We start from the raw sequence: 113840 nt of genomic DNA on the forward strand, positions 1-113840 counted from the left end.
GCCCGGGAGTGGAATTGGACGAGGCGGCCGATGAAATCCTGGAGTCTGTCCAAATCGACGGTGTATCGACTCACAGTGACCTTACAGTTTGGGTGATGTCAGCTATCGGCTGCGCTCCATCATTGTCTTGAGCTACGTAGGCGGTTGCCGCTTGCCTGAGCAGGTCGCAGGATTCTTCGAGCGCCCGCGCCACACGATCTGCTCCTTCGTGCCACTGTTGCCAGGGCGATGCGTACGACGACGCTGCATCGCCTAGCCATGTCGCCGAAAGAGAATCCCACTCGCGCTCGATGCCGTCTAATTCGGCTGATAGCTGGACGGCCTGTTCGGCAATGAATTTGGCCGATGACACCATGGTGTCCCAGTCCACTCGCAATTCGTTTGGCACGTGCCTCCCCCCGGAAGGTTGTCAGCCGAAGTATAGGACCCCACAACCAACCGCCAATTACGCAGATTTCCGGCACCGCGAGCACGCTGTGACCTGCCCACTAGACTGTTGCGGTGACATCTGCATCTCCCCGTCCGGTCCTCGTCGTCGACTTCGGCGCTCAGTACGCACAGCTGATCGCTCGCCGGGTCCGTGAGGCGCGGGTGTTCTCCGAGGTCATCCCTCACACCACCACTGTCGAGGAGATCAAGGCCAAGGATCCGCAGGCCGTCGTGCTCTCGGGCGGCCCGGCCAGTGTCTACGCCGAAGGCGCTCCACGGCTCGATCCAGCGCTGTTCGATCTCGACGTCCCGGTCTTCGGCATCTGCTACGGCTTCCAGGCCATGGCCCAAGCCCTCGGCGGCACCGTCGAACACACCGGCACCAGCGAATACGGCCGGACCGAGCTGAACGTTTCGGGCGGTGACCTGCATTCCGAGTTGCCCGCCAGCCAGCCGGTGTGGATGAGCCACGGCGATGCGGTCACGGCTGCACCGGAGGGCTTCGAGGTGATCGCCTCCAGCGCCGGCGCGCCGGTGGCGGGCTTCGAGAATCGGGCGCGTCGTCTGGCCGGTGTGCAGTACCACCCCGAGGTCCTGCATTCCCCGCACGGTCAGCAGGTGCTGAGCCGGTTCCTGCACGAGTTCGCGGGGATCGGCGCGTCGTGGACCCCGGCGAACATCGCCGAGCAGTTGATCGAGGCGGTCCGCGCTCAGATCGGCGACGGCCAGGCCATCTGTGGTCTGTCCGGTGGTGTGGACTCAGCGGTCGCCGCCGCGCTGGTGCAACGCGCGATCGGGGACCGGCTCACGTGTGTGTTCGTCGACCACGGCCTACTGCGGGCCGGGGAGCGCGGGCAGGTGCAGCGCGATTTCGTCGCCGCCACCGGCGCCAAGCTGGTGACCGTCGACGTCGCCGACCGTTTCCTCGAAGCACTGACCGGAGTGACCAACCCCGAGGGCAAGCGCAAGATCATCGGTCGCGAGTTCATCCGCGCCTTCGAGGGTGCGGTGCGTGACACTCTCAGCGAGTCGGACATCGACTTCCTGGTGCAGGGCACGCTGTATCCCGACGTCGTCGAATCCGGCGGTGGCACTGGCACCGCCAACATCAAGAGCCATCACAACGTCGGCGGGCTGCCCGACGACCTGAAGTTCAAGCTCGTCGAGCCGTTGCGGCTGCTGTTCAAGGACGAGGTGCGCGCGGTGGGCCGTGAGCTGGGCCTGCCCGAGGAAATCGTTGCGCGCCAACCGTTCCCGGGCCCGGGTCTGGGTATCCGCATCGTGGGCGAGGTGACTGCCGACCGGCTCGACACACTGCGCCGCGCCGACGCGATCGCCCGCGAGGAGCTCACCGCAGCCGGTCTGGATCAGCAGATCTGGCAGTGCCCGGTGGTGCTGCTGGCCGACGTGCGTTCGGTGGGTGTGCAAGGAGACGGACGCACCTACGGCCACCCGATCGTGCTGCGGCCGGTGTCCAGTGAGGACGCCATGACCGCGGACTGGACGCGGGTGCCTTACGAAGTGCTGGAACGGATTTCGACTCGGATCACCAACGAGGTGCCCGAGGTCAACCGGGTGGTGCTGGATGTCACCAGCAAGCCGCCGGGCACCATCGAGTGGGAGTAACTTCTTTTCCCACGAGCAGACACAAAACTGCGCATTTTTGACGCGATAGAGGCAGTTTATGTCTGCTCGGCGGGGTTGGTGGCGGCCTTCTCGACGTACTCGGTCAACATCTGACTGACCACCGATTCGATGGTCGACTCGATCGAGGCGGCCAGCGTCGCGCTCACCGCTGACACCGCTTGGGTCCGGAACTGGATCAGCATCGTGATCAGTTCGGCCACTTCGGTATCCGCGGGCAGTGACTCCCCGGGCTTGATCTTCTCCGAGACCTGCTCCACGCCTGCCCGCACCAGGATCGAGCTGATCTGATCCAGTAGTGGCAGCACCTGCTCGTGCACGTCGATCAGCGTGTCGATCGGGACGCCGTAACGCCGGACCTCGTTGAACGCCTGGATCAGCTTGGGCCGCACGATGACTGCGTGGTCGGAGGACTTTTCCAGCTTGATCACGCCGTTGCCGACGAGCCGGTCGAACGCCGCGTCGTCAGCCACCAGACGTTTGGCTTCGGCGAGCGGCATGCGTTCAGGTTTCTCAGTCGCCCAGTTGCCCGCGATGGCGTCCTCCAGGCCCAGCACATCGCCGATGTCCTTGCCCTGCTCCCAGGCGCTGAGCATCTCGTGGACGTGCGCGATGTTGTAACCCCGGTCCAGCATCGAGGTGATCAGGCGTAAGCGGGTGAGGTGGGTGTCGTTGAACAACGCGATCCGGCCGACGCGTAGCGGCGGGTGCAGCAGCCCCCGGTCGCGGTACACCCGGATGTTTCGCGTGGTGGTGTCGGCCAACCGCGCGAGTTCATCGATCCGGTATTCGCCGGACGCCGCGGCGCCGTGGGGTTGTACGGCGGCGTCGAAGAGTTGTGACACCGCCGTCTCGATGACGTCGCGCGATCCGCGACGGATCTGCCGAGGAGCCCGACGCAGACCGGTGAGGATGGTCGAGATGGCGCCCGCCGGCTGTCGGGGCTGCTTGGCCGCCATCAGGCCGAGGAGCTGATCGCGACACGTGCATCACGCACCGCTACGTCATAGTCGCCCAGCCGGAAATCCCGCATCTGTCGAAGATACTGGGTCGCGGTTCCGGGGTACATCGACGCGTTGAATCCGTCTGCCGTCAGATACCAACTGGTGCATCCCGACATCCAGGTGGTTTTCGTGAGTCGCCGCTGTAGCCGCGTGTTGTACCGCTGCTGGACATCTGCCCGCACGTCGAGATGGCGAAGATTCTTGCTCAGAATCGCTCTTATGCCGCTGACGGCGTAATCGATCTGGCCCTCGACGTAGACGAGCAGCGAGTTGTGCCCCGGCCCGGAATTGGGGCCGGTCATCAGGAACAGGTTCGGGTATCCGTGGACGTTGATGCTCTTGTACGCCTGGGCGCCGCCTTTCCATTCGTCGGCCAGGAAGCGGCCTCCGAGACCGGTGACCGGATACGGCGGGCCGGTGAGGTGCACGTCGAAGCCGGTCGCGAACACGATGGCGTCGAGATGATGTTCGACGCCGTCGCTGGTGCGGATGCCCACCGGGCTCATCGTGGCGATGGGCCAGTCGATGAGCTTGCAGTTGTCGCGTTGCAGCGCGGGGTAGTAATCGCTGGAGACCAGCATGCGCTTGCAGCCGGGGGTGAAATCCGGGGTGAGTTGCCGGCGCAGCCACGGGTCGGAAACCTGGCGGCGCAGATGTGCCTTGCCGAGCCGCGCCACGAGTCCCGTCAACGGGGTGTCCCACACCATCGCCGTGGCGCTCGCCTCGTGGCCCCAGAACAGGATCTGCCGGGCGAGTTGCTGTGCGGCAGGGACTTTCGCGAACAATGTGCGCGCGGCCTCCGGCGTGGCGATGTCCAGCCGCGGGATGACCCAACCCGGGGTGCGCTGGAACACCTTGACGAAACCGGCGGTCTTCACCAGTTCGGGGATGATCTGCACGGCGCTGGCTCCCGTGCCGATGACGGCGACGCGTTTGCCGGTGAAGTCGTAGTCGTGATCCCAGTTGGCACTGTGGATCTTGTGACCCTCATACGTGTCCAGTCCGCGGATGTCGGGCCATTTGTGGTCGGGTAGGGGACCGGAGGCCAGTACCACGGTGCGCGCCCGGAAATGTTCACTACCGGCGGTCTCGACCGTCCACACGCCCTCGGTCTCGTCGAACGACAACCCGTTGACCTCGACACCGAACTGGATGCGCCGGCGCAGGTCGAACCCGTCGACCATGTCCTCGATGTGTTGACGAATCTCGCCGGCCGGTGAGTAGGCCCGAGACCAGTCCGGCTTCTTGACGAACGAGAACGAGTACAGCAGCGACGGAATATCGCATGCGGCACCGGGATAGGTGTTGTCACGCCAGGTCCCGCCGACGCGGTCCGAACGGTCCAGGATGACGAAGTCGTCGACTCCGGCCTCGATGAGCTTGATGGCGGTGCCGATGCCGGTGAAGCCGGCGCCGACGATCAACGTGTCGTATGTGCGCATCGTCAGGCCGCCGGCTCGTGGGTCAGCTCTTTGAACCAGCTGGGTATCGGTCGGAGCAGTGTCTTCGGGTAGCGGTCGGACGCCCACACCATGGGGTTGGCGATCCAATGGTAGGGGTGACGTGGATTGGTGACCATCCGGCCGTGCAGCTTGAGCAGCTGGTAAGTCGGTACCCGCCAGGTGTGTTCACCGCGGCCGCCGATCTCCTTGAAGCGCATCATCGCCTTGTACAGCTTCTCGGGCTGCAGGCCCATGTCGACGATGTTGTTGCGCATCCGGTTGAGCAGCGGCACGTACATGAGCGTGCCGATGATCACGCCCGGTGACGCCACATTGCCGACGAATTCGACCGCCAGTCTCCGCACGGTCGAGTTGCCGATCATGTTGAGCACTTCGAAATCAACTGCGATATGACGGGATTCGTCGTTGTTGATCTTCTCGAAGACCTGGTGGCAGACAGGATCGTCGACCTCTTCGAGCAGGAACTTCAGCAGCGCGCCGTCGAGGGCCACCTCGAGCATCGGGATGACGGTGCCCAGGATAGACAGCGACATGTTGTCGGAGAAGGTGTCCAGCCACTCGATGGCCAATCGGATGTTGACGTTGGGCTCCGGCATCTCGCCATCCTCCAGCATGCCCCACCGCTTCATCAGCGCCAGTTCGGCATTGGCGTGCCGCTGCTCTTCGGCGTGGAAGTAGCGGTAGATCTCGGCGATGGTCGGAGTGGGTGCCTTCTTGGCGAGCGCGGCGAACCCCCGTGCGCCGACGTTCTCGATCCAGCACAGATCGGCCATGAAAGCCTTGAGCTTGGGCCGCATCTCATCGGTGATGGTATCGGCGCCCGCTGCGTCCCAGTCGATGTCGGCCAAGGCCCATTGGCGGTCCTTGATCTTCGCGAGCATTCGTTCCATGTCCATTGCCATGACTAAACCTCCTCGTGACTGGTGACGCGGGTCGACAAACCCACGGCACGGGTGTAGATCGTCGGCGTGAGACGTTTGATGCCCCAACCGATCCGGGCATCGGGTTGTGGCATGCAGTACAGGCCGCCACGGTCATTGGTGTCCAGGCACATCCGGGCGACGCGTTCGGGTGAGAATCCGGTCCAGCGCATCAACCGGTCGGCGAGTTGGGTGGATTGTTCGGTGATCCGGCCCGCTTGGACGATGTTCGTCTTGACGAACGTCGGGCACAGCACGGTCACGTTGATGCCGGTGCCGGACAGTTCGGCGGCCAGCGTCTCGGACAGAGACAGTGTCCCGGCCTTGCTCACGTTGTAGGCGGCCATTCCCGGCGCCGCGCCGAATGCCGCCGCCGAGGCGACGTTGATGATGCCGCGCAGCTGCTCCGAATGTGCCTCCCGCAGAATCGGCGTGAACACGTGGCAGCCGTGAATCGGTCCCCAGAGGTTGATGCCGAGCACCCAGTTCCAGTCGTCGATGCTGGTGTCGCCGACGGGCTGCCCGCCCGCCCCGACACCCGCGTTGTTGACGACCAGTGAGGGCGGTCCGTCGAACCAGGCTTGTGCTTCGTCGGCGAGGTGGCTGACCTCCTCTATGTGCGAGACGTCGCAGCGCACCGCGGTGGCTTGGCCACCGCCGGCGACGATCGCTTCGGCTGTCGCCCGGGCGCCGTCCTCGTCGATGTCGCTGCAGACCACTCTGCCGCCGCGGGCGGCCAGTTCGTGAGCGAACGCGGCGCCGATGCCACTGCCCGCGCCGGTGACGACGGCGTCGGCGTGGCGGCTCCGTTTGCGGCCCGATCCGAAGATGTTCATCCGGCGATGTCGATCATGGTGCAGCGCAGGGATTCCGAGATGAAACCTGCGGCCCGTCGCATGGCAGGGGCGGCTTCCGGGCTGAGCCGGGGTATTGCCTGGAAGACATGCACCTGGTCGGGCCACACCTGTAGTTCGGTGTCGCCGCCCGCCGCGCGGATGTCCGCGTCGAGCGAGCGTGCGTCGGCGAGCAGCATCTCGGCACCCCCGGCCTGGATCAGGGTGCGGGGCAGCGGTCGCCCACCCGCGATGTCGAGCTGCAATCGTGGATGGCTGACATCTACTCTTCCGCAATACAACTCGACCAGCCGCGCTGCATCGGCGACGCGAATCGCGGGGTCGGGGCGCAGGCTTTCGCGGGCGCGGGCGAGCGTGAATGTCAGGTCGATCAGCGGGGAGAACAACACCAGGCCGGCCGGGTGTACCACGTCGGGTTGCAGGAGCAGATCCACGGCGAGGTGCCCGCCCGCGGAGTCGCCCGCCATCACGATGCGGTCGTGGCGGAGTCCGCGTTCGGTGCACAGCCAATCCCAGCCCGCGCGAACATCGTTGGCGGCGGCGGGGAACCGGTGCTCGGGAGCCAGCCGGTAGTCGATGCAGAACACGGGCAGTCCGGTCAGGCGCGACAGCCACGCGGTGAGCCGTCGGTGCGTCCGCGGTGAGCACAGCGCGAATCCGCTGCCGTGAAGGTAGTAGATGGCACGTTCGCCTTCGGTGACCCCGGGGCCGCGCACCCATTCGCCCACGACGCGTCTGCCGTCGGCCATGCGCACGTCGACGCGTTCGACCCGGGTGCCCGACAGCGGCGGACCGAAGGTGGCCATGATCCGCGCGATCAGCCTGCGTGAGGTCCACAGTCCCCAGCCGGTGTCCGGCGGTAGGGCGCCGCTGACCTGGCGCAGAGTCAGGCTGCTGACTCTGGAGGCGCTACGGGCTCGCAGGGATCCGCGGCGCGGCGCGGCCGGCTGAATTCCGGTGGTTCCGGACATGGGGCCTCCTCATCGAAGCGTGCAAGGAGTACACCAACAATTGATGACATTTGTCAATGTCAACAATTGGTGATGGAAGATTTGGCGGCGATCGGTCCCGCTCAGCGAGCCGGGTCCCCGCGCCACCGAAAACTGTTGACGTACTTGCCCATATCCAGCGCCAGGTCCAGGTTCGCCCCGGACGGAATGCCCGGGCCGAAATCGGGGCCGTAGGCGTGATACGGGCCGGTGGCGACGGCGATGAGCGCCAGATCGTTCTTGACCGCCGCCAGAATGACCACGCGCATCCGCATGTAGTCGCCGGTGGCGTTTTGCGGCCAGCTGTCGAGGACCATCCCGTAGCCGGGGTGATAGCCGACCATGGCATTCGGGATCTCGTAGTCCACGTCGGTATCGGGATACGTCTGGTCGAGCAGGTCCGTGGCGATCTCCTTCGGCGTCCGCCCGGCAGCGGGCTTGCCGATGAGTTGCATCGTGCCGCCGTCACCGGCCAGGAAATCCGCCGTCACACCGTCGTTGGCGGTGGTGATCGAATAGGCCGCGCCGCCGGCGGGATACGCAACCGAGAACGCACCGTCGGGCGCGGTGAAGCGAGGATTCGTCGCCACCGGCTCCGTGGTCGGTGGACTGCCGCAGTCCGGCGGGCACCGGTACCGCGCGGGCGGGGTGCTGGCCATGGCCGACACCCCGACAAGGACGACGGCCACCAACGTGACCCCGGCGCCCCACGCCCCCAACAGCCGCCGATCGTCGGCGCGTTGTACCGGTCGTGACAACGCCCGGATCGCCACCCCACAGTTCGGGCAGAACGCCATATCGGGAACGGTGTGGTCGCACTGTGGACACGGCAACGATCCGTCCGGATCCATGGGGCCGTGGGCTTCGTGGAGCAACGCGAGCTGCAGGCCGATGCGCAAGGCCAGCATCGTCAACGCCATCACGACGAAATGCCCTGCCAGTATCCAGATCTGCGACACCGGCGCGACATCGATGAGGCCGAGCGCCGCATAGCAGGCCGGGATGGATGCGGCCGTCAGTGCCAAGGCTGCGCGCACATGCTTCGGACGCTCAGGCACGTTGCCCGGCGCGGGGGTGAACCACAGGGCGATCCCGACGAGGGCCCCGGCGGCCGCGGCCGTCAGCGGCACCGCCACAGCCTGTATTCCGGCCTGGACCAACAGCCCGCTCAACGGGCGGTCGCGATCTATCATTCCGTCGTCGAACTGCGGAGCTAGTCGGCACAGGGTGGCGACCCCGGTGAAAGCAAGTGCGCCGAGGGCGCCGATCGCCAAGCCGTTCAACGGCTCTCGCGTCCGCGGGCCGAGCAGGCGGATCGCCACCACCGGGACGAGCATCAGCAGCATGGCCACGAGCGGAACACCGAGGCCGTCGCGCAGGATCCGCAACTGTGGGATGTCGGTGCCCATGGGCACGTCGTACTCCCGGGCCACCGCGGTTCCGGTCGTCATTGTCCAGGCGGCGCCCAGCGCGACCCCCAGGGCGGCGGTCAGCAGCAGCGTGAGCCGCGGAACATCGTGAAGGACAACGGATCGGCGCAGATACGCGACGAACAGCAGCGGCACCCCGAACGCGGCGAACGCGTTCATCGCCGCGGGCAGTCGCAGTAGTGCGCAAGCGAGGACCGCGATTACCAGCACACCCAACGCGATCCGGAAGGGTGTGCGCGAATGCCGCGGTAGTTGGGGGAACAGCGAACTGACCACCGAAGGCCGGAACAGGTTTTCGTTCCGGCCGGCGCAATACGCCGCGATCCGCAGCCACCCGAGTCCAGCGCGCGACGGCTGCAGATGTGCACCGCACCGACCGCAGAACGCACCTGCCGGAACACGGGTGCCACAGACCCGGCATTCGACGGTTCCGGTGCTCATGGTGTGAGTGGCCGCGGGGTCAGCGGCCGATTTCCGACGGCGCTACTGCCGGTGGGGGCTTCCGATCCCGTGGCGTCCGGTGGGTGGCGCCGCCGGCTCCACGTGAGTGGGGGTGAAGCTGTTGGCGCCGCCGGGGGAGACCTGCTTCTCTGTGGGTGCGACGGGCATCGACGGCGTGGTCGTGGTTGTCGTCGTGGTCGGGGTGGGACTCGTGGTCTCGGGCGCCTTTTCTCCGGTACCGCAAGCGCTGAGCCCGACGATCCCGATGATCGCGGCGGAGGCCGCGGCGGCAGCGAGGCGACGAGCTGATCGGCGTGACCTCATGGTTAGTCCTAACTGTGCCCCGCGGGCGGTTTGGAAACAGCACCCAATCGGATTGCTGGCAAACTGTAACCCAGTGTGCCCCGGCGCGGACGTCAATTGCGGGTTTTGGCCACCGCAGTATTCGCACCTGCACGAATGCGAGGTCAGCGGCCGGGATCCCCGCGCCAGCGGAAACTGTTGACGTATTTGCCCATGTCCAGGGCCAACTGCAGGTTGGCGCCCGAGGGTTTACTGGCGCCAGAGCCCGGCCCGAATTCCCGGTACGGTCCGACAGCCGATGCGACCAGTGCCAGGTCGTCTTTCACCGCGACCAGAACCAGCAGCCGCATCCGCATGTAGTTACTGCTGGCGCCCTGCGGCCAGCAATCGGCGACCAGGCCGAACCCCGGGTGGTAACCGACCATCGCGTTGGGGATGTCGTAGGCGGTCTTGGTGTCCGGAAACGTCTTCTCGACAAGGGAGTTGGCGATGTTCTCGGCGCTGCGTCCGCCGGCCGGTTCGCTGAACAACTGCAGCATGCCGCCGTCTCCGGCCTGGAATTCCGCGGTGACACCCGTCGGGTTGGTGGTGATCTTGTACGCCGAGGAGGCCACCGGGTACGAGACGGAGAAACTCCCGTCGGGGGCGGTGAACACCGGATTGATCGACACCGCCTGCCCGGTCGGCGGCCGCCCGCAGTCCGGCGGACACATGTAGCGGGCAGGCGGTCTGCTCGTCGTGTGCGACACCCAGGCCAGTACACCGGCCACCAGGGCGATTCCGGTGCCAAGGATGGTCAGCAGTTTCAGGGCCGAGGGCCTGCGGATGGCCCGCGTTCTGCCCGTCGAAATGGGCACCGCATACCCGGGAAAGAACGTGCTCATCCGGCGTCCGGCCCCGACTCACGTACCGGCCGGTGCTCGCGGCGTTCTTCTCTGGACGTGCGTGACGAGGCATGGGTGGCCGCGCCGCAGTGCGGGCAGAACGACATATCGGGCACGACGTGGCCACAGCGCGGGCAGAAGATGGGTTGGTCGGACGCGACCTCGTCCTGCGCTTCGTGCAGCAGCGCCAGATGCAGACCGACGCGCAGCGCCAGCACTGCCGTCAGCGCTACGGCGATGTGCACTCCCAACTGGAACCACTGGGGGATCCGGGCCACGTCGACCAGACCCAGCGCGGTGTAGATGACCAGCACCGCAAACGCGCAGGAATACATCACCAGCCGGACATAGCCGACGTGTTTGCCGGCTTTGGTGGCGGGGCGGGTGAACCACAACGCCGCACCGATCAGACCACCGATGGACGCTGCGGTCAAAGGTACTGCGATACCGCGGATTCCAGCTTCGACCAGCAGCCCGGACAGTGGGCGATTGTGCGCCACCATGCCCGTGGTGAGCTGTGGTGCCAGCCGGGTCAGGGTGGCCGCCGCGGTGAACGCCGTCGCGCCGAGTGCGCCGATCATGAAGCCGTCCAACGATTCCCGGCTCGACGGCCGTGACAGTCGCACCACTACGGCAGGCATCAGCATCAAGATTGCGCCGCCCAGCGGAATCCCCAAGCCGTTGCGAACGATCCGGGATCCGGTCATCCCGGCCCCGAGCGGGACGCCGTAGGACTTGGCCATGATGTGGCCGGTGAGTAGCACCCACCCGACACCCAGCACGATTCCCACGATCATGGTCAATGCCAGATTGGTTCGCCGCAGGTCGCGGAAGGCATCGGACTCATAGAGATAGATCAGGAAAAGCAAGGGAAGGCCGAGGGCCGCCACTGCGATCAGCGCCGCGGGCAGCCGCAGCAGTGCGCAGGCCACGAGTCCGGCCAGAAGGCCCAGCATGGCCACCCGGAACGGGGTTCGCGATTGGTGCGACAGGTGCGGGAACAGCGAGCTGGCGATCGACGGGCGCAGCAGATGCTCGTCGGGTGCGACGCAAGACGCACTGAGGCGCAACCACTCCGGTCCGTCTCCCCGCTCTTTGTCGAGCGGCACCCCACACAGGCCGCAGTACTTGCCGTCGGGCACGTCGACCTTGCAGACACGGCACTCGGTGGTGGGGACGTCGGTGTCGCCAGGCGTGTCGGTCATCGGCGCGCCTTCTGCAGGACGAGAAGATTCTTGGCGAGGTTCTCGACGTCTGGTGTGCCCAGCCCGGTCACCAGGTCGTAGCCCGGCGCGGCGGTGGCCACCGCGTTGCCGCCGAGGGTGACGTCGCGGAAAGCCGGCAGCGGAGCTCCTTTGGCGATGCGGTACAGCAGCGGATTGAGGTCGCCGAGCGCACGGCCACCGTTGGCGATCAGGTACTGATTCATCACCGCGGCCATGGCGGCCCACAGCGGTGCGGACTGTGAGGTGCCCCCGCCGACCAGAACCTGGCCGTTGAGAACGATTTTCACTCCGGTGAACGGGTCTGCGACGGCGGCGATATCCGGGGTCAGCCGCTTCTGGTCGCCACCGGCTTCGGTGCTGCCTGGTGCGGAGAGTCCGTGCTGCCAGTCCGGGCGGTCGAACAGGGATGACACCCCGCCGCCGGTACCCTGCGACAGCGGGACGTCGAACCAGGCCTGTTCGGCCAGCCAGTCGCCGTCGGCGTCAGTGGACAGTGTCGTGCCACCGACATCTGTCATCTCCGGTACCGAGGCGACCGAGTCCAGGCCGATGTCATCCTTACCGGGCGCGGACGACCAGTCTTGTCCGCCTTTGCATTCCAGCCCGGCCAGATCACCGCTGGCGTTGAAGGCCGTGGTGCCGTGGGTGTGTGCGGTGGCAAGTGCCGAGCGGACGGGGGCGAGATCGGCCGCGGTGATCAACTTGTCGCAGCCCCAGCCGATCGAGAAGCTCCACACCGCGCCGGGGAACTGCTGGTCCGCGGACTCCAGCATCTTCCCGATCTTCTCGTAGGCGCCGTCGCCCTGAACGGTCGGCCGGGCATTGATGACGACCTTCTGCGCATCCGGGGCGATGGCATGGGCGACCTGCAGATCCATCGTGGTCTCACCGCGGGGTGCACTCGGCTGCCCACCGACCACCGTGGGAGTGAACCTGGGCAGGTCGAAGGTGGTGGCGAAGGTGTCAAGATCGGTCTGATCGAATCCGTCGAATGCGAAGAACACGATGGTGGTGCCCTTGCCGGTGAACCCCTGTGCGGCCAGGCCGGCGAGGTTGTAGGTGTGGAGCACACCCTTCGGGGTCAGCCCCTGGTCCGGAACATCGGTCGGCAGGTTTCGCAGGTCCGGCAGCGACATCCGGTACGGCGTGTAGCCCAGGATGCGGCCGACCTCGGTGACCTCACCGGACAGCGGCTCGGGGATCGACGGCTGCTGCGGTGAGGCGTAGAACTCCTGACCGCGCCGGCCCCGGTAGTCGTGGATGTCCACTCCGAAAGCGGTGGCCATGTCGGCGGACCGGCCTTCTGCGATCGCCCATGCGTTGCCGGGTGTCCACCGGATCGACAGTGAGCGCTCCTCGGCCCACCGGAACAGCATCGCCGGCCGGTTGGCGTTGAGCAGCGTCATGGTGAGTTGTGCCGAGCCGTCATCGGCGGTACCGAGATCGGTTGAGGCAGAAAGCAGTTGGGCGTACGGGCCATTGATCTCGGTGGGCCCGTACGCCCAATTGCGCGGCGCGGGAGTGGTCCGCAGGTCGGAGACCAGCAGGGCGCTGAACAAGGTCAGCACCAGTAGCGCCCGTCGGGGGGCGATGTTCATCCCGGCCATCGGCGAACGACCGACTTTCTGTGCTCCGCGTCTAGTTGTCGCCGGGGATGGCGGTCGGCGCCGGCGGCGCCTTGACCCCAGGCGTGAACAAGTTTCCGCCGGTGGGGTTGATCGACTTCTCGGTCGGCTCGACCGATGGCGGCGGCGGGGCGGGGGAAGCCGGTGTGGTGGTGGTTGTCGTCGTCGTGGTGGTCGGTGTGGTGGTCTCGGGACCCTTCTTCTCCTCGGTCCCGCACGCCGCGGTGAACGAGATCATCCCGATGACTGCCGCACCGCCCGCGATGACGGTGAGCCGACGAGTCAACTGCCCAGACTTCATGATGGTGTCCTCACTGTCCCCCGTGCTGTTACAAGAATTGCCTTCGGCGAATCGCGGTGGATTCCCACTACCTGCAACGCAAATCGTGGCCCAGTCCCATCCCGAAGCGGGTTCTGGTGGACCGAACTCTAACTGAAGGTCCGGACCGTTGCAGAACCATTCCGACCGGCCCTCTCTTCCGGGGGCGGCGGCCGTCTCCCGCAGCTTGACGCTGTCGGAGGGTGGGTGTTTACTCGAGCCATCGAACATGCATTCGAAAGTGGTGATGTACAGATGATGCGGGAGGTGTTGTTGTGACTGCTGCGACAGAGTCGAATCTACACCTGCTCACCCGCTCCGAACAGGTAGAACACCTCCGGCGCAAGATTGCCTCGGTGTCGGGCAAGGTCGGCCAAGCGCATCGTGGCGCACCCCGGACCGCGACGGCGGTTCCGGCCCGGGAATCTTTGCTGGAGCCGCCCGAGGCGCTGGTTGAGACGTTGCCCGAGGGCCTGCCGACGATGCTGCCACGCGGGTCCGTCGCGGTGGCCGCGGGTGCCCGGTCGCTGTCGCTGGGTTTGGTGGCGGCGGTGACGGCTGCGGGCGGGCATGCGGTGATCATCGGGCAACCCGATGTCGGCCTGCTGGCGGCCGTGGAGATGGGTGCCGACCTGAGCCGGCTCGCGGTGATCCCCGATCCGGGCGCCGACCCGGTCGAGGTGGCTGCGGTGCTGATGGACGGGATGGATCTGGTGGTGCTCGGGTTGGGCGGGCGTTCGGTGCCGCCGAGTCGGGCCCGGGTGATGGTGGCACGGGCCAGGCAGAAGGGCTGCACCCTGCTGGTCACCGACGGGGACTGGCAGGGCGCATCGGCTCGACTGGAGGCCCGGGTGTGCGGTTATGAGGTGGCCGGTGCCGGCCGGGACGTCCCGCTGCCCGGGCGTGGCCGGATCAGCCGGGTCCGGCTGGCCATGCGGGCCCGGGGACGGGGTGCCGGATCGGCTTGTGCGGTAGGCGGATAGCTCGTGCCCGCGGATTCCAGGGTGCTGGCCCTCTGGTGTATGGACTGGCCGGCGGTGGCCGCCGCGGCCGCGGCAGGTCTGACCTCGACGGTGCCGGTCGCGGTCACCCTGGCCAACCGGGTGATCGCCTGCTCGGCGTCGGCGCGTGCGACCGGGGTACGGCGCGGCCTGCGCCGTCGTGAGGCGCAGGCCCGGTCCCCGCAACTACATGTCGTCACAGCCGATCCGGCCAGGGACGCCCGTCATTTCGAGAACGTGACGCTTGCCGTGGACGATCTGGTGCCGCGTGCCGAGGTACTGCGTCCGGGACTGCTGGTGCTCTCGGTGCGGGGCGCGGCACGGTACTTCGGGTCCGAACCGGTTGCGGCCGAACGATTGATCGATGCCGTCGCCGCGGCGGGAGCGGAATGCCAGGTCGGTATCGCCGATCAGCTTTCCACCGCGGTCTTCGCCGCGCGGGCGGGTTGCATCGTCGAACCCGGGGACGACGCGCGGTTCCTGTCCGGGCTGTCGATCCGGCAGTTGGCCACCGAACCGGCCCTGGCCGCTCCCGGCCGCGAGGATCTGGCAGACCTCTTGTGGCGGATGGGCATCCGGACTCTGGGGCAGTTCGCCGAGTTGTCCCGGACCGATGTCGCCTCCCGGTTCGGGGCCGATGCGGTGGCGGCGCACCGGTTCGCCTGTGGAGAACCCGACCGCGGCCCCTCCGGGCGGGATCCGGACACTGAACTCGATGCGGTGATGAACTGTGATCCGCCGATCGAAAGGGTCGATGCCGCAGCCTTCGCGGGACGGTCACTGGCCAGTGATCTGCATCGTCATCTGGAGGCGGCCGGGGTGGGCTGCACCCGGCTGGCCATCCATGCAGTCACCGCCAATGGTGAAGAGCTGGAACGGGTCTGGCGGTGTGCTGAACCGTTGACCGAGGACGCCACCGCCGATCGGGTGCGCTGGCAGCTGGACGGCTGGCTGAACCGCCGCACGTCTGAGCGGCCCACCGCCCCGGTCACGGTGTTGCGCCTGCGCCCGGTGGAGGTGGTGTCGGCGGCGGCGCTGCAATTGCCGCTGTGGGGCGGGATCGGCGAGGAGGACCGGTTGCGGGCGCGGCGTGCGCTGTTGCGGGTTCAGGGACTGCTCGGGCCCGAAGCAGTGCAGGTGCCGGTGCTCAGTGGCGGTCGCGGGCCGGCCGAGCGCATCACCTTCACGCCGTTGGGGGACGAGCCGGTGCCACGAGCCGACCCGCGCCAACCCTGGCCCGGCCAGTTGCCCGAGCCCTCACCGACCGTACTGCTCGATGATCCGGTGGAACTTCTTGACAGCCAAGGAAACCCGGTCCGGGTCACCGGCCGCGGATTGTTCTCGTCCGACCCGGCGCAGCTGGCCGGTGCGGGCCGCCGCGACGGCAGGCTGCGCTGGTGGGCGGGGCCGTGGCCGGTCGACGAGCGGTGGTGGGATCCGGAGAACCGCGGGGCCGGCCGCACTGCGCGGGTCCAGGTGCTGCTGGGCAGTCACGAGAAGGCCGGGGAAGAGGATATGGCTCTGCTGCTGTGCTACCGGCAGCGTCGGTGGTATCTGGAGGGTGCCTATGAATGAGAGCCTTTGACTTGCTTGATATTCGCGGCCGGCGCAGCCGCTAGCCGAGGCTCCTGGCGAAAGCCCCGACCCGGCTGATGAACCGGTCGAAGAACACCGTCGGATCGACCTCGGTACCGATGAGCGCATTGGGCGGGCGGCCCCAGTGTCCGCGCCAGTCCGCCACTGTCATACCGCGGGTCAGGGTGCCGCTCAGCTCGACATCGACCGTGGTTTCGCGGTAGCTCACCAACTCCGGGTCCAACGCGACCGCGGCGGCAAGAGGATCGTGCAGGTGCGCCAGGTACCCGTCGCCCGTGTCGAAGTGGAATTCGAAATAGAACCGCATGGCGTCTTCGAGCACGCGGATCAACGGGTTGTCCGCTGTCGACCGGGTGCCCCGCTCGTCGAGCACGCTCATCGGCGCCGACGGCGCTCGTGACGCGGATGCCAGCCGGTTCAGCAGCGCGGGTGTCATCGCGATGTTCTCGGTGAGGTTGAGGCCCAGCACGATTGGCACATGGGCCGCGTCATCGAGACCCCAGGCGGCGTTCCAGGCGCTGAACACCTCGGCGGCGGATTCGGGGTCCACGCTGATGTTCCACTCCGACACCGGAGTGGTGTTGCCGCGGTAGTCGAACGCCCCGCCCATGATCACCAGCCTGCGCAGCAGCTTGGGCAGCGTGGGCTCGGCGCGCATGGCCAGCGCCAGGTTGGTCAGCGGGCCGGTGGCCAGACCGATCAATTCGCCCGGGTGCGCCCTCGCGGCACGCACCCAGGCCTCAGCTGCGTCGTGGGCGGTGAGCAGCCGGTCGGTATCGGGCAATTGCGCGTAGCCCAGGCCCTGCGGCCCGTGGGTGTCCTCGGCGGTGCGCAGGGGCGCACTCAACGGCTGGTCGGCCCCTTTGGAGACCGGGATCCCGGTCACTCCGCACAGCTCCAGCAGGCCCAGGTTGTTGGCGCAGACCTGTTGGACCCCAATGTTTCCCGCTGTGGAGGCGATGCCGACCAACTCGGCTTCCGGGCTGGCCAGCAGATACGCCAGCGCCATGGCGTCGTCGACACCGGTGTCGACATCGGCGAACACGGGCATCATCGGTTCGCCGCTCTGCAGCGGTGGCGTCACGCCGTCAACGATAAGACCCGGCCGACTACCAGTGCACGCCGGGCACCAGCCGCACCGCCCGCTTGACCGGGCGGGCCACCGACCGCGGGACCCGCAGGGTGCGGGTGTTGCGGACCGGCCGCTTGGGCCGCCGTGGCGCACTCTCCGTGTCCTCGGCGCCGTCCACCCCGCGCGCGGCCGCCGAGTCCGGATAGCCGAGATACAGCTGATGCAGAACGCGGCGAGACAGTTTCGGGGTGAGGTAGTTGCCGAAATCCGCGACGGTACCCAGCGGCGTGTCGATCCGGGCCGGTTTCTCCACCAGGCCGCGTACCACCATGGCCGCGGCATGCTCGGCGGAGATCGGCGGCACCGGGTTGAGCTTGCGCGACGGTGCGATCATCGGCGTCTTCACCAGGGGCATATGGATATTGGTGAAGGTGATGTGGTCCGAGAGGGTTTCGGTGCCGACCACTTCGGAGAAGGCATCGAGCGCGGCCTTGGACGGAAGATAGGCGCTGTACTTCGGGCTGTTGGCCTGCACTCCGGCGCTGGACACGTTGACCACGTGGCCGAACCGGCGCTCGCGCCAGTGCGGCAGCAGCGCCAGCACCATGCGGACCGAGCCGAAGTAGTTGACCGCCATCACCCTTTCGTAGTCGTGCAGCCGGTCCGTCGAGTTCACCACCGACCGGCGGATGGACCGGCCCGCGTTGTTCACCAGGTAGTCGACGTGGCCGAAGCGGCCGAGAATGTCCTTGACGGTGTGCTCGACCGACGCCGAATCGGTGACGTCACAGGTGAACGCGTAGGCCTGCCCGCCGGCCGAACGGATTTCGGCGATGAGATCGTCGAGCGCCTCACCATTGCGGGCCAGGGCGAAGACGCAGGCGCCCCGGTCGGCCACCGCGATGGCCGAGGCCCGGCCGATGCCGCTGGAGGCGCCGGTGATGATGACGTGTTTGCCGACCAGGGGACCGGCCGGGTCGTTGCGCCGTGCCCGGTCGGGATCGAGGTGCTCAGCCCAGTACCGCCACAGTTTTGGTGCGTACGTGCGGAATTCGGGCACCGCGATGCCGGTACCGCGCAGCGCGGCGGTGGCATTGTCGGCGGTGAAGGTCGGCCGCAACTCGACCACGTCGAGTACCTCGCCGGGGATGCCCAGCTGGGTGGCGACGATGTTGCGCACCGCCTTGACCCGCCCTCGTGCCCGCAACACCGGTGCCGCGGTGGCCCGGGGCAGTGAGCCGCGCAGCGGGGGCAGTCCGGCCTCGCCCGCCACCCCGCGGTAGATGTCGCGCAGCCCGATGGTCTTCGGGGCGGTGAGGTGGAACGTCTCACCGTCCTTGTCCTCGGCGTGCATCAAGGCGACCATCGCGTCAGCTACGTAATCCACTGGCACGACGTTGGTCCGGCCCGAGTCGGGCAGCATCATCGGCGTGAACTTAGGAAGTCCAGCCAGCGCGGCCAATATTCCGAAGAAGTAGTACGGGCCGTCGATCTTGTCCATCTCGCCGGTCTGCGAATCGCCGACCACGACGGCCGGGCGGTACACCCGGTAGCGCAGGCCGGGTGTCGAACGCACCAGCAGCTCGGCCTCGAACTTGGTCTGGTGATACGGCGTGGGCAGGTCCTGGGCGACATCGAAATCGTCCTCGGTGAACACGCCCCGATGGTTTCCGGCCACCGCGATCGAGGACACATGGTGCAACGTTGCGTCAAGGCGCCGGGCCAGCTCGATCACCGCGCGGGTGCCGTCGACATTGGCGGCCCGCTGCTCGGATTCACCGACGGTCATGTCGTAGATGGCCGCACAGTGCACCACGTGCGCGACGTCCCCGAGCTCGGCGATATCGGTGTCGGTGAGGCCGAGGTCAGCCGCGGTCAGATCGCCGACCAGCGGTTTCACCCGCTCATCCCAATCTTGGGCCAGCCGCTCGAACCGCGTCAACGACTCACGGCGTACCAGTGCCCACACTTCGGCACCGGTGTCGCGGGACAGAATCCGGGTGATCACCCGGCGGCCGATAAACCCGGTACCGCCGGTAACGACATAACGCATGCGAGCCATCGTGGCCCTAGATCGGGCAAACGTCAACAAGGGCGGTCGACTCAACTATCGTCGGCACGCATGCCCCTCAATCCGGACGCCATTGGCGCGACGACCGATCCGATTACGTTCGACTGGACCGACCGCGACACCTTGCTGTACGCGATCGGCGTCGGCGCGGGAACGGACGACCTCGCATTCACCACCGAGAACAGCCACGAGATCGAACAGCAGGTGCTGCCCACCTATGCGGTGATCGCCTGTTCGGCCTTCCCGGCGGCACTCAAGATCGGCACGTTCAACTTCGGCATGCTGCTGCACGGCTCCCAGGAGATCCGGCTGCACCGGCCGCTGCCCCCGGCCGGAAAGCTGAGCGTCGTCTCCGAGGTCGTCGACATCCAGGACAAGGGTGAGGGCAAGAACGCGGTCGTCATGCTCAAGGGCATCGGCACCGACCCGGCTGACGGCGAGATTGTCGCGGAAACCCTTACCACCGTGGTGATTCGGGGTGAAGGGGGATTCGGCGGACAGCCCGGGCAGCGTCCGCAGGCGCCGCAGATTCCCGACCGGGAGGCCGACGCTCAGGTGGTGTTGCCGACGCGCGAGGACCAGGCGCTGATCTACCGGCTGTCCGGGGACCGCAATCCGCTGCACAGCGATCCGTGGTTCGCGCAGAATCTCGCGGGGTTCCCGAAGCCGATCCTGCACGGGCTGTGCACCTATGGCGTGGCCGGGCGGGCGCTGGTCGCCGCACTCGGTGGCGGTGACGCCACGAAGGTTCACGCGGTGGCGGCGCGGTTCAGCTCGCCGGTGTTCCCGGGGGAGACGCTGACCACGTCGATCTGGCGTACCGAACCGGGACGGGCGGTGTTCCGCACCGAGGCCGCCGGGCCCGACGGTGCCGACGCCAGGGTCGTGCTCGACGACGGCGCCGCCGAGTACTCCGAGTAATCCAGGCGATCCGGCAATTTCGTAGAAGCCCTGCACGTCGCATGGTGGGTTGACAGGATCGACTACGACGTCGCACCGGCGCGGTGCGGGATGGGTGGTGGCAGATGGCGCAGACAAACCTGGTCGTTGGGTATCTCGCCACCCCCGGTGGCGCCGATGCGCTGGCGCTGGCCGTCCGCTTCGCCCGCGCATTGGACGCGCAGGTCAACGTCTGCATGGTGGTCCCGCCCGACACCGCTCCGGCGGGCATCGGTCCCAAGGGCGGCTATGAGGAGGTGGTGGCCGGCCAGGCTCAGGTCTGGTTGGACGAAGCGCTGGCCTCGGTGCCCGACGACGTTGTGGCACACACCCATCTGAGCTTCGACGAGTCGTTCACCGATGGGCTGATCCGCGAGGCGCTGCGCTTGCAGGCGAGCGCCATCGTGGTCGGCGGTTCCGGTGGGGGACTGGTCGGCAGCTACTCGCTGGGGTCGGTGGTCAGCGAGCTGCTGCACTCCTCGCCGGTACCGGTCGCGGTCGCGCCGCGGGGAAGCCGCTTTTCCAGGGTCGAGCGGGTTCACGAGATCACCTGCGCCATCGGTGAGCGTCAGGGTTCGGATCTGTTGCTGGACACGGCGGTACGGGCCAGCCGGGCGGCGGGGGTGCCGCTGCGGCTCGTGTCGCTGGTGGCGCTCGATCCGGCCTTCGGCTCATTGCGGGGTGATGACGACGCGCGGCGCGAGCATGCACTCGCCCATGCCCAGCGGACCCTTGATGCTGCCAAAAATGAACTACCCGCGGATTTTCCGGTCACCTCGACCATCGTGAACGGTCCAACCGTCGAGGCTGCCGTCGAACAGCTGGGCTGGGATGACGGCGACGTCATCATGGTCGGGTCCAGCCGCCTCAGTGCGCCGCGGCGGATCTTCCTCGGTTCCACCGCGGCCAAGATGCTGCGGGTGTTGGACGTGCCGATGGTGGTTGTGCCCAGAGACGAACTGAAAGACGGCGAGGACGGTCATGACTGAGTCCGCATCGGAACACGAGTCCCACCAGAAGCTCGAGGAAGCCGAACACTCCGCGGGGTTGGTGTCCAAGGGGCTGGCCGCGGGCAAGGTCGGCACCTTCTCGGGCGCGATCCTCGGGATCTCTTGTGTGGCGCCCGGTTACACGCTGACCGCCAGCATCGGGTTGATCGTCGCCGCCGTCGGCCTGAAGATGCCGGCGATCTTCATCGCCGGGTTCATCCCGATGTTCCTCACCGCTTACGCCTACCGCGAACTCAACTCGCGTGCACCCGATTGCGGTGCGTCGTTCACATGGTCCACCAAGGCGTTCGGCCCCTACGTCGGGTGGATGTGCGGATGGGGCATGGTGGTCGCGTCCATCATCGTGCTGTCCAATCTCGCCGCGATCGCCGTCGAGTTCTTCTATCTGTTCATCGCCCGGATCACCAATCACGCGTCGATCGCCGAGCTCGCCGACAACAAGCTCATCAACATCGTCACGACGCTGGTGTTCCTGGTCATCGCCACCGCCATCGCCAGTCGCGGCATCACCACCAGTGAACGGGTGCAGTACGTACTGGTCGGTTTCCAGATGGTGGTGCTCGTGGCGTTCGCGGTGATGGCATTCGTCCATGTGGGGCGTGGTGACGCGCCGGCCGGATTGTCTTTCGACCTGGACTGGTTCAACCCGTTCAACGGACTCGCGTTGAGCGCCTTCGTGGTTGGTGTCACGGGATCGATCTTCGCCTTCTGGGGCTGGGACACCTGCCTGACACTGGGCGAGGAATCGAAGGATCCGACGAAGGTCCCGGGCCGGGCCGGGCTGCTGTGCGTGCTGTCCATCCTGGCGACGTATCTGTTGATCGCGGTCGCGGTGATGATGTACGCCGGCGTGGGTGAAACAGATACCGGGCTGGGCAATCCGGACAATGCCGAGAATGTGTTCGCCGCATTGGCGGACCCGGTGCTGGGTACGTGGGCCGGGCCGCTGCTGTTCCTGGCGATCCTGGCCTCATCGGTGGCCAGTCTGCAGACCACATTCCTTCCCGCCGCGCGGGCGATGCTGGCGATGGGTGCCTACAAGGCGTTCCCGGCGCGCTTCGCCGAGGTCAGCCCGCGCTACCTGGTGCCGAGCTTCGCGACCATCACGGCCGGCGTGGTGACCGGCGTGTTCTACACCGTGGTGAGCCTGCTGTCGGAGAGTGCGTTGCTGGATACCATTGCCGCCCTTGGCATCATGATCTGCTGGTACTACGGCATCACGGCGTTCGCGTGTGTCTGGTACTTCCGTCGGGAGCTGTTCACCAGCGCCCACAACATGGTGTTCAAGTTCCTGTTCCCACTGCTCGGCGGGATCGTGCTGGCGGCGGTGTTCGTGATCTCGATCGGCGAGAGCATGAATCCCGAGAACGCCAGCGGTGCGGCGATCGGCGGTATCGGTCTGGTGTTCTTCATCGGCTTCGGCGTGCTGATCCTCGGTGCCGTGCTGATGTTCGTCTGGCGGTCGGTCAATCCGGCGTTCTTCCAGGGCGCGACACTGCGGTACGACACACCGTCGCTCGTGGAGTAGGCCCGTCCTCAAACCATCCCGAAATCAACGCCATGGTCGTCGGCGCAAAGGGATCACGACCACAGCGTTGATTTCGAGGTCAGGCTCGGCTAGCCGGCAGCGTTGCCAATACCGGAATTGCCCTTGTTGTGCGCGATCTCGAGCGGATCCAGCAGATCCCACACCGTGGCGACGGCGGTGTCCTTGAGTTCGGCACCCGGGCCTTCCATATTGATCAAGTCGGCAACGATGTCGTAGCCGTAGTACACCGCCGAACCCGGCGGAGTGGTCTTGATCAACTCCATGATGATGGTCTGCCGGGCGTCCCGCGCAGCGTCATCGTCACCCAGCGCCGGGGCAAGGCTGGGCAGGATCTTCGCGATCGGGATCACGGCGTTGACCCACGGGACGATCTGGCTGCCCCGGTAGATCTGCTCAGTGGCTTCCCGGACAAAGGGATCGAGTTGGTCGGGTGACGCTTCCATCAGCGCGTTCCGCAGATCCATGATCGCGTCGGGGATATCCGTCGGCTCCGGATCATCGGCCCGGAACGGGTTCGGGTTCCACGCCGGGTCCTCCGCGGTAACGGCCTGAGTCTGCACCGCGCCGACCTTCGGGGCGGCCACGGTCTTGGTCTCCGGCTGCGCGACCGACTCGGGGTCAGGCTTGGGCGCTGCGGACTGCTTGGGATTGAACAGATCCTTGAGCTTGGCGACCTGGCCGGCCTCGAATGCCTCGGCACTGGGCTTCGGCTTGGGCTTGGCCGAAACCGGTTTGGCAGTCCTGGCGGCCTGAACGGTCTTGGTGACGTGTGCCGCCGCTTTCTCGATCTTGTCGGCCTGCTTGTCGATGCCGTCCTTGACACTGTCCTTGACCTTGGACTGGGGCTTGGCCCGCTTGGGCCCGGCATTGACGTGCTGCGATGTGCTGCTGTCCGATTTCTTGGGCGCACCGTCAGCCGAATCGGCATGGGCAGTGCCCTGGCCGGCCACGGCGAGGGCCGCCCCGACTCCCGCCGCTACCGCGACACCACCGACATAGCCGATGTATTTCGTTGACGCCATCGCCGTCCTTTCACAGCCGATCCCCAGCCCACGGGAATCGTAGGGTGCGGCGGCGTGATCGGCATCACGAGGTGACCTACACCCACTTTCCGCCGTCGACCCGCAAGGTCGCGCCGGTGACGAAGGACGCCCGGTCACTGCACAGCCATGCCGCGGCCTCGGCGATCTCGCCGGGCTGGGCCGCACGCCGCAGCGGGGTGTCGGCGATGAGGCTGTCCAGCACTCCTGGACTGGCGTCGTCCCACTCCTGGATCATGTCGGTCAGCGTCGGCCCCGGTGCCACTCCGTTGACCCGGATGCCTTCGGGGCCATAGGTGGCGGCGGCCGATTCGGTGAGGCTGTTGACACCCCGCTTCATCGCGCCATAGGCCGGCAGCTCGGGGTTGCTGTGAAAGCTTCCGATGCTCGAGTTATTCACGATGGCACCAGTTTTCGAGGTGGCGCGGATCGCGGCGATCTCGGCACTCATTGCCAGCCACACCCCTTTGAGGTTGACGCGGTAGACGTGGTCGAAGTCATCTTCTGTCACCTCGTCGAGCGGTCCTGGCGGCTGGATCGTCGCGCCGTTGTTGAAGGCGACATCGAGGCGCCCCCACAGGTCGACGGTGCGCTGCACGGCAGTGCGCACGCCGGCGCCGTCGGCGAGGTCGCACACCACGTACTCGGCGGTGCCCCCGCGCGCTCGGATGTCCTCGGTGACGGTCTTGAGTTGCGTCTGGGTTCTGGCGGCCAGCAGGACGCTTGCGCCTTCGGCGGCGAACAGTCGGGCAGCGGCGGCGCCGATCCCGCGTCCCGCGCCCGAAACGAATGCGATCTTGCCGTCCAGCAGGCCGGTTTTCGTCGGAGTAGTCACGACAACGAGGGTGCGTCGGATCGCATACCGCAGCCAGGTATCGCTGGTACCTGGCTACCGCGGCGACGGCGGGGAGAATGGACGCGTGGACAAGCGAGAGTTCGGCGCGTTTCTGCGCAGCAGGCGCGAGCGGATCAGTCCCGCCGAAGTGGGCCTGCCTGCCGGACCGCGTCGCCGCACCCCGGGGCTGCGTCGAGACGAGGTCGCGCACCTGGCGTTCATCTCCACCGAGTACTACACGCGGCTGGAACAAGCCCGGGCCCCGCATCCGTCGGGAGAGGTGCTTTCGGGTCTGGTTCGGGCGCTTCGGCTTTCGGATGCCGAGCGGGCGCACCTGTACCTGCTGGCCGGAGTGGAACCGCAACGACCGCCGGGGCCACCGCGGGTGGTGCGCCAGAGCATCGTCGATCTGTTGCAGCGGCTGCCGCAGGCCGCGGCCATCGTGGTGTCGGCCACGTACGAGGTGATCGCCTGGAACGATCTGGCCTGCGCGTTGATGGAGGATTTCTCCGCGCTGTCGCGCCGGGACCGCAACCTGGTACGGCGGGCTTTCCTGGGTCCGCGAGGCCCGGGCGGGCAGCGACTGTACGGCGTGTCCGACGCCGACGTGTTCGCCCGAACGTGCGCCCAGAACCTCCGCGCCACCGCGGCGCGTTATCCGGACGATCCCGAGACGGCCGAATTGATCGCCGAATTGCGTTCAGGCAGTGCTGAATTCGCTGAGCTGTGGGATTCGCATGACGTCAACGCCCGGCCGATGCTCTGCAAGACGTTCACGCATCCGGCGATCGGGCGGATTCCGGTCAACTGCGATGTGCTCGATATCGCCGACAGCGATCAGCACCTCTACATCTACACGCCGGAGCCGGGTTCGCCGGCCGAGGAGGCGATGCGGCTGCTGGCGGTGCTCGGCACCCAGCGCATGGACGTACCCGGCTGAGCCGGCTCCTCGGTCTGTACCCGCCGCTTGAGCTTCATGGCGTGCTTCTCGACGAGGAACCAACTCGCCGCGGCCAGCGGGATGGTGACCGCGGTGGCGACGACGAAGAACACACCCGGTGGCAACCAGGCCAGACCCATCATCGCCAGTAGTTGTTGGACCGGCCAGCCGTAGATGTAGATGCCGTACGAGATGTCGTTACGCAATTGTGGGCGAAACCGTTTCAACAACGCGCCGGACACGATGACGGCGTATGCCAACGGCAGTGCCGCAAAGACGCGGTAGTTCGGCAGCAGCCCGCCGGCCAGGACCAGGAACACGCTCAGCGCTACCAATGACCAGTTCGCCGGAAGTCTGTCGCGGAACTGATAGAGCAGAGCACCGGCGCTGAACGTCAGCGCGAAGCGAGTCACCATCTGTGGAATCGTCTCGACCTCGAGCACGGGGTAGCCCACCGCGGCGGCGCCGATCAGCGAGACCACGAACGCCGTCGGGATCGTCCAGCGTTTGCTCATCAGCCCGGCCACGCCCAGCACCGCGACCGCGGCGTAGCAGATCAACTCGAAGATCAACGTCCACAGCGGGCCATCCCAGACGCCCGGCCATGGGACTCCGACGGGGGAGCCGTCGATATCGCCGCGGAAGACGTTCAGCAGACCGTTGTTGACTGCCCAGTTCAGCTGTGACGAGAACGCCAGCGGTTCGCCGTGCTGCAGGAGCACGCCGATGGGCGCGATGACGAATGCGACGACGAGTACACAGACCCACAGGCCGGGGAAGATCCGCAGCAGTCGCGCTGCCGCGTATTCACGCAACTTGGGCCGTCGCAACCAACTCGACGTGATCAGGTACCCCGAGATCACGAAGAAGCCGTCGACCCACACTTCGGTGAGCAGCTGAGTGAAGGGGCCGCTCATCCGGCGGCCCGTGAGCGGCCAGGAGTGCTGCATGATCACCATCGAGGCGAAGACGAGCCGCCAGACGTTGAGTGCGTTGGAGTGCGGATCGAAGACTATGCCGAGTGTCTTGGTCTGTTGCCCCGGCAGCTGCGACGCCATCCGCGAATATTACTGCCACTGGCTAATGGCATGTTGCGGAACTCCGCGAACGCTTCAACGCTTCGAACAAACGTTCGATACACTGGCGTGGTGGGATGGCACAACGGGCCGCCGAGCTGGTCGGAGATGGAGCGGGTGCTCTCCGGCCGGTTGCTGCGGCCCGCCGAGGGCGACGGCGGAGACAGTCCGGCCTGGTCGCGTAAGCGCGGTAGCTATCAGCCACCCGAACTCGACCGGCCGCGAACGTCGGTCCGCTACGCCGAACTGCACGCGCATTCGGCGTACAGCTTCCTCGACGGCGCGAGTACGCCGGAAGAGTTGGTCGAGGAGGCGGCCCGGCTCAACCTGCGGGCGCTCGCACTGACCGATCACGACGGTCTCTACGGGGTGGTGCGGTTCGCCGAGGCGGCCAGGGAGTTGGACGTGGCCACGGTGTTCGGTGCCGAGTTGTCGCTGGGGAACATTCCCCGCACGGAGGATCCCGACCCGCCCGGCCCACATCTGCTGGTGCTGGCCCGCGGTCCGGAAGGGTATCGACGGCTGTCCCGGGAGATCGCCAAGGCGCACCTGGCCGGAGGCGAGAAAGGCAAGCCCCGCTACGACTTCGACGAGCTAACCGAGGCCGCCGGTGGGCACTGGCACATTCTCACCGGATGCCGCAAAGGCCATGTCCGTCAGGCTCTTTCCCGGGGTGGGCCGGAAGCTGCCGCCGCCGCGCTGGCGGATCTGGTGGACCGGTTCGGGGCCGACCGGATCAGTGTCGAGCTCGCCCATCACGGCCACCCGTGTGACGACGAACGCAATGCCATCCTGGCCGGCCTGGCCCCGCGGTTCGGCCTCGACGTGGTGGCCACCACGGGTGCGCACTTCGCCGCTCCCGACCGGGCCCGGCTGGCCATGGCGATGGCCGCGATCCGGGCCCGCAACTCGATGGACACCGCCGCGGGCTGGCTGGCCCCGCTCGGCGGGTCCCACCTGCGGTCGGGGGAGGAGATGGCCAGGCTGTTCGGTACCGAGATCGTGACGGCCGCAGCGGATCTCGGTGATCAGTGTGCCTTCGGGCTGGCGCTCATCGCCCCGCAACTGCCACCGTTCGACGTCCCCGCAGGGCATACCGAGGACAGTTGGTTGCGCGAGTTGGTGATGGCCGGGGCGGCCGAGCGGTATGGGCCACCCGAGCGGGCGGTGAAGGCATATGCGCAGATAGAACATGAACTGCGCATCATCGAGCAGCTGAAGTTCTCGGGCTATTTCCTTGTGGTGCACGACATCACCAGGTTCTGCCGGGACAACGACATCCTGTGCCAGGGCAGGGGATCGGCAGCCAATTCGGCGGTCTGTTACGCACTGAAGGTCACCAACGTCGACCCGGTCGCCAACGAGCTGCTGTTCGAGCGGTTCCTGTCTCCCGCCCGCGACGGCCCGCCGGACATCGACATCGACATCGAATCAGACTTGCGCGAGAACGTCATTCAGTATGTCTACGAGCGTTACGGTCGTGACTATGCCGCGCAGGTGGCCAACGTCATCACCTATCGCGGTCGCAGTGCGGTCCGCGACATGGCCCGGGCGCTGGGGTTCTCCCAGGGGCAGCAGGACGCCTGGAGCAAGCACCTCAGCAGGTGGGACGGGCGCCCGGATTCACCGGAGGCGGCCGAGATTCCGCAACCAGTGATCGAGTTGGCCACCCAGATCGCCAACCTGCCCCGCCACCTCGGCATCCATTCTGGCGGCATGGTGATCTGTGACCGTCCGATCGCTGACGTGTGCCCGGTGGAGTGGGCCCGCATGGCCAACCGCAGCGTGCTCCAGTGGGACAAAGATGACTGTGCGGCAATCGGTTTGGTCAAGTTCGATCTGCTTGGCCTCGGTATGCTCTCGGCGCTGCACTACGCCATCGATCTGCTGGCCGAACACAAGGGCATCACCGTCGACCTGGCCAAGCTGGATCTGTCCGAACCCGCGGTCTACGAAATGCTGCAGAAAGCCGACTCGGTCGGGGTGTTCCAGGTGGAGTCCCGTGCGCAGATGGCCACCCTGCCCCGGCTCAAACCGAGGGAATTCTACGACCTGGTCGTGGAGGTGGCACTGATCCGGCCGGGGCCGATCCAGGGCGGCTCGGTGCATCCCTACATCAAGCGGCGCAACGGATTGGAGAAGGTCACCTACGACCATCCATCGATGGAACCCGCGTTGCGCAAAACCCTTGGGGTGCCACTGTTCCAGGAACAGCTCATGCAATTGGCTGTCGACTGTGCGGGTTTCACCGCGGCCGAAGCCGACCAGCTGCGCCGGGCGATGGGCTCCAAACGCTCCACCGAGAAGATGCGCCGGCTGCGCAGCCGCTTCTACGACGGTATGCGACGGCTGCACGGCATCACCGGCGAGGTGGCCGAACGGATCTACGAGAAGCTGGAGGCATTCGCCAATTTTGGTTTCCCGGAAAGCCATTCGCTGAGTTTCGCGTCGCTGGTGTTCTATTCGTCGTGGTTCAAACTGCATCACCCCGCAGCGTTCTGTGCGGCGCTGCTGCGGGCCCAGCCGATGGGCTTCTACTCGCCGCAGTCGCTGGTCGCCGACGCGCGCCGGCACGGGGTGGCGGTGCACGGCCCTGACGTCAACGCCAGCCTGGCCTACGCCACACTGGAAAATCGCGGCATGGACGTGCGGCTGGGGGTGGGCAGTGTCCGCCATATCGGTGACGAGTTGGCCCAACGTATGGTCGACGAACGAAATGCCAACGGCCCGTTTGCCTCACTCATCGATCTGACCAACCGGGTACAGCTGTCGGTACCCCAGACCGAGGCGCTGGCCACCGCCGGCGCGCTGGGCTGCTTCGGGGTCAGCCGGCGCGAGGCGTTGTGGGCGGCAGGCGCGGCGGCCTCCGAACGGCCGGACCGGCTGCCGGGAGTGGGTTCTTCCTCGCATGTCCCTCCGCTGCCGGGGATGAGCGCGCTCGAGCTGTCGGCCGCCGACGTGTGGGCCACCGGTATCTCACCGGACAGCTATCCCACCCAGTACCTGCGCGCCGACCTCGACGCGCTCGGTGTGATTCCGGCCGACAAGTTGCTCGGCGTCGTCGACGGAACGCGGATCCTGGTTGCCGGGGCGGTAACTCACCGGCAGCGTCCGGCGACCGCGCAGGGCGTGACGTTCATGAACCTGGAGGACGAGACCGGGATGGTCAACGTGTTGTGTGCCCCCGGTGTGTGGGCGCGCTACCGCAAGCTGGCGCAGACGGCACCGGCACTGGTGGTCCGCGGCATCGTGCAGAACGCCACGGGAGCGGTCACCGTGATCGCCGACCGGATGGACCCGGTCCAACTGAGAGTCGGCTCCCGGTCGCGAGACTTCCGCTGAGCTCTGTGAGTTAGGTAACCCTTACTTTGTTGGATGAAATGGTGTTATGGTCAAAGTGCTCAGAGGACCTGAGCAATTTCGAGTCAAGCCGGAGGTCACGCAGGGCCCGAAGCGTGGAAGGGATAGCGATATGAACAGCATGTCCACCAGGCGGTTTCGCTGTACTCACAAGCCGGTGCACCCAATGTCACTGGGCGGCTCGTTGGGCGCTGGTGCAGCTCTATTGGGCGTGTTGTTCGGTCCGGCCCCCGTGGTCGGAGCGGCGCCATCCGGGCCGTCGTCGGTCGATCAGGTTGTCAGCCAGCTCAAGGCCAAGGGCTACGCCGTCGTGGTCAACAGATTTGGCACCGGACGCTCCGAGAACTGCGCGGTGACTGCGGTTCGGCCCGGCCAGACGTACTCGCGCACCGATCACGGGGTCCCGGGTGGCGACCTCTCCACCACTGTCACCGGTAAGACCGTGTATGTCGACGTCAAGTGCTGAGCTGCTCGACCCGCAACACCTAAGCTCATCAGAGGACCTTGCCGGTATCTGATGACGAGGAGGCTGGGGTGGCGGTTCGAGCGGTCGAACGTGATTCGCTTGTCGTGCAGTGCAGCGCCGAACTGAGTCGGCTGATCAAGCAGGGCGAGTGGCCGGTTGGTGCCCGGATCCCGAATGAGCAGGAACTGGCCAGGCTCCTCGGCGTCGGCCGGTCCACCAGCAGGGAAGCGGTGCGGTCCTTGATCGCCTCCGGGCAACTCAGTTCACGGCAAGGCTCGGGCACCTTCGTGGTTTCCGCGACCCCGGTATCAGAACTCGATCGTCAGATCAGGCAATCCGATATCGGCGACGTCACCGAGGTTCGGCTGCTGTTGGAGGTCGAGGCGGGCCGGCTGGCCGCCCATCGCCGCACCCGCGCGGATATCGATGAGATCAAGCGGGCCCTGACAGCGCGGCAGTCGGCGTCGACTACAGCGGACCTGATCGAAGCCGACCTGCGGTTTCATGCCGGCATCGTTGCGGCAACGCACAACTCGGTGCTCGTAATGCTGTACGACTCCTTCGGCGGGACGCTCCGGGCCACGGCCGAAGAGATCTTCTCCAGTCATGACCATTGGTCCGAGGCCACCGTCCGTCGCGACGAGAAGGCACACGCGGATCTCTACTCGGCAATCGAACGAGGCGACCCGCGGGCGGCGGCTCTCGTGGCCCGCCGCGTCATGGTGTGCACCGTCCCCGGGGCGCCGACGCGTTAGCGTGCCCAGTTCTCCTGCGGTGTCACGGCATTAGAGAGTTGGTCGCGCTGTCGCCCTGATTCGCGGTGGCCTGCGTGCTGTCCTCGAGCCCGGTCCGCAACAGCGACCACGCCATCCGCCGAGCGGCAGTGGCCCGCTCGTGCAAGAGACGTTGCACCGCCGGGATGGGATTGGTTTCGGGTGTGCGCCCCTCGACCACGTCTGCGTGCAGATCCTCGGCGACCTGGATGGCCATCAACACCGCGTCGTTGACCCGGTTGAGTGCATCCTGCAGCCGGTCGTCCTGGCTGACCAGGTGGGCGTTGTCCAGTTCGACCGAAACGTCGCTCACCACTTGGCTGATCTGCTCGAAGATCGCGTTCATCGCGGATTCCCGCTCGTCGCGGTCGGGGTTGCGCAGTTGACTCGCCCCTTCGGACCACAGCGTCGCGAGCATCCTGGTGTGTGCGCCGACGGCCCGTGACACTTCGATCATCGCCTGCTTCTGCAGTTGATCGAGCAGGTTGTTGCGTTCTATGCGGGCCAGTTCCTGCTGAGCCACGAGTTCGGCTTGATGCAGTTTCTGCTGGGACTCCATCTGCGCCCGATGCCACTTCTGCGTCAAGGCCAGTTCCAGCGCCGAGCGTTCGTCGGCCGCCGCCAGCTCCCGGCGCAGACGCTCGTCGGCGCTGGCGATGTCGTATTTGGCCTGCCGCTGGATGGTGAGGGTCAGCCACATCGTCACCATCACGACGACGAAGACGACGGCACCGAAGAACCAGTCGGCCTTGCTTCCCGCCTCGCCGGGGCTGAACACCAGGTACAAACCGATGGCCAGGACGCCCAGGCCGCCGCCCACCAGCCATCCGATACCGGCCCTTCTGTCGGCCGACAACGCCTTGGGGGCGGGGTCCGGAGCCAGCACGGCCACGCGCATGGGTTCGGTCGCGTCGCCGTTCTCGGCGTGATTCAACGGGGCGCCCCCTGAAGACTCAGCGACCCTTGTCGATTCAGTTAGTCCGGCCATGTCGACCTCCCGTCGGGCAAGCCTGCCACCGTGCCGGCGTTCAGAGTAAGGCCATCCTCCCCAGCGGGTGCTACCGGTCGGTGACTCCCGCATTCGCATACTCTGTTTTTCGTCATTCTTCAAGTGCCCCTAGCGATGACGGGCCGCTCCTCAACCGCTAGTGTCATCGGCGTGCTCACCGTGAGCGGCGGCGAATCGGATCCACAGGTCCGGTCACCGGCCGCTCGGTTTCTGTTGAACTTTTCGCTTGAGAATTGAGGGCCCATGGGACAAAACGCGACGCTGGAAGGTGATTCGGCGGTCATCGTCAGTCTGTCGGAAGCGGCGATGCACATGTATTCCGCCGCTATCGACGCACTGCCCTTCCCCGAGGACAAGAAGTTCCACAAGCGCGCCGACGTCGTCCTGTCCGGCCTGCGGAAGCTGCGCGCCTCCCTGTCCGAGGCCGCCAGCAGCAACCGGCCGTCTCCCGCGGTCATCGTGGCGCTGAGCGGCGTCCGTCAGCGGTACGACTCGCTGATGGCCCACGCCGCCGCGGCGCCGGGATCCTCTCTGGGACAGCAGATCTACGTCACCCGCGTCCACGCCAAGCTGTCGGCGCAGGAAGTGGCCAACGGCGCCGGTCTGCGTGACGGCCTGCTCGACGAACTCGAGGCCGGCGCAACGCCGACCGACGCGGAGGCGCAGAAGATCCGCGACACCATCGCGGCGCTGGGCGGGTTGCCCGGCGACGACCACGGCATCCATGCGGTTCCGAACCCGGTTGAATACGGGTCGTCCGAAGAGTCGCAGGCCAACGGCTGGGAACCCGTGCTGGTCTCCGAGAACGCCGGCTGATAGACCCGTGCGACGTCGTCGATCCGGCGACGGTTCGCTACCTTCATCGGTTAGCTGAGTTTCACTGCGGCGCACGATGATTGACAGCTCCCCAGCAAACTGCTGGGGAGCTGTTCGGGTTTCGGTGGACGTTTCGCTGAACGTTGTAGTCTCGCGACATGACAGCCGAACCAGCCCTGAACTTGACCGTCGATGAACTCCTGACCACCACTCGCTCGGTGCGCAAACGTCTCGACTTCGAAAAGCCGGTGCCGCGCGAGGTCATCACAGAGTGCCTGGACCTGGCGCTTCAGGCACCCACCGGCTCGAATGCGCAAGGCTGGCAATGGGTTTTCGTCGAGGACCCGGCAAAGAAGAAGGCGCTGGCCGACATCTACCGGTCGAACGCCAACCCGTACCTGGATCTGCCGAAGCCCGAGCGCGGTGACATCCGCGACCAGCAGATCGATGCGGTGATGAGTTCGGCCAAGTATCTGAACGAGAACTTCGAGAAGGCACCGGTGCTGCTGATCCCGTGCCTGGAGGGCCGTCCCGACGGAGCGCCCGCCGGCATGTCCGCGTCGTTCTGGGGGTCGCTGCTGCCCGCGGTGTGGAGTTTCATGCTGGCGCTGCGGTCCCGTGGCCTGGGCTCGGCATGGACGACGCTGCACCTGCTCGGTGACGGCGAGAAGCAGGCTGCCGAACTGCTGGGCATCCCGTTCGATCGGTACGCGCAGGCGGGACTGTTCCCGATCGCCTACACCGTGGGAACCGATTTCAAGAAGGCCAAGCGCCTTCCAGCCGAGCAGTTCTCCCACTGGGACAGCTGGTGACCCCGGGCGTCCTGGGGCACCTGTTGCCCCAGATGTTTTTGTGAAGCAGGAGTATGAAGTCTCTGTGAGATTCGGGCGTGGGTCGCGTGGCGGCCCACGCCCGTTGCGTAACTAGACGCCGCCGGCGAACCCGTGTTGGCGCCATGCCTCATAGGCGGCGACGGCCGCGGCATTCGAGAGATTCAGTGACCGTCTGCCCGCGAGCATCGGAATACGCACCTGTGCGGTGATATTGGGATCGGCGAGGGTCCGCATATCCAGTCCGGTGGGTTCGGGGCCGAACATCAGCACGTCTCCGGGTTGGTAGGAGACATCGGTGAACGGGGTCGACGCGTGCGCGGTGAACGCGTAGACGCGGGCCGGCATCAGCTCGCGCCAGGCGGCTTCCAGATCGGCGTGCACCGTCACCGATGCCAGGTCGTGGTAGTCCAGGCCGGCCCGGCGCAGCTTGGGTTCGGAAAGGTCGAAACCCAACGGCTCGATCAGGTGAAGCTCGCACCCGGTACCTGCCACCATCCTGATCGCATTACCGGTGTTGGGTGCGATGCGGGGAGAAAAGAACAACACCCGGAACATCCGACGATGATCGTACGAAGGCGCGTCGATGAGCTAATCGGGACCGAATTGAGGTGTGAATCGGCACCTCGAATAGGAACCGAAAAGCGGCATCCGATTCGGCAAGGACAGCACTGTTTGCTCGATTACCACACAACTGCGCTACGGCTCGGTCACGAACTCTGTCTGTTCAGTAAGAATTGTGGAAACGCTCGCGAGCTGCTGTCATACTCGTGCAATTGCCAAGGCGTTTGACGCCCGCCCCTGCGTGGGCGGAAACAGCAGGAAGTCTTATGAAACACGCCCCACGAGTAAATTGCGGCCACACAGCCGGTAGCACGGTTGGGCGCCGATGACTGCCTTTACGCAGCTGAAACAGGCTGACGGCACCCTCGTCGAATTTTCCCCCGCACCATCGGCTCCGGCCAAGCGCCCTTCGCGCTGGTCGCCTGCCAACTGGCCGGTCACCAGGAAGGTTCTGGCGATCGTCCTCGTGCCGTTGATCCTGGCCGCGACGTTCGGTGGCTTGCGCATCTATGCCAGCGCCGACGCTGCAGGCGATCTGCGGGTGGCGGCCGATCGTGCCGAATTGATCCCCGATATCGACAGATATATGGCCGCCATGGAGGGCGTGCTCATCGCAGCCACCGAGGGTGGCGACGGACAGTCGGCGGTGTCCACGTTCAACGAGCGCAAATCGGACCTGCAGCAACGGGTGGACGCCACCGATGTGCCCGAAGATGTCGATCAGGCCGTGTCCGGGCTTCTCGGCAAGGGACAGCAGCTCGTCGACGCGGTGATGTCCAATTCGATCGATCTGCGTCAGCGCATCCTCGACTATGGCCCGCTGCTGCTGACCGGCGAAGCCGCGATCACCGGCTCGGTGCACAGCAACCAGCAGGCGGTTGCCGCCCAGGTGGAGGCCCTGGCCCGAGCGGTCGGTGCCCGCGGTCAGATGGCGATCCAGCGGATGCTGGTCAACCGGGGTGGGGACGAGCCGGAGCCGCTGCTGCGCACGTCGATGATCACGATGGCCGGTACCGAGCCGTCCACGGTCGCCGCGCTGACCAAGGTGCTCGGCGGTGGCTCCGAGGAAGCGGCGACGCTTCGTGCCGAGATGGTCAAGCGCATGGCGATGATGTCGAATCCCGGCATCCCGCTCGTCGGTAACCCGGACATGCTGGCCTCGCTGGATGCGACCAACAAGATCGCCGAGCAGATCATCGAGGACACCACCGCGGCCATTCCGGCCGCCGTGGAGGCCCAGGCCAACGAGGCTCGCAATGACGCGGTCCGGGACGCCATCCTCGTGGCGACCGCGATCGTCAGCGCCATGGTCATCGTGTTGTTGGTGGCCCGCTCGCTGGTTCGCCCGCTGCGGACGCTGCGCGACAGCGCGCTCAAGGTCGCGCACCAGGACCTGGCGAAGGAGATCGAGCGGGTCCGCGCCGGCGGCGAGCTGGTGCCGGTCATCCCGATTCCCGTGCAGACCACCGAAGAAGTCGGTCAGGTGGCCCATGCCGTCGACGAGCTGCACGAGCAGGCGGTGTTCCTCGCCGGGGAACAGGCTCAGTTGCAGTTGCAGGTCGCGGACATGTTCGAGACGTTGTCGCGGCGCAGCCGCTCGCTCGTCGACCAGCAGTTGTCGCTCATCGATCAGCTGGAGCGCAACGAGGACGATCCGGAGCGTCTGGAAAGTCTGTTCCGGCTCGACCACCTGGCCGCCCGCATGCGACGCAACGGCGCGAACCTCTTGGTGCTGTCCGGCTCCAAGCTCGCACGTGAGCACAGTCGTCCGGTGCCACTGGCGACCGTGATCAATGCCGCGGCCTCGGAAGTGGAGGACTACGCCCGCGTGGTCACCGCATCGGTGGCCGACGTCGAGATCACCGGTTCGGTGGCGGGCGACCTGATCCACCTCCTGGCGGAGTTGCTCGACAACGCGCTGCGTTACTCACCGCCGATCTCGCAGGTGCGGGTGTCGGCGGTGCATGCGGCCAAGGGCGCGTTGGTGATCGAGGTGAGCGATGTCGGCCTGGGCATGACCGAGGCCGACCTGCGGGTCGCCAACACCCGTCTGCAGTCAGGCGGTGAGGTCAACCCATACACAGCGCGTCACATGGGTCTGTTCGTGGTCGGGCGCCTGGCCACCCAGCACGGCCTGGTGGTGCGGCTGCGCAGCACCGTCGCCGAAGAACCGAGTTCGGGCACCACGGCAGGGGTGTACATCCCTGCCACACTCTTGGCCCGCGACGGTGGCGACGCGGTCGACGACCTGCCTTATGGGCGGCCCGTCGACGCCCATGCCGGGATCGCGACGGCCTTGTCGTCGGACGCCGACCCGGCCGATGCGTCGGTGTTCGGGTCGGGCCCGGACGAACCCCACATCAACGGCGCCGAGGTGCCGTTCGACCTGCTGCCCCAGCGCAGTCCGGGTGCCAGCGGCATCTCGGAGTTGCCGGGCACGCTTGCCCCACAACCGGAACCGGACGCCGACGCGCCGGCCGAGGAGCAGGTGGAGGAGCCCGAGGGTGAGCCGGTCGGGGAGTGGCCACAGCAGTGGCCGGTGCATACCGAAGAGAGTGCGGCCCTGGCCAAGGGCGAAGCAGCCAAGGGTGAGGCCGGCGCGGGGTCCGAGACGGAAGCCGATGACGACGTGGAGGCCGGGCGCCAGGCTCCGACCAACACCTCGTCGTTCTTCGCCTCCCGCGGGCAGGCCGCCGTCAACGGCGTCAACGGTGCCGGGGCGGTCAACGAACTCAACGGACTCAACGGACTCAACGGGCTGAACGGTCACAGCGGTCTCAACGGTGCCAGCGACCTGAACGGCCACAGCGGCCTGAACGGCGCCGAGGGCGTCAACGGTGCGGCGCATCATGCCGAGCGCGTACCCGAGGAACCGGTCGAAGCCGTCGCGGCCGAGGACGAAAGCTCGGATGTCCAAGGCGACTCGATCTATCAGTCGATGGTCTCGGAATTCGAGATCGACCCGACCACGCATGTGCGCAGTGCCGACCTGGACTGGCAGACGGTCTGGGAGAAGGGCTGGTCGGTGGCTGCCGCCGCGCAGGATGCGCCGGTCGACCAGCACACCGAGGAAGGCCTGCCCATGCGTACGCCGGGCGCCCGTCTCGTGCCGGGCGGCGTCGCAGCCGTCGCCGCGGCATCCGGCGAGTCCAACGGCCGTCACCGCAACGGTGGAGTGCACCGTAACGACGACGGCTCCGAGGCGGTAGCATCGGCAGACGAACCTGACAGCGGCATGTTCGCGGCATTCAAACCACGCGATCCCGAGGCTGTCCGGACGAGCACCAGCAACCTTTTCGGAGGCGTGCACGCCGGACGATCGCATGCCCGTGAGACCAGAGGAACCGATAACGAATGACCCGTCCGACGCAGCGCGACTCCCTGGACTGGCTCGTGTCCAAGTTCGCCCGCGAGGTTTCCGGGGTGTCCCACGCGGTGCTGGTTTCGGCCGACGGACTACTGATGGCAGCCAGCGAACACATGCCCATCGAGCGGGCCGACCAGCTCGCCGCGGTGTCCTCCGGCCTGGCCAGTCTGGCCACCGGCGCATCCCAATTGTTCAACGGCGGCCACGTGATGCAGTCGGTGGTCGAGATGGAGAACGGCTACCTCCTGCTGATGCGGGTGGGTGACGGCTCCAACCTGGCCACGCTGACCGCCCCGTCGTGCGACATCGGACAGGTCGGCTACGAGATGGCCATCCTGGTCGAGCGGGTCGGTGCGGTGGTGCAGTCCTCCCGCCGCACGCCGCAACCGTCCTGAGTCCCCTGACCCCTTCTTGCCCTTCGCGAGGTGCCTGTGGACGAACCAGAAGCCACTGATCGACCGAGTTTGGTGCGGCCGTACACATTGACGGCCGGCCGTACCGACTCACGCGTGCATCTTCCGCTGGAAGCACCGGTGCAAAAAACCGACACGACGCGCGAACCGCGTTGGACGGGGCACGATGTGCGCGCACAGATCGTAGAGTTGTGCACCGGCAGTCCTTCGGTTGCCGAGATTGCCGCACATTTATCCCTCCCCCTCGGCGTGGCGCGCGTGCTGATCGGGGACTTGGTGACGCAGGGTTATCTACGGGTGGAAGCCACCCTCGATGATTCGGCTAGCTTCGACGAACGCCGCGAATTGATTGGAAGGACCCTGCGTGGCCTACGAGCACTCTGATCCCCGCTCGGCCTCCGGCGGTGGCGCCCCCCGACGTGGGGCCGCGTCCACCAAGATCGTCATATCCGGCGGGTTCGGGGCAGGGAAGACGACTTTCGTGGGCGCGGTGTCCGAGATCATGCCGCTCCGTACAGAAGCGTTGGTAACCAACGTCTCTGAGGGTGTCGACGCCCTGGACGGAACCCCGGACAAGCGCACCACCACCGTCGCGATGGACTTCGGCCGGATCACCCTCGACGAGGATCTGGTGCTGTACCTGTTCGGTACACCCGGACAGCGCCGGTTCTGGTTCATGTGGGACGACCTGGTGCGCGGCGCGATCGGTGCGATCATCCTGGTCGACGTACGACGCCTGCAGGACAGCTTCGCCGCGGTCGATTTCTTCGAGGCCCGCAAGTTGCCGTTCATCGTCGCGGTGAACGAGTTCGACGACGCACCAAAGCATCCCACCCAGGCCGTGCGCAAGGCCCTGGCGCTGCCGGAACACATCCCGGTGGTGGCCGTCGATGCCCGCGACCGCAACTCGGCCAAGGCCGCGCTGATCGCGGTCACCGAGTACTCGTTGACCACCCTCAGCGCGCTGCCCGGCTGAGGCGTGGCAGCTGACGAAACGGCCTGGGCGGACAGGGAATTCACCGGCGTCGATTTCCGGACCGACGAATATGACCGCGCCCTGAGCCGGTTGCGCACCGATCGTGTGGTGTTCACCGAGTGCGATTTCAGCGGCGTGGACCTGTCCGAGTCACAGCATTTCGGCTCGGCGTTCCGCAACTGCACGTTCCGCCGCGCCACGCTCTGGCACAGCACGTTCACCAACTGCAGCCTGCTGGGTTCGGTGTTCACCGAGTGCCGGCTGCGGCCGATCAAGATCGTGGAGTCGGATCTGACCCTGGCGGTGCTCGGCGGCTGTGATCTGCGCGGCGTCGACCTGTCGGACTGCCGGTTGCGTGAGGCCAGCCTGGTCGGGGTGGACCTGCGCAAGGCGGTGCTACGGCAGGCGGACCTGACCGGCGCCCGGGTGCAGGACGCCAAGCTCGACGAGGCCGATCTGCGCGGCGCCCGCGTCGACCCCACGTTCTGGACCACCGCGAAAGTTCGCGGCGCCAAGATCGACATCGCCCAGGCGCTGGCCTACTCGGCCGCCCACGGTCTCGACGTCCACGGCGGCTAGCTTCTCAGCGAGACGAACTCAGCCGGCCTTCAGGCGGATCTTCCAGCGCACGAAGCTGACGTAGAACACGGACAGCGCGGCCAGCATCGCCATGTCGAAGAGCCACGTGCTGGTGGTGTGCTCCCAGTGCGCGTCCTTGGGTGTCAGTGGCCCGGGTACCAGGCGGATCAGGTCGACGGTCGAGGCCGACGCGGCAAAACCCCACCGTGCGGGGGTGATCCAGGACAACTGGTCGAGCCCGACACGGCCGGTCACCGGAATCATGCCGCCGGAGAACACCAGCTGGCTCATGATCGCGACCACCAGCAGCGGCATGATCTGCTCGTTGGATTTGGCCAGCGCCGACAGCGCCAGGCCCACCATCGCGGCGGTGACGGTCGTGGCGGCCATGCTGGCGAACAGCTCGAGGGATCGGTTGGGCAGGAACACGCCCTTGTCCACCGCGCCTTCGCCCCAGCCCTTGCCCGCGATGGTGATGGCTGTGACGATCGCGGACTGCACGATGGCGAACACCGAGTACACGCAGACCTTGGCCAGCAGATAGGCGGTGGTGGACAGGCCGACGGCCTGCTCACGGCGGAAGATCGCCCGCTCGCCGATGAGGTCGCGGATGGTCAGTGCGGTGCCCATGAAGATCGCGCCGACGTTGAGCAGCACCAGGATCTGGCCCGGCTCATTGGGTGCGTCGCCCATCGGGTTGGGTACGCCGAAGCCGACGGTGCCGGGCACCGACAGCGACAACACGCCCATGATGAACGGCAGCAGCGCCAGGAAGATGAAGTAGCCGCGGTCGGAGATGATCAGCCGCATCTGCCTGCGGGCGATCGTGGAGAACTGGCGCAGCAGGCTCGTCTTGGCGGGTTCACCCAGGTCGGTGGGCTGTTTCGAGGATGCCTCGGCCGCGGGTGCCGGGCCGGTGCGGGCCAGAAAGCGCCGGTGGGCCTCGGCCGGATCGCCCGCGACGGTGCTGAAGATGTCAGCCCAGTTGGTGGTGCCGAGTTCGGGGCCGATCTGGTCGGGCGGGCCGCAGAAGGCCGTCTTGCCGCCGGGGGCCAGCAGCAACACCTGATCGCACACGTCGAGGTAGGTCAGCGAGTGCGTGACGACCAGTACCACACGGCCGGCATCCGCGAGCTGGCGCAGCATCGTCATCACCTGGCGGTCGAGCGCCGGGTCCAGGCCTGAGGTGGGCTCATCGAGGATCAGCAGTGACGGGCCGGTCAGCAGTTCGAGTGCGACCGAGGCGCGCTTGCGCTGTCCGCCGGAGAGCTTGTCGACGCGGGTGTCGAGGTGCTTGGTCATCTCGAGTTCCTCGAGCACCTGCATGACGACCTGTTCGCGGTCTTCCTTGGTGGTGTCGGGTGGCAGCCGCAACTCGGCGGCGAACATCAGCGCCTGCCGGACGGTGAGCTGGCCGTGCACCACGTCGTCCTGCGGGACCATGCCGATCCGGGAACGCAGCGAGGCGTACTCGGCGTGGACGTCGTGGCCCTCGAAGGCGACGGTGCCGCTGGTCGGATGTGTGTAGCCGGCGACCTGTTTGGCGAACGTCGACTTGCCCGCGCCGGACGGCCCGATGACCGCCGTGAGGGTGCCCGGCCGGGCGTCGAGCGAGATGTTGTCGAGCAACGTCTTGTTGCCCTCGATGGTCCAGGTCAGGCCGCGCACCTCGAGCCCGCCGGTGCGGGTGTCGGCCTCGGTCTCGCTGCGGCGCACCAGGGTGCCGCCGGAGAACACCAGGTCGACGTTGCCGATGGTGATCACGTCACCGTCGTGCAGCACCGCCGAGTCCACCCGCGCGCCGTTGACGAACGTGCCGTTGATGCTGCGCTCGTCACGGATCTCGGTGCCGCCGGGCAGAGGGATCAACGTGGCGTGATGCCGTGAGGCCAGTACGTCGGGGATGACGATGTCGTTGTCGGTGTTGCGGCCGATCTTCACCGCGCCTGCCGGCGCCGCGGCGGTGCGCCCGGGCCGCAGGATCTTCATCATGCTGGTCGCGATGTTGCCGCCGGGCTCGCTGCTGCCGCGGTCTGGCGTGGCCGCGGGACCCATCGTGGTCGGGGCCTGGGCCGGGTTCGCGTTGTTGCGGACCGGCTGCGACTGATACGCCTGCGGCCCGCTGGGGTGACCGGCCTGCGGCCCGCTCGGATACCCGGCTTGTGGTCCGCTGGGGTAGCCGCCCTGCGGCCCGCTCGGGTATCCGGTCGACGGCGTCGGGTAGCGCGGTTGCGGGCCGGAGGCGTAGCCCGGGCGCTGGGCCGCAGGTGGCTGACCGTATTGCTGGCGTCCGGGAGCGGCTGCCTGGGTGGGCCAGGCGCCGCTGGGCCGGTTGGCGATCGGTACGGCCGCGGTCGGCGTCCGGCCGACGGAGCCCTGGTGTCGTCCGACCTCGAAGGTCACCTGGGGTCCGTCCGGGTTGCCGATGTTGACCACCTGGCCGTCATGGATGTCGATCGAGGGCACCCGGCGGCCGTTGGCGTACATGCCGTTGAGGCTGCCGTTGTCGATCGCGACCCATCGGCCTTGGTCGAAGCGCAGCACCAGGTGCGCGCGCGAGATCAGCGGGTGGGCAATGCGGACGTCGGCTCGGAGGTCTCGGCCGATGACGACATCGTTGCCCGGGGCAAAGGTACGGGTCGATCCGTCGTAACGAACGGTCAGCGCAGGGCTCATCGCGCTCAACTCTATCGGTACTTTTCACCGGGGCTGGGCCGTTGCGGCGGTGTCGCGGCGTGTGACGATGGCTCACATGGTTTCTGAAAGGTCGCGGAAGACGGCCGGCCGGGTGCTGGGCGTGCTGCGGTCGGTCGGCACGGTGCTGGCCGGAGCGGCAGTGGTGTTGTTGGTGTGGGCCGCGGTGCTGGGCGCGTGGGCGCGGTTGGCCGCACCGCGCAGCGCCGCCGAAAGCGCCTGGTACGTGGTCGGCCTGCACCGCTGGGGCGACGCTTTGCCGAACCGGATGGCTTTGGCCGTGGCGGTGATCGCGGTCGTGTTGATCGCGGCGATGGCCTACGGCGTCTGGCGTGGACACACGGGCCGTGACCTGGCCGCGACTCCGGCTGGGACGGCAGGCGTGGCGGCGCTGCTGTTCATCGCCTACGTCAGCCAGGGGATCCCGGAGTTCTACCGGATGGTGATGGACAGTTCGCCGGTCACCGCGGCCTTGCCCGCCGGCATGGCGTCGTGGTGGTTGTGTCTGGCCGGTGCGGCGGCGACGTTCCTCGCGGCGCGGGCCGTCCCGCGGCTGGACCGCGCCGCGGCGAGGTTGCTGGCTGTCGGTGCAGCGATCGCCGTCGTGGTTGCCGCGGTGGTGACCGTGGGCGCGTTGCGGGCTGGTGACGACGGGCGCTTCGTCGATGCGACGACGGCCTCAGCTACCGATGTTCCGGCGGTGCCCAACTCGTTGGGGAAGCGGACGTTCACGGTGTCGGTGCCCGACGCGTTCTCCGACCAGCGCCTGCCGGCGTATGACATCGCTTCTGCCGGAGCGGGTTTCGCGGTGTACCGGGACGGCCGCATCACGGCCTACGGTCCCGACGGCAAGGAGCGCTGGCACTACGCCCGTACCGGGCCCGGCGATGTGGGCGTCACCGGGATGCGGGTCATCGACGGTGGCGCCACGGTCTTGGCCTTCATCGACGGCGGTCTTGTCGGCCTGGACGCCATCACCGGGCAGCGGTTGTGGATCGGTGCGGCCACAGATCTGCAGGAGGCCGCCCGCGGGCGTTTCAGTGTTGCGACCGGTCCGTTCATCGTCGGTTGGAACGACGAACGCATCTGGACCCGGTATGACGGTCGGACCGGCCGCGCGATGTGGAGCGTGCCCGCACCGCACCCCGGATGCGGCATCGTCGAACCTCTGGTGACCGCTTCGGGTGTGGTGTCGACGGTCCAATGCCAGGACGGCAAGGTCTGGTTGACGGTGCTCGATCCCGAAACCGGGGAAACCGGTTGGGACACAGTGCTGACGGACAAGCCGATCGACCCGTCGTTGCCGATCGAACAGCGCTACCTCAAACTCGGGGCCAGGCCGGCGAACGGTATCGGAGTCTTCGTTTCACTGCTCGGATCCGGTGCGCCGGGCGGTGCACTGTATGCCGACATCGCTCACCGTGTGGTGACCGCATTACCGGCAGACGGGCGTCCCGCGGAAACATACGGTCCCGGTGAGGACTTCGTGGTGTGGTATCTGACCGACCGCGCCACCCGACTGACCCTGTTCGGTCCTGACGGGCATCAGCGATGCCAGGTTCCCGATGGCGTCGAGCCGGTTCGGACGAATGTGCCGAGCCTACGAGTCGATCAGCCTGCCTTTGTCACGTTCCCTGACAGCCTGGTGCTCGCCGACCGTGGTCCCCGGGGCGGCGCGGGATCGCTGCGCACGTTCGACGCGAAGACCTGCGCTCAGACCGCGACGGTCCCTGCCGAGTCGGTCGAAGGACTCGTCCCGACCCCGGGCGCCGTGTTGGTGCTGCGGCGCGACGGGCAGGCGCTGCAGGTCGACGGGTACACCCCTTAGGCGGGTGTATTGGCCAGCGTGGGAACGGCTTCTGCGGGGTAGCGGTCCTGGGCGTCCCAGACGTCCCAGGTCTGCACGGCCCAGAACACGGCGAACAGCACGATGAGGGCGAGCTCGACGGCGATCACCCAGAAGTGCCATCCCAGGATCAGCAGCACGACTCCGGCCACGATGGTGACGAGCATGAGCGTGGCGATGGTCGCGTAGAACCTGGCCAGGTGCCGGCGCACGGCGGCTCTGGCGTAGCACGCGTGGTAGACCGCCACCAGAGTGATGGCCAGGAACATGGCCACCGCCGCGATCACGTGTGCGTGGTCGGCGAACCAGCCCCACAACATCAGCGGCGCGCCGGCGATAGAGATGACCAATAGCGCTGCCGGCAACCATTTTTCGATACTCAGGAGCGTGGTGGCAATCGTCTTCCACGGTGAGGCGGCCTCTTCGCAGGAGGGGGCCGACGCCACCGGTGCTGACTGTGGACGGCGCCAGCGCTCCAGCGCCAGGTACATCCCGGTGGCTGCGGCGACGGCCACGAACAATGCGGCGACGTTGTTGGCGACACCGCCGAACGGGTCGGTCACCGTGGGAAGCCAAGGGCGGCAGAGGTCGTCGGGGCCGGTGGGCACGAGGGCCACGATGAACGCCATGAAGCCCGAGTAGTTCAACAGCGCGTCCTCACCGACCCGGCTGCCCTTGTACGCGATCAGGCAGATGCCGATGGCGCACAGTGAGGCCAGGAACACCGCGTGGGTACGGGTGTAGAAGAACGCGCTGATCGAGCCCTGCGGGCAACTGTGCGCCCACGTCAATGCCAATGAGGTCAACAGAAACACCACCAGCGCGACCAGGCCGACCCGCACATAGCGGTAGGTCACCATCGTGTCACTGGTGAAATCTGTGCTCACCTCACAAGTGTGTCCGGAGCTCCCGTCACCACGCAATGGGTATGGCTGTAGATGGTCGGCATGCACATGTTGCAGTGTGTGCAAAGCGATTTGACCGAACCCTTGTCTTCCTCGGCCTTGATCCGGTTGAGCAGGTCCGGCTCGGCGAGCAGCGCGCGGCCCATCGCGATGAATTCGAAGCCGGCCGCCATCGCCCGGTCCATGGTCTCGCGGTTGGTGATGCCGCCCAGCAGGATGATGGGCATGGTCAGCTCGGCGCGGAACTTCTCGGCGTCGCGCATGAGATACGCCTCGTGGTAAGGGTATTCGCGGAAGAACTTGTTGCCGCTCATCCGGATCCCCCAGCTGATGGGGGGTTTGAAGTTCGCGGCGAACTCCTTGACCGGGGCGCCGCCGCGGAACAGGTACATGGGGTTGACCAGCGAGCTGCCCGCGGTGAGTTCGATGGCGTCCAGGCCGCCGTCCTCCTCGAGCCACTTCGCCGTCTGCAGCGACTCGTCGATCGGGATGCCGCCGCGGACGCCGTCGCTCATGTTGAGCTTGGCGATGACGGCGATCTTCTTGTCGCCGTGCTTGTCGACGGCGTCGCGCACCGCGCGCACCAGTCCGCGGGCCACCTTCGCCCGGTTCTCCAGCGATCCGCCGAACTCGTCGGTGCGCCGGTTGATGAGCGGGGACAGGAACGAGCTGGCGAGGTAGTTGTGGCCGAGGTGCACCTCGACCGCGTCGAACCCGGAGTCGATGGCCAGCCGCGCGGCGTTGGCGTGAGCTGCGGTGACCTCGCGGATGTCGTCGAGCGAGGCTTTCTTGGCAAACCGCATCGACAGCGGGTTGAAGAACCGCACCGGCGCGAGCGCCGTGGCCTTGTTGGTCCGGGAGTTGGCGACGGGCCCGGCGTGGCCGATCTGGGCGCTGATGGCCGCGCCCTCGGCGTGGATGGTCTCGGTGAGTTTGGTCAGTCCGGGCACGGCCTCGGGCCGCATCCAGATCTGCCAGCCGTCGGTGCGGCCGCCGGGAGCCACCGCGCAGTAGGCGACGGTGGTCATGCCGACGCCACCGGCCGCGGGCAGTCGGTGGTAGTTGATCAAATCGTCTGTGACCAGCGCATTGGGCGTGGACGCTTCGAAGGTGGCGGCCTTGATGATGCGGTTGCGCAACGTCACGGGGCCGAGCTTGGCCTCACTGAAAACATCAGTGAACACATTGGGCTGAGTGTTCATGTACGAAGCCTGCCACAGTGCAACTTTGCGCGGCCCGCCGCAGTGCCTGACACAATGGCAGCCGTGGGTGCGATTGTTTTGGACGGTAAGGCGACGCGCGACGAGATCTTCGTCGACCTCAAGCAGCGCGTAGCGAAGTTGGCCGAGGGCAGCCGGACACCCGGCCTCGGGACCGTGCTGGTCGGTGACGACCCGGGGTCGCAGGCCTATGTGCGCGGCAAGCACGCCGACTGCGCCAAGGTGGGTATCAACTCGATCCGCCGAGATCTGCCTGCCGACATCACCCAGGCCCAACTCGACGAGACCATCGACGAGCTCAACGCCAACCCGGAGTGCACCGGGTACATCGTGCAGCTGCCGCTGCCCAAGCATCTTGACGAGAACGCGGCGCTGGAGCGCATCGATCCGGCCAAGGACGCCGACGGACTGCACCCGACGAATCTCGGTCGGCTGGTGCTGGGTAAGGACGCGCCTCTTCCCTGTACGCCCCGCGGCATCGTGCACCTGCTGCGCCGGTTCGACGTACCGATCGCGGGGGCGCATGTCGTGGTGATCGGACGTGGGGTCACCGTCGGCCGGCCGATGGGTCTGCTGCTGACCCGGCGTTCGGAGAACGCCACCGTGACGCTGTGCCACACCGGCACCCGGGACCTGCCCGCGCTAACCCGGCAGGCCGACATCATCATCGCAGCGGTCGGTGTGCCGCACATGGTCACCGCGGACATGGTGAAGCCGGGTGCGGCCGTCGTCGATGTCGGCGTCAGCCGGGTGGAAGGCAAGCTGGCCGGCGATGTCGCGCCCGATGTCTGGGATGTGGCCGGGCACGTGTCGCCCAATCCGGGTGGGGTGGGTCCGCTGACCCGCGCGTTCCTGCTGACCAATGTCGTCGAGCTCGAAGAGTCGAAACTGGCGTGACAGCAAAGGAGTTCGTCCGCAAGGTGGTTGCCGGGCAGTGGCCGATCCTGGTGGTCGGGCTCATCTTCGTCGCGGCCTTCGCCTTGGTGGTGGCGGGCTACTGGCGTCGCGGCGCGCTGTTCATCGGCATCGGGGTGGGCGCCGCCGCGGCGCTGCGCCTGGCCTTGGCCGATGACCGGGCCGGGCTTCTGGTGGTGCGCTCGCGAACCATCGACTTCGCCACCACGGCGACGGTGAGTGCGGTGGTGCTCTACATCGCCTGGACCATCGACCCGCTCGGCACCAGCTAGCCGACCGCGGCGAACAAGGCCACCCACTGCTGTGCGGACATGTCCCGTGGCAGTGCCGACGGGTGGATTCCGTTGAGCCGCAGCCATCGCCGATCCACGTGAGGTCGCAGGATCTGCGCCAGACCACGGCCCCGCGCGGTGAACACCTCGTGTGCCAGGGCCTGGTACCGGCGGCGGTCGGCCCACGGGAGCAGGGGTTCGTCGCGGCGCTTGATGGCCAGCAGCCCGCCGTCGACGCCGGGCCGTGGCCGAAACGCGTCCGCGGAAACCTTTCGCACCAAATCGAACTCGAACCACGGCCACCACTGCGCCGTCATCATGGTCGCGCCGCCGACAGCGGCCCGCCGCCGGGCCACCTCCCACTGCATCAGCAGTACGCCATCAGTCCAGCCCGGCCCGTGCAACAGCTTCCGCAAGATCGAGGTGGTCAGGTGAAAGGGCAGGTTGCCCACCACCACGTGCGGCGTCGGCGGCAGCCGGTACCGCAGGAAGTCGGTGCTGAGCACCTCGGCCGAGGTCCGGTTCGCGAGTCGTCCGGCCCGTCGGCGGTCGATCTCGATGGCGGTCAACGGGCGGCCCAGCCGTTGCAGCGGCAGGGTCAGCGCGCCGTCTCCGGCGCCGATCTCGACGATGGGACCTGTTGTGCGCGCGACGATTTTGACGATATCGGCGACCACTCGACGGTCGCACAGAAAGTTTTGGCCGTACTCGTGCCGGCCGTGATGAGTTGAAGACACGGATACTCCGCAGACGCAGGGACAGAGCTGCTGCGGCGGATGTTCCGAAAGGGTGAAGATCCGCCGGCTATGTGATGCGCAAGCGGATGTAGGTCACTGACATGGCTGCCACGGTAGGCAGGTGGCGGCCTGGCTTCAACTGATTATTGGCGCCGCAGGAGATGCCCAAAAGGCAATCTTGCCTAATGTGCAATATTTGGTTACCGTGAAGCCATGGCACCCGGACTGCGAGAACGCAAGAAACTCGACACCCGCAGGGCGCTGAGCGATGCCGCGCTGAGCCTCGCGTTCGAACGTGGGCTGGAGAACGTCACCCGCGAGGACATCGCCAACCTGGCCGGGGTCTCGCTGCGCACGTTCACCAACTACTTCGCCGGCAAGTACGACGCCCTGGCCTACCGGCAACAGGAACGGATGCGCAGCAGCATCGAAATGCTGCGCAGGCGTCCGGCGGATGAGCCGCTGTGGACCGCCATCGCCGAATCGGTGATCAAACCGGTGGACGCCGACATGTCGGACGTCTACGGTGTGGAGAACGCGCTGCCCACCCGCGAACAGCTGGCCGAGGTCCGAAAACTGCTGATGATCCCGGAGATTCGCGATGTGACCTTCCGCGGGATGGCCGAAGAGTGGGTCGCGGCGATCGCCGAGCGGACGGGCACGGATCCGCAGCGGGACATGTACCCGCGGCTGGTGGCGGCCGTGGTGCGCGCGGTCGGCGATGTCGCGATGGACGAGTACGGGATCTCAGATCCACCAGTGTCTTTCACGTCATTGCTGCGCAAAGGGTTCGCGGCGGTGGCCGCGGGGCTGCCCGAACCATCACCGCCGACTTCTACCTGAGGGTTGGGGTGGCGGCCAGTCAACTGCCCTGGCGTCGAAACCGACGCACACCGGGCACCGAACATGTGGGGAGAAACCATGACCGAAGTAGATGTCGTCATCTCGGGTGCCGGGCCCAACGGCCTGTTGGTGGCGGGGGAGTTGGCCCTGGCGGGGGTCCGCCCGGTGGTGCTCGAGCAATTGCCCGAGCCCAGCGCGGAACTCAAGGCCAACGGCATTGTCGGACAGGCCAATCGAGTGCTCGATCTGCGGGGTCTGTATCAGGAGCTCAGCGGGACGGGCGAGGCGCCGGAGCCGATGGCCGGCTACATCTTCGCGGGCATGCAGGTGCCGTTCACCGATGTCGTCGACAACCCGATGTACGGCATGCTGATCCAGCAGCCGCGTGTGGTGCGCCAGTTGGTGGACTGGGTGCAGGGCCTCGGGGTCGAGATCCGCTGGGGGCACGAACTCGTCGGTCTCGAGCAGGGCGCTTCAGGCGTCGTCATCGACATCGCCTCGCCGTCGGGCGACTACCGACTTCCGGCCACCTACCTGGTCGGGGCCGACGGCGGCCGCAGCCCGGTCAGGAAGCAGGCGGGTATCGAGTTTCCCGGGCTCACCACGGACGTGGTCGCCAGGGTGGCCCACGTCAGCCTGCCGGATGAACTGCGCAGTGGGTACGGAGAATTGAATGTTCCCGGTCTGGGGCGAATCCCCTTTGGGCACAATCGTTTCGACGGTGGTGTGCTGATCTACGCGGAATTCCAGCCGGGACGGTCGATGGTCGGGACCATCGAGTATGGGTCGCTGCTGCCCGACGCCGCCCCCGAGATGACCATCGACGAACTGCGCGCGAGCGTGAACCGGGTTGTCGGCGTCGACGTGCCGATAGCGCCCCCGAACTGGCCTGGCCCGCATGCTCTGCGGCGGATCAACGGCCAGAACACCCGTCAGGCCTCGCAGTACCGCGCCGGCAATGTCTTTCTGGTGGGCGATGCCGCCCATGTGCATTCGGCGATGGGCGGGCCCGGGTTGAACCTCGGCATGCAGGACGCGATGAACCTGGGCTGGAAACTCGCCGCCGCTGTGCACGGCCGGGCACCCGATGGCCTGCTGGACAGCTATCACAGCGAGCGCTGGCCGGCGGGGCAGCGGGTGATGATGCACTCCATGGCTCAGGCCGCACTGATGGCCGCCGGTCCCGAAGTCACCGCGCTCCGAACGCTTTTCGGCGAGCTGCTGGCGACCCGGGACGGCTCGACGCACATCGCAGGGCTGCTCTCCGGTTCCGACGTCCGCTATGACGTCGGCGACGTGCACCGGCTGTCCGGATACTTCGTCCCCGATTTCGTGCTCGACGACGGTCGTCGGGTCGCCGAGTTGCTGTGCTCGGGCCGACCGGTCTTGCTCGACCTGTCCGGCGGCGACTGTGCCGACGCAGTGTCGGGTTGGCAGGATCGGGTCGATGTCGTCGTGGCGACCGCCGTCGACCGGCCTGCCGCAGCGTTGCTGATCCGGCCCGACGGCTATGTCGCCTGGGCCGCAGACGAATTCGACGAGGATGGGCTGCGTGCTGCGCTGCAGCGCTGGTTCGGGCCGGAGGCCGAGGTGGCCGCGCTCAGCGCCTGAGCGCTCGGCGCAGGACGGCGGGGCGGCGGGCGATCTTCGGCCCGACCATGAGTGCGAACGCGGTGATCGCCAACCACGGCCGGAGGTGCGGCCGCAGACGCCGGATCTGACCGTTGTCGTCGAGTTCGAACACCAGCGCGTCGGTGATGGTCAGGCCCCCTGCGAGCCGGCCTTCGCTGACCGCCACGCGCGTCTGTCCCTCTCCGATGACCTCGTGCCAGGTGAGCTCTCGCAAACCGCCGTACACCGCGCTGAGTAACGCGTGGAGATCATCGTGTCCGCGAAACACCATGCGGCCGGACAGCGGTGAGATGAGCTCTGCATCGGGAGCCAGAGTGGTCATCAGTCGGTCGATGTCGTTGGAACGGGTGGCCTCACAGAACGCGGTAACCGAATCTGTCGTGGTTGTCATGTCCACTTCCTCGGGTCGCTTGCGAATTACAACTTACTCAACCCTAGTCCATTGCAATTAGCAATGGACTAGGGTTGAGGCGTGCCCAAGCAGTCGTTCAGTGACATCGCGTGCTCCGTCGCGCGCGCCGTCGACGTGATCGGGCAGCGCTGGACGCCCCTGATCCTGCGTGACCTGTTCGCCGGGTTGGCGCGGTTCGAAGACATCCGTCGTGACTTGGGTATCGCGTCGAACATCCTGGCCGCGCGTCTCGACGACCTCGAATGCCACGGGGTGGTGCAGCGGCGCCAATATCAGAGTGCGCCGCCGCGCTACGAGTACCTGCTCACCGACAAAGGGCGCGATCTGTACCCGGTGATCGCGACACTGCTCGCCTGGGGGGACAAGTGGCAGGCCGGCGTCGATGGGCCGCCCGCGCTACTCGTGCACACCGAATGTGGTTGCGTGACAACGGCAAAGACGGTCTGCGCGCACTGCGATGGCGAACTCGATGCCACGACAACCTCGGCCATGGCCGGTCCAGGTGCCCGGCCCGGCCCGGGTACGGCCCTGATCGGGGAGTTCATCATGGGTCGCGCCACGTGAACGCCGCCGAATCCTAAGTCAGGCCGGCCCGGATGCCCACCGTGACGTAGGGCAGCGCCAGCCCCGAAGAGTTGGCCAGCGCCGGGTGTGTGGCGAGCAGTTCGCGGACCTTTTCCAAGGTCCTGGTACGCACCCGCTCAGGCGAGGTGATGCAGTAACTGCGGGAGGCCACCAGATCGATGAGGGCCTGGGGCGTCAGATAACTCGTCCACTCCACCTGATGCCGTTCGATCTCGCCGAACGGCTCGGCGAGTTTCACCTCGTTGTTGAACGGATCGTGTTCGGGACCGATGATGTGGCCCAGATCCTTGACCCAGCCCAGCCGCTCGTCGCGGGTGTTCCACACCAGCCCCAACCGGCCTCCGGGGCGCAGCACCCGGCTGACCTCCTTGACCGCCCGCTCGGGGTCGAACCAGTGCCAGGCCTGGGCCACCAGCACCGCGTCGACGCTGTTGTCGGCCAGCGGAATCTCCTCGGCCGTGCCGAGCAGCGCCGGGGTGTCCGGCAGTGAGTTCGACAGCAGCTCAAGCATTTCCGGGATGGGATCGACGGCAATCACGTTCAGCCCGCGTTCCACGAGCCGGGTGGTCAGCTTGCCGGTACCCGCGCCCAGGTCCAGCACGTCCTGGGCGCCCTCGGGAAGCAGCCAGTCGATGGTCTCCGGCGGATACGATGGCCGGCCGCGTTCATATGCCGCGGCTTCCGAGCCGAAGGACAGGGAACGCTGCTTGGGCGAGCTCACCGCTGTGCCAGCTCCAGTGTGCGGCGGATCAGCTTGCCGACCACTTCGGTCTCCACCAGGAAGCCGTCGTGGCCGTAGGCCGAGTCGACGACGTCGAGACCGTTGCAGCCCGGCAGTAATTCGGCCAGTTCCTCCTGCAGCCTGATGGGATACAGCCGGTCGGAGGTGATCCCGCCGACGATGACGGGCACCGGACAACTGCGCAGCGCGCTGACGACGCCGCCGCGGCCACGGCCCACATCGTGGGTGGACAGCGCATCGGAGAGGATCACGTAGGTGCCCGGGTCGAATCGGCGGGCCAGTTTGCCGCCCTGGTATTCCAGGTAGCTCTGCACTCCGTAGCGCCCTCCGGTGGTCGGGTCCTCCTCGCCTTGAGCGTCGTTGCCGAACCGCTCGTCGAGTTCTTCCTCGCCGCGATAGGTCAGGTGCGCGAAGCGCCGGGCGATCTCCATGCCGGCCAGGGGGGCCCGGTCGGTGCCGTAGTAGTCCCCGCCCTGCCAATCGGGATCGGCCTTGATCGCGGCCACCTGGGTGCTCTGGGTGCCGATCTGATCGGCCGTGGCACGGGCGCCGACGGCGAGCACCAGGCCGGACCGCACTTCGTCGGGGTGCCCGATGAGCCATTCCAGCGCGCGCGCCCCGCCCATCGAGCCGCCGACCACCGCGGCCACCTCGGTGATGCCGAAGGCCGCCAGCGCGGCCCGGTCCGCCTCGACCTGGTCTCGGATGGTGATCTGGGGAAACCTTGAGCCCCACGGCTTTCCGTCGGGCGCGAGCGAGCCGGGGCCGGTGGATCCGCGGCAACCGCCGAGCACGTTGGTCGAGATCGCGCACCACTGGTCGGTGTCGATCGGGGCGCCTGGTCCGGCCACCCCGTCCCACCAGCCTGCGGTCGGATGGCCGTCGCCTGCCGGTCCGGTGACGTGGGAGTCGCCGGTCAGCGCGTGGAGCACCATCACCACGTTGTCGCGGGCGGGGGACAACTCACCCCAGCGCTGCACGGCGATCGACACGTCAGGCAGGACGGTGCCGCTCTCGAGCGTCAGCGCACCGATGTGCACGACGCTGATTTCGCCTTCGGCGGGCAAACTCAGGGTGGACACGGCCGGTTCTTCGGTGATCGTCATGCCGGTCTTCTCTCGCCGTCCTACACCGTCGCCGCAGTCTGCGGGACGCCGCTGAACGGACGCGCGGCGGCGAATCCCTGCTCCAGGTCGGCCAGGATGTCGTCGATGCCCTCGATACCGACGGCCAAGCGCACCAGACCGGGCGTGACGCCGGTGGTCAGTTGCTCCTCGGGCGAGAGCTGCGCATGTGTGGTCGAGGCGGGATGGATCACCAGGGAACGCACGTCACCGATATTGGCGACGTGACTGTGCAGTGTCAGGGCGTTGACGAATGCCTTGCCTGCCTCGATTCCGCCCTCCAGTTCGAACGCGAGCACGGCACCGGTGCCCTTCGGGGCGATGGTCCGGCCCAGCTCATACCAGGGAGAGGTGGGGAGTCCGGCGTAGTTCACCGAGCTCACACCTTCGTGCCCGGCCAGGAACTCGGCGACCTTCTGCGCATTGGCCACGTGGCGTTCAACACGCAGAGACAGCGTTTCCAATCCCTGTGCGATCAAAAAGGCATTGAAGGGTGAGACGGCGCTGCCCAGATCGCGCAGCAGCTGTACCCGGGCCTTGAGCGCGAAGGCCGGTGCACCGAGCTCGGCGAAGACCACGCCGTGGTAGCTGGGGTCTGGTGTGGTGAATCCGGGGAAACGCCCGCTGGCGGTCCAGTCGAAGTTGCCGCCGTCGACGATCGCCCCGGCGATCGCCGAACCGTGCCCACCCAGGTACTTGGTCGCCGAGTGCACCACGATGTCGGCACCGAGCGCGATCGGCTGGATCAGGTACGGGGTCGCGATGGTGTTGTCGACGATCAGCGGCACACCGTTCTCGTGTGCCACGGCGGACACCTTGGGAATGTCGAGTACGTCGATCTGGGGGTTGGAGATGGTCTCGGCGAAGAAGGCCTTGGTGTTCGGCCGGACGGCGGTCTGCCATGAGTCGGGAGCATCAGGGTCTTTGACGAAGCTGACCTCGATGCCCAGCTTGGGCAGCGTGTAGTGGAAGAGGTTGTACGTGCCGCCGTACAGGCGCGGGCTGGACACGATGTGGTCGCCGGCGCCGGCCAGGTTGAGGATCGCGAAGGTCTCTGCGGCCTGGCCCGAGGACAGCAGCAGCGCGGCGACGCCGCCTTCGAGTGCCGCGATGCGCTGCTCGACGACGTCGGTGGTGGGGTTACCGATGCGGGTGTAGATGTTGCCCGGCTCGGCCAGGCCGAACAGGGCGGCGGCGTGGTCGGTGCTGTCGAATGTGTACGAGGTGGTCTGGTAGATCGGCAGCGCGCGGGCGTTGGTGGCGCTGTCCGGCGTCTGGCCGGCGTGGACCTGCTTGGTCTCGAACGACCAGTTGGAGCCTTCGGGATTTGTCATGGCTGGGGTTTCTCCTCCGGGACGGGATGAGGGAGATAGGGGTGTGGTCGGTTACCGGGGTTGGTCGGGCCCGTCATCGATGACGATGGGCTGACGCCGTGGGTTCACTGACACATACACATGGCTGGCCTCCACCAGGTTTCCCTGTCTGTCTGGGGGCCCGTACCTTCGGACCCGCGCTTGCCTTGCAGCCGCGAACGACTGCTCAACCTGGTCATCACCCGGGGCACCCCACCGCGGTTGGAGGGTTGCCGGCCAGCAAGCCGGGGCTTGATGCTGACACTCATGACCGGCTTGCAGCTTATCGCAACGCGTTGAGGCGGTGCCAGTCGGTTGTTCGGGGTGTTTGCCGGTTCTGCGCGAGCCGGACCGAAACACGTTCAGCTGGACGGGCGGCGGCCGGCGACGAACGCGTGAACGTCAGCCAAAGTTACTGGTCAGTAATGAAAGCTGCCCCTTCGAGGGGATGCCCGTCCTTGTAGTCTGGCCGCGATAACTAGAGCAGCGAATAACCGCGGGTGAGGGCGAGTGATCCTCGTCGAGCCCGACTGACGCCGGGAGAGCAACCATGACTGCCCAGCAGCCGACCATCATCTACACGCTGACCGACGAGGCGCCGCTGCTTGCGACGTACTCCTTCCTGCCGATCATCCGGTCCTTTGCGGAGCCGGCCGGTATCGATGTCCAGACCAGTGACATCTCGGTCGCGGCCCGCATCCTGGCCGAATTCGGTGACTACCTCACCGAGGACCAGCGCGTCCCCGACAACCTCGGAGAGCTGGGCCGGCTCACTCAGCTGCCCGAGACCAACATCATCAAGCTGCCCAACATCAGCGCCTCCGTCCCGCAGCTCATGGCCGCGGTCAAGGAACTGCAGGAGAAGGGTTACGCGATCCCGGACTACCCGGGCGATCCCAAGACCGACGAGGAGAAGGCGATCCGCGATCGCTACTCCAAGATCCTCGGCAGCGCGGTCAACCCCGTTCTGCGCGAAGGCAACTCGGACCGCCGGGCCCCCAAGGCGGTCAAGGAGTACGCGCGCAAGCATCCGCACAGCATGGGTGAGTGGTCGCAGGCCTCACGGACCCACGTGGCCACGATGAAGACCGGCGACTTCTACCACGGCGAGAAGTCGATGACGCTGGACAAGGCCCGCAATGTCCGCATGGAGCTCGATACCAACAGCGGTGAGACCGTCGTCCTGAAGCCCGAGGTCAAGCTCGACGAGGGCGACGTCATCGACAGCATGTACATGAGCAAGAAGGCGCTGATCGACTTCTACGAGGAGCAGATCGAAGACGCCTACAAGACCGGCGTGATGTTCTCGCTGCACGTCAAGGCGACCATGATGAAGGTCAGCCACCCGATCGTGTTCGGCCACGCCGTCAAGGTCTTCTACAAGGAGGCCTTCGCCAAGCACGAGAAGCTCTTCGACGAGCTCGGTGTCAACGTCAACAACGGCCTGTCGGATCTCTACAGCAAGATCGAGGCGCTGCCTGCCTCGCAGCGTGAGGAGATCATCGAGGACCTGCACCGCTGCCACGAGCACCGGCCCGAGCTGGCCATGGTGGATTCGGCCAAGGGCATCTCGAACTTCCATTCGCCCAGCGATGTCATCGTCGACGCGTCGATGCCGGCGATGATCCGCCTCGGCGGCAAGATGTACGGCGCCGACGGCCGCACCAAGGACACCAAGGCGGTCAACCCGGAGTCGACGTTCTCCCGGATGTACCAGGAAGTGATCAACTTCTGTAAGACCCACGGTCAGTTCGATCCGACCACGATGGGCACGGTGCCCAACGTCGGTTTGATGGCGCAGAAGGCCGAGGAGTACGGCAGCCACGACAAGACGTTCGAGATTCCGGAGGCCGGGGTCGCCAAGATCGTCGACATCGATTCCGGTGAGGTGCTGCTGAGCCAGGAGGTCGAAGAGGGCGACATCTGGCGGATGCCGATCGTCAAGGACGCCCCGATCCGGGACTGGGTCAAGCTGGCCGTCAACCGCGCCCGGTTGTCCGGTATGCCTGCCGTGTTCTGGCTCGATGATGAGCGTCCGCACGAGAACGAGCTGCGCAAGAAGGTCAAGGCATACCTCAAGGAAGAGGACACCGAGGGCCTGGAGATCACGATCCTGCCGCAGGTGTGGGCCATGCGCTACACGCTGGAGCGTCTGATCCGCGGCAAGGACACCATTTCGGTGACCGGCAACATCCTGCGCGACTACCTGACCGACCTGTTCCCGATTCTGGAGCTGGGCACCAGCGCCAAGATGCTCTCGATCGTGCCGCTGATGGCCGGCGGCGGCCTGTACGAGACCGGTGCCGGTGGTTCGGCACCCAAGCACGTCCATCAGTTGGTGGAGGAGAACCACCTGCGCTGGGATTCGCTCGGCGAGTTCCTCGCGTTGGGGGCCAGCCTTGAGGACCTCGGCAACAAGACCGACAACGCCAAGGCCAAGGTGCTGGCGGCCGCGCTGGACACCGCGACCGGAGAGTTGTTGAACGAGAACAAGTCTCCGTCGCGCAAGACCGGTGAGCTGGACAACCGTGGCAGCCAGTTCTACCTCGCGCTGTACTGGGCGCAGGCGTTGGCCGAGCAGACCGAGGACAAGGAGCTGGCCGCGCACTTCGCGCCGCTGGCCAAGGCGCTCGGCGAGCAGGAGCAGGCCATCATCTCCGAACTCAATGCGGCACAGGGCAAGCCGGCCGACATCGGCGGCTACTACTACCCGGACCCGGAGAAGACTGCCGCGGTGATGCGTCCGAGCAAGACGCTCAACGACACACTGGCCGCCGCCGAGAACGCTTAGGTTCGGCAGCTCGGCGCGGCAACAGCCGCGCCGAGCCCGCGCTCAGGGGCGATCAGCCCGTCGCGCGGGTCTGACCGATGTGCCCGTCCACGAATTCGGTGATCACCCTGGTGATGGTGTCGGGCGCCTCGAACATCGGGACGTGACCAACGCCCTTGAGTGTCTTCACCACGGCATCCGCAGCCAGGCTCTTGGTGAAATGCCGGCTGAAGCGTGGCGCCGGCAGCACCCGGTCCTTCTCGCAGATCACGAGTTGGGTTGGGGTTCGGGAGTTTTTGATCTCCATCAGGCCCGCGGTGGTCAGTGCCTTGACCATGAGCTTGAAGTACGCCGGGCAGTGAGCCAGGTCCTCGATCAGGTCGCGGCGATCACTGTCGTTCAGCACGTCGGGTGTGGCGCTCACGGCCAGATATGAGATCTGTTTGGTCAGTGGGAGTTTCAGCAGTTGCTGGCCCAACACCGCAGTCGACAGCACGATCGGCAGCGCGGCCACGAACTTCGCGATGATCTCGTACTTCGCCGGGGTGAACCGCGACCAGCCGCCCGCGGGGGCGATGCCGGTCAGCGTGCGGGCCCGGCCGCGGCGTTCCAGTTCGAAGGCCACCCAGCCGCCGAGGGAATTGCCGACGATGTGCGCGGTGCACCAGCCGAGCTCGTCGAGCCGGCGTTCGACGTCGTCGGCCAGTGTCGCCACGTCGAGCAGGAGCGGAGCGTGCGTGCCGCCGTGGTGGCCGGCCATGGTCGGGGCGAACACCTCGTAGCGGCCGGTCTGTGCGAGTTGCGGTGCAACGTACTTCCACACGCTCTGCGACAACAGGAACGGGTGCAGCAGCAGGATCGGTTCGCCGTCGGGAGTGCCCAGGTGAATGGGAGCACGTTCAGCCATGCCGCCAGACATTAAGGTGATACCGCCGGTATCGCAAGAGGCCACCCGCGAGTGACGGTATCCACCGGTACGGTCTGTGGACGTGAGTTCTCTTACCGTCAGCACCATCAACGTCAACGGCATCCGCGCCGCGGTCAAACAGCGGTCCACCGACAACCTCGGCCTGCTCCCCTGGCTGGAAACCGAGGCCGATGTGGTGTGCCTGCAGGAGACACGGGCCGACGACGAGCAGCTCAGCGATGCCTTGGCGCCGGCCCTGGCCGACGGCTGGAACGTGGCCTCGGCTGTTCCGCATGTCAAGGGCCGCAATGGCGTAGCGGTGCTGTCCCGCCATCCCATCGAGGCGTCCCGGTTGCTGGTCTCCGACGAGTTCGAGGCCCACGGTCGCTACCTCGAAGTGGATACCGCGGGCGTGACGGTGGGCAGTGTGTACGTCCCGACCGGCGAGGCCGAGACGGACCGTCAGCTGGAGAAGGAACGGTTCATGGCCGCCGTCGCGGCGCGGATGGCCGAGCTACACCCACGTGACTCGGTGCTGTGCGGTGACTGGAACATCGCGCACACGGAGAACGACATCAAGAACTGGAAGGGCAACATCAAGAAGGCCGGCTTCCTGCCGAGTGAGCGGGCCTGGCTCACCGAATTGTTGGGCACGGGCTGGGTGGACGTGGTGCGCGGGCTGCATCCCGACGTGGCCGGGCCCTACAGCTGGTGGTCGTGGCGTGGCAAGGCGTTCGACAACGACGCCGGCTGGCGCATCGACTATCACCTGGCCAGCCCGTCACTGGCGGTCCGGGCGACGTCGGCGCGGGTGGACCGCGCGGAGCTGTATGCCCTGCGGTGGTCGGATCACTCGCCGGTGACCGTTACTTACGGCTGACGCGAGTCCGGACGACGGCCCAGGTGTAGCAGCACTTTCTCGAAATCTGTTGCCGCCGAACCATTGACGGCCCGGTCGAACGGTGATGCAGAACTGTCGCGGAGGTCACCGTCGGGGATCGCCATGACCAATGGCACGACGGCGGTGACGACATCGTCCGGCAGTTCGTAGGCCGCTCCGAGGCTGGCGGCGACGTCCCAGCCGTGCACGACGTAATCGACGAAGTGGAACCCGATCGCCAGCGCGCCGGGGAACGTCGCACCCGGTCCGAACTCGGGCAACGCGAACATCGTCTGCAAGACCCCGTCCTGCGCGAAGGCGCCGAGCACGTCGTGAGCAGCCGCGGCGTAGGTGCCGGCCGGGTCGGTGCGCACGGCGTCGGAGACCCTTTCGGCTTTCCACACCGCTTCGTCGGCGCCCTGTCCGCGGGCCGCCGCGGCGAACCCCTGATGCTGCACGGTCATGTGGGCCAGGAGATCACCCAATGTCCACGCGGCACACGGGGTGGGACGGTCCAGGTCGGAGGTTCGGACAGACTCGACGGCTTCGACGGAGCGCAGAACGGCGACGCGGTGGAGGGGCCGCAGATCCGTTTCAATAGTATGCATACGCATACGATAAGCGCGAGCACATAATTTCGCAACGCTTACCCTGAGTCTGTGCCGAAGCGCCCGGATCTGGCGGCCATGCTGGCCCCGCTCTTGCGTGAGCTGCTCGCTGCCGAGCAGCCGGTGCTGGATGCTCACGGCGTGACGATGTGGGGCTACGTGGTCCTGCTCGCACTCGACCGGTCCTCGGTGCGGACCCAGGCGGCGCTGGCCGAGGCGATCGGTGCCGACAAAACCCGCATCATCCGCACCCTCGATCACCTGCAGCAGCAGGGCTTCATCGAGCGTGAGGCCGACCCCGACGACCGCCGCGTGCGGCTACTGGCCATCACCGATGCGGGCCGCGCGGTCAAGGATGCGATCCAGCGGGAGATCCAGCGCGGCGAGGAGCGCTGGCTGGGCGAGCTGTCTGCTGACGACCGGAAAGTGTTCCTGCGGGTGCTGCAGCAGCTGACCCGCGAAGAATCCGGATGACGTCAGTGCGAAAATCAGAAGATCATGAGTAGCGGAAGCAAACAGGTCGTATTCTCGGGCGCCCAGCCCACCTCGGACTCTCTGCACCTCGGCAATGCGCTGGGTGCCGTCACGCACTGGGCGCAGCTGCAGGACGGTTACGAGGCGTTCTTCTGCGTCGTCGACCAGCACGCCATCACCGTCCCGCAGGATCCGGAGACGTTGCGGCGGCGCACGCTGGTGACGGCCGCGCAGTACCTGGCGCTGGGCATCGACCCGGCCCGCAGCACCGTGTTCGTTCAGAGCCATGTCCCCGAGCACAGCCAATTGGCCTGGGTGCTCGGATGTTTCACCGGCTTCGGCCAGGCATCGCGAATGACACAGTTCAAGGACAAGTCGCAGAAGCAGGGCGCGGACGCCACCACCGTGGGTCTGTTCACCTACCCGGTGCTGATGGCCGCCGACGTGCTGCTCTACGACACCGATCTGGTCCCGGTCGGCGAGGACCAGCGTCAGCATCTGGAGCTGGCTCGCGACCTGGCGCAGCGCTTCAACGCCCGTTTCCCGGAGACCTTCGTGGTGCCCGAGGCGATGATTCCCAAGGCCACGGCCAAGATCTACGACCTGCAGGATCCGTCGGCCAAGATGAGCAAATCGGCGGCGAGTGACGCCGGGCTGATCAGCCTGCTGGATGACCCGAAGGCCACGGCGAAGAAGATCCGTTCAGCGGTGACCGACAGTGAGCGGGAGATCCGGTTCGATCCCGAGGCCAAGCCCGGTATCTCGAACCTGCTGACCATCCAGTCCGCGGTGACCGGTGCCGACGTCGACAAGCTGGTCGAAGGCTATGCGGGCCGTGGGTACGGCGATCTCAAGAAGGAAACCGCCGAGGCTGTCGTGGAGTTCGTCACGCCGATCAAGGCCAGGGTGGACGAACTGCTCGCTGACCCGGCAGAACTCCAGTCGGTTCTGGCCGCCGGCGCCGAACACGCCCGAGAGGTCGCGGGCAATACCCTCGCGCGGGTTTACGACAAGATAGGGTTTCTCCAGCAAACGCCATGAGCGCCAGGGGAGGGTATGGCGGTGGACGAGCCAGAGAAGCCAGGACTGCTGGACCGAGCGCGCACGCGGTTCCCCTGGTTCGACCATGTGATGCGGGCGCAGGACCGCTATACCGACTGCAGCGGCAACTTCTACGCCGCCGGCATCACCTATTTCACGATCTTCGCGCTGTTCCCGCTGCTGATGGTCGGCTTTGCCGCCGGCGGTTTCCTGCTGTCACGACGGCCTGACCTGCTCGAGGAAATCGAGCAGCGGATCCGTCAAGCGGTCTCCGGTGATCTCGGCCAGCAACTGATCACCCTGATGGACTCGGCCATCGCCTCGCGCGGCACCGTCGGCGTGATCGGGCTCGCGACCGCGGCCTGGGCCGGGCTGGGCTGGATGGCCAATCTGCGCGAGGCCCTGAGTCGGATGTGGGAGCAACACGCCGAGTCCAACTTTGTCGGCAACAAGCTGTCGGACCTTCTCGCCCTGGTGTCGGCGTTCCTCGCCATGGTGATCACCATCGCGCTGACGGCACTCGGTGACCCCACGCTGATGCGGAAAGTGCTGCGATGGATCGGCTTCCACGACGGCGTCATCCTCGGCAGCGGATTGCGCGCCATATCGATCGCGGTGTCGGTCTCGATCTCGTGGCTGTTGTTCACCTGGATCATCTCGCGGTTGCCACGCGAGCCGGTGCCGTTCCGCCGGTGCTTTCGGGCCGGCCTGCTGGCCGCCGTCGGTTTCGAGGTCTTCAAACAGGTCGCGTCGATATACCTGCAATCCGTGCTGAGCGGTCCGGCCGGGGCGACGTTCGGTCCGGTGCTGGGCCTGATGGTGTTCGCCTACGTCACCGCGCGGCTCATCCTGTTCGCGACAGCTTGGGCGGCGACATCGCGGGAGAGCCTGGCCGAGGCGCCCGTGCTACCGCCGGACCCCGCGCAGATCGTCACCAGGGTGCAGGTCCGCGAGGGGATCGGGGTATCGGGCGCTCTGGCCGCAGCCGCAATGGGAGCGATTGGTGCTCTTGGGCTTTCGCGGTTTCTGCGTCGTTAGTGGCTTATCGCCTTGAGACCAACGATGCAGCCGACGATTCCGAGTATCAGCAGCATCTTGACCAGCGACGTGGATTCCGTACCGGTCACCATCGCGTAGCCGACGGTGAGCGCCGCGCCGATGCCGACCCATACCGCATAACTGGTGCCTGGCGGCAGGCTGCGCATCGCGATGGCCAACCCGGCCATCGAAAACGCCAGGCCCACAAAGAAAACCACCGATGGAGCCAAGCGGGTGAATCCGTCCGACCTACTCAGCGCTGTCGCCCAGACCGCCTCGAGGACGCCGGAGACGACGAGAATGATCCAAGCCATGAGACACCTCCAGAACACCCCGTCTTGTCGCTGGCCGGGTACGGGTGCCGCCTCGTCCGGTGCCGTGTACTGGCGAGGTCCATTGTAACAACGACGTAACATGGCGAGTTGTGAGCTTGGCAACCACGTGGTCGCGGGCGATGGGTCTCGACGTTCCCATCCTCAACGCACCGATGGGCGGCGCCGCGGGAGGCCGGTTGGCGGCCGCGGTCTCGGCTGCCGGCGGCCTCGGCATGGTCGGCATGGGTAGTTCGGCGACGGCTGACCAGTTGACCGCCGAACTGGCGCAAGCAGATGGCCAGAGAGTCGGAATTGGCCTGGTGCACTGGGTCGCTCAGGACCGCCCCGATCTGTTCGACGTGGCGTTGGCGGCCCGGCCGGCTCTGCTCAGTGTCAGCTTCGGCGAGGACTGGGATTGGGTGCGTCGCGCACACGATGCGGGCGTGACTGTGACGACTCAGGTGGCCACGGTAGAAGCGGCCCGACGCGCGGTCGATACCGGCGTCGATGTCGTGGTGGCACGCGGAGCCGAAGGTGGCGGGCACGGTGAGCCGACGGTCGGCACGCTGCCGCTGTTGGCCGATGTGCTCGACGCCGTGGACGTGCCCGTGCTGGCCGCCGGCGGGATCTCGTCGCCGCGGGCGGTGGCCGCGGTATTGGCTGCCGGCGCGGCCGGGGCCTGGGTCGGCACGGCGTTCGCGGCGTGTGCCGAGGCGCTGACGCCGGCCACGGCGCGTGAGGCCCTGCTGGCCGCCGACGGCTCGGCCACGGAGCTGACCAGCGAATATGATGTGGCCGCAGGCTATCGATGGCCGGCCGGCATTCCCGAGCGGGTGCTGACGGGATCACCCGTCAACGCCGGGCAGGGTGTCGGGGCTCTGCGGCACGCGGCCACGGTCGCCGACACCGTGAAAACGCTGGCTGAAGGTGCGGCTGAGCTCCTGGCTCGCTGGCACTGATGGGCCTGTCAAACCGCCGAGAGCGGCGGCGGATTGGCAGGCCCGAGACGTATTTAACTTCGGCGGTAATTACTTGTCAGCCGAATCGGCAAATTCATGATCAGCTGCGCAGTGCTGCCTCGACTGCTTTGAGGACCTGTCCCGCGCCGTCCTCGGTGCCGATGCGCGTCGCCGATGCCTCGGCATTGTCGCGAAAATGTGTAGTTGCCAGCGCTTCCTGGATCGCGGCGCCGAGATCCGCGGCGGTGAGCCGCCGCTGCGGGATCGGTGGCGGGCCGACGCCGAGTTCGAACAGCCGTCGCGCCCAGAACGGCTGGTCTCCGTAACCGGCCGGCACCGCGACCGTCGGTATGCCGGCACGCAGTCCCGCTGCTGCGGTGCCTGCACCGCAGTGGTGCACGACGGCGCCTGCCCGCGCGAAAAGCCAGTCGTGGGGGACTTCGCCAATCGCGAGCATGTCATCCCCGTCGACATCGAGGCCGGCCCAACCCGATTGGATCACCGCACGGGCGCCTACGCCCCGGACTGCCTGCGCCACAAGTGAGGAGAGCCGCTCAGCCTCGGCCCTGCTGTTGACCGTGCTGCCGAAGCCGATGACCACCGGCGGCGAACCGGCGTCGAGGAACTCCACCAGATCAGCCGGCGGTTGCCATCCGGACGGGTGCGCCGGCCACCAATACCCGACGACATCGATTCCGGGTCTCCAGTCGGACGGCTTGGGGAGCACAGCGGAGGAATAGCCGTACAGGATCGGCCACCGAGCTTCCGTGCGCCGCCGTCTCAGCGTCCGAGCCGAGGCCTTCGGCAGCCCGAGCCGCGCACGAAAGTCATTGACCGTGTTGCCATACAGCATGTCGATCATCGATTCACCGAACCGCGCGGCCGCCACGTTCCCGTGCCGGCCTGCCGACCATGCGCCCAGCACGGCGGGTGGATAATCGGCGGTTGCCGAGAAGGGTTGCAACCGTACGCCGATGCTGGGGATACCGAGCGCTTCGGCAAGAGGATGACCGGCCAGCTCGGCGAACGGCGACAGCAGCAGTGCATCGAGCGGTTCGCCGTCGACTGCTGCGATGACGTCATTCCCCAACGCCCGCATGCCGCGCGGGCTGAAGTATGCCGCCATGGCTTTCGCGGCATCGCGTGCCGAGACGTCGCCCAGATCGGTCGCGGCGCCGTCGAGGTGGTCATCGACTCCGCGGAACGCCAATCCGCAACCGGTCACCAGATCGGTGAATGCCTGATACGCCACCATGATCACGCGGTGTCCGACTTGCTGTAGCCGCACACCGACCCCGGTCAGCGGCGCCACATCGCCGCGGCTGCCGATGGCGATGATCGCGATGGTCGCCATCTATCCGCCTGGGGTAGCGAACACGAACAACGCCATGAAGGCGATATTGATGAAGAAGGTCGCCTCGACCAGGCTCACGGTGATGAAAAATGGTGTGAACAAACGTGACTGGGCCTCCGGCTGGCGCGCCACACCGGCGATGAATTGAGAGCCGGCCAGGCCGTCGCCGATCCCGGCGCCGATCGCGCCGCCGGCCACCATGATCGCCCCTGCCAGTAGGGCGTTGCCCATCAATGCGTCACTTGCCATGGTGCACCTCCTGTGATCGGTTGAGAAGTTCGGTGATTCGGTGTGTTGCCGTTTCCGCGCCGTCCTCGCGGGCGAGCAGGGATGAGAGACGTTGTGCCTGGCCGCGATACGCCGGGTTGCCCGAGGCTTCGCGGATAGCGGCAGCCAGATCGTCGGCGGTCAGGGTGGCGCGGCGAAGGGCGATGGGCGCGGCGCCGAGGAGTCGCAGCCGCTTGGCCCAGAAGGGTTGATCCATGATTCCGGTGACGGGAATCGATGGAACGCCGGCTCGCAGTGTCGCCGCCGTGGTGCCCGCGCCGCAATGGTGTACCACCGCCGCGACCCGGGGAAACAACCACGAGTGCGGGATTTCGTCGACCATCATCACGTCGTCACCGGCGCAGTGCAGGCCGGCCCACCCGGTCTGCACCACGGCCCGCGTTCCGGTGGCTCGCAGCGCGGTGCTGATGATGTCGGACAGCTTCGGTCCCTGCGCCGTGGCGGTGCTGCCGAGTCCGATGAAAATCGGTGCCGGACCGGCTTCCAGGAAGTCGGTGAGTTGGCTTGGTGGGGACCAGTTGTCGGGTTCTGCAGGCCACCAGTAGCCGGTGACCTCGAGGTGCGCGGGCCAGTCCGTCGGCCGGGGCACTACGTGCTCGCTGAACCCGTGCAGGACGGGCCAGGTGGCGGCGCGACGGGCCTGATATTCACCGAAGGTGGTCGCCCGCAGCCCGAGCTCGGCGCGCAGCTCGTTGATGAGTGGCAGGTGCGGCTTCTCGCCGAAGGCGCCCAGTCGGCCGACCATCCGGTTGCCCCAGCGGCCGAGCGATCGGGCGCTGAGCACCGACGGTAGGAAGTCGCCGGTGGGCGCGGTCGGCTGGAGCAACACCCCGACGCTGGGGATGCCGAGTCCCTCCGCGACGTGGTATCCGAGGACGGCCGCGACAGACGGAAGCAGCAGTAGGTCTGCATCTTTCGCGGCCTCGATCAGGCCATGGCCCAGGCGGCGCAAGTCCGCACGCATTTCATCGAGCAGTTCCCGGGAAGGGCGCATCCTGGCGCCGTCGACGAACGCTTGCGCGGCCGGTGACGCCTTGGTGGCCTGCTCGGTATCCCCGGGGAGCGAGGAAAATTCGAAGCCGGCGGCCGATACCAGCTCCCGATAGGGTGCCTGGGCGGCGACGACGACGCGGTATCCCTCCGCGGTCAGTCGTCGGGCAAGGCTGGTGTAGGGAGCGACGTCGCCCCGGCTGCCGAACGCGGCGATCACGATGGTGGTCACGGTGCGGTGGCCTTCTCGAAGATCTCGACCAGCACCTCGCCGTGGCCGATGATGTCGTAGTCGGGATCCCGTGCGTATTCCTGCGCCGCGCTGTCCAATGCACCGCGCAGGATGTTCTTCATGAACAGCGGTGACAGTTCACGGAATTCACCGTTGTGCAGCCCCTCGGAGAAGATCGTCAGCGGATCCAGGGCGGCCAGGTCCCCGGTAGGGGGGTGTTCCTGCACGGCTTTGGCCGCGGCTTGGTCGAGCCTCAGTCCGTCGGCGTCGCGGTAGCCGGAGATCAGCTCAAGCATCGCCACGGCCGCCGATCGGTTCGCCTCGACGAACGCGATATTGGCCCGGATGTAGGCGGACAATTTTGCCGCAGCGGTGGTTTCGGCGTTGATGGCCGGCACGATCACCGCGGCGCCACGCGCGAAGATCTCCGTGAAGACCGCATCGATCACTTCGGACTTGCTGGTGAAGTGATACAGCACAGCGCTTTTCGCGATGCCGATGTGCTCGGCAATGCGTGCCAGGGAGGCCTGCGGGTATCCCTGTTCGGCGATCACCTCCAGGGCGCCTTCGACAATCTGCCGTCGGCGGGCCTGTTCGGTGAATGTCTTCGGGCGTTCTGACCGCATGGTCTGAGATTAGACCGATCGGTCAGGATTAGGCAAGGGCTGTCTTTCGCTTCGCTTTTGCGATGAACCGGATGATGAGGGCGGCCAGGACGATCATGAGGAACGGTCCGTAGAACTCGGGGTAGGTGACGCCCCGGCGCCAGTAGGCGATAAGAATGTGAACCAGATGAAACGCTGCGGGCGCTGCGAAAGTGTCAGCGAACGGGACGGCGATTGAGCGAACGCGCGCCCATGATCAACAGCAACACGATCACGGCGCCGACGATGGCCACGCCTACTCGCACCGGCAGCGAATCCGCCGGTGGCAGAACCGAAGCCGCCTGGGCGGCGGTCGGCTCGTCGGCCTTGGGTGTTTTCAACGACGGATCGGGGTCGACGAGGGTGCCGACCTTGGTTCCCGGTGGGGTGGCGAACCCGTAGTCGAGCAGGTGTGCCGCCTGCTCCCAGGGAGCGATCGGGACCCGGGTGCCCTTCATCAGGATGGCCACCAGGCGCCGGCCGTCGCGATTGGCGGCACCGACGAAGGTCTGGCCCGCGTCATCGGTGTATCCGGTCTTCCCGCCCATCGCGCCCGGATAGTTGTAGAGCAGCTTGTTGTCGTTCTCGATCGGGTAGGACGGATTGCCGTCGCGCCCGGGGAAGTCGTAGGTCTGCGTGGCCACGATGTCGGCGAATGCCGGGTTCTGCCAGGCATATCGGTAGAAGAGGCCGATGTCGTAGGCCGAGGTGCTCATGCCCGGGCCGTCCAGACCCGACGGGGTGGCGGCTCGAGTGTCGCGCCCACCGAGCTTGCCTGCGAGGATGTTCAGCTTCTGCAGAGCTGGGTCCATGCCGCCCAGCTGAGCCGCCAGCGCATGTGCGGCGTCGTTGCCGGAGTGCATCAGCAGGCCGTGCAGCAGGTCGTTGATCGTGTACCGGCCGCCGGGCCCGACACCCACGCGGGTTCCTTCGGAGTTGGCATCGTCCTGCGTGCCGGCGACCAGCTTGTTGAGGTTGAGCTCATTGAGTGCGGCGGTGGCCACGAGCACCTTGATGATGCTGGCCGGCCGGTGGCGGCCGTGAGGATCCTTGGCGGCGATGATGTCACCGGTGTCCAGATCGGCGACCAGCCACGCCTCGGCGGAGACATCGTTGGGCAACGGCGGAGTATCGGGAGCGGTGATCACGCCGCAACCGGACAGCGCCTCGCCGCCAATCGTCTTGGTGGGCACGGGTAGCGGCCCTGGCGCCGCCTCACCGGGCTTGGGCGCTTCCGATGCATCCACGGCCGGGGGTGTGGTCACCTTGTACGGGCAGTTCGAGGCCGGGTCGGCGTTGGCCACACCGGCGGTCATGAGGGGTGCCGCCAGCACCGCCAGTGCCGCGAACGCGGACACTGCGCGCTTGGTGGTCCTGCGCAACGTCGCCATCGTGTCCGAAGATTAGGCGAATCGGTCCCGATTTCCGGTTTGCCACGCTGTGACGTGTGTGACTGGTGTGAAAACTGGATATCGACGGCCCCGCAGCGCGCTAGGCCAAGTCACGGAGTTCGGCATGGGCCAGCGCGGGGAAGGCGATGGTCGACATCCAGAGCTTGTCCGCCGATTCCACCACCCCGGTGACGGTGCCGAAGTCGGGACGGGTGGTCCGGATACCCGTGAGCACGTCACCGGTCTCGGCGTCGAACGCCAGCACCCACACCTGTGGCTGGATTTTCGGCTGCAGACGATCGGGCAATTGCCACAGAAGTTTTCGGATCACCGGTGCCCGCGGCGCGAGCCATTCGGCAGCTGCGTTCGGCTCGGACACCATCGCGACCCAGATCCGGTCGTCGGCTCCGGTGGAGATGTTGTCCGGGTACCCCGGCAGATGCGCTGCCAGCGGTGTCGTCGTTCCGGCCTTCGGCCCCCTCAGCCAGTACTTCGACAGCCGCCGGCCCTGGGTCTCGGCGAACACCAGCGCCGATTCGTCGGCGGTGGCGGTCACGCCGTTGGCGAAGTACAGGCCTTGCAGCACGGTGCTGACGGTGCCGTCGGTGTCCAGCCGGAAGAGGCTGCCGCGGCCGCGGGCCTCCATGATCGCACCGGTGAAATGCTCGAAATGGAACTGACTCGTCGACTCGGTGAAATAGATTGTGCCATCCGATGTTTCGGTGACATTGGAGCAGAATCGCAGCGGCCGGCCATCGATGTCCCGCACCAGCACATCCAGCTCGCCACTCTGGGGATCCAACGCCAGCAGCCCGCGATGGCTGTCACAGATCAGGACGCGCCCGTCGCGGGCGACGTGAAGGCCCAGCGGCCGGCCACCGGTATCGGCGACGACGGCGGTGGCACCGTCGGGGGCGACGCGCACGATCCGTCCGTCGACCAGACCGGTCCACAGCTGTCCGGATGCGTCGATGACGACGTCTTCGGGCCCTTCACCCGGCACCGGCACGATGGTGAGCTCGGCCGGCCCGAAGTCCGGTAACTCCTTGATGGGTGGCGGCGTCCAGCGGACAGGGTCGATCGGTGGTTTGCGTGGCACGCTGCCAGTCTGACGCCGAAACGGCATTCCAGCAGGGCGTTACTCGAACTTTTCCTGCTGGAATGCCGTTTCGGCGCAAAGGGGGAGGGTGGGCTAAAGCAGCTTGCCGGCCTCGCTCAGCACACTGTGCAGGATGTCGTAGATCGCGTCGAATTCGGCTTGCCCGCTGATCAGCGGCGGGGCCAACTGGATCACTGGGTCGCCACGATCGTCGGCGCGGCAGTACAGCCCGGCCTCCCACAGGGCGGGGGTGAGGAACCCGCGCAGCAGACGCTCGGACTCCTCATCGTTGAACGTCTCCTTGGTCGCCTTGTCCTTGACGAGTTCGATGCCGTAGAAGAAGCCCTCACCGCGCACATCGCCGACGATGGGCAGGTCGTACAGCTTCTCCAGGGTGGCCCGGAACGCCGGGGCGGCCTCCTTGACGTGGTCGTTGATGCCCTCGCGCTCGAAGATGTCGAGGTTGGCCATCGCCACCGCGGCCGAAACCGGGTGCCCACCAAAGGTATAGCCATGTCCGAACACCGTCTTGCCGTCGTTGAACGGCTCGAACAGGCGGTCGCTGGCCACCATCGCGCCCAGCGGCGAGTAGCCCGACGTCAGCCCCTTGGCGCTGGTGATGATGTCCGGCACGTAGCCGAGATCGTCGCAGGCGAACATCGAGCCGATCCGGCCGTACGCGCAGATCACCTCGTCGGATACCAGCAGCACGTCGTACTCGTCGCAGATCTCGCGGACCCGCTCGAAGTATCCGGGCGGCGGCGGGAAGCAGCCGCCCGCGTTCTGCACGGGCTCGAGGAACACCGCGGCCACGGTGTCGGGGCCCTCGAACTCGATTGCCTCGGCGATGCGATCGGCGCAGTAACGGCCGAAAACCTTTTCGTCATGGGCGTATTCGGCGGGTGCGCGATAGAAGTTGGTGTTCGGCGCGCGGAAGCCACCGGGGGTCAGCGGCTCGAACGGTGCCTTGAACGCCGGGATACCGGTGATCGCCAGAGCGCCCTGCGGGGTGCCGTGGTAGGCGATGGCACGCGAAACCACCTTGTGCTTACCGGGTTTGCCGGTCAGCTTGAAGTACTGCTTGGCCAGTTTCCACGCGCTCTCGACGGCTTCGCCGCCGCCGGTGGTGAAGAACACCCGGTTCAGATCGCCCGGTGCGTAGTTGGCGACACGCTCGGCCAGTTCGATGGCAGGCGGTGTCGCGTAGGACCACAGCGGGAAGAAGGACAGCTTCTCGGCCTGCTTGGCCGCTGCCTCGGCGAGTTCCTTGCGGCCGTGGCCGACCTGGACGACAAAGAGGCCGGACAGGCCGTCGATATAGCTCTTGCCCTTGTCGTCGAAGATTCGGACACCCTCGCCGCGGGTGATGATCGGTGGTGTGATGCCTTCTCCGTGGCGGGCGAAGTGGCCCCACAGGTGGCGGTTGGCTTTTGCTGCCAGGTCGGATTTTTCGGTGCTGCTCATCGAGTTCCCCAATTGTATTGCTGTTTGACGAGTTTCAGATAGACAAGGGTTTCGGTGGTTATCACTCCCGGCAGGCAGCGGATCTGGGTGTTGAGAAGTTCGAGCAGGCTGTCGTCGTCCTCGCAGACGACCTCGCAGATCGCGTCGAACGACCCGGCGGTCAGAACGACGTAGTCCACGGCCTCGATGGCCGAGAGCTTCTCGGCCAGCTTGAGGGTGTCGCCGGTGCAGCGGATGCCGATCATCGCCTGCCGGGCGAACCCGAGCTGCAATGGATCGGTCACGGCGACGATCTGCATGACCCCGGCGTCGACCATGCGCTGCACGCGCTGGCGTACCGCGGCCTCGGACAGGCCGACGGCCTTACCGATTCCGGCATACGAACGGCGGCCGTCGGCTTGCAACTTCTCGATGATCGCCTTCGACAGTTCGTCGAGTTGAAAGGCGGTGCGAGAATTGTTCACACGCAGCGGGACGGCCTGAAGGTCGGGACCATCAGGGTCGGTCATGCACCGATTGTGCACGGAATCCGTCGTTTAGGGCAACCGAATCGATGAAATCCCTCGTTCAAACCCGGTCTTAGCGCGGGATTGCGTAGAGATCAGATGACCCATCGGTTACCGTGGGGCTCCATGAGTGTGGCAGTGAATGTGACGAGCAGCTGGATCAATGGTGCACCGGTGGCGACCGCCGGACCTACCCATCAGATCATCGACCCCGCGACCGGACGGCCTGTTGCCGACTACGCCCTCGCGACTCCGGCCGACGTGGACAATGCCGTCGATGCCGCCCGCAAGGCGCTCCCCGCCTGGTCGACGGCAACGCCCGCCGCGCGGTCGGCGGTCCTGGCCAAGCTGGCCAAACTCGCCGACGAGAATGCCGATCAGCTGATCGCCGAGGAAGTGAGTCAGACCGGCAAGCCGGTACGCCTGGCTACCGAATTCGATGTCCCCGGCAGCATCGACAACATCGACTTCTTCGCCGGCGCCGCCCGCCACCTGGAGGGCAAGGCCACGGCCGAGTACTCCGGGGACCACACGTCCAGCATCCGGCGTGAGGCCGTCGGCGTCGTCGCCACCATCACCCCGTGGAACTACCCCCTGCAGATGGCGGTGTGGAAGGCCATCCCGGCGCTGGCCGCCGGGTGTTCCGTCGTCATCAAGCCCGCCGAGATCACCCCGCTGACCACCCTCACATTGGCCCGGCTGGCCACAGAGGCCGGCCTGCCCGACGGCGTGTTCAACGTGGTCACCGGCGGTGGCGCCGATGTCGGCTCGGCCCTGGCCGGACATCGCGACGTCGACGTCGTCACCTTCACCGGATCCACCCCGGTCGGCCGCAAGGTGATGGCGGCCGCCGCGGTTCACGGCCACCGCACCCAGCTCGAGTTGGGCGGTAAGGCGCCGTTCGTGGTGTTCGACGATGCTGACCTGGATGCGGCCATCCAGGGAGCGGTGGCCGGTGCGCTCATCAACACCGGGCAGGACTGCACCGCCGCCACCAGGGCGATCGTCGCGCGGGAGCTGTACGACGACTTCGTCGCCGGGGTCGCCGAGGTGATGAGCAAGATCGTCGTCGGCGACCCGCACGATCCCGACACCGATCTGGGTCCGCTGATCTCGTTCGCGCACCGCGACAAAGTGGCGGCCATGGTGGCCCGGGCGCCCGAACAAGGCGGTCGCATCGTCACCGGCGGCGTCACGCCCGATCTGCCCGGAGCGTTCTACCGGCCCACCTTGATCGCCGACGTCGCCGAAACCTCCGAGGTGTACCGCGACGAGATCTTCGGCCCGGTGCTGACGGTGCGGGCATTCACCGACGATGACGACGCGATCCGGCAGGCCAACGACACCGACTACGGCCTGGCCGCCTCGGCCTGGACCCGCGACGTGTACCGCGCGCAGCGGGCCTCCCGCGAGATCCACGCCGGGTGCGTGTGGGTCAACGACCACATCCCGATCATCAGCGAGATGCCGCACGGCGGTGTCGGTGCCTCGGGCTTCGGCAAGGACATGAGCGATTACTCGTTCGAGGAATACCTCACCATCAAACATGTGATGAGCGATATCACCGGTGTGGCCGAAAAAGACTGGCACCGAACGATCTTCACCAAGCGCTGAGCTCGATCGGGAGCTTCTGCCGTGACCATGAACTGTGTGGTGGTCGGTGCGGGCGCCTGGGGTCTGCCCGCCGCGACCGAACTGGCGCGACGCGGGCACCGGGTGACGCTGATCGACCGCTACGGACCTCTCAACGGCTTGTCCTCATCGGCCGGGTCCACCCGGTTGTGGCGGCTCGCCGACCCGGATCCGCTACGGGTGCGGATGGCGCAGCGCGGTGTCGACGCGATGCGCCGCCTCGCCGAGCGTGCGGGAACCGCGGTGTTCCTCACCCGCGGCCTGCTGTGGCGTGACGACGTTTCACTGCCGGCGGTGGCCGCGACGCTGGACGGACTCGGCATCGCATGCACGGGCGTCGCTGCGGGCGACGTGGACCGGTTTTTCCCTGGCCTCCGCAGCGACGGGCGCGAGGCGCTCTGGCAGCCGGAGGCAGGCGTCGTACTTGCCGCCGCATCGTTGCGGGCTCAGTTGAAGATCTTCCAGAGTTGCCCCGGCGCAACGCTTCTCGTCCGAGATGTGGCCCGGATCGAGAAGAGGTCACTGGGCGTCCGGGTGGCATTCGCCGAAGGGGACACGATCGACGCCGATGTCGCGGTGATAGCGGCCGGTCCGGGCGCGAGCGCCCTGCTCGCGCCGCTCGGTCTCGAGCTCCCGCTGCACCCCTATCTGGAGCAGGTGGTGTATTTCGGAGATCCGGCCGATCCCGGTGCGGCCGACGGCTTTCCGTGTCTGTTCGACGGACCGGGCGGATCCCGTCCCGGCATCTATGCGATGCCGTCGCCGGGCGCCGGTTACAAGATCGGCTTGGATTCGCCGCTGCGGGACTACCGCGCGGACGATCTCGACCGGACGCCCGAGGGCAGCCGAACCGCCGTGCTCCGCGACCGGGTGCGGGCCGACATGCCTTCGGTGGTTCCGACCGTGCTCCATGCCCAGGTCTGCAGTTGGACCGACTCTCCCGATGGCACCTTCGTCGTCGACCGACTCGACGGCGGGATCGTTGTCGCATGCGGTGACTCGGGGGAGGGCTTCAAGTACTCCGCGCTGATGGGTGAAGTGCTCGCCGATCTGGCGGAGGGGCACACGCCGGACCCTGACGTGGCCGCCTGGTCGTCGGCGCGCTTCGCGGCAGGCATCCCGGTGCGCAGCGGCCCGAACGTGCTCGGGAGGCACTGATTGCGTGCGCTTCGATGCCCACGGAATCAGTCGTAGATGCCGGTTTTGGCCACGGTAAACGTTGCCTTCAGTGCTGATCGACATCGAAAGCACGTCTGTGTGACTCATCCCACAACATGTTGAAAATGTGATCGAAGCCTTGCGGGGGCCGTCTGAGCGGACATAGAGTTCGGTACCAGCGAACAAAGTGTTCGCTGATCGCAATCATCTTGCTCTTTTGAGGCGAACGGATATTTCGATATGAGTGCGACCGTCGAGCCCGATCCCGCCGAGGCGGCAGACACCGTGGTCGGCGGCAGGATCCGGCAGTTTCGAGGTGCGCGGAAGATGTCCCTTCGGCAGTTGGCCGACCGGGCGGGAATCTCGGCGGGCTTCCTCAGCCAGGTGGAGCGCGGCCAGGTCAACGCGAGCGTCGGAACGCTGCGCCGCCTGGCGCAGGCGCTGGGCATCTCGCTGCCCGACCTGTTCACCGACGACGAGGTCACCGACGTCCGCATCCTGCGCAAGGCCGCTCGGCCGACCATCGAGGTATCCGAGCTGAGCTCGAAATACCTTCTGTCGCAGAAGCCTTTGCGAAATCTCGAGGTGTACGCGGGTGAGCTGTCGCCCGGGTCGAGCGCGGGCGAGGCCTATGTGCACGGGGACGCGCAGGAGATCCTGATCGTCATCGCCGGAACTCCGACGCTCGAACTCGACGGCGAGCGTTACGTGCTCGAGCCGGGTGACAGCGCCGAGTACCGCACGTCCATGCCGCACACCGTCCACAACTTGAGCGACGCAGCGGTCGAGCTCATCTGGATCGTCAGCCCCCCGACCGACTGGCCGACCTGACCGGTCTACAGCCGCGAAAACCCTAAGGAGAGATCCCCCATGAAGATGTCACCTGTTGCCCGCAGTGTGCCCGCGTTGATCGTCGCAGGCGTCCTGCTCGCCACGGCGTGTACGCCGGCAGGCCCCGGCCAATCGGCCGATGTCGATCTCGGCAGCGGGCCGCCGCAGGCCGGCACGGTCAAGGAAGGGGCGCTCAAGGGCACCACCATGACGTTCGTGTCCTACGGCGGCATCTTCCAGGACGGCCAGGCGAAGGCGGCCATCGAACCGTTCGCCGCGCAGTCCGGCGCAAAGGTGTTGCAGGACGGGCCTACTGAGAACTCGAAGATCAAAGCTCAGGTCGACTCCAAGAATGTGACCTGGGACGTGGTCGACAGCACCAACGTGTTCACGGCCAAGAATTGCGGCACGCTCTTCATGCCGCTCGATACCAGCATCGTCGATATCAGCAAGCTGCCGGCGGGCACCAAGACCGACGATTGTTCTGTTCCGGCAATGGGATACGGCCTGATCGTGGTGTACAACACCGAGAAGTACGGGGCGAATCCGCCGAAGACCTGGGCCGATTTCTACGACACCGCGAAGTTCCCCGGTAAGCGGGCGATCGAAGGCGTTCCGGGTGAGCTCGATCCCGGTGTTCCCGAAGGCGCGCTACTGGCCGACGGTGTCGCACCCGACGCGGTCTACCCGATCGATCTCGACCGTGCCCTCAAGAAGATGGACAGCATCCGCAAGGACACGATCTTCTGGACCACCGGCGCTCAGTCTCAACAGCTCATCGAATCCGGCCAGGTCGACATGGCACTGGTGTGGAGCGGTCGCGCCTATTCGGCCGTCAAGAACGGGGCGCCGTTCGCTCCGATGTGGACCCAGTGGATGCCGGAGGCCGACACGATCGCGGTGCCGGTCGGTGCCAAGAATCCCAAGGCCTCCATGGCATTCATCAACTTCTACCTCGGCGCGCAGCAGCAGGCCAAGCTTGCCGAGCTGACGTCCTACAGCCCGATCAACGTGGATGCCAAGCCGCAACTCGATGATCTCGCCAAGTCCTACCTGACCACCACGCCGGATCGGGAAAAGGACAAGTTCCCCCTCGACCTGAGCTACTGGGCCGAACACCAGGAGGAAATCGCCAACAAGTACACGGCCTGGCTCGCGGGCTAGGAGGTTTCGTCGCATGTCGATGGTCGATGTTCTGGCGGGCGGTGCGCCGCCGAAGACCCAGGCAACCCCCACGACCCCACGTCGGACGCTGGGCGACATCGGTTTGTTGCTGCCGTCGATCCTGCTCGTGGTCGGGGTCTTCGGGCTACCGCTGGCCATCATGTTGTGGCAGGCGTTCAGCGACCCGGAACTCGGCTTCGGCAATTTCGCCTGGTACCTGGGCGATTCCGTTCAGCGCAGCGTCCTGCTGCGCACGTTCACCACGGGCCTCGAGGTCACCGTCATCTGCCTGGTCCTCGGTTATCCGTACGCCTATGCGATGGTCGCGTTCGGGCCGGCCGTGCGCGTCGCGCTGACCCTGATCGTGCTGGTTCCGTTCTGGACCAGCCTGATGGTGCGGACGTTCGCCTGGGTGATCCTGCTGGAGGACGGCGGACCGGTGCAGACCCTGCTGTCGTTCGTCGGGTTGGGTGGTGTGCCCTTGCTGCGTACCAACTTGGGTGTGGTGATCGGTATGAGCCAGATCCTGTTGCCGTTCATGGTGTTGCCGCTGTATGCGGTGATGTCGGGTATCGACCGGAGGCTCGTGCTCGCCTCGTCGAGTCTCGGTGCCCGGCCGGTCATCTCGTTCGTCAGGATCTGGGTCCCGTTGTCACTGCCCGGTGTCGGCGCCGGTTGCTTGATGGTCTTCATCAGCAGCCTCGGCTTCTACGTCACACCCGCTCTGCTCGGTGCTCCGGATGACGCCCTGATCAGTCAGCAGATCTACGTCCAGGTGACCAGCCTGCTGGCCTGGGGCAAGGGAGGCGCGATGGGCGTGGTTCTGCTGCTCGTCACATTCTTGGTGCTCGCCGCGCTGTTGTACCTGCTGCGCCGAAACCGGAAGGAGCGCACGGCATGACACGGTACGCAAAGACGTTCTGGAACGTCCTGCTCGGGTTGTTCTGTGCCGGGGTGGGGTTGTGGCTGGTGGCACCGTCGCTGATCGTGGTGCCGCTGAGCTTCACCGATCGACCGTCGTTCGCATTCCCGCCCAGCGGATGGTCGACGCGTTGGTACCACACGTTCTTCGAAGACCCTGCGTGGATCGCGGCCCTGAAGGCAAGCCTGGAAGTCGGCATTCTGGTAGCGGTCTTCGCCACGCTGTTGGGCACTGCCGCGGCGGTGGCGCTCAGCCGCACCGGGCTGGCCGGTCGGCAGGGGATACGGGCATTCCTGTTGGCTCCCATGGTGGTTCCGGTGATCGTGGTCGCCGTCGGCCTCTACGCGCTGTTCCTGAGGCTGAACCTGCTCGGGACGCTGTTCGGGTTTGTCGTCGCACACACCATGTTGGCGCTGCCGTTCGTCATCGTGCCGGTGATGGCCAGCCTGCAGGGATTCGACCGCCGTCTGGAGGATGCCGCCGCGATCTGCGGCGCCGGCCGCTGGACCACGTTCCGCACGGTGACGCTGCCGCTGGTGGCACCCGGTGTGCTCTCGGGCGCACTCTTCGCGTTCGCGACGAGTTTCGACGAGGTCGTCCTGTCGCTGTTCATCCAGAACCCTTACCTGCAGACGCTTCCGGTGAAGATGTACGCCTCGGTCACGCGTGACACCGATCCCACGATCGCTGCGGCCGCCACTCTCATCCTCGCCCTCACGACCTGTCTGACTGTCGTTGCGGGCATCTATTCGCGCAGGAGGAACCGTGTCCACTGACAACACTCCGCACGGTGCGTCGATCACCTTGCGGCGCCTGACCAAGAGCTACGGGTCCGAAAAGGCCGTCGATGCCATCGACCTCGACGCGCGGCCGGGTGAATTCCTCACCCTGCTCGGCCCCAGCGGCTCGGGTAAGACCACGACGCTGAACATGATCGCCGGATTCACCGACGTCACCGAAGGCGAGCTGTTGATCGACGGCCGGCCGGTTGCCGACCTTCCGCCGCACCGCCGCAACATCGGCATGGTGTTCCAGCACTATGCGCTGTTCCCACACATGACGGTGATCGACAACGTCGAATATCCACTGCGCCAGCGCAAGATGCCCAAGGACCAGCGCCGCGAGAAGGTGGCCGCTGCCCTGCGGACGGTCGGCCTCGACGGCTACGGCAAGCGGATGCCCAAGGAACTGTCCGGAGGCCAGCAACAGCGCGTCGCCTTCGCCAGGGCCATGGTGTACGAACCGCGAGTCCTTCTCATGGACGAGCCGCTCGGTGCGCTGGACAAGAAACTGCGTGATTCGCTGCAACTCGAGATCAAGCGTATTCACGGCGAACTCGGCACCACGTTCGTCTATGTCACACACGACCAGGACGAGGCCCTGGTGCTGTCGGACCGCATCGCGGTGTTCAACAAGGCGCGCATCGAACAGATCGGTTCGCCCACTGAGCTTTACGAGCACCCCAAGAGCATCTTCGTGGCCCGGTTCCTCGGCGAGTCGTCGCTGTTCCACGGCAAGCTCGAGGACGGGCGCGCCGTGAATGCGTATGGACGCCGGATCGTGGCAGGCCGGGGCGACTCGACGGGGGGAGACTCGGTGGCCGTCGTGGTGCGACCGGAACGCCTTCGCATCCTCACCGGTGAGGCCGAGCCCGACGTCGTCAACGCGGTGCCGGGCACCGTGATCCAGGAGATCTACCTCGGCAACTCGCGCAAGGTCGAGGTCAGCCTGCCCGACGGCACCACCGCGCTGGTCCGCGAAAGCGCCGACAGCATCACGCCGACCACGGCGGGGCAAAAGATCTGGCTGACGTTCGATCCCGATGTCGCCACCATCCTGCCTGCCGAAACCTCCCACTGATGAACAGCTACGAACACAGGAGAACCAAGATGTCCCCCGACGGCCGGACGACCAGCGGTCTCGCCAATGACTTCGTGAACGGCAGCGTGTCGTTCTGGTACCGCCAGGCGGGTTGGCCGGAATCGAGACCGCCACTGCCGGGGTCGCGCGATGCCGACATGTGCATCGTCGGCGCGGGCCTGACCGGATTGTGGGCTGCCTATTACCTCAAGAAGGAACAGCCTGATCTGCGAATTGTCATGTTGGAGAAGGAGTTCGCAGGGTTCGGTGCGTCGGGCCGCAACGGTGGCTGGCTCTCCGCCGAACTCGCCGGGTCGCGCGACGCCTATGCCTCCACGCACGGCCACGACGGCGTCGTCGCGCTCATGCGGGCCATGCGGGGCGCTGTCGACGAGGTCATCGGTGTCGCGAACTCCGAAGGTATCGACGCTGACATCGTCAAGGACGGTGTGCTGCACGTGGCACGTAACCAGGCGCAGATGGGCAGGCTCCGCGAATCTTTGGAGTACGAGCGGAATTGGGGCGCGACGGACGACGACTTCAGGGTGCTCACCGGCGACGAATCGAATGCCCGGATCCGGGTGGAGAACGCCATGGGTGCGCTGTTCACTCCCCACTGCGCGCGGGTGCAGCCGGCCAAGCTGGTTGGTGGCCTGGCCCGCGTGGTGGAGGGCATGGGCGTGGACATCTACGAACAGACGGAGGTGACCGACATCAAGGCGGGCCGCGCGATCACGGCTCGGGGCGATGTCCGGGCACCCGTGATCCTGCGGTGCCTTGAGGGTTTCACCGCGACCATGCCGGGACAACGGCGGGCGTGGCTGCCGATGAACTCGTCGATGGTGGTCACCGAACCCCTTCCCGATTCGGTGCTGGAACAGGTCGGTTGGAAGGGCGCCGAGCTCCTCGGCGACTACGCGCACGGCTACATGTATGCCCAACGCACTGCGGACAATCGAATTGCCCTGGGCGGCAGGGGGATTCCTTACCGGTACGGTTCGGCACTCGACCATCGCGGTGCCACCCAGCAGTGGACCATCGACGCCCTGGGCGCGCTGGTTCGCGACATGTTCCCGGCGACCCGCGATGTGCCGATCGAGCATGCGTGGTGCGGTGTGCTCGGGGTTCCGCGCGACTGGACCGCGACCGTCGATTTCGATCGGGCCAGCGGGCTGGGCACCGCGGGCGGCTACGTCGGCAGTGGCCTGACCACCACCAACCTGGCTGGGCACACACTCGCCGATCTCGTGCTGAAGCGTGACACCGCGCTGACGCGATTGCCGTGGGTGGGGCGCCGCGTGCGCAAGTGGGAACCCGAGCCGCTGCGGTGGCTCGGCGTCCAGGCGATGTACGCGCTGTACCGCACCGCCGACCGTCGCGAATCCACCCGTGGCCTGACCGGCACGAGTGGACTGGCCCGGGTGGCCAACAAGATCACGGGGCGCTGACGCGATGGAGACGAGTGTGAAGCTTCTTCAGGTGGACGCGGCCAAGGTCGAGATGCCCGAGCCGCAACCGAAACCGACGAGCCTCAGCGGCCAGCTGGAGTCCTCGCTCGGAGTCTGGGCCGATGCCGTCACCGACACCGGCGTGTGGGAGTGCGGCCCCGGCGAGTTCACCGCGGACCGGTCGGGCGCGACCGAGGTGTGCCACATCATCTCCGGCTCCGGCACGGTGGTCGGGGAGGACGGAACCGCGGCCGACATCGGGCCCGGCACCCTACTGGTCCTGCCACGGGGCTGGCGGGGGACCTGGTTCGTCAAGGAGTCGATCCGTAAGACTTATGTCATGGTCGGCGCCTGACGGGCGTCGTCTGCCCGGCCCTAAACTGGGGCCATGACCGCGAGCGCTCGGGTCGGCGAGTTCGAGGAGTTGCGGCCGCATCTGCTGGCCGTGGCCTACCGGTTGACCGGGACCTTCGCCGACGCCGAGGACATCGTCCAGGACGCATGGCTGCGGTGGGAAGCCAACCGCACGCAGATCGCTGACCTGCGGGCGTGGCTGACCACGGTGGTGAGCAGGTTGGGCCTGGACCGCTTGCGTTCCGCGGCGCACCGGCGCGAGTCCTATTACGGGGAATGGCTGCCGGAGCCCGTCGTCACCGGACTCGATGCGAACGACCCACTCAACGCGGTGGTGGCCGGGGAAGACGCCCGGTTCGCGGCGATGGTGGTGTTAGAGCGGCTCACCCCCGATCAGCGGGTGGCCTTCGTATTGCACGACGGGTTCGGCGTGCCGTTCACCGAGATCGCCAGTGTCCTCGGCGTCAGCGACGCCTCGGCCCGCCAGTTGGCCTCGCGCGCCCGCCGCGCCGTCGCCGACAATCCGCCGCCGTCCTCGCCCGACGATCTGCACAACCAGGTTGCCGGTGAGCTGATGGCCGCCCTGGCCACGGGGGAGCTCGACGCCGTCGTGCGGTTGTTGCATCCCGACGTCACGTTCACCGGCGATTCGAACCGTCGCGCCCCGACCGCTGCCCGGGTCATCCACGGGGCCGACAAGGTGGCCCGGTTCATCCTCGGACTGTCCCAGCGTTACGGGCCGAATTGGTTGGCAGGCAGTCAGTTTGCTCTTGTCAACGGCCAGTTGGGCGTCTATACGACGGGCGCGCCGGCGGGTGACGGCTATCCCGAGATGTCTCCCCGGGTCACCATCTTCACCGTCCGGGACGGAAAGGTCTGTGCGGTGTGGGACATCGCCAACCCCGACAAGTTCACCGGATCTCCGCTGAGAAGAGGTGCGCAGTGATGCCGAACGAACCCGGATCGTTGGCCCAGACCTTCAGCCGAATGATGTTCCGCGGCATGGACAAGATGCGTCACCGCGATGCCTTCGACATCGGTGCGGCTACCGGCACGGATTTCGCCGGATTCCAGAACTGCCACCAGATCGTGCTGGTGACGTTCAAAAGATCCGGTGAGGCGATGCCAAGCCCGGTGAATCACGGCGTGGCAGACGGGAAGATCTACGTACGCACGGATCCGTCGACCGGGAAGGTCAAGCGCATCCGCAACAACCCGAATGTTCTTGTGGTGGCGAGCAATCTGCGCGGCAAGCCCACCGGCCCGGTGGTGGCCGGCGAGGCGCGCATCCTGCCGGAGGCGGAACACGCGCATGCCGATGCGGTGATCGCCGCCAACTGGAGTCCCCCCATGAAGCTGCTGGAGCGCAGCCTCGACTACGGCAGTCAACTGGCCGGGATACCAACGGCTTACATCGAGATCACGCCCACGGGGGCCTGACGCTTTCCGGCGTCACAAGACGGGCGTCACAAGACGTAGGGGATCAACGCCTTACGGTCGGTGGGGTACTCGGGAAACTTGTCCTGATACCAGCTGTGGGTGCCCAGGGCCCGGGGAATCAGGTTGCCTGCGGTGATCAGCAGGATGGCGACTCCGGGCAGGGCCCAGGTCAGTAGAGCGAAGCCGGACCAGGCGATGATCTCGCCCAGATAGGCCGGGCTGGTGACGAACCGGAAGCCGCCACCGAACGGAATCCGGTACTCGGCAACACCGGGATTGTTCTTCTCCCGCAGGTTGCGCACGATCGATTCCGAGTTCACCAGCAGCGCGAATCCGCACAGGTAGATCACCAACCCGATCAGGAATCGCGGGTCGGTCAACCAGGCGGTGGTGTACTGGCCGAAGAAGTCCTGGCTGAACAGGGTTCCGTTGAGGTAGCCGTGCATGGAGGTGACGAGCATGCCCATCACGATCACCGAGATGTTGAACGTGCCGCGCTTGCCCGGAACCTGGCGGATCGCGAGCGGGAAGAACCAACCGCGGTTGGCGTAGTGCAGCATCCAGATCCCGGCGAGCACCAGGGACGTCGGCTCGAACCGGTTCGGCCCGGCCAGGTAGCTGATCAAGAACACCACGGTCGCGGGGATCTCCATCAGCCACCAGCCGAGCTTCGGGTTGAGGTTCAAGCCGAGTTTCGTCGTCGAGAAGCGCCCGTAGGAACTCTGTGCGAAGAACCCGCCGATGATCACGAATGCGGCGAACGCGAAGGCCGCGGTCAGCACCGTGTCATAGAGCGTGTTGCCGGTGTACCAGTGCATGGCTGTTCCTAGGGGAGCGGGCGGTTTCTGTAACGTGTTCTACCATCCCGCCCGGGCCGCCCGGTTACTCAGCCCACGGCACGCGACACGCATCTCCTGAGTTGAAGCCCTGCTCGGTGATGCCCAAAGCTGAGTACATCCGCGACCGCATGTTCTCCACACCGATCTGGTAGGTCAGCTCGATGACGCCGTCGTCGCCGAAGCGCCGGCGCAGATCGGCAACCTGCTCGTCGGTGACGGTGTGCGGGTCTGTGGTCATCGCATTGGCGTAAGCGATCGCGGCGCGCTCGTCGTCGGTGAACAGTGGCGAGGTGGCGTAGTCGTCGATCGACTTGAGCCGCTCCACGTCGAGGTTCTCCAGCCGCATCAGCATGGAGCCGAAGTCCACGCACCACGAGCAGCCGACCGTGCGGGCCGTCCAGAACACCGCCAGCTCACGGACCGTGGCGGGCAGCTTCTTGGAGCCACCCTGCAACAGCATCTCGTGTACGCCGTTGGCGACCAGCAGACGCGGGTGGTTGGCGGCCACGGCGAACGGCTCGGGCACCTCACCGAACTCGCGCTTGGCGTACCAGTACATCGCGCGGGTCAGCAGGCCGGCTTGCTTGGGGGTGACAGCGGGGATTCGTGTCTTGGTCTCGGTCATGCCAGTTAGACGAAATGGCCCCGCGATGTGTGACAGGTGCCCAGCCTGAGCTTGTGTGTCAGTTTTCGCGCAAAACTCGAACACGCGCTCAGGTTGGGGTCCACCTGGAACCGGTTATCGGCCCGTGACGTCGTAACTGCATGCCGTTTCTGGGGTCCGAGGCGTTGGCTGCCGGCATGCTCAACCGCTACCAGCTGCGGACCCGGTACGACCCGGTGTACCGGGGTGTTTACGTCCCCCGCGGCACGCAGCTGACACCCGTGGACAAAGCGGAGGCGGCCTGGCTGTGGTCGGGTCGGCGGGCAACGGCCGCCGGCTTGTCGGCGGCCGCGCTGCACGGGTGCAAGTGGATCGACGCCAAACTCCCCGCCGAACTGAATCAGCCCAGCCAGCACAAAACCCCCGGCATCGTGCTGCACTGCGACGCCCTTTGGGACGACGAGACCTGCCGTGTTCGCGGCATCGCAGTGACGACACCACACCGGACCGCGTTCGATCTCGGCCGCCGACAAGGCTTGACCGCAGCTGTCATTCGAGTGGATGCACTGCTGCAGGCCACGAAGCTGCAGCTCTGCGACATACAGCCACTTCTTCAGCGGCACAAGGGGATACGCGGGATTGTGCAGTTGCGCCAGGTGCTAGGGCTTGCCGACGACGGCGCGGAATCGCCGCAGGAAACCCGTCTCCGCCTGCTCTATACCGACGCTCGAATGAGGCCGTCTCAGACCCAGATCGAGGTCTTCGGGCACTGGGGTGAGCAGGTCGGTCGCATCGACATGGGATGGCCGGAGTGGAAAGTCGGTGTCCAATATGACGGCATTCAACACTGGACCGATCCGAGACAACGCACCAAGGACATCGACCAGGATGCGGAGTACCGCGAACTCGGCTGGCGGATTGTCCGCGTCGGGGCAGACCTACTCCGGTATCGACAACGTGTGATCATCGCCCGCACCCGCGACGCACTTCGCGCGGCAGGCGCCCCCTACTAAAACGAACCTGAGCTTGTGTTCGAGATTCGGCGGGAATCTCGAACACAAGCTCAGGTTCGGCAAAGAGAACCTAGCGCGCGAACATCAAAGCGCGCTTGACCTCCTGGATCGCCTGCGTCACCTGGATGCCACGCGGGCAGGCCTCGGTGCAGTTGAACGTGGTGCGGCAGCGCCACACACCGTCGACCTCGTTGAGGATGTCCAGCCGCTCGGCGGCCGCCTCGTCACGCGAATCGAAGATGAACCGGTGGGCGTTGACGATCGCGGCCGGACCGAAGTAGGAGCCCTCGCTCCAGTACACCGGGCAGCTCGTGGTGCAGCACGCGCACAGGATGCACTTGGTGGTGTCGTCGTAGCGGGCCCGGTCGGTGGCGCTCTGGATGCGCTCCTTGGTGGGCGGGTTGCCACTGGTGATCAGGTACGGCTTCACGGCGCGGTATGCGTCGAAGAACGGCTCCATGTCCACCACGAGGTCCTTCTCCACGGGCAGGCCGCGGATCGGCTCGATGGTGATCGTCAGCTGCTTGCCCGGCTTCTTCGGCAGCAGGTCGCGCATGAGGACCTTGCAGGCCAGCCGGTTCACGCCGTTGATCCGCATGGCATCCGAACCGCACACCCCGTGGGCGCAGGAGCGCCGGAAGGTCAGCGTGCCGTCCAGGTAGCCCTTCACGTACAACAGCAGGTTCAGCAGCCGGTCCGAGGGCAGGCAGGGAACCCGGAAGCTCTGCCAGCCGGCAGCGTCGGGGTTCTCGGGGTTGAACCGGGCGATCTTCAGGGTGACCATGACCGCGCCCTCGGGCACGGGGGGCAGCTCCGGGTCGCCGGCTTCGGGCTTATCGATGACTGGGGCGCTCATCAGTACTTCCGCTCCATCGGCTCGTAGCGGGTCTGGACCACGGGCTTGTAATCCAGCCGGATGTCGGACAGCAACTCGCTGCCCTCCTTGTAGGCCATGGTGTGCCGCATGTAGTTGGTGTCGTCGCGGTCGGGGTAGTCCTCGCGGGCGTGTCCGCCGCGGGACTCCTTGCGGTTGAGCGCACCGACCACGGTCACCTCGGCAAGCTCCAGCAGGAAGCCCAGCTCGATGGCCTCGAGCAGGTCGCTGTTGTAACGCTTGCCCTTGTCGTGCACCGTGATTCGGCTGTAGCGCTCCTTGAGTGCATGGATGTCGGTGAGCGCCTGCTTGAGCGTTTCCTCGGTGCGGAACACCGCGGCGTTGTTGTCCATCGACTGCTGCAGGGCCGTGCGGATGTCGGCGACGCGCTCGTTGCCGTGCTCGGAGAGGATGTCGCCGACCCAGCCGACCACCATGTCGGCCGGGTTCTCCGGCATGTCGACGTGGTTGTGGTTGGCGGCGTACTCGGCGGCGGCGATACCGGCGCGACGGCCGAACACGTTGATGTCCAGCAGCGAGTTGGTGCCGAGGCGGTTGGCGCCGTGCACCGACACACACGCGCATTCACCCGCGGCGTAGAGGCCGGGGATGACGTTGGTGTTGTCGCGCAGGACCTGGCCGTGGATGGTCGTCGGGATGCCGCCCATCACGTAGTGGCAGGTCGGGTAGACCGGCACCAGTTCGGTCACCGGGTCCACACCCAGGTAGGTGCGGGCGAACTCGGTGATGTCGGGCAGCTTGGCTTCGAGCACGTCCTCGCCGAGGTGACGCACGTCGATGTAGACGTAGTCCTTGTTCGGTCCGGCGCCGCGGCCTTCGAGCACCTCGAGCACCATCGACCGGGCGACGATGTCACGCGGCGCGAGGTCGACGATCGTCGGCGCGTAGCGCTCCATGAACCGCTCGCCCTCGCCGTTGAGCAACCGGCCGCCCTCGCCGCGCACGGCCTCGGAGATCAGGATGCCCAGGCCGGCCAGGCCTGTCGGGTGGAACTGGTGGAACTCCATGTCCTCCAAGGGAAGTCCCTTGCGGAAGATGATGCCCAGGCCGTCACCGGTCAGGGTGTGGGCGTTGGAGGTGGTCTTGTACATCCGGCCCGAACCGCCGGTGGCGAAGACGATCGCCTTGGCGTGGAAGATGTGGATGTCGCCGGTCGCCAGCTCGTAAGCGATGACGCCGGTGGCCACCGGACCGGCCGGCGTGTCGGTCAGCGCGATGTCGAGCGCGTAGAACTCGTTGAAGAACTCCACGTCGTGCTTGACGCAGTTTTGGTACAGCGTCTGCAGGATCATGTGGCCCGTGCGATCGGCGGCGTAACAGGCCCGGCGCACCGGAGCCTTGCCGTGGTCGCGGGTGTGCCCGCCGAAGCGACGCTGGTCGATGCGGCCCTCGGGCGTCCGGTTGAACGGCATGCCCATCTTCTCGAGGTCCAGCACCGCGTCGATGGCCTCTTTGGCCATGATCTCGACGGCGTCCTGGTCAGCGAGGTAGTCGCCACCCTTGACGGTGTCGAAGGTGTGCCATTCCCAGTTGTCCTCTTCGACGTTGGCCAGCGCGGCGCACATGCCGCCCTGGGCCGCGCCGGTGTGGGAGCGCGTCGGGTACAGCTTGGTCAGCACGGCGGTACGTACCCGGGGTCCGGCCTCGACGGCCGCGCGCATGCCGGCGCCACCGGCACCGACGATGACGACGTCGTAGCGATGTTCCTGAATCATCTGTGTCCCCTTTAGGAGATGTTCGCGTCGAAGGTGACGAGCACGTAGCTGCCCAGCACCAACGTGAATCCGGTCGCCAGCAGCAGCACCGCGTTCAGCCAGAACTTGGTGGTGTTCTTGCGGGCGTAGTCGCCGATGATCGTGCGCAGGCCGTTGGCGCCGTGGATCATCGCGAGCCACAGCAGGGCCATGTCCCAGATCTGCCAGAACGGGGAGGCCCAGCGCTGTGCGACGTAGTTGAAGTCGATGCGGTACACGCCGTCCTGCCACATCAGCATGATGAACAGGTGGCCGAGCGCGAGGAACACCAGCGCCAGGCCGGAGAACCGCATGAACAACCAGGCGTACTTCTCGAAGTACGGAATGCCGCGGGGACGACGCGGCGCGCGCGGATGGTCCAGCGCGGCCGGCCGGTCGTGCTCGCGTTCCATCACCGGTGCCGGGCGGCCCAGCCGCGACTCGCCCGCTCCTGGCGCGCTCACAGGAACCGCTCCGCCATGTGCATACCGAGAACTCCTAGTGATGCGATGAGAACCACGGCAAAGACGCCGACGGCGACCGCGAGCATCTGCCGCTGGTAGCGGGGGCCCTGCTGCCAGAAGTCGATGAGGATGACGCGGATGCCGTTCAGTGCGTGAAACAGCACCGCGGCGACCAGTCCCATCTCCATCAATCCGACGATGGGCGTCTTGTACGTCTCGATGACCTCGTTGTAGGCCTGCGGGCTCACCCGGACCAAGGCGGTATCGAGAACGTGGACGAACAGGAAAAAGAAAATCGTGGCACCGGTAATACGGTGCAGCACCCAGGACCACATTCCCGGATCACCGCGATAAAGGGTGCGCCGTCGTGCTTTCCTGGGTTGCGGAGCCGATACCTCCGTCTGAGTACTCATCGGGCCCTCCAACGCCATCGGTGGGACGTCTGGGACTGCCTGTGAATTAGCCCCAAACCTCGGGGCGACTCTAAACCCATTTGCAGTGGCGAACGAACTACGGTTGAGCAGTTCGACCCGCTGAACAGCCAAAAGTTAGGCTTACCTATCTTAATGGGCGGGTCGAGGATTGGGGTTTCGGAATGCATTCAGAACCTATGTCCAGGCTTGTCGCATGACGATCGACGTCGACTGGAACCTGTTGCGCAACAAGGCAATTGGGGTCTCTTTTCATGCCTACGCGCCTTATTCGGGCTTTTCTGTGGGAGCCGCCGCTCTGGTCGACGACGGCCGCGTCGTGGCCGGGTGCAATGTGGAGAATGTCTCATATGGCCTAGGTCTCTGTGCCGAGTGCGCTGTGGCCTGTGCCCTCCATTCCGGAGGCGGCGGAAGGCTTGTCGCGCTGTCGTGTGTGGGTCCCGACGGGGGTCTTCTGATGCCGTGTGGACGGTGTCGTCAGGTCCTGCTGGAACACGGTGGGCCCGAGTTGCTCATCGACCACCCGGACGGCGCGCGGCCGCTACGCGACCTGCTGCCGGACGCCTTCGGGCCCGAGGATCTGCAGCGCGGGTAAGGCCAAGTGGTCCAACAACTCCGGGTTACCGGCGAGTAGGTTTACGGCCATGCCGCATCTCGACGCGCCGACCGTCATCCGGACCAAACGTGACGGCGGCACGCTGTCCGACGCCGCGATCGACTGGGTCATCGACGGCTACACCCACGGCCGGGTCGCTGACGAGCAAATGTCGGCGCTCCTGATGGCGATCTTCCTCAAGGGGATGGCGCCGGCTGAGATCGCCCGCTGGACGGCGGCCATGGTCGCGTCCGGGGAGCGGTTCGACTTCACCGACCTGCGCCGTGACGGCCGGCCGCTTGCCTTGGTGGACAAGCACTCCACCGGTGGGGTGGGGGACAAGATCACCATTCCGCTGCTGCCCGTTGTGATGGCGTGTGGCGCCAGTGTTCCGCAGGCGGCCGGGCGTGGGCTCGGCCACACCGGTGGCACCCTCGACAAACTCGAGGCGATCCATGGCTTCACCGCTGAGCTGACCAAAGACCAAATCCGGCAACAACTTCGGGATATCGGTGCGGCGGTGTTCGCGGCGGGCGAGCTGGCGCCGGCCGACCGCAAGATCTACGCACTGCGAGATGTCACGGCCACGACCGAGTCGTTGCCGCTGATCGCGAGCTCGGTGATGAGCAAGAAATTGGCCGAAGGCGCCCGTTCGCTGGTCTTGGACGTCAAGGTCGGCCGCGGTGCGTTCCTCAAGACCGAGGCCGAGTCGCGTGAGCTGGCAGCCACGATGGTCGACCTCGGCAATGCCAACGGGGTTCCCACCAGGGCGCTGCTCACCGACATGAACTGCCCGCTGGGCCGCGCGGTCGGCAACTCCGTGGAGGTTGCCGAATCGCTGGAGGTGTTGGCCGGCGGCGGACCGCCCGACGTGATCGAGCTGACGCTGGCGCTGGCCACGGAGATGCTCGATGCGGCCGGCATCGACGGAGCCGACCCGGCCGAGACCCTGCGGGACGGCAGCGCGATGGATTGCTTCCGTGCGCTGGTGGCGGCTCAGGGCGGGGACCTGAGCCGCCCGCTGCCCATCGGGGCGGCCAGCGAGACCGTGACGGCCCCGCACGGCGGCATCATGGGCGACCTCGATGCCATGGGCGTGGCGCTGGCGGCCTGGCGGTTGGGCGCCGGCCGGGCTCAGCCGGGTGAACCCGTGCAGTTCGGTGCCGGCGTGCGGATCCACCGCAAGCCGGGTGAGCCCGTGGCCGCGGGGGAGGCGCTGTTCACGCTCTACACGGAGACGGCCGAGCGGTTGCCCGGTGCACTGGCCGAACTCGACGGCGCCTGGAGCGTCGGCGACACGGCGCCCACGCAGCGGCCACTGATCATCGATCGGATCGTCTAGCGCTGCCGTGCTCGTGTGAGAGCCACTCTGGCCAATCGGGTGCCCGACTGCTAGGCACAGATGGTGCCCGACGACGACCTCGCGGATTTCCAGCGCTCAGAGTTCACCTATCAGTCCAAGACTCGCACCATATTTCGGCGCGGTGACGGCCCGGCGGTGATCGTCATCGCCGAAATGCCCGGCATCACCCCCAAGGTCCTCGACTTTGCCCGCCAGGTCAGCGAGATCGGTTGCACGGCAGTCCTTCCGCACCTGTTCGGAGTTCCCGGCCGCGATCCGAATCCGGACGCACGCGGTCGGGTTGGCTTCGTGGCGAATGCAGTCGGCTCGCTCGTACCGGCCTGCATCAGCCGAGAATTCGTCACGCTGGCGACGGGCCGGACGTCCCCGGTCATCGACTGGCTGCGGGCGCTGGCCAGAGACGAACACCAGCGTTGCGGCGGCCCCGGTGTCGGCGCTGTCGGTATGTGCTTTACCGGCGGCTATGCCCTGGCAATGGCCACCGATGATGCTTTGCTCGCTCCGGTCTTGTCGCAACCTTCGTTGCCAATAGGGCTGACCGCCGCGCAACGCCGGTCGATCGACATCTCGGAGGCCGATCTGGCCGTCGTCAAGCAACGCTGCGCCCGCGGTCTGACGGTGATGGGCCTGCGTTTCACCGGGGACCGATTGGTGCCGCCGGAACGCTTCGACTTTTTGCGCGAGCAACTCGGTGACGCGTTCGTCGCGGTCGAACTCGACGATGCCGATGCCAACCCCGCCGCGACGATGTCACCGCACTCGGTGCTCACCGAGCACCTGATCGACGAGCCGGGCCAACCCACCCGCGCAGCGCTGGACCAGGTGCTCGAGCTGTTTCGTCACCGACTGTTGAGCAGGTCGCAGCCTGAATGAGCGTCGCTGACCGATCCCTGTCGCGCATGATGGGGACATGAGTACGCCGCTGAGTCTGGACAAGATCCAGCACGCTCCCAAGGCCCTGCTGCACGACCACCTGGACGGTGGGCTGCGACCGGCCACAGTGCTCGACCTGGCCGGTCAGCTCGGCTATGACGACCTGCCGGCAACCGAGGTCGACGAGCTGGCCACGTTCTTCCGCACGGCCGCCCACAGTGGCTCGTTGGTGCGCTACCTGGAGCCGTTCGCCCACACTGTCGGGGTCATGCAGACGCCTGAGGCGCTGTACCGCGTCGCCTTCGAGTGCGTGGAGGATCTGGCCGCGGACAACGTCGTCTATGCGGAGGTCCGGTTCGCGCCCGAGCTGCACATCGATCGTGGGCTGTCGCTCGACGATGTGGTCGACGCAGTGCTGGCCGGATTCACCGACGGTGAGAAGGCGACCGCCGCCGAGGGCCGCGCCATCACCGTGCGTTGTCTGGTCACCGCCATGCGCCACGCGGCCCGCTCCCGCGAGATCGCCGAGCTGGCAATCCGGTTCCGGGACAAGGGCGTTGTGGGCTTCGACATCGCCGGCGCCGAGGCCGGATATCCTCCCACTCGTCACCTCGATGCCTTCGAGTACATGCGAGGCAACAACGCGCGCTTCACTATTCACGCGGGCGAGGCGTTCGGCCTGCCGTCGATCCACGAGGCCATCGCGTTCTGCGGGGCGGACCGGCTGGGCCACGGGGTGCGCATCGTCGACGACATCACCGAGTTCGATGACGGCACGCAGCGGCTGGGCCGGTTGGCATCCATCTTGCGCGACAAGCGCATTCCGCTGGAGATGTGCCCGAGCAGCAACGTGCAGACCGGCGCGGCACCCAGCATTGCCGAGCATCCGTTCGACCGCCTGGCGCGGCTGCGGTTCCGTGTCACCGTCAACACCGACAACCGGCTGATGAGCGACACCACGATGAGTCAGGAGATGCTGCGGCTGGTCGAGGCGTTCGGCTACGGGTGGACCGACCTCGAGCGGTTCACCATCAATGCGATGAAGTCGGCTTTCATCCCGTTCGACGAACGCCTGGCGATCATCGACGAGGTGATCAAACCCCGGTATGCGGTTCTGGTCGGCTGAGCACAGCGCGTAGCGTATCGGCGAAAACTCCTGGCGCGCCCATGAATCCGCCATGGTCACCGGGAAACATCACCGGCCGTTGCCCCAGCAGATCGGCCAGCGCGGTCGTCGTGCGCTGGGTCAACAGGTGCCCGGACTCCTCGCCGAGGCCGAGCACCACCCGTCCGTTCTTCAGCGCCTCGACGTCGGGCCGGTAGCGGGTGGTGGCCCGCAGCTCATGGTTGAAGAAGTGTGCCGCGTCGCGCAGTTCCTGATCACTGGGTGCGGGCATCTCCGGTGAAGCCGGCGGCACGTCGAACCCGGCGTTGGCCATGAACTTTCCCCACGCCGCGAACATTCCATCGCCCGCGAACGTCGCGATGATGTCGTCGGTGGCAGCGCGCTGTTCGTCGGCGTCGGGCAACAACTCGAGCACGGGAGGCTCATGGGCCACCAGGGTGCCCACCCGATCGGGATGCCGGGCCACCAACGCCAGACCCGTCACCGCGCCGCCGGAGGAGCCGAACACGTCGGCTGAGCCGGCGCCCAAGTCATCGAGGATTGCCGCGACGTCGTCGGCGCAGCTCGGGTGTCGAGTCCTGGTCGGGATCATCGACAGCACTGCCGGCGACGCCGCGTGGGTCGGCGGTCACCACGGTGTGGTCACCGGCCAGCGCGTGTGCCAGTGGCGCGAACTCCGAGGCCGCCATCGGGGCGCCGAGGATGATCAGCAGCGGTCCCGTTCCGCGCACCTCATAGTGCAGGCGGGCGCCGGGGACCGTGACGGTGTGGGTGGAGAGGCTGCTCGTGGTGGTCATGAGTGCTCTGACCGCTCTGGCGGCCAGAACTCATCGGGGCGGCTACTCCGGCCGTAGGCGCGACTCCACGAAACGCTCCAGTGCTTCCCACTGCTCGACGGCCTGAGCGTACGGGGCCTCGGGCTTGCGGGCGTTCTCGTTGCCCAGGACATAGTCCACGAATTTGCCGAGCGCCTTGGTGCCCGCCAGTGTCTCGTCGACGGTCTTGTCCTCCGAATAGTCGCTCACGTCGCGCAGCAACTCGACGGCCAACTCCAACTGGTCATGGTCGACCGCGTCGGGTCCGTCGGCGATGTCGTCTGAGATGCCGCTGAGGACGTAGACGTTCTCGTCGGCGACCTCCACGCGCAGGGAGCCGTCCGTGGCGGCGGTCCTGATGTCGTCGTAGGTGGCCAGGTCCGACAGGTCGTGATCGTGTTCGTCGGCCAGGTAGCGGGCCAGGGCGCGCTCGGAGCTGAACACGCTGATGCGTCCATTACGACCCAGGAAGACCGGCTCGTCGTCGAGGTAGCAACGCAACGTGTAGACGGTGCCCGAGCCGGTCATGATGCGCACCGGGTCGATACCGACCTTCTGCCAGAAGTCCTCGTCATCGCCCAGGACGGCGGTGTCGGCGGCGCTGCGCACGGGCGCGACCTCGGCCTCGGCGTCGTCCTCGTCGTTTTCGGCGTCGTCGTCGGTGTCGGTGTCGGCGGTGAGGTCGTCCTCGTCCTCTTCGGGGGCGGGCTCCTCGAGTTCGGCCTCGGCCTTCTTGACCGCGTCGGAATCGATGTCCTCGGGAACCGTGACGATCTCGTCGATGGAGTCGACCACGCCGTCCCAGCCGCGGGCGATCACGGCTTCGATCTCGGCCCAGCGCTTGCGCCCGGAGCGGCCGGTGAAGCCTTCCAACCCACCGCCCACCGTGCCCAGCACGGGGTTGCCGTTGAAGAACTTGCTGATGGCTGCCAGCTCGCACACCGAGCCGATCGAGGACACCACCACCAGCGTGCGGTGCAGGGTCGCGACGGATTCTTCCGTCGGCTTCTCGGCGACCAGGTCGGGGACCCCCACGATGTCGTACTCGCGGTCCTCCGACGGCTGCAGCTTGTGTGCGTTGGCCGCGGTGAGCTTGCTCCACGCCGGGTGGTCGGCGAGATCGTTGTCGGTGTTGGTGCGCACGAAAGCCACCAGGTCAGCGACCGATTCGAAGGCGTACAGGGCATCACCCTCGCCAAGGAACGCCTCCCACTCATCGCCGGCATCCCGCCAACGCGGAGCCCACAGTGTGTAAAGGTCGCCCTTGGTCAGCCCGAGCCGGACCGGCACGATGTCAGCAGCCATGCGGCACAGCCTAATGGGATGCCCTGGAGGCCAGTCAGCTCGTCTCCGGTTCAGGGCCTACCGGCACGCTCGTCACACCGTGGGCCGCCAGAATCCCTGAAAGCCCTGACCGGCATTCGTGGTCCGGATGGGTGACAGTTTCACCGGATCCCCGGCCTCGATCATGGTGTTCGCCCCGACGATCATCGCGACGTGTCCGTCCCATACCGCCAGATCGCCGGGCCGCAACGTTCCTGGCGACACGGCCGTGCCGACGTCCTGCTCCTGGGCCAGCCGCGGAAGGTCCAGCCCGGCTTCGTGATAGGCCCATTGGGTCAGTCCACTGCAGTCCAACCCGACGCCCGGTGTGGTGCCTCCCCACCGGTACGGCACTCCCAGTTGGGTCAGCGCGTGCCGCACCGCGCTGGCTGCCACGGCGTTGGGCGCCACGGCTGTGCTTCCGTCGGGCAACCGCACCGCCACGCCATCGCCGAACATGCCCGGGTCGCGCAGCCCGACGGGGGCTTCCGAGCGGTCAGCATTCCAACTACTCGCCGGGGCAGCAGGCGGTGGACTCCCGGAGAACCCCGCAGCAGCCGGTGCGAAACCGCCGGAGCCGGCCGAGTAACCGGAGCCGGCCGGGAAACCGCGCGAGCCGGTGTACGGAGCGGTGACTGCCTCGGCCCGGTGGTCCAGGTCGGCGCGTAGTTCGTCGACGACAGCCGACGCCTCGGCGATCGCGCGCCGTGCCTCCGCGTGCAGTTCCTCGGCCACTCCCGGTTCGTCGAGATGGGGAGCCAGCGCCGCGGCGCGTTCCTCGAAGCGGTCGATGATCGCCTGCAGCCGTGACCTCGCCCGAGCCACGGCCGAGTCTGCGTCGCGGGCCGCCGTGCTCAAGGCCTGCGCCTGCTCGGCCAGGCCCGCCACTTGCGCGGCGGTGTCCGCAGTGAAGCCCGCGGCGGCCGTCGCTGAGGCGCCCGCCCAACCGCCGGCGGCGTCGTCCCACGAGCGGCCGAGCGCGGCGGCGATATCCGTGAGGGCGGTGTGCGCCCCGTCCAGTGCCGTCACAGCCGGGCTGTCGGACGGCCAGCCGGCGCCCACCAGATCCCGAAGCTCGTAGAGCGGCGCGGCCAGCGCGATGGGGGACGCGGGCACGGCTACACCCGCGGCAGCAGCTGAGCCGCGCGCTGCCCGACGGCGTCGTAGCCGGCAGCGGACTTTCCGGCGCTGACGGCACCCGCATCCGTCCGAGCGCCCAACGATGCGACCGCATCGCTGTGGGCGGAGACGGCTTCGGTGAAAGCCGTGATGAACCGTTGGCCGATCGGTCCGAGAGCCGCCGCCGGCGACGGCATGGAGCGAAGGGTGGCGGCCACGGCGCTGAGGCCGGCGGCATGGGCGTTGAGGGCATCGCCAAGGGCACGGATGGCCGCCATGTCGGCGCGCAGGTTGTCGGCGGGCATGTGGTTAGGACGCCCGCCGACGCCGATCGGTTCCCGTTAAGGTCAGCGCATGGATGTACGCGTCGTCGACCACCCTCTGGCCGCCGCGCGGCTGACCACCCTTCGCGATGAGCGGACCGACAACGCGGGTTTCCGTGCGGCGCTCCGGGACCTGACGCTGATGCTGGTGTACGAGGCCACCCGGGATGCGGCGTCCGAGCAGATCGCGGTGCGCACCCCGGTGACCGACACCATGGGTTCGCGATTGGCCAATCCGCCGTTGCTGGTCCCCGTGTTACGGGCCGGTCTGGGGATGGTCGACCAGGCGCATGCGTTGATCCCTGAGGCACAGGTGGGTTTCGTGGGGATGGCTCGTGACGAGACGACGCATCAGCCGACGCCGTACCTGGCGTCGCTGCCGGACGATCTGAGCGCGCGGTCGGTGTTCGTGCTCGACCCGATGCTGGCGACCGGCGGGTCGATGGCTTACACCATCAACCTGCTGAAGGAGCGCAACGCTGACGACATCACCGCGGTGTGCGTGGTGTGCGCTCCGCAGGGGATCGCCGCGATCGAGAAGATCGCACCCGAAATGCGGCTCGTCACCGCGACCGTCGACGAGGGGCTGAACGAGATCGCCTACATCGTCCCCGGTCTCGGTGACGCGGGGGACCGTCAGTTCGGCCCGCGCTGAGGCACTACCAGCGGGCTGCGGCGTCGGCCAGGTCCTGGCTGAGTTTCTGGGCGTGCGCCCGTGCGGTGTCCAGGTCGTCGGTCGGCGCGCAGCGGACTTCGGTGTAGGACTTGAGTTTCGGCTCGGTTCCCGACGGGCGCACCACCACCCGGACCGAAGTGTCGGCGTCGCTGCCGGTGAAGATCAGCGCGTCGGTGCGCTGTTGCCCGTCCAGCACCAGCAGATCCTCGACACTGACGGCGATGCCGGCCAGTTCGGTCGGCGGGGCCGAGCGCAAGCGACTCATGGCTGCCGCGGCGTCATCGACGTGGCGGCTGACCGCACCCGTCACGTGCACGCCGTGCACCTTGGCCAGATCATCGAGGGCGTCGAGCACGGTGCGACCCTGATGGCGGAGTGCGGCCACCAGGTCGGCAGCCAGGATCGCGGCGCTGATCCCATCCTTGTCCCGCACCGAGGCAGGGTCGACGCAATGGCCGATCGCCTCCTCGTAGGCGTAGACCAACGTATTGCCGGGAGATTGGGCGCGGGCCAGCCACTTGAACCCGGTGAGGGTTTCGGCGTGCTGCGCACCGTGCGCGGCCGCGATCGCCGCCAGCATGCGCGATGAGACCACGGTGCTGGCGACCAGGGCGGCTTCACTGACCGGGCCCGGTTCGATTTGGGAGAGAATGTAATCGCCCAGCAGCCAGCCTGTTTCGTCGCCGGTGAGCATGCGCCAGCCATCGGGTCCGGGCACGCCGACGGCGCACCGGTCGGCATCGGGGTCCAGCGCGATGGCGATTTCGGCATCGACCTCGTCGGCCAGAGCCAGAAGCGCATCGACGGCACCGGGCTCCTCGGGATTGGGAAAGCTGACGGTGGGGAAGTTCGGGTCAGGGTTGAACTGTTCCTCGACCACGTGCACGTCGTCGAACCCGGCCAATGCCATTGCGTCGAGGGCGTATTCGCCGCCGACGCCGTGCAGCGGAGTCAGCGCCACGCGTACCGAACCGGTGGCGCGACGTACCCGAGCGGCCCGTTCCAGGTAGTGATAGACCTGCCGGAGCCCGCCGGTTTCCACTGCAGCCCTGTTTATCTCGTCGGCGTGCGGGGCCCGGGCAACTGCGGCCTCGATCTCGCGATCGGCGGGAGAGTTGATCTGCATGCCGCCCTCGACGAATACCTTGTAGCCGTTGTCGGCGGGCGGATTGTGGGATGCGGTGATCTGGACCCCGGCCACCGCAGGCAGGTGCCGGACGGTGTAGGCGAGCACCGGTGTCGGGACGGCGGCCATCATGAGCAGGACCTGGAAGCCTTCGGCCGCAAGTACTTCGGCAGTCGCCAAGGCGAACTCGTCAGAGTGGTGCCGGGCGTCACGGCCGACCACGACGTGGGATCCGCCCAGGCCCCTGTCCTTGAGGACCTGGGCCAGCGCCCACGTGGTGCGCACGACGACGGCCAGGTTCATCGCATCGGGCCCGCCCCGTATCGGTCCGCGTAAACCGGCGGTGCCGAAGGTCAGCGGATGGCTGAATCGGCGGTCGAGCTCATCGGGGCTACACGCGGACAATTCGGCCGCGGTCTGCGGGTCGGGGTCGTGGGCGATCCAATCGGCGGCGGCGGTCGCGATGGAAGTCATGACCCAAGTGTGCCCGCAGTGGCATCGGAGTAGGCCAGCTTGCGCAGGACAGGTGCCACCAGCATCACCAGATCGAATTCGAGATCGGTGAGGTTCTCCCGCATGGTGGCGTGCAACCAGGCGTCGCGCTCGGCGCGGTCCGCCTCCAGCAGGGCCATCCCTGCTGCGGTGATCTCGATGAGCTGTCGGCGACGGTCGTTGTCGTCGGGACGGCGGGCGATCAGGCCGCGGCGGACGAGTTCATTGATGCTGTCTGTCAGCGACTGCGCGCGGACATGCAGGCGAGCGCCCATCTCGGCCGGGGTGGTGGTTCCGGTGCGACTGGCCTCCCCGAGCAGTTCGAGCTGGCTCAAGGTGAGGCCGTGGTCGGGCCGGTGGCGCCGCATCTGGCGGGTGACCGCCATCATCGACTCGCGTAGTTCAGTCGCCGACGTTGCTGCCATAGACAAGTTATACCTTGGTATTCACGCCTATCGTGGCATTTGATGCCCTATGGAGCAAGGGTAGTCCGAAGGAATGCCTTACCATTTTGGTAGGAGGTGCGAGACAGCGATGACGCGGACACTGCGATGGGCCCTACTCGTCCTCGCGACTGCCGGCGTCACCGTCCCGCTCGATCTCGTCGGCGTTCCGTCGGCCGCGCTGTTCGCCGGGCTGGTGGTGGGCATTGCGCTGGCCCTCGCGGCCTTGGCGCCGGAACGCATGCCGCGTCGAGCCGGGGTGATCGCCCAGGGGGTGCTCGGCGTTTACATCGGCACGATGGTCCATCACGATGCGGTCAGCGCGATCGGCCCGGATTGGTTGATCGTGCTGGCGATCACCGTCGCCACGCTGGTCCTGAGCGTCGTTGCCGGCGGGTTGCTCGGACTGCACCGCGATGTCAGCCCGTTGACCGGCTCGCTGGCGCTGGTGGCAGGCGGCGCGTCGGGTCTGGTGGCCATCGCCCGTGAGCTCGGTGGCGATGATCGCGTCGTCTCCGTCGTCCAGTACCTGCGCGTGGCACTCGTCACCGCGACCATTCCGCTCGTGGTGACCCTCGTGTTCCACGCCGACAGGTCGCATCCCTCGCCGGCCGCGGCCCAAACCGATTCGGCGCCCTGGTATCTCAGCCTCGTGATGTTGGTTGTGATCGTTGCTGTCGGCGCCGTCGGCGGGCGATGGGTCAAGCTGCCCGGTGCCGGACTTCTGGGCCCGCTGGCCCTGACGGTGGCACTGCAACTCACCGGCCTGTCCTTCGGGTTGGCGGTCCCGGTACTACTGGTGCAGGCGGCCTACATGGTGATCGGCTGGCAGGCCGGCATCGCCTTCACCCGGGAGTCGCTGAGTGCCATCGGCCGGATCCTTCCGCTGGCACTGACGCTGATCGTGGTGCTCGGTGTGGCCACCGCCGGCCTCGGCGTGGTGCTGGCCGACGTCACGGGGATGACGCAACTCGAGGGCTACCTCGCGACAAGTCCGGGTGGGGTGTACGCGGTGCTGGCCACCGCCGTGGAAACCGGTTCCAATGTCACTTTCATCGTCGCCGCGCAGGTTTTGCGCGTCCTGCTGATGCTGTTCGTCGCGCCACTGATGGCCCGGGGCATGGCCCGGCTCGGCAGGCGACGCGGACTTCGTCACGATCAGCCGGCCGACGTCCCCGTTGCCGCGGTGACCAGGCGGTAGATGATCGGCTGAGCCGCGACATCATTGGCCTTGAAATTGGCCAGCACGAACGAGCGGAAGGTGCGATCGAACAGCAGGCGCGGCAGGAATGTCCGGAGCGTCGGCCAGCTGGCGTGGTTGACCACGCTGTAGTCGGTCGGTTCGCCGGGCCGCGGGGCCAGCAGCGTGGAGTCGGGCAGCGAGGTTCTGCGCTGGAACCAGCCGGCCGTGTATTCCCATGTGGCGTAGACCGTCTCGGCTGAATCGCAGTGAAAGTAGTTGAACAGGAACCAGTGGTCGCTGCAGCGCGCGACGTCGGCGATCCGGGCTGCGTTACTGGCCGCCAAGCGGTAGGAATGCCCTGCGTTGCGGTCGATTTCGGCAATCATGGCGCGGTAGGCGGCGTCAGCTCGCACGGTGGCGATGGCGTCGACACCGGTGGTGCGGATCAGCACCACGAGGTCGTATCGGGCCGGCCGCACACCTGCGCGCGCCAGCAGGGCAGACCCCTCACCGGGCGGGCGCAACGCCCCGCGGAAGACCGCGGTCTCGACGACGTCATCGCGTTGGGCCAGCTGCTCCGCCCACCTTGTGAGGCGGCCGGCCAGTCGACGGCGCGTGCGTGACGGCAGCGCAAGCGGCCCGCACCAGCGGCCGGTCTCCGCGGCCAGGACCAGAAATCCGTCGTCGGTCCGGTCGGTGAGCCGGACCGGTACGGCCAGTTGATCATTGACCAGTTTCATCAGCTTTCCCCTTCTCAGCGTCGGTTCAGACCCGACAGGCGCCAGGCAAGTGCGCGACGCACGGCCGGCAGCTTTCCGGCCATCCGCATGACGCGGTTGCGGATGGGGCGGCGTCGAGACGACGCGGTGGCGAGTTCGGTGAGGCGGCTGGTCATCGTCACGACGCCGCGAGCGGTCTGGTGGCGCGTGGCGGCATAGTCGTCGAGCAACGTCTCGTCGGCGCGGTCTTCTAATACCTTCGAGAGGTGCTCGCCCAGGACGACGGCGTCCTCGATACCGAGGTTCATGCCCTGCCCACCGGCGGGCGAGTGCACGTGGGCGGCATCGCCCGCCAACAGGATGCGCTTGTCGCGGAAAGCGTCGGCGATGCGGTGATGGACCCGGAACCGGGAACCCCAGACCACTTCTTCGACCACTGCGGGCCTGGCGGCCGGGCCTCGTTCGTCCAACAGCGATTGCACGAACGCGATGTCGGGGTGCTGCGGAGCTTCTTCCACAGTGGCGACGATGCGGTACATCCCGTCGGGCAATGGCGCCACGACCACGAGTCCGGCCGGGGAGAAGTAGAGGATCACCTCGTTGGCCGGGACACCGCCCGACAGGCCGACATCGGCGAGTGCGAACGATTCGCCGTAAGTGCCACCGCTGAACGCGATGCCGGCGTGTTCGCGGACCGTGCTGTGCATGCCGTCGGCGCCGATCAGGTACCGGGCCCGGATCTGCTGACCGTCAGCGAGGGTGGCGATCGCGTGGTCGCCGCTCTGCCGGATCCCGGTCACCGTGGCCGGGCGCAGCACCTTGCCGCCGAGCTGCTCCAGGCGGTTGAGCAAGAAGGCCTCGGTGTCGGCCTGCGAGATCATCAGCGTGTACGGATAGCGGGTGGGCAGGTCGCTGAACGGCACCGCGATGAGTAGGTCGTCGCGGTCCCGGATGGTGAAGGTCGGGGTGTGTAGGCCGCGTGCGACGAGGTCGTCGACAACGTCGTAGGGCTCCAGCAATTCCAGGGTGTGGGGATGGACCACAGCGGCCCGTGACGTGTTGGCGCCCTCGGCCTGGCGGTCCACCACGGTCACCTCGTGGCCATGTTGGGTCAACACGATCGCGGCGGTCAGGCCGACAGGGCCGGCTCCGACGATGAGGACGTCGGTGGTGAACGCTTGCATTTCGACTCCTTTGTCAACAACTGTTGGTCAACGCTTGTTGACATCAATGTAGGACCGGCTGAGCTCTAAGTCAACGGTTGTTGGCCTACAATTGTTGGCATGCGACGACCGGCAGCCGAGACCAAGTCCGTCATCCTCGCCGCGGCCCGCGAGCGCTTCGCCGCCGACGGGTACGAGCGGGCCACCATCCGGGCCATCGCGGGCGATGCCGGCATCGACCCGTCGATGGTGATGCGGTACTACGGCAACAAGGAGCGGTTGTTCGCCGCGGCCGCCGAATTCGATTTGGAATTGCCGGATCTCGCCTTGGTGCCGCACGACCAACTGGGCGCCGCGATGGCCGCGCATTTCCTCGAGCGCTGGGAGCGCGACGAAGCACTGCTGATCCTGTTGCGGGCCGGCGTGACGAATGACGCCGTCGCCGAGCGGATGCGGACCATCTTCGCCGCCCAACTCGCCCCGGCGATCGCCAAACTCACCGCAGATGCGCCCGACACCGCGACCCGGGCGAGCCTGGTCGCCTCGCAGGTGCTCGGCATGGCGCTGTGCCGCTACGTTCTGGCCTTCGGGCCACTGGTGGACATGGACCGCCAGCAGGTCGTCGACTGGTTGGGCCCCACCCTGCAGCGGTATCTGGTCGGCTAGATCCGCTCGATCACCGAACGCAGCAGCGCACCCATCCGGGTCGCGGACCGGCGTCCGGCCTCGAGCACCTCGGCGTGGCTGAGCGGTTCGCCGGTCATCCCCGCGGCCAGGTTGGTCACCATCGAGATGGCCAGTACCTGCAGGCCCGCGGCCCGGGCAGCGATCGTCTCGTGCACGGTCGACATTCCGACCAGGTCGGCGCCCAGGGTGCGCAGCATCCGGATCTCGGCCGGAGTCTCGTAGTGCGGGCCGGGCAGTCCGGCGTACACGCCCTCGGCCAGCGTGGGCTCGATGTCGCGGGCCAGGGCCCGCAGCGTGGGGGAGTAGGCGTCGACCAGATCGACGAACTGCGCGCCGACCAGCGGGGATCGTGCGGTGAGATTGAGGTGGTCGCTGATCAGCACCGGCTGGCCGACCTGATATTCGGCACGCAGGCCGCCTGCGGCGTTGGTGAGCACCACGGTCGATACGCCCGTGGCCGCCGCGGCCCGCACCGGATGAACCACATGCTGCAGGTCATGGCCTTCGTAGGCGTGGATGCGCCCGGCCAGCACCAGGACGCGATGGTCACGGATGCGCAGCGAGTGGACCTGACCACCGTGCCCGGCCGCGCTCGGCGGGGTGAAGCCCGGCAGATCGGCCATCGGCACGGTGGCGACAGCGTCGCCGAGCTCGGCCACCGCGGGCGCCCAGCCCGATCCGAGCACGACCGCGACGTCGTGGCGCTCGGTGCCGGTGCGCTCGGCGATGGCTTCTGCGGCGCTGGAGGCCTGCGGGTCGGTCACGATAGGCGAGCTTATCCGCCGGAAACGGGCAGTGAGATACTGCGAGGATGCCGTCTGCCACCGCCTCGCTGAGCGTCGAGGACGCGATCAATCGGCGTCGTGGCGACCTCATCGAGCTCTCGCACTCGATCCACGCCGAGCCCGAACTGGCATTCGCCGAGTACCGCAGCTGTGCCAAGACGCAGGCGCTGGTGGCGGAGTACGGATTCGACATCACCGCCGCCCCGGGTGGACTGGACACCGCGTTCCGGGCGACGTACGGCAGTGGCCCGCTCGTCATCGGAATCTGCGCCGAGTACGACGCACTGCCCGAGATCGGGCATGCGTGCGGACACAACATCATCGCGGCCTCGGCCGTCGGCACCGCCCTGGCCTTGGCCGACGTCGCCGACGACCTGGGCCTGACCGTCGTGCTCGTCGGGACCCCGGCCGAGGAGCTCGGCGGTGGAAAAGTATTGCTGCTCAACGCCGGAGTGTTCGACGACATCGCCGCGACGGTCATGCTGCACCCCGGGCCGGTGGACATCGCCGCGGCCCGCTCGCTGGCGCTGTCCGAGGTGACGGTCGATTACACCGGGCGGGAGTCGCATGCGGCTGTGGCTCCCTATCTCGGCATCAACGCCGGCGACGCGGTCACGGTCGCGCAGGTGGCCATCGGTCTGCTGCGCCAGCAGCTGATGCCAGGCCAGATGGTGCACGGCATCGTGACCCACGGCGGGCAGGCCACCAACGTCATCCCCGGCCGGGCCGAGATGCGCTACACCATGCGGGCCACCGACATGCCGGCGCTGCGAGAGCTGGAAGGCCGCATGGCCGGATGCTTTTCGGCCGGAGCGCTGGCGACCGGCTGCGAGCACCAGGTCACCGAGATCGGTCCCGCCTACGCCGAATTGGCGCCCGACCCATGGCTTTCCGAGACCATCCGCGCCGAGATGCGGCGCCTGGGCCGTAGTCCGTTGCCGGAGAACGTGGAGGCAAGTGTGCCACTGGGCAGTACCGATATGGGCAACATCAGTCAGGTGATGCCCGGCATCCATCCGGTGATCGGTATCGACTCGGGCGGGGCGGCGATCCACCAACCTGCGTTCACCGCGGCAGCGGCCGGTCCCAGCGCCGACAAGGCCGTGCTGGAGGGCGCGATCATGTTGGCGCGCACCGTGGTTCAACTGGCCGAGACGCCGGCCGAGCGCGATCGGGTGCTTCAGGCGCAGCAGGTCAGGCGGGCCTCATGAGTGTGTTGTCGCACGCTGCTGCCCGCTGGTTGTCGGCCAACTACGACGAGATGGTGTCGTGGCGGCGGCATCTGCATGCCCATCCGGAGCTGGGCCGCCAAGAGTTCGCCACCACCGAATTCGTGGCCCGCCACCTGGCCGACGCCGGGCTGAATCCCAAGGTGCTGCCGGGCGGTACCGGTTTGACCTGTGACTTCGGGCCCGAGGACGGTCCACGGATCGCCCTGCGGGCCGACATGGACGCTCTGCCGATGGCCGACCGTACGGGCGCGTCCTATGCCTCGACGGTTCCCAATGTCGCGCACGCCTGCGGGCACGACGCGCACACCGCGGTGCTGCTCGGCACGGCGATGGCCCTGGCGTCGGTGCCGGAGTTGCCGGTCGGGGTCCGGCTGCTGTTCCAGGCCGCCGAGGAGCTCATGCCCGGTGGCGCCATCGATGCGATCAACGCGGGCGTGCTGACCGGCGTGAGCCGGATCTTCGCGCTGCACTGTGACCCGAGGCTGGCCGTCGGTCGGGTGGCCACCAAGCCCGGTCCGATCACCTCGGCAGCCGACTCCATCGAAATCACCCTGCACTCGCCCGGCGGGCACACTTCCCGGCCGCACCTGACCGGTGACCTGGTCTACGGGTTGGGCACGCTCATCACCGGGTTGCCCGGCGTGCTGTCGCGTCGTATCGACCCCCGCCACGACACCGTGATGGTGTGGGGTGCGGTCAATGCCGGTGTGGCCGCCAACGCCATCCCGCAGATCGGCACTCTGGCCGGCACGATCCGTACCGCCAGCCGCGATACCTGGTTGACGCTGGAATCCATTGTGGAAGAGACGGTTACGGCGCTACTGGCCCCGCTCAACATCACCCACAGCCTCAACTACCGGCGCGGCGTGCCTCCGGTGGTCAACGAAGAGGTGTCCACGCGCATCCTCACCCACGCGATCGAGAGCGTCGGTCCCGACGTGCTCGCCGACACCCATCAGTCGGGCGGCGGTGAGGACTTCTCCTGGTACCTCGAAGACGTGCCCGGCGCCATGGGCCGGCTCGGGGTGTGGAGCGGGCAGGGTCCGCAGCTGGATCTGCACCAGCCCACGTTCGACATCGACGAGCGTGCGCTCGGCGTCGGCGTGCGCACGATGGTCAACATCGTCGCCGCCTCTGCCTAGCTACGGTCCGATGTTGCGCGCCGGACGGGTCCGCAGATCGTGCACGTACTCTTCGGGCGCGCCGGCAATCTCCGCGGCATCGGCCATCACCCCGAGGTAGCGGGCGGAGGGCAGACCGCCCTCCCAGGCGTCGACCACGTAGAGCCAGGCCAGCACCGGATCGGTGTTGGTGTCCGACGACAGCCGGTGCACCCGGCAGCGGATCTTCTTGTGGAACCCGAGTTCGGAGCCTTCCCACCGGTCGAGCGAGTGCTCATCGGCCGGCGTCATGTCGTAGAGCACGACGAACACCTTCGACAGCGGGTCCTGGACGACGGTCGCCAGCGCGCCTTCCCAGCCGATGTCCTCACCGCCGAAAGTCAGCCGCCAGCCGTGCAGCCAGCCGGTACCCGCCATCGGCGAGTGCGGAGCCCGCTCGAGCATTTGCTCCGGGTGCATATTCGATCCATACGCGGCGTAGAGCGGCACGGTTAGACAGCTTAATCGGCGAAGTTGGTTAGGTTGGTGCCGTGGCTACCCGCATCGTGATCATCGGCGGAGGACCCGCCGGCTATGAAGCGGCGCTCGTCGCCGCGGCCCGCGGCCCGGAGGTCGCTCACGTCACCATCGTCGACAGCGACGGCATCGGCGGCGCGTGCGTCCTGTGGGATTGTGTGCCGTCCAAGACGTTCATCGCCTCCACGGGTGTGCGTACCGAGCTGCGGCGAGCCCCCAACCTGGGATATTCGCTGGATTTCGAGCAGTCCAAGATCTCGCTGCCGGAGATCAACGAGCGGGTCAAGACGTTGGCCACCGCCCAGTCCGATGACATCGCCGGAAGGCTGCGCGGCGACGGCATCGAGCTGATCGCGGGCCGCGGCGAGCTCATCGACGACGTTCCCGGCATGGCTCAGCACCGGGTCAAAATCACCGGCGCCGACGGCGCGGTCAGCCATTTGACCGCCGATGTGGTGTTGATCGCCACAGGTGCCAGCCCGCGGGTGCTGCCGAACGCCGCGCCCGACGGGGAACGCATCCTCAACTGGCGCCAGCTCTACGACCTCGACGCGCTGCCCGAACACCTCGTGGTGGTGGGCTCGGGTGTCACCGGCGCGGAGTTCGTCAACGCCTACACCGAGCTCGGCGTGACCGTGACGGTGGTGGCCAGCCGTGACCAGATCCTGCCGCACGAGGACTCCGACGCCGCCGCGGTGCTGGAGGAGGTGTTCTCCGAACGCGGTGTCACGCTGATCAAGAATGCCCGGGCGGAGTCGGTCACCCGCACCGAGGACGGGGTGCTCGTCACCATGGCCGACGGTCGTACGGTCAAGGGCAGCCACGCCCTGATGACGGTCGGTTCGGTTCCGAACACGAGTGGCCTCGGCCTTGAGCGCGTCGGCATCGAACTCGGGCCGGGCAATTACCTCAAAGTCGACCGGGTGTCGAGGACCACGGTGCCCGGCATCTACGCGGCGGGGGACTGCACAGGGTTGCTTCCACTGGCCTCGGTGGCAGCCATGCAGGGACGTATCGCGATGTATCACGCGCTGGGCGAGGCGGTGGCCCCGATCCGGTTGCGGACCGTCGCCGCAGCGGTCTTCACCCGCCCGGAGATCGCCGCCGTCGGCGTGCCGCAGGCCGCGATCGACGACGGGTCTGTGCCGGCCCGCACCCTGACGCTGCCGCTCAACACGAATGCCCGTGCCAAGATGTCCAGCCTGCGCCGCGGCTTTGTCAAGATCTTCTGCCGCCCGGCGACCGGCGTGGTGATCGGCGGCGTGGTGGTGGCACCGATCGCCTCCGAATTGATCCTGCCGATCGCGCTGGCCGTGCAGAACGGCATCCCGGTCGACGAGCTGGCCCAGACCTTCTCGGTGTACCCGTCGTTGTCCGGCTCGATCACCGAGGCGGCACGCCAGTTGATGAAACACGACGACCTGGACTAGAGAATCGGGCGGATCCCACGTCGTCCACGTAGCCTGGGGATCGTGACTGACCCGATCTCAGCACCGGGCGACGGGCAAACCTTCCTCGGACCGCAGCAAAGGGCGCAAGCCTGGCAACGACTCGGCAGCGAACAATTCGACGTGGTGGTGATCGGCGGCGGTGTCGTCGGGGCCGGCGCGGCTCTCGATGCGGCGACGCGCGGACTGAAAGTCGCCCTCGTCGAGGCCCGCGACTTCGCGTCGGGCACATCCAGCCGCAGCTCCAAGATGTTCCACGGTGGGCTGCGCTATCTGGAACAGTTGGAGTTCGGGCTTGTTCGTGAGGCCCTGCACGAGCGTGAACTGAGTTTGACGACGCTGGCGCCGCACCTCGTCAAGCCGTTGCCGTTCCTGTTCCCGTTGACCAACCGTTGGTGGGAACGGCCCTATGTGGCGGCCGGAATTTTCCTCTACGACCAACTTGGCGGCGCGAAATCCGTTCCGGCACAAAAGCATTTGACCAAGGCAGGAGCGCTGCGGCTGGCGCCCGGGCTCAAGCGCAGCTCGCTGATCGGCGGGATCCGTTACTACGACACGGTTGTCGACGACGCCCGGCACACCATGACCGTGGCGCGCACGGCTGCCCACTACGGCGCGGTGGTGCGCTCGTCGAGCCAGGTGGTGTCGCTGTTGCGTGAGGGCGATCGCGTGGTGGGCGTGACCCTGCGTGATTCCGAAGACGGCGCCACCACCGAGGTGCGCGGCCATGTGGTCGTCAACGCCACCGGAGTGTGGACCGACGAGATCCAGGCACTGTCCAAGGAACGCGGCCGATTTCGCGTGCGCGCCTCCAAAGGCGTGCACATCGTGGTCCCGCGGGACCGGGTCGTCAGCGAGGTGGCGATCATCCTGCGCACCGAGAAGTCGGTGCTGTTCGTGATCCCGTGGGGCACACACTGGATCATCGGCACGACCGACACGGACTGGAACCTCGACCTCGCACATCCGGCGGCGACCAAGGCCGACATCGACTACATCCTTGGTCATGTCAACACGGTGCTGGCCACGCCTCTGACCCACGATGACATCGACGGCGTCTACGCCGGGCTGCGGCCGCTGCTGGCCGGTGAGAGCGAGGAAACCTCCAAGCTTTCACGTGAGCACGCCGTCGCGGTGCCGTCCCCGGGTCTGGTGGCCATCGCGGGCGGCAAGTACACCACCTACCGGGTGATGGCGGCCGACGCGATCGACGCTGCCGCAGAGTTCATTCCGGCCCGGGTGGCGCCGTCGATCACCGAGAAGGTCCCGCTGATGGGGGCCGACGGCTACTTCGCGCTGATCAATCAGACCGAGTTCGTCGGGAAGCATTACGGGCTGCATCCGTACCGGGTGCGGCATCTGTTGGACCGCTATGGCTCGCTGATCGGCGAGGTGCTCAAGATGGCGATCGATGAGAACGGAGTCAGGTCCGATCTCCTCGAACCCATCACCGATGCACCGGTGTATCTCAAGGTCGAGGCCTACTACGCGGCCGCCGCCGAAGGCGCGCTGCATCTCGAGGACATCCTGGCCCGCCGGATGCGGATCGCGATCGAATACCCGCACCGTGGCGTCGATTGCGCGCGCGAGGTGGCCACCGTCGTGGCGCCCGTGCTGGGATGGAGTGCCGAGGACATCGATCGTGAGGTCGACACCTACATCGCCCGGGTGGAGGCCGAGGTGCTGTCCCAGACCCAGCCCGACGATGAGTCCGCCGATGCCCTGCGCCAGGCCGCGCCGGAGGCACGCGCCGAGATTCTCGAACCCGTGCCGTTGAATTGAGAAAGCCCCCACCGTTGCCGGTGCGCGACGGCCTCGGGCCGGCGCGGTTGCGGTTGTCGGGCGGCAGCGTGTACGACGAGTTGCAGACCCGATTCGGTATCGGCGCGAAAGTCCTTGCCGGGGAAGTGCTTCTGCCGGACGGTACGACGGTCGATGCGACGACGACGCTGCCCGCCGGGGCGCACGTCTACTTCTACCGTGATCTGGCCGACGAGGTCGAGGTGCCGTTCGACATCCCGGTGCTCTATCGCGACGACGACATCGTCGTGGTCGACAAGCCTCACTTCATGGCCACCATGCCCCGCGGTGGTCACGTCGCGCAGACCGCGCTCGTACGGCTGCGTCGCGAACTGGACCTGCCGGAGCTGAGCCCTGCCCATCGGCTCGACCGCCTGACTGCCGGCGTGTTGCTGTTCACCGTGCGTCGTGAGGTCCGCGGCCGCTATCAGCGGTTGTTCGCCGAGGGCGGGACACGCAAGACGTACCTTGCTCGCGCCGAGGGCACGGCCGGGGTGTCGTTGCCCACCACTGTGCGTAGCCGGATCATCAAGCACCGCGGTCAATTACAGGCATTCGAGGAGGCCGGAGAACCCAACGCCGAGACGTATGTCGAGGACATGGGGATGGGCCTCTACCGATTGTCGCCTCGCACCGGGCGGACGCACCAACTGCGGGTACACATGGCCTCGATCGGATTGCCGATCATCGGTGATTCGTTGTATCCCAAAGCGGTCGACGTCGAGCCCGATGCTTTCGACGATCCACTGCAATTGCTGGCCCACCGCCTGGAATTCACCGACCCGATCACCGGCGAGCTGCGCGTATTCGTGAGTGCCCGGGCATTGGGCTGAAGCATTGCATGACCGGAGTGCGGTGGTGGTCTACTGACGGGGTGAACCGTCAGAAATTTGACCATCTGTTCGACATGACCGACCGGACCGTGATCGTCACCGGTGGCACCCGTGGCATCGGATTGGCTCTCGCCGAGGGCTTTACGCTGGCCGGCGCCCGGGTGGTGGTCGCCAGCCGCAAGCCTGAGGCCTGCGAGCGGGCGGCCGAGCGCCTGCGCGAGCTCGGGGGACAGGCGATCGGGGTGCCCACCCACAGCGGAAACGTTGATGACCTGGGTGCGTTGGTGGAGCGCACGGTCGCCGAGTTCGGCGGGGTCGACGTGGTGGTCAACAATGCCGCCAACGCGCTGGCGCAGCCGTTGGGGCAAACCACTCCGGAAGCGTGGGCCAAGTCGTATGAGGTGAATCTGCGCGGACCGGTGTTCCTTGTGCAGCATGCGCTGCCGCATCTGAAGGCCAGCCCGAATGCGGCGGTGCTCAACATGGTGTCGGTCGGGGCGTTCATGTTCGCACCGGCGCTGTCGATCTACGCATCCGGCAAGGCCGCGCTGATGTCGGTGACCCGGTCGATGGCGGCCGAGTTCGTGTCATTCGGTATCCGGGTCAACGCCCTGGCTCCGGGACCGGTGGACACCGACATGATGCGCGGAAACCCGCAGGAGGCAATCGATCACATGATCGGTGGCACCTTGATGAACCGCCTGGCCAGCCCAGACGAGATGGTGGGTGCGGCCTTGCTGATGTGTTCGGACGCAGGCAGCTACATGACCGGGCAGGTGGTCATCGTCGATGGCGGGGGGACACCGCGGTGACTGCTCCGGTGTACGACGACTTCACCGTTCCCGTCGTGCTGCAGGGCACGGACAGTACGCGCGTGTGGCGCAGTCGGGCACATCAGACTTTGACGATGTCGCCGGCCGGGATCACTTTCGAACGTCGCGGGAAGACAGTGGAGTTCGGGTGGCACGACATCACCGGGATCGCCATGCTCAATATGAGCGGGTCCATTCGAATCACCTTCAATGCGTGGGCCATCTGCGCACAGGGGGTGGATCCGATCTACCCCCATGAGTTCGAGAAGCAGTGGCCCACCGGGCAGATCGGGCGCTGGCTGGCGCGCTATCGGCCTGATCTGGTGCTGCCGGCCGACGGAGCGATGTTGCCGTTCGGCATACCGCGTGAGTACTACCGGTGGGTCATCCCGTTCGCTGTGGTGGTCGGGTTTGTGGGTTCGTTCCTCGCGGCCAAATCGTTTGTGCGTGGACTCGGCATGATGGCGGCCATGGTCTTGATGACGCTGCCTTTCACTTCGCCTCGGCGCTTGCGGATCGGTGGATACGTCTTGGTTACCGTCATGCTGGCCTGGCTGCTCGGGATCGGATTCCTGTGGCTCGTGCCGATCAACGGGCACAAGTTGTGACGCTCACTTCCCCTTTGTGAAGGGGGCCGACTCGCTCAGGCTGCCGGTGCCGACGGACAGGATCTGGCTGCGGTTCTCCACGTGCAGAGCCGTTTCCAGGCAACCTGCATCGAGGTTGGCCCAGAGCACCTGTTTGGTCGATTCGAGCCCGAATTTCCCATAACTGCACAGTGTTTCGGCGATTTCGAGGGCCGCGTCGAGCAGGTTCGCGGTGTCGTCGACGACGCGGGTGACCAGGCCGAGGCGCATCGCCTCGGCAGCGTCGACCGCACGGGCGGTGAGGATCAGGTCGAATGCCGGGCCGGCGCCGATGATCCTGGGCAAGGTGTAACTCACCCCGATGTCGCAGCCGCCGATGCCCAGCTTGATGAACTGCGTGCAGAACTTCGCCGACGGCCCGGCGATCCGGATGTCGCTGGCCGCGGCCAGCGCGAAGCCGCCGCCGTAGGCCGCGCCGTTGACCGCGGCGATGACGGGCTGGCGCAGCCGGTGCAGTTTGACCGTCAGGTTCGCGATGCGTTCCTGCCACCGCATGCCCGAGCGGGGGAACTCGGTGCCGCCGCCTGCCTCCGGCGGGTTGGGATCGCTCAGGTCGAGGCCCGAGCAGAAGCCGCGTCCCGCGCCGGTGAGCACCACGACGCGGCACTCGTTGTTCGCCGCGATCGAGTCCAAGGTGGCGTGCAGCGCCTCGACCAGCTCGTAGGACAACGCGTTGAGCTTCTCGGGGCGATTGAGCGTGATGACGGCGATATCGGGCCGGGGGAAGGCTAGGTCGAGAGGCATGAGCGGACCCTAGCCCGTGCTGTGCCACCCATTGACGCCAACGGCGATCATGCGGAGTTGTTTGACGGCGGTGCGGTGGATGGCGTCGACCGCGGATGCGTCGCCTGCATCCTCCAGTGCCTCCGCGATCGAGATCATCGCATTGACGAACAGGCTGGCCAGGATGTTGAGGTCCTCGCTGCTCCAGTCCTTGAGGGCAGGAAAGCGGGCCAAGTCGATCGCGAGCTCGGAGGTGATCAACCGGATCTCGGTGCGAATCGCATAGCGCAACACCGATACCCCGCTGGAGCGCTCGCGGGCGATGAACCGCCAGTGCTCGCGCCGGTCGTTGAAGCTGCCGATCAGGATCTCGGCCGACGATTCGATGACGTGGTGCGGGTCGAGCTTGCCGGCGCGAGCGCCGCGCAGCATGTCGCGCAGGGACCGGAAGGACTCATCGATCAGCACCAGGCCGAGCGCGTCCATCGAGTCGAAGTGCCGGTAGAACGCCGCCGGCACGATGCCGGCCTCCCGGGTGACCTCTCGCAGCGACAGCGCACTGAAGCTGCGCTCCTCCAGGAGCGTCAGTGCGGCGGCGATGATCGCGCGCCGGGTGGCCTCTTTGCGTTCTTCCCTGGACAGCGTGTCGCGCGAACGCGAGCTCGACGTTCTTGAGCTCGATGTTCTGGAAGTGGGCGTACGTTTGTTCACTGATGTGAACCCTACCACTTGCTGCATTTTCATCGTTGACAGATCCCGGTGTGCTCGCGCACTGTGTACATATGTTCACTCAAACCATGACCCAAGGGGTTGGCCGCAGGCTACTGGCCGGACCGCGAATGAGTGCGCTCGCGAACTTGCTGACCGGCCCCCACGGCGTTGACCGATACACAGAGCTGGTCGAACCGACCTGGACCCGCGGCGACGCCCGCGCCAAGGTGGTGGCCGTGCGGCGGCAGACGTCGCGCAGCGTGACGCTGACCTTGGAACCCAACGCGGCTTTCGCCGGGTTCCGGGCCGGCCAGCACATCAACCTGTCCGTCGAAATCAACGGCCGA

113 protein-coding genes, 1 pseudogene and 2 riboswitches (2 of these 116 only partly in view) are annotated in these 113840 nt (G+C 66.8%); of the genes and pseudogenes, 56 read left to right on the plus strand and 58 right to left on the minus strand.

Annotated features, from left to right (window positions below; all coding sequences use genetic code 11):
- Together H977_RS0106370 and H977_RS34730 are read right to left on the minus strand one after the other, a co-directional pair.
- Positions 1-74: the 5' end (the start) of a WXG100 family type VII secretion target gene (locus tag H977_RS0106370; RefSeq protein WP_029107066.1), read on the minus strand. 214 nt of this gene lie to the left of the window's left edge; only the first 74 of its 288 coding nucleotides appear in the window; the start codon lies at positions 72-74; the stop codon falls past the left edge of the window.
- On the minus strand, positions 71-388 hold the full coding sequence (locus H977_RS34730) for a WXG100 family type VII secretion target (protein WP_155946539.1): 318 nt from the start codon (positions 386-388) through the stop codon (positions 71-73). Before H977_RS34730 ends, H977_RS0106370 begins: the two co-directional genes overlap by 4 nt.
- Before the next feature lie 113 nt (positions 389-501).
- Here H977_RS34730 and guaA point away from each other — a divergent pair, with 113 nt between their 5' ends.
- Positions 502-2055 carry a glutamine-hydrolyzing GMP synthase gene (guaA, locus tag H977_RS0106375; RefSeq protein WP_029107067.1) on the plus strand — a complete coding sequence of 518 codons (1554 nt, stop codon included), beginning with the start codon at positions 502-504 and terminating at the stop codon, positions 2053-2055.
- A gap of 56 nt (positions 2056-2111) precedes the next feature.
- Here the strand turns inward: guaA and H977_RS0106380 are convergent, their stop codons facing one another.
- The 11 genes from H977_RS0106380 to H977_RS0106425 all read right to left on the minus strand — a co-directional run bounded on the left by H977_RS0106380 (position 2112) and on the right by H977_RS0106425 (position 13513).
- On the minus strand, positions 2112-3032 hold the full coding sequence (locus tag H977_RS0106380) for a MerR family transcriptional regulator (protein ID WP_029107068.1): 921 nt from the start codon (positions 3030-3032) through the stop codon (positions 2112-2114).
- Complete coding sequence (locus H977_RS0106385) at positions 3032-4519, minus strand: flavin-containing monooxygenase (protein ID WP_036475221.1); 1488 nt, start codon at positions 4517-4519, stop codon at positions 3032-3034. Before H977_RS0106385 ends, H977_RS0106380 begins: the two co-directional genes overlap by 1 nt.
- Positions 4520-4521: 2 nt before the next feature.
- Positions 4522-5442 carry a reductase gene (locus tag H977_RS0106390; protein ID WP_029107070.1) on the minus strand — a complete coding sequence of 307 codons (921 nt, stop codon included), beginning with the start codon at positions 5440-5442 and terminating at the stop codon, positions 4522-4524.
- A 2-nt stretch (positions 5443-5444) separates the two neighbouring features.
- Positions 5445-6296, minus strand: coding sequence for an SDR family NAD(P)-dependent oxidoreductase (locus H977_RS0106395; protein ID WP_036475224.1), 852 nt, complete (start codon positions 6294-6296; stop codon positions 5445-5447).
- Positions 6293-7267, minus strand: a complete 975-nt coding sequence (locus H977_RS0106400; RefSeq protein WP_029107072.1) for an alpha/beta hydrolase fold domain-containing protein — start codon at positions 7265-7267, stop codon at positions 6293-6295. Before H977_RS0106400 ends, H977_RS0106395 begins: the two co-directional genes overlap by 4 nt.
- 119 nt (positions 7268-7386) lie before the next feature.
- Positions 7387-9174 carry a zinc ribbon domain-containing protein gene (locus H977_RS0106405; protein WP_029107073.1) on the minus strand — a complete coding sequence of 596 codons (1788 nt, stop codon included), beginning with the start codon at positions 9172-9174 and terminating at the stop codon, positions 7387-7389.
- A gap of 42 nt (positions 9175-9216) precedes the next feature.
- A complete protein-coding gene (locus H977_RS34735; RefSeq protein WP_081681636.1) occupies positions 9217-9498 on the minus strand; it encodes a hypothetical protein in 282 nt (93 codons plus the stop codon).
- A 143-nt stretch (positions 9499-9641) separates the two neighbouring features.
- Positions 9642-10361, minus strand: coding sequence for a hypothetical protein (locus H977_RS0106410; RefSeq protein ID WP_029107074.1), 720 nt, complete (start codon positions 10359-10361; stop codon positions 9642-9644).
- On the minus strand, positions 10358-11566 hold the full coding sequence (locus H977_RS0106415) for a zinc ribbon domain-containing protein (RefSeq protein WP_029107075.1): 1209 nt from the start codon (positions 11564-11566) through the stop codon (positions 10358-10360). The genes H977_RS0106410 and H977_RS0106415 overlap by 4 nt, the downstream gene beginning before the upstream one ends.
- Positions 11563-13185 carry a S53 family peptidase gene (locus H977_RS0106420; protein WP_029107076.1) on the minus strand — a complete coding sequence of 541 codons (1623 nt, stop codon included), beginning with the start codon at positions 13183-13185 and terminating at the stop codon, positions 11563-11565. Before H977_RS0106420 ends, H977_RS0106415 begins: the two co-directional genes overlap by 4 nt.
- A 40-nt stretch (positions 13186-13225) precedes the next feature.
- Complete coding sequence (locus H977_RS0106425) at positions 13226-13513, minus strand: hypothetical protein (RefSeq protein ID WP_029107077.1); 288 nt, start codon at positions 13511-13513, stop codon at positions 13226-13228.
- Between the two features lie 293 nt (positions 13514-13806).
- Here H977_RS0106425 and imuA' point away from each other — a divergent pair, with 293 nt between their 5' ends.
- Together imuA' and H977_RS0106435 are read left to right on the plus strand one after the other, a co-directional pair.
- A complete protein-coding gene (gene imuA', locus H977_RS0106430; protein ID WP_029107078.1) occupies positions 13807-14514 on the plus strand; it encodes a DnaE2-dependent mutagenesis accessory factor ImuA' in 708 nt (235 codons plus the stop codon).
- A gap of 3 nt (positions 14515-14517) precedes the next feature.
- Positions 14518-16107, plus strand: coding sequence for a DNA polymerase Y family protein (locus tag H977_RS0106435; protein WP_155946540.1), 1590 nt, complete (start codon positions 14518-14520; stop codon positions 16105-16107).
- Between the two features lie 40 nt (positions 16108-16147).
- On the opposite strand, the gene H977_RS0106440 is transcribed toward H977_RS0106435, so the two are convergent.
- Complete coding sequence (locus H977_RS0106440) at positions 16148-17179, minus strand: nucleoside hydrolase (protein ID WP_029107080.1); 1032 nt, start codon at positions 17177-17179, stop codon at positions 16148-16150.
- 58 nt (positions 17180-17237) lie between these two features.
- Entirely contained in the window at positions 17238-19253 is a 2016-nt protein-coding gene (locus H977_RS0106445; protein ID WP_029107081.1) for an SDR family oxidoreductase, read from the minus strand.
- A 69-nt stretch (positions 19254-19322) separates the two neighbouring features.
- On the opposite strand from H977_RS0106445, the gene H977_RS0106450 reads away from it, so the two are divergent.
- The 3 genes from H977_RS0106450 (at position 19323) to H977_RS0106460 (ending at position 22748) form a co-directional block, all read left to right on the plus strand.
- Positions 19323-20192, plus strand: a complete 870-nt coding sequence (locus H977_RS0106450) for a MaoC family dehydratase (RefSeq protein ID WP_029107082.1) — start codon at positions 19323-19325, stop codon at positions 20190-20192.
- 104 nt (positions 20193-20296) lie between these two features.
- A complete protein-coding gene (locus H977_RS0106455) occupies positions 20297-21199 on the plus strand; it encodes a universal stress protein (RefSeq protein WP_029107083.1) in 903 nt (300 codons plus the stop codon).
- On the plus strand, positions 21192-22748 hold the full coding sequence (locus H977_RS0106460; RefSeq protein WP_029107084.1) for an APC family permease: 1557 nt from the start codon (positions 21192-21194) through the stop codon (positions 22746-22748). The genes H977_RS0106455 and H977_RS0106460 overlap by 8 nt, the downstream gene beginning before the upstream one ends.
- 89 nt (positions 22749-22837) lie before the next feature.
- On the opposite strand, the gene H977_RS0106465 is transcribed toward H977_RS0106460, so the two are convergent.
- Entirely contained in the window at positions 22838-23791 is a 954-nt protein-coding gene (locus H977_RS0106465; RefSeq protein WP_029107085.1) for a hypothetical protein, read from the minus strand.
- 76 nt (positions 23792-23867) lie between these two features.
- Positions 23868-24644 carry an SDR family NAD(P)-dependent oxidoreductase gene (locus tag H977_RS0106470; RefSeq protein ID WP_029107086.1) on the minus strand — a complete coding sequence of 259 codons (777 nt, stop codon included), beginning with the start codon at positions 24642-24644 and terminating at the stop codon, positions 23868-23870.
- 85 nt (positions 24645-24729) lie between these two features.
- Between H977_RS0106470 and H977_RS0106475 the strand changes: the two genes are divergently transcribed.
- A complete protein-coding gene (locus tag H977_RS0106475; RefSeq protein ID WP_029107087.1) occupies positions 24730-25584 on the plus strand; it encodes a helix-turn-helix transcriptional regulator in 855 nt (284 codons plus the stop codon).
- Here the strand turns inward: H977_RS0106475 and H977_RS32645 are convergent.
- Entirely contained in the window at positions 25497-26642 is a 1146-nt protein-coding gene (locus H977_RS32645) for an acyltransferase family protein (RefSeq protein WP_081681638.1), read from the minus strand. The two genes, H977_RS0106475 and H977_RS32645, sit on opposite strands and share 88 nt — an antisense overlap.
- Before the next feature lie 90 nt (positions 26643-26732).
- Between H977_RS32645 and H977_RS0106485 the strand changes: the two genes are divergently transcribed.
- From H977_RS0106485 to H977_RS0106495, 3 genes are all read left to right on the plus strand, one after another.
- Complete coding sequence (locus H977_RS0106485) at positions 26733-30002, plus strand: error-prone DNA polymerase (RefSeq protein ID WP_029107088.1); 3270 nt, start codon at positions 26733-26735, stop codon at positions 30000-30002.
- 184 nt (positions 30003-30186) lie between these two features.
- Positions 30187-30486 carry a hypothetical protein gene (locus tag H977_RS0106490; RefSeq protein WP_036475235.1) on the plus strand — a complete coding sequence of 100 codons (300 nt, stop codon included), beginning with the start codon at positions 30187-30189 and terminating at the stop codon, positions 30484-30486.
- Positions 30487-30554: 68 nt separating this feature from the next.
- Positions 30555-31241 carry a FadR/GntR family transcriptional regulator gene (locus H977_RS0106495; RefSeq protein WP_029107090.1) on the plus strand — a complete coding sequence of 229 codons (687 nt, stop codon included), beginning with the start codon at positions 30555-30557 and terminating at the stop codon, positions 31239-31241.
- A 22-nt stretch (positions 31242-31263) separates the two neighbouring features.
- On the opposite strand, the gene H977_RS0106500 is transcribed toward H977_RS0106495, so the two are convergent.
- Positions 31264-32193 carry a hypothetical protein gene (locus tag H977_RS0106500; RefSeq protein ID WP_029107091.1) on the minus strand — a complete coding sequence of 310 codons (930 nt, stop codon included), beginning with the start codon at positions 32191-32193 and terminating at the stop codon, positions 31264-31266.
- Positions 32194-32511: 318 nt separating this feature from the next.
- Here H977_RS0106500 and H977_RS0106505 point away from each other — a divergent pair, with 318 nt between their 5' ends.
- Positions 32512-33084 (plus strand): hypothetical protein, encoded by a 573-nt coding sequence (locus H977_RS0106505; protein WP_029107092.1) that lies wholly within the window; start codon positions 32512-32514, stop codon positions 33082-33084.
- 158 nt (positions 33085-33242) lie between these two features.
- A complete protein-coding gene (locus tag H977_RS0106510) occupies positions 33243-33896 on the plus strand; it encodes a nitroreductase family protein (RefSeq protein ID WP_029107093.1) in 654 nt (217 codons plus the stop codon).
- Positions 33897-34007: 111 nt separating this feature from the next.
- On the opposite strand, the gene H977_RS0106515 is transcribed toward H977_RS0106510, so the two are convergent.
- On the minus strand, positions 34008-34472 hold the full coding sequence (locus H977_RS0106515; RefSeq protein ID WP_029107094.1) for a tRNA (cytidine(34)-2'-O)-methyltransferase: 465 nt from the start codon (positions 34470-34472) through the stop codon (positions 34008-34010).
- Between the two features lie 331 nt (positions 34473-34803).
- On the opposite strand from H977_RS0106515, the gene H977_RS0106520 reads away from it, so the two are divergent.
- From H977_RS0106520 to H977_RS0106540, 5 genes are read left to right on the plus strand one after another with little or no spacing between them, the layout of a single operon-like run.
- Positions 34804-37836, plus strand: coding sequence for a HAMP domain-containing sensor histidine kinase (locus H977_RS0106520; RefSeq protein ID WP_029107095.1), 3033 nt, complete (start codon positions 34804-34806; stop codon positions 37834-37836).
- Positions 37833-38240, plus strand: coding sequence for a roadblock/LC7 domain-containing protein (locus H977_RS0106525; RefSeq protein ID WP_029107096.1), 408 nt, complete (start codon positions 37833-37835; stop codon positions 38238-38240). Before H977_RS0106520 ends, H977_RS0106525 begins: the two co-directional genes overlap by 4 nt.
- Positions 38241-38276: 36 nt before the next feature.
- Positions 38277-38642 (plus strand): DUF742 domain-containing protein, encoded by a 366-nt coding sequence (locus tag H977_RS0106530; RefSeq protein ID WP_029107097.1) that lies wholly within the window; start codon positions 38277-38279, stop codon positions 38640-38642.
- Positions 38623-39234 carry a GTP-binding protein gene (locus H977_RS0106535; protein ID WP_029107098.1) on the plus strand — a complete coding sequence of 204 codons (612 nt, stop codon included), beginning with the start codon at positions 38623-38625 and terminating at the stop codon, positions 39232-39234. The genes H977_RS0106530 and H977_RS0106535 overlap by 20 nt, the downstream gene beginning before the upstream one ends.
- Positions 39235-39237: 3 nt before the next feature.
- Positions 39238-39813 (plus strand): pentapeptide repeat-containing protein, encoded by a 576-nt coding sequence (locus H977_RS0106540; RefSeq protein WP_029107099.1) that lies wholly within the window; start codon positions 39238-39240, stop codon positions 39811-39813.
- 18 nt (positions 39814-39831) lie between these two features.
- Here the strand turns inward: H977_RS0106540 and H977_RS0106545 are convergent, their stop codons facing one another.
- On the minus strand, positions 39832-42489 hold the full coding sequence (locus H977_RS0106545; protein WP_029107100.1) for an FHA domain-containing protein: 2658 nt from the start codon (positions 42487-42489) through the stop codon (positions 39832-39834).
- 76 nt (positions 42490-42565) lie between these two features.
- Between H977_RS0106545 and H977_RS0106550 the strand changes: the two genes are divergently transcribed.
- Positions 42566-44335: an outer membrane protein assembly factor BamB family protein gene (locus tag H977_RS0106550; RefSeq protein ID WP_036475384.1), complete on the plus strand. Its 1770-nt coding sequence runs from the start codon at positions 42566-42568 to the stop codon at positions 44333-44335.
- Here H977_RS0106550 and H977_RS0106555 read toward each other — a convergent pair.
- On the minus strand, positions 44332-45213 hold the full coding sequence (locus tag H977_RS0106555; RefSeq protein WP_036475386.1) for a hypothetical protein: 882 nt from the start codon (positions 45211-45213) through the stop codon (positions 44332-44334). The genes H977_RS0106550 and H977_RS0106555 overlap by 4 nt on opposite strands.
- A 23-nt stretch (positions 45214-45236) precedes the next feature.
- Positions 45237-46460, minus strand: coding sequence for an NADH:flavin oxidoreductase (locus tag H977_RS0106560; RefSeq protein ID WP_029107103.1), 1224 nt, complete (start codon positions 46458-46460; stop codon positions 45237-45239).
- Positions 46461-46523: 63 nt separating this feature from the next.
- On the opposite strand from H977_RS0106560, the gene H977_RS0106565 reads away from it, so the two are divergent.
- The gene (locus H977_RS0106565; RefSeq protein ID WP_029107104.1) at positions 46524-47375 is read left to right on the plus strand and encodes a bifunctional methylenetetrahydrofolate dehydrogenase/methenyltetrahydrofolate cyclohydrolase; all 852 of its coding nucleotides are present in this window, start codon (positions 46524-46526) and stop codon (positions 47373-47375) included.
- Complete coding sequence (locus H977_RS0106570) at positions 47372-47665, plus strand: DUF3017 domain-containing protein (protein WP_029107105.1); 294 nt, start codon at positions 47372-47374, stop codon at positions 47663-47665. The genes H977_RS0106565 and H977_RS0106570 overlap by 4 nt, the downstream gene beginning before the upstream one ends.
- On the opposite strand, the gene erm is transcribed toward H977_RS0106570, so the two are convergent.
- On the minus strand, positions 47662-48402 hold the full coding sequence (gene erm / locus H977_RS0106575; RefSeq protein ID WP_036475239.1) for a 23S ribosomal RNA methyltransferase Erm: 741 nt from the start codon (positions 48400-48402) through the stop codon (positions 47662-47664). The two genes, H977_RS0106570 and erm, sit on opposite strands and share 4 nt — an antisense overlap.
- Positions 48403-48615: 213 nt before the next feature.
- Between erm and H977_RS0106580 the strand changes: the two genes are divergently transcribed.
- Positions 48616-49245, plus strand: coding sequence for a TetR/AcrR family transcriptional regulator (locus H977_RS0106580; protein WP_029107107.1), 630 nt, complete (start codon positions 48616-48618; stop codon positions 49243-49245).
- 78 nt (positions 49246-49323) lie between these two features.
- Positions 49324-50856 (plus strand): FAD-dependent monooxygenase, encoded by a 1533-nt coding sequence (locus tag H977_RS0106585; RefSeq protein ID WP_029107108.1) that lies wholly within the window; start codon positions 49324-49326, stop codon positions 50854-50856.
- Here H977_RS0106585 and H977_RS0106590 read toward each other — a convergent pair.
- A complete protein-coding gene (locus H977_RS0106590) occupies positions 50846-51268 on the minus strand; it encodes a nuclear transport factor 2 family protein (protein WP_029107109.1) in 423 nt (140 codons plus the stop codon). The two genes, H977_RS0106585 and H977_RS0106590, sit on opposite strands and share 11 nt — an antisense overlap.
- Before the next feature lie 81 nt (positions 51269-51349).
- On the opposite strand from H977_RS0106590, the gene H977_RS0106595 reads away from it, so the two are divergent.
- Positions 51350-51853: a winged helix-turn-helix transcriptional regulator gene (locus tag H977_RS0106595; RefSeq protein ID WP_029107110.1), complete on the plus strand. Its 504-nt coding sequence runs from the start codon at positions 51350-51352 to the stop codon at positions 51851-51853.
- A gap of 13 nt (positions 51854-51866) precedes the next feature.
- Here the strand turns inward: H977_RS0106595 and H977_RS0106600 are convergent, their stop codons facing one another.
- The 3 genes from H977_RS0106600 to H977_RS32650 are packed head-to-tail and all read right to left on the minus strand — an operon-like array spanning position 51867 to position 55074.
- Positions 51867-52595 (minus strand): class I SAM-dependent methyltransferase, encoded by a 729-nt coding sequence (locus H977_RS0106600; RefSeq protein WP_029107111.1) that lies wholly within the window; start codon positions 52593-52595, stop codon positions 51867-51869.
- Complete coding sequence (gene metX / locus H977_RS0106605) at positions 52592-53722, minus strand: homoserine O-acetyltransferase MetX (RefSeq protein WP_029107112.1); 1131 nt, start codon at positions 53720-53722, stop codon at positions 52592-52594. Before metX ends, H977_RS0106600 begins: the two co-directional genes overlap by 4 nt.
- A 20-nt stretch (positions 53723-53742) precedes the next feature.
- A complete protein-coding gene (locus H977_RS32650; RefSeq protein WP_051288699.1) occupies positions 53743-55074 on the minus strand; it encodes a bifunctional o-acetylhomoserine/o-acetylserine sulfhydrylase in 1332 nt (443 codons plus the stop codon).
- Positions 55075-55245: 171 nt separating this feature from the next.
- Positions 55246-55365: riboswitch (SAM riboswitch) on the minus strand.
- 277 nt (positions 55366-55642) lie between these two features.
- Here H977_RS32650 and H977_RS0106615 point away from each other — a divergent pair.
- On the plus strand, positions 55643-57883 hold the full coding sequence (locus tag H977_RS0106615) for an NADP-dependent isocitrate dehydrogenase (RefSeq protein WP_029107113.1): 2241 nt from the start codon (positions 55643-55645) through the stop codon (positions 57881-57883).
- Positions 57884-57935: 52 nt separating this feature from the next.
- Here the strand turns inward: H977_RS0106615 and ephH are convergent, their stop codons facing one another.
- Positions 57936-58769, minus strand: a complete 834-nt coding sequence (gene ephH / locus H977_RS0106620; protein WP_029107114.1) for an epoxide hydrolase EphH — start codon at positions 58767-58769, stop codon at positions 57936-57938.
- An 82-nt stretch (positions 58770-58851) separates the two neighbouring features.
- Between ephH and H977_RS0106625 the strand changes: the two genes are divergently transcribed.
- Positions 58852-59649: an exodeoxyribonuclease III gene (locus tag H977_RS0106625; protein WP_036475390.1), complete on the plus strand. Its 798-nt coding sequence runs from the start codon at positions 58852-58854 to the stop codon at positions 59647-59649.
- Here H977_RS0106625 and H977_RS0106630 read toward each other — a convergent pair.
- A complete protein-coding gene (locus tag H977_RS0106630) occupies positions 59640-60257 on the minus strand; it encodes a TIGR03086 family metal-binding protein (protein WP_029107116.1) in 618 nt (205 codons plus the stop codon). The genes H977_RS0106625 and H977_RS0106630 overlap by 10 nt on opposite strands.
- Before the next feature lie 78 nt (positions 60258-60335).
- On the opposite strand from H977_RS0106630, the gene H977_RS0106635 reads away from it, so the two are divergent.
- The 3 genes from H977_RS0106635 to yhjD are packed head-to-tail and all read left to right on the plus strand — an operon-like array spanning position 60336 to position 62810.
- Complete coding sequence (locus H977_RS0106635) at positions 60336-60731, plus strand: MarR family winged helix-turn-helix transcriptional regulator (RefSeq protein WP_051288724.1); 396 nt, start codon at positions 60336-60338, stop codon at positions 60729-60731.
- A gap of 24 nt (positions 60732-60755) precedes the next feature.
- Complete coding sequence (trpS, locus tag H977_RS0106640; protein ID WP_029107118.1) at positions 60756-61772, plus strand: tryptophan--tRNA ligase; 1017 nt, start codon at positions 60756-60758, stop codon at positions 61770-61772.
- A 21-nt stretch (positions 61773-61793) separates the two neighbouring features.
- Entirely contained in the window at positions 61794-62810 is a 1017-nt protein-coding gene (yhjD, locus tag H977_RS0106645; RefSeq protein ID WP_029107119.1) for an inner membrane protein YhjD, read from the plus strand.
- Here the strand turns inward: yhjD and H977_RS0106650 are convergent.
- The gene (locus H977_RS0106650) at positions 62807-63124 is read right to left on the minus strand and encodes a DMT family transporter (RefSeq protein WP_029107120.1); all 318 of its coding nucleotides are present in this window, start codon (positions 63122-63124) and stop codon (positions 62807-62809) included. The two genes, yhjD and H977_RS0106650, sit on opposite strands and share 4 nt — an antisense overlap.
- Before the next feature lie 13 nt (positions 63125-63137).
- Positions 63138-63203, minus strand: a riboswitch (guanidine-III (ykkC-III) riboswitch).
- 31 nt (positions 63204-63234) lie between these two features.
- Between H977_RS0106650 and H977_RS0106655 the strand changes: the two genes are divergently transcribed.
- Positions 63235-64083 (plus strand): nitronate monooxygenase, encoded by an 849-nt coding sequence (locus tag H977_RS0106655; RefSeq protein ID WP_029107121.1) that lies wholly within the window; start codon positions 63235-63237, stop codon positions 64081-64083.
- Between the two features lie 100 nt (positions 64084-64183).
- Here H977_RS0106655 and H977_RS0106660 read toward each other — a convergent pair whose 3' ends face one another.
- The 8 genes from H977_RS0106660 to H977_RS0106695 all read right to left on the minus strand — a co-directional run bounded on the left by H977_RS0106660 (position 64184) and on the right by H977_RS0106695 (position 72054).
- Entirely contained in the window at positions 64184-65437 is a 1254-nt protein-coding gene (locus H977_RS0106660) for a glycosyltransferase (RefSeq protein WP_029107122.1), read from the minus strand.
- Complete coding sequence (locus H977_RS0106665) at positions 65438-65668, minus strand: F0F1 ATP synthase subunit C (RefSeq protein ID WP_155946555.1); 231 nt, start codon at positions 65666-65668, stop codon at positions 65438-65440.
- A 7-nt stretch (positions 65669-65675) separates the two neighbouring features.
- On the minus strand, positions 65676-66947 hold the full coding sequence (locus tag H977_RS0106670) for a glycosyltransferase (protein ID WP_029107124.1): 1272 nt from the start codon (positions 66945-66947) through the stop codon (positions 65676-65678).
- A complete protein-coding gene (locus tag H977_RS0106675; protein WP_029107125.1) occupies positions 66944-67573 on the minus strand; it encodes a TetR/AcrR family transcriptional regulator in 630 nt (209 codons plus the stop codon). The genes H977_RS0106670 and H977_RS0106675 overlap by 4 nt, the downstream gene beginning before the upstream one ends.
- 194 nt (positions 67574-67767) lie before the next feature.
- Positions 67768-68982, minus strand: coding sequence for a D-alanyl-D-alanine carboxypeptidase family protein (locus tag H977_RS0106680; RefSeq protein WP_029107126.1), 1215 nt, complete (start codon positions 68980-68982; stop codon positions 67768-67770).
- Between the two features lie 100 nt (positions 68983-69082).
- On the minus strand, positions 69083-70081 hold the full coding sequence (locus H977_RS0106685) for an SMP-30/gluconolactonase/LRE family protein (RefSeq protein WP_029107127.1): 999 nt from the start codon (positions 70079-70081) through the stop codon (positions 69083-69085).
- 93 nt (positions 70082-70174) lie between these two features.
- Positions 70175-71545 carry an aspartate aminotransferase family protein gene (locus H977_RS0106690; RefSeq protein WP_029107128.1) on the minus strand — a complete coding sequence of 457 codons (1371 nt, stop codon included), beginning with the start codon at positions 71543-71545 and terminating at the stop codon, positions 70175-70177.
- Positions 71542-72054, minus strand: coding sequence for an Lrp/AsnC family transcriptional regulator (locus H977_RS0106695; RefSeq protein WP_029107129.1), 513 nt, complete (start codon positions 72052-72054; stop codon positions 71542-71544). The genes H977_RS0106690 and H977_RS0106695 overlap by 4 nt, the downstream gene beginning before the upstream one ends.
- A gap of 123 nt (positions 72055-72177) precedes the next feature.
- Here H977_RS0106695 and H977_RS0106700 point away from each other — a divergent pair, with 123 nt between their 5' ends.
- From H977_RS0106700 to H977_RS0106750, 11 genes are all read left to right on the plus strand, one after another.
- Positions 72178-73665, plus strand: a complete 1488-nt coding sequence (locus tag H977_RS0106700) for a gamma-aminobutyraldehyde dehydrogenase (RefSeq protein ID WP_029107130.1) — start codon at positions 72178-72180, stop codon at positions 73663-73665.
- A 27-nt stretch (positions 73666-73692) separates the two neighbouring features.
- Complete coding sequence (locus H977_RS0106705; RefSeq protein ID WP_036475391.1) at positions 73693-74841, plus strand: FAD-dependent oxidoreductase; 1149 nt, start codon at positions 73693-73695, stop codon at positions 74839-74841.
- A 240-nt stretch (positions 74842-75081) separates the two neighbouring features.
- Positions 75082-75672, plus strand: coding sequence for a helix-turn-helix domain-containing protein (locus H977_RS0106710; protein WP_029107132.1), 591 nt, complete (start codon positions 75082-75084; stop codon positions 75670-75672).
- Positions 75673-75711: 39 nt separating this feature from the next.
- A complete protein-coding gene (locus tag H977_RS0106715; protein ID WP_029107133.1) occupies positions 75712-76836 on the plus strand; it encodes an ABC transporter substrate-binding protein in 1125 nt (374 codons plus the stop codon).
- A 13-nt stretch (positions 76837-76849) separates the two neighbouring features.
- On the plus strand, positions 76850-77737 hold the full coding sequence (locus H977_RS0106720) for an ABC transporter permease (RefSeq protein ID WP_029107134.1): 888 nt from the start codon (positions 76850-76852) through the stop codon (positions 77735-77737).
- Positions 77734-78534 (plus strand): ABC transporter permease, encoded by an 801-nt coding sequence (locus H977_RS0106725; protein WP_029107135.1) that lies wholly within the window; start codon positions 77734-77736, stop codon positions 78532-78534. Before H977_RS0106720 ends, H977_RS0106725 begins: the two co-directional genes overlap by 4 nt.
- Positions 78524-79618 (plus strand): ABC transporter ATP-binding protein, encoded by a 1095-nt coding sequence (locus H977_RS0106730; RefSeq protein WP_029107136.1) that lies wholly within the window; start codon positions 78524-78526, stop codon positions 79616-79618. The genes H977_RS0106725 and H977_RS0106730 overlap by 11 nt, the downstream gene beginning before the upstream one ends.
- Positions 79619-79647: 29 nt before the next feature.
- Positions 79648-81066 (plus strand): NAD(P)/FAD-dependent oxidoreductase, encoded by a 1419-nt coding sequence (locus H977_RS0106735; RefSeq protein ID WP_029107137.1) that lies wholly within the window; start codon positions 79648-79650, stop codon positions 81064-81066.
- 16 nt (positions 81067-81082) lie between these two features.
- Positions 81083-81421 carry a cupin domain-containing protein gene (locus H977_RS0106740; RefSeq protein WP_155946541.1) on the plus strand — a complete coding sequence of 113 codons (339 nt, stop codon included), beginning with the start codon at positions 81083-81085 and terminating at the stop codon, positions 81419-81421.
- A 33-nt stretch (positions 81422-81454) separates the two neighbouring features.
- Positions 81455-82366 carry a sigma-70 family RNA polymerase sigma factor gene (locus H977_RS0106745; protein ID WP_029107139.1) on the plus strand — a complete coding sequence of 304 codons (912 nt, stop codon included), beginning with the start codon at positions 81455-81457 and terminating at the stop codon, positions 82364-82366.
- On the plus strand, positions 82366-82860 hold the full coding sequence (locus H977_RS0106750) for a PPOX class F420-dependent oxidoreductase (protein ID WP_029107140.1): 495 nt from the start codon (positions 82366-82368) through the stop codon (positions 82858-82860). Before H977_RS0106745 ends, H977_RS0106750 begins: the two co-directional genes overlap by 1 nt.
- A 26-nt stretch (positions 82861-82886) precedes the next feature.
- On the opposite strand, the gene H977_RS0106755 is transcribed toward H977_RS0106750, so the two are convergent.
- Both H977_RS0106755 and H977_RS0106760 read right to left on the minus strand, forming a co-directional pair.
- Entirely contained in the window at positions 82887-83678 is a 792-nt protein-coding gene (locus H977_RS0106755; protein ID WP_029107141.1) for a phosphatidylethanolamine N-methyltransferase family domain-containing protein, read from the minus strand.
- 64 nt (positions 83679-83742) lie between these two features.
- Positions 83743-84357 (minus strand): annotated as a pseudogene (locus H977_RS0106760) (carboxymuconolactone decarboxylase family protein); the annotation flags it as partial.
- 107 nt (positions 84358-84464) lie between these two features.
- Here H977_RS0106760 and H977_RS0106765 point away from each other — a divergent pair.
- Complete coding sequence (locus H977_RS0106765; RefSeq protein WP_029107143.1) at positions 84465-85316, plus strand: putative endonuclease domain-containing protein; 852 nt, start codon at positions 84465-84467, stop codon at positions 85314-85316.
- A 70-nt stretch (positions 85317-85386) separates the two neighbouring features.
- Here the strand turns inward: H977_RS0106765 and H977_RS0106770 are convergent, their stop codons facing one another.
- From H977_RS0106770 to sdhC, 4 genes are read right to left on the minus strand one after another with little or no spacing between them, the layout of a single operon-like run.
- Entirely contained in the window at positions 85387-86172 is a 786-nt protein-coding gene (locus tag H977_RS0106770; protein WP_036475249.1) for a succinate dehydrogenase iron-sulfur subunit, read from the minus strand.
- Positions 86172-87926, minus strand: a complete 1755-nt coding sequence (gene sdhA / locus H977_RS0106775) for a succinate dehydrogenase flavoprotein subunit (protein ID WP_029107145.1) — start codon at positions 87924-87926, stop codon at positions 86172-86174. The genes H977_RS0106770 and sdhA overlap by 1 nt, the downstream gene beginning before the upstream one ends.
- An 11-nt stretch (positions 87927-87937) precedes the next feature.
- Positions 87938-88357, minus strand: a complete 420-nt coding sequence (locus H977_RS0106780; RefSeq protein WP_276016009.1) for a succinate dehydrogenase hydrophobic membrane anchor subunit — start codon at positions 88355-88357, stop codon at positions 87938-87940.
- A gap of 47 nt (positions 88358-88404) precedes the next feature.
- Complete coding sequence (gene sdhC, locus H977_RS0106785) at positions 88405-88821, minus strand: succinate dehydrogenase, cytochrome b556 subunit (protein WP_081681654.1); 417 nt, start codon at positions 88819-88821, stop codon at positions 88405-88407.
- A 214-nt stretch (positions 88822-89035) separates the two neighbouring features.
- Here sdhC and H977_RS0106790 point away from each other — a divergent pair, with 214 nt between their 5' ends.
- The 4 genes from H977_RS0106790 to H977_RS0106805 all read left to right on the plus strand — a co-directional run bounded on the left by H977_RS0106790 (position 89036) and on the right by H977_RS0106805 (position 92796).
- The gene (locus tag H977_RS0106790) at positions 89036-89434 is read left to right on the plus strand and encodes a cytidine deaminase (RefSeq protein WP_029107148.1); all 399 of its coding nucleotides are present in this window, start codon (positions 89036-89038) and stop codon (positions 89432-89434) included.
- 49 nt (positions 89435-89483) lie between these two features.
- A complete protein-coding gene (locus H977_RS0106795; RefSeq protein ID WP_051288700.1) occupies positions 89484-90776 on the plus strand; it encodes a thymidine phosphorylase in 1293 nt (430 codons plus the stop codon).
- A 63-nt stretch (positions 90777-90839) separates the two neighbouring features.
- A complete protein-coding gene (locus H977_RS0106800) occupies positions 90840-91670 on the plus strand; it encodes a dienelactone hydrolase family protein (RefSeq protein ID WP_029107150.1) in 831 nt (276 codons plus the stop codon).
- A gap of 37 nt (positions 91671-91707) precedes the next feature.
- Positions 91708-92796, plus strand: a complete 1089-nt coding sequence (locus H977_RS0106805) for an adenosine deaminase (RefSeq protein WP_029107151.1) — start codon at positions 91708-91710, stop codon at positions 92794-92796.
- Here H977_RS0106805 and H977_RS32655 read toward each other — a convergent pair.
- The 5 genes from H977_RS32655 to H977_RS0106825 all read right to left on the minus strand — a co-directional run bounded on the left by H977_RS32655 (position 92765) and on the right by H977_RS0106825 (position 96358).
- A complete protein-coding gene (locus tag H977_RS32655) occupies positions 92765-93325 on the minus strand; it encodes an alpha/beta fold hydrolase (protein ID WP_502691144.1) in 561 nt (186 codons plus the stop codon). The two genes, H977_RS0106805 and H977_RS32655, sit on opposite strands and share 32 nt — an antisense overlap.
- A gap of 1 nt (position 93326) precedes the next feature.
- Positions 93327-93593: an alpha/beta fold hydrolase gene (locus tag H977_RS36230; RefSeq protein ID WP_502691145.1), complete on the minus strand. Its 267-nt coding sequence runs from the start codon at positions 93591-93593 to the stop codon at positions 93327-93329.
- A gap of 42 nt (positions 93594-93635) precedes the next feature.
- Positions 93636-94916: a protein export chaperone SatS gene (satS, locus tag H977_RS0106815; RefSeq protein ID WP_029107152.1), complete on the minus strand. Its 1281-nt coding sequence runs from the start codon at positions 94914-94916 to the stop codon at positions 93636-93638.
- A gap of 72 nt (positions 94917-94988) precedes the next feature.
- Positions 94989-96050, minus strand: a complete 1062-nt coding sequence (locus H977_RS0106820; protein WP_029107153.1) for a C40 family peptidase — start codon at positions 96048-96050, stop codon at positions 94989-94991.
- A 2-nt stretch (positions 96051-96052) separates the two neighbouring features.
- A complete protein-coding gene (locus H977_RS0106825; RefSeq protein WP_231395889.1) occupies positions 96053-96358 on the minus strand; it encodes a type VII secretion target in 306 nt (101 codons plus the stop codon).
- A gap of 49 nt (positions 96359-96407) precedes the next feature.
- Here H977_RS0106825 and upp point away from each other — a divergent pair, with 49 nt between their 5' ends.
- A complete protein-coding gene (gene upp / locus H977_RS0106830) occupies positions 96408-97031 on the plus strand; it encodes a uracil phosphoribosyltransferase (RefSeq protein WP_029107155.1) in 624 nt (207 codons plus the stop codon).
- A 4-nt stretch (positions 97032-97035) separates the two neighbouring features.
- Here upp and H977_RS0106835 read toward each other — a convergent pair whose 3' ends face one another.
- Positions 97036-98652 carry a phospho-sugar mutase gene (locus tag H977_RS0106835; protein ID WP_029107156.1) on the minus strand — a complete coding sequence of 539 codons (1617 nt, stop codon included), beginning with the start codon at positions 98650-98652 and terminating at the stop codon, positions 97036-97038.
- Entirely contained in the window at positions 98649-99095 is a 447-nt protein-coding gene (locus H977_RS0106840) for a MarR family winged helix-turn-helix transcriptional regulator (protein ID WP_036475252.1), read from the minus strand. The genes H977_RS0106835 and H977_RS0106840 overlap by 4 nt, the downstream gene beginning before the upstream one ends.
- Positions 99096-99204: 109 nt before the next feature.
- Between H977_RS0106840 and H977_RS32660 the strand changes: the two genes are divergently transcribed.
- Positions 99205-100314 carry an AbrB family transcriptional regulator gene (locus H977_RS32660; RefSeq protein ID WP_036475255.1) on the plus strand — a complete coding sequence of 370 codons (1110 nt, stop codon included), beginning with the start codon at positions 99205-99207 and terminating at the stop codon, positions 100312-100314.
- Here the strand turns inward: H977_RS32660 and H977_RS0106850 are convergent.
- Positions 100272-101036, minus strand: a complete 765-nt coding sequence (locus tag H977_RS0106850) for a hypothetical protein (protein WP_029107158.1) — start codon at positions 101034-101036, stop codon at positions 100272-100274. The genes H977_RS32660 and H977_RS0106850 overlap by 43 nt on opposite strands.
- A gap of 14 nt (positions 101037-101050) precedes the next feature.
- Positions 101051-102199, minus strand: a complete 1149-nt coding sequence (locus tag H977_RS0106855; RefSeq protein WP_029107159.1) for an FAD-dependent oxidoreductase — start codon at positions 102197-102199, stop codon at positions 101051-101053.
- Between the two features lie 99 nt (positions 102200-102298).
- Between H977_RS0106855 and H977_RS0106860 the strand changes: the two genes are divergently transcribed.
- The gene (locus H977_RS0106860; protein ID WP_029107160.1) at positions 102299-102844 is read left to right on the plus strand and encodes a TetR/AcrR family transcriptional regulator; all 546 of its coding nucleotides are present in this window, start codon (positions 102299-102301) and stop codon (positions 102842-102844) included.
- Here the strand turns inward: H977_RS0106860 and H977_RS0106865 are convergent.
- Entirely contained in the window at positions 102841-103629 is a 789-nt protein-coding gene (locus H977_RS0106865; protein ID WP_029107161.1) for a purine-nucleoside phosphorylase, read from the minus strand. The two genes, H977_RS0106860 and H977_RS0106865, sit on opposite strands and share 4 nt — an antisense overlap.
- A gap of 47 nt (positions 103630-103676) precedes the next feature.
- Between H977_RS0106865 and H977_RS0106870 the strand changes: the two genes are divergently transcribed.
- Together H977_RS0106870 and H977_RS0106875 are read left to right on the plus strand one after the other, a co-directional pair.
- Complete coding sequence (locus tag H977_RS0106870; RefSeq protein ID WP_029107162.1) at positions 103677-104861, plus strand: M20 family metallopeptidase; 1185 nt, start codon at positions 103677-103679, stop codon at positions 104859-104861.
- Entirely contained in the window at positions 104858-106024 is a 1167-nt protein-coding gene (locus tag H977_RS0106875; RefSeq protein WP_029107163.1) for a M20 family metallopeptidase, read from the plus strand. Before H977_RS0106870 ends, H977_RS0106875 begins: the two co-directional genes overlap by 4 nt.
- Here the strand turns inward: H977_RS0106875 and H977_RS0106880 are convergent, their stop codons facing one another.
- Positions 106025-106492 carry a gamma-glutamylcyclotransferase family protein gene (locus tag H977_RS0106880; protein WP_029107164.1) on the minus strand — a complete coding sequence of 156 codons (468 nt, stop codon included), beginning with the start codon at positions 106490-106492 and terminating at the stop codon, positions 106025-106027. It abuts the gene before it with no gap.
- Between the two features lie 41 nt (positions 106493-106533).
- On the opposite strand from H977_RS0106880, the gene H977_RS0106885 reads away from it, so the two are divergent.
- Genes H977_RS0106885 through H977_RS0106905 form a run of 5 tightly spaced genes read left to right on the plus strand, consistent with a single transcriptional unit; the run spans position 106534 to position 112020 of the window.
- Complete coding sequence (locus H977_RS0106885; protein ID WP_029107165.1) at positions 106534-107949, plus strand: NAD(P)H-quinone dehydrogenase; 1416 nt, start codon at positions 106534-106536, stop codon at positions 107947-107949.
- 42 nt (positions 107950-107991) lie between these two features.
- Entirely contained in the window at positions 107992-109749 is a 1758-nt protein-coding gene (locus tag H977_RS0106890; RefSeq protein WP_029107166.1) for a glycerol-3-phosphate dehydrogenase/oxidase, read from the plus strand.
- 20 nt (positions 109750-109769) lie between these two features.
- A complete protein-coding gene (locus H977_RS0106895; RefSeq protein ID WP_051288701.1) occupies positions 109770-110600 on the plus strand; it encodes a pseudouridine synthase in 831 nt (276 codons plus the stop codon).
- A gap of 41 nt (positions 110601-110641) precedes the next feature.
- Positions 110642-111412, plus strand: coding sequence for an SDR family NAD(P)-dependent oxidoreductase (locus H977_RS0106900; protein WP_029107168.1), 771 nt, complete (start codon positions 110642-110644; stop codon positions 111410-111412).
- The gene (locus H977_RS0106905; RefSeq protein WP_029107169.1) at positions 111409-112020 is read left to right on the plus strand and encodes a hypothetical protein; all 612 of its coding nucleotides are present in this window, start codon (positions 111409-111411) and stop codon (positions 112018-112020) included. Before H977_RS0106900 ends, H977_RS0106905 begins: the two co-directional genes overlap by 4 nt.
- A 3-nt stretch (positions 112021-112023) precedes the next feature.
- Here H977_RS0106905 and H977_RS0106910 read toward each other — a convergent pair whose 3' ends face one another.
- Together H977_RS0106910 and H977_RS0106915 are read right to left on the minus strand one after the other, a co-directional pair.
- Complete coding sequence (locus tag H977_RS0106910; protein ID WP_029107170.1) at positions 112024-112803, minus strand: enoyl-CoA hydratase/isomerase family protein; 780 nt, start codon at positions 112801-112803, stop codon at positions 112024-112026.
- Positions 112804-112812: 9 nt separating this feature from the next.
- Positions 112813-113493 carry a TetR family transcriptional regulator gene (locus H977_RS0106915; protein WP_029107171.1) on the minus strand — a complete coding sequence of 227 codons (681 nt, stop codon included), beginning with the start codon at positions 113491-113493 and terminating at the stop codon, positions 112813-112815.
- 71 nt (positions 113494-113564) lie between these two features.
- On the opposite strand from H977_RS0106915, the gene H977_RS0106920 reads away from it, so the two are divergent.
- Positions 113565-113840, plus strand: the beginning of a protein-coding gene (locus H977_RS0106920) for a ferredoxin reductase (RefSeq protein ID WP_029107172.1). The gene runs 819 nt beyond the window's last position; the window shows 276 of its 1095 coding nt (coding positions 1-276); it begins with the start codon at positions 113565-113567; the stop codon falls past the right edge of the window.

The organism is Mycobacterium sp. URHD0025, assembly GCF_000426065.1.
Lineage (GTDB): Bacteria > Actinomycetota > Actinomycetes > Mycobacteriales > Mycobacteriaceae > Mycobacterium.

Coding starts and splice junctions, on each gene's coding strand:
- H977_RS0106380 (WP_029107068.1), bottom strand. CDS start 3,032: ATGGCGGCCAAGCAGCCCCGACAGCCGGCGGGCGCCATCTCGACCATC.
- H977_RS0106385 (WP_036475221.1), bottom strand. CDS start 4,519: ATGCGCACATACGACACGTTGATCGTCGGCGCCGGCTTCACCGGCATC.
- H977_RS0106390 (WP_029107070.1), bottom strand. CDS start 5,442: ATGGCAATGGACATGGAACGAATGCTCGCGAAGATCAAGGACCGCCAA.
- H977_RS0106395 (WP_036475224.1), bottom strand. CDS start 6,296: ATGAACATCTTCGGATCGGGCCGCAAACGGAGCCGCCACGCCGACGCC.
- H977_RS0106405 (WP_029107073.1), bottom strand. CDS start 9,174: ATGAGCACCGGAACCGTCGAATGCCGGGTCTGTGGCACCCGTGTTCCG.
- H977_RS34735 (WP_081681636.1), bottom strand. CDS start 9,498: ATGAGGTCACGCCGATCAGCTCGTCGCCTCGCTGCCGCCGCGGCCTCC.
- H977_RS0106410 (WP_029107074.1), bottom strand. CDS start 10,361: ATGAGCACGTTCTTTCCCGGGTATGCGGTGCCCATTTCGACGGGCAGA.
- H977_RS0106415 (WP_029107075.1), bottom strand. CDS start 11,566: ATGACCGACACGCCTGGCGACACCGACGTCCCCACCACCGAGTGCCGT.
- H977_RS0106420 (WP_029107076.1), bottom strand. CDS start 13,185: ATGAACATCGCCCCCCGACGGGCGCTACTGGTGCTGACCTTGTTCAGC.
- H977_RS0106425 (WP_029107077.1), bottom strand. CDS start 13,513: ATGAAGTCTGGGCAGTTGACTCGTCGGCTCACCGTCATCGCGGGCGGT.
- H977_RS0106440 (WP_029107080.1), bottom strand. CDS start 17,179: ATGCCCGTGTTCGCCGATGTCGACACCGGTGTCGACGACGCCATGGCG.
- H977_RS0106445 (WP_029107081.1), bottom strand. CDS start 19,253: ATGCGTTATGTCGTTACCGGCGGTACCGGGTTTATCGGCCGCCGGGTG.
- H977_RS0106450 (WP_029107082.1), top strand. CDS start 19,323: ATGCCCCTCAATCCGGACGCCATTGGCGCGACGACCGATCCGATTACG.
- H977_RS0106455 (WP_029107083.1), top strand. CDS start 20,297: ATGGCGCAGACAAACCTGGTCGTTGGGTATCTCGCCACCCCCGGTGGC.
- H977_RS0106460 (WP_029107084.1), top strand. CDS start 21,192: ATGACTGAGTCCGCATCGGAACACGAGTCCCACCAGAAGCTCGAGGAA.
- H977_RS0106465 (WP_029107085.1), bottom strand. CDS start 23,791: ATGGCGTCAACGAAATACATCGGCTATGTCGGTGGTGTCGCGGTAGCG.
- H977_RS32645 (WP_081681638.1), bottom strand. CDS start 26,642: ATGGCGTCGCAGCTGCCGGGGCAACAGACCAAGACACTCGGCATAGTC.
- H977_RS0106490 (WP_036475235.1), top strand. CDS start 30,187: ATGTCACTGGGCGGCTCGTTGGGCGCTGGTGCAGCTCTATTGGGCGTG.
- H977_RS0106505 (WP_029107092.1), top strand. CDS start 32,512: ATGGGACAAAACGCGACGCTGGAAGGTGATTCGGCGGTCATCGTCAGT.
- H977_RS0106510 (WP_029107093.1), top strand. CDS start 33,243: ATGACAGCCGAACCAGCCCTGAACTTGACCGTCGATGAACTCCTGACC.
- H977_RS0106515 (WP_029107094.1), bottom strand. CDS start 34,472: ATGTTCCGGGTGTTGTTCTTTTCTCCCCGCATCGCACCCAACACCGGT.
- H977_RS0106520 (WP_029107095.1), top strand. CDS start 34,804: ATGACTGCCTTTACGCAGCTGAAACAGGCTGACGGCACCCTCGTCGAA.
- H977_RS0106525 (WP_029107096.1), top strand. CDS start 37,833: ATGACCCGTCCGACGCAGCGCGACTCCCTGGACTGGCTCGTGTCCAAG.
- H977_RS0106545 (WP_029107100.1), bottom strand. CDS start 42,489: ATGAGCCCTGCGCTGACCGTTCGTTACGACGGATCGACCCGTACCTTT.
- H977_RS0106550 (WP_036475384.1), top strand. CDS start 42,566: ATGGTTTCTGAAAGGTCGCGGAAGACGGCCGGCCGGGTGCTGGGCGTG.
- H977_RS0106555 (WP_036475386.1), bottom strand. CDS start 45,213: ATGGTGACCTACCGCTATGTGCGGGTCGGCCTGGTCGCGCTGGTGGTG.
- H977_RS0106560 (WP_029107103.1), bottom strand. CDS start 46,460: ATGAACACTCAGCCCAATGTGTTCACTGATGTTTTCAGTGAGGCCAAG.
- H977_RS0106580 (WP_029107107.1), top strand. CDS start 48,616: ATGGCACCCGGACTGCGAGAACGCAAGAAACTCGACACCCGCAGGGCG.
- H977_RS0106585 (WP_029107108.1), top strand. CDS start 49,324: ATGACCGAAGTAGATGTCGTCATCTCGGGTGCCGGGCCCAACGGCCTG.
- H977_RS0106590 (WP_029107109.1), bottom strand. CDS start 51,268: ATGACAACCACGACAGATTCGGTTACCGCGTTCTGTGAGGCCACCCGT.
- metX (WP_029107112.1), bottom strand. CDS start 53,722: ATGACGATCACCGAAGAACCGGCCGTGTCCACCCTGAGTTTGCCCGCC.
- H977_RS32650 (WP_051288699.1), bottom strand. CDS start 55,074: ATGACAAATCCCGAAGGCTCCAACTGGTCGTTCGAGACCAAGCAGGTC.
- H977_RS0106615 (WP_029107113.1), top strand. CDS start 55,643: ATGACTGCCCAGCAGCCGACCATCATCTACACGCTGACCGACGAGGCG.
- ephH (WP_029107114.1), bottom strand. CDS start 58,769: ATGGCTGAACGTGCTCCCATTCACCTGGGCACTCCCGACGGCGAACCG.
- H977_RS0106630 (WP_029107116.1), bottom strand. CDS start 60,257: ATGCATACTATTGAAACGGATCTGCGGCCCCTCCACCGCGTCGCCGTT.
- H977_RS0106635 (WP_051288724.1), top strand. CDS start 60,336: ATGCTGGCCCCGCTCTTGCGTGAGCTGCTCGCTGCCGAGCAGCCGGTG.
- trpS (WP_029107118.1), top strand. CDS start 60,756: ATGAGTAGCGGAAGCAAACAGGTCGTATTCTCGGGCGCCCAGCCCACC.
- H977_RS0106650 (WP_029107120.1), bottom strand. CDS start 63,124: ATGGCTTGGATCATTCTCGTCGTCTCCGGCGTCCTCGAGGCGGTCTGG.
- H977_RS0106660 (WP_029107122.1), bottom strand. CDS start 65,437: ATGGCGACCATCGCGATCATCGCCATCGGCAGCCGCGGCGATGTGGCG.
- H977_RS0106665 (WP_155946555.1), bottom strand. CDS start 65,668: ATGGGCAACGCCCTACTGGCAGGGGCGATCATGGTGGCCGGCGGCGCG.
- H977_RS0106675 (WP_029107125.1), bottom strand. CDS start 67,573: ATGCGGTCAGAACGCCCGAAGACATTCACCGAACAGGCCCGCCGACGG.
- H977_RS0106680 (WP_029107126.1), bottom strand. CDS start 68,982: ATGGCGACGTTGCGCAGGACCACCAAGCGCGCAGTGTCCGCGTTCGCG.
- H977_RS0106690 (WP_029107128.1), bottom strand. CDS start 71,545: ATGAGCAGCACCGAAAAATCCGACCTGGCAGCAAAAGCCAACCGCCAC.
- H977_RS0106695 (WP_029107129.1), bottom strand. CDS start 72,054: ATGACCGACCCTGATGGTCCCGACCTTCAGGCCGTCCCGCTGCGTGTG.
- H977_RS0106700 (WP_029107130.1), top strand. CDS start 72,178: ATGAGTGTGGCAGTGAATGTGACGAGCAGCTGGATCAATGGTGCACCG.
- H977_RS0106705 (WP_036475391.1), top strand. CDS start 73,693: ATGAACTGTGTGGTGGTCGGTGCGGGCGCCTGGGGTCTGCCCGCCGCG.
- H977_RS0106710 (WP_029107132.1), top strand. CDS start 75,082: ATGAGTGCGACCGTCGAGCCCGATCCCGCCGAGGCGGCAGACACCGTG.
- H977_RS0106715 (WP_029107133.1), top strand. CDS start 75,712: ATGAAGATGTCACCTGTTGCCCGCAGTGTGCCCGCGTTGATCGTCGCA.
- H977_RS0106720 (WP_029107134.1), top strand. CDS start 76,850: ATGTCGATGGTCGATGTTCTGGCGGGCGGTGCGCCGCCGAAGACCCAG.
- H977_RS0106725 (WP_029107135.1), top strand. CDS start 77,734: ATGACACGGTACGCAAAGACGTTCTGGAACGTCCTGCTCGGGTTGTTC.
- H977_RS0106735 (WP_029107137.1), top strand. CDS start 79,648: ATGTCCCCCGACGGCCGGACGACCAGCGGTCTCGCCAATGACTTCGTG.
- H977_RS0106745 (WP_029107139.1), top strand. CDS start 81,455: ATGACCGCGAGCGCTCGGGTCGGCGAGTTCGAGGAGTTGCGGCCGCAT.
- H977_RS0106750 (WP_029107140.1), top strand. CDS start 82,366: ATGCCGAACGAACCCGGATCGTTGGCCCAGACCTTCAGCCGAATGATG.
- H977_RS0106755 (WP_029107141.1), bottom strand. CDS start 83,678: ATGCACTGGTACACCGGCAACACGCTCTATGACACGGTGCTGACCGCG.
- H977_RS0106765 (WP_029107143.1), top strand. CDS start 84,465: ATGCCGTTTCTGGGGTCCGAGGCGTTGGCTGCCGGCATGCTCAACCGC.
- H977_RS0106770 (WP_036475249.1), bottom strand. CDS start 86,172: ATGAGCGCCCCAGTCATCGATAAGCCCGAAGCCGGCGACCCGGAGCTG.
- sdhA (WP_029107145.1), bottom strand. CDS start 87,926: ATGATTCAGGAACATCGCTACGACGTCGTCATCGTCGGTGCCGGTGGC.
- H977_RS0106780 (WP_276016009.1), bottom strand. CDS start 88,357: ATGGAACGCGAGCACGACCGGCCGGCCGCGCTGGACCATCCGCGCGCG.
- sdhC (WP_081681654.1), bottom strand. CDS start 88,821: ATGAGTACTCAGACGGAGGTATCGGCTCCGCAACCCAGGAAAGCACGA.
- H977_RS0106790 (WP_029107148.1), top strand. CDS start 89,036: ATGACGATCGACGTCGACTGGAACCTGTTGCGCAACAAGGCAATTGGG.
- H977_RS0106795 (WP_051288700.1), top strand. CDS start 89,484: ATGCCGCATCTCGACGCGCCGACCGTCATCCGGACCAAACGTGACGGC.
- H977_RS0106805 (WP_029107151.1), top strand. CDS start 91,708: ATGAGTACGCCGCTGAGTCTGGACAAGATCCAGCACGCTCCCAAGGCC.
- H977_RS36230 (WP_502691145.1), bottom strand. CDS start 93,593: ATGACCACCACGAGCAGCCTCTCCACCCACACCGTCACGGTCCCCGGC.
- satS (WP_029107152.1), bottom strand. CDS start 94,916: ATGGCTGCTGACATCGTGCCGGTCCGGCTCGGGCTGACCAAGGGCGAC.
- H977_RS0106825 (WP_231395889.1), bottom strand. CDS start 96,358: ATGCCCGCCGACAACCTGCGCGCCGACATGGCGGCCATCCGTGCCCTT.
- upp (WP_029107155.1), top strand. CDS start 96,408: ATGGATGTACGCGTCGTCGACCACCCTCTGGCCGCCGCGCGGCTGACC.
- H977_RS0106835 (WP_029107156.1), bottom strand. CDS start 98,652: ATGACTTCCATCGCGACCGCCGCCGCCGATTGGATCGCCCACGACCCC.
- H977_RS0106840 (WP_036475252.1), bottom strand. CDS start 99,095: ATGGCAGCAACGTCGGCGACTGAACTACGCGAGTCGATGATGGCGGTC.
- H977_RS32660 (WP_036475255.1), top strand. CDS start 99,205: ATGACGCGGACACTGCGATGGGCCCTACTCGTCCTCGCGACTGCCGGC.
- H977_RS0106850 (WP_029107158.1), bottom strand. CDS start 101,036: ATGAAACTGGTCAATGATCAACTGGCCGTACCGGTCCGGCTCACCGAC.
- H977_RS0106855 (WP_029107159.1), bottom strand. CDS start 102,199: ATGCAAGCGTTCACCACCGACGTCCTCATCGTCGGAGCCGGCCCTGTC.
- H977_RS0106860 (WP_029107160.1), top strand. CDS start 102,299: ATGCGACGACCGGCAGCCGAGACCAAGTCCGTCATCCTCGCCGCGGCC.
- H977_RS0106870 (WP_029107162.1), top strand. CDS start 103,677: ATGCCGTCTGCCACCGCCTCGCTGAGCGTCGAGGACGCGATCAATCGG.
- H977_RS0106875 (WP_029107163.1), top strand. CDS start 104,858: ATGAGTGTGTTGTCGCACGCTGCTGCCCGCTGGTTGTCGGCCAACTAC.
- H977_RS0106910 (WP_029107170.1), bottom strand. CDS start 112,803: ATGCCTCTCGACCTAGCCTTCCCCCGGCCCGATATCGCCGTCATCACG.